Source organism: Kitasatospora sp. NPDC087861, from assembly GCF_044742585.1.
GTDB lineage: Bacteria > Actinomycetota > Actinomycetes > Streptomycetales > Streptomycetaceae > Kitasatospora.
The window spans coordinates 168,579-258,742 of record NZ_JBIUUS010000010.1 but is presented as its reverse complement, the minus strand read 5'-3'; the positions used below and the strand labels follow the sequence as shown (position 1 = coordinate 258,742).

The 90,164-nt window shown below is 73.4% G+C and carries 74 protein-coding genes, 5 tRNA genes and 2 pseudogenes (1 of these 81 only partly in view); 42 read left to right on the top strand and 39 right to left on the bottom strand.

What is annotated here, in order from left to right; all coding sequences use genetic code 11:
- Positions 1 to 371: 371 nt before the first annotated feature.
- The 4 genes from ACIOJE_RS17325 to ACIOJE_RS17310 form a co-directional block, all read right to left on the bottom strand.
- Positions 372 to 1,046 (bottom strand): nucleoside/nucleotide kinase family protein, encoded by a 675-nt coding sequence (locus ACIOJE_RS17325; RefSeq protein ID WP_400777023.1) that lies wholly within the window; start codon positions 1,044 to 1,046, stop codon positions 372 to 374.
- 33 nt (positions 1,047 to 1,079) lie between these two features.
- Entirely contained in the window at positions 1,080 to 2,036 is a 957-nt protein-coding gene (locus ACIOJE_RS17320) for an LD-carboxypeptidase (protein WP_400777021.1), read from the bottom strand.
- A 193-nt stretch (positions 2,037 to 2,229) separates the two neighbouring features.
- The gene (gene trpS, locus ACIOJE_RS17315; protein ID WP_400777019.1) at positions 2,230 to 3,324 is read right to left on the bottom strand and encodes a tryptophan--tRNA ligase; all 1,095 of its coding nucleotides are present in this window, start codon (positions 3,322 to 3,324) and stop codon (positions 2,230 to 2,232) included.
- Between the two features lie 220 nt (positions 3,325 to 3,544).
- Entirely contained in the window at positions 3,545 to 5,116 is a 1,572-nt protein-coding gene (locus tag ACIOJE_RS17310; RefSeq protein WP_280679781.1) for an APC family permease, read from the bottom strand.
- A gap of 335 nt (positions 5,117 to 5,451) precedes the next feature.
- Here ACIOJE_RS17310 and ACIOJE_RS17305 point away from each other — a divergent pair, with 335 nt between their 5' ends.
- Positions 5,452 to 6,567, top strand: a complete 1,116-nt coding sequence (locus ACIOJE_RS17305; RefSeq protein WP_400777017.1) for an ABC transporter substrate-binding protein — start codon at positions 5,452 to 5,454, stop codon at positions 6,565 to 6,567.
- Between the two features lie 118 nt (positions 6,568 to 6,685).
- A complete protein-coding gene (locus ACIOJE_RS17300) occupies positions 6,686 to 7,933 on the top strand; it encodes a hypothetical protein (protein WP_400777016.1) in 1,248 nt (415 codons plus the stop codon).
- 93 nt (positions 7,934 to 8,026) lie between these two features.
- On the opposite strand, the gene ACIOJE_RS17295 is transcribed toward ACIOJE_RS17300, so the two are convergent.
- The gene (locus ACIOJE_RS17295; protein ID WP_400777014.1) at positions 8,027 to 8,560 is read right to left on the bottom strand and encodes an NUDIX hydrolase; all 534 of its coding nucleotides are present in this window, start codon (positions 8,558 to 8,560) and stop codon (positions 8,027 to 8,029) included.
- A 97-nt stretch (positions 8,561 to 8,657) separates the two neighbouring features.
- On the opposite strand from ACIOJE_RS17295, the gene ACIOJE_RS17290 reads away from it, so the two are divergent.
- Complete coding sequence (locus tag ACIOJE_RS17290) at positions 8,658 to 9,635, top strand: ATP-grasp domain-containing protein (RefSeq protein WP_400777013.1); 978 nt, start codon at positions 8,658 to 8,660, stop codon at positions 9,633 to 9,635.
- A 115-nt stretch (positions 9,636 to 9,750) separates the two neighbouring features.
- Here ACIOJE_RS17290 and ACIOJE_RS17285 read toward each other — a convergent pair whose 3' ends face one another.
- Both ACIOJE_RS17285 and ACIOJE_RS17280 read right to left on the bottom strand, forming a co-directional pair.
- Entirely contained in the window at positions 9,751 to 13,719 is a 3,969-nt protein-coding gene (locus ACIOJE_RS17285; RefSeq protein WP_400777011.1) for an ABC transporter ATP-binding protein, read from the bottom strand.
- A gap of 404 nt (positions 13,720 to 14,123) precedes the next feature.
- On the bottom strand, positions 14,124 to 14,765 hold the full coding sequence (locus ACIOJE_RS17280) for a TetR/AcrR family transcriptional regulator (RefSeq protein ID WP_280679794.1): 642 nt from the start codon (positions 14,763 to 14,765) through the stop codon (positions 14,124 to 14,126).
- Positions 14,766 to 14,897: 132 nt separating this feature from the next.
- Here ACIOJE_RS17280 and ACIOJE_RS17275 point away from each other — a divergent pair, with 132 nt between their 5' ends.
- The 4 genes from ACIOJE_RS17275 to ACIOJE_RS17260 all read left to right on the top strand — a co-directional run bounded on the left by ACIOJE_RS17275 (position 14,898) and on the right by ACIOJE_RS17260 (position 21,533).
- Entirely contained in the window at positions 14,898 to 16,610 is a 1,713-nt protein-coding gene (locus ACIOJE_RS17275) for a carboxyl transferase domain-containing protein (protein ID WP_400777010.1), read from the top strand.
- Positions 16,611 to 16,796: 186 nt separating this feature from the next.
- Positions 16,797 to 19,136: an acetyl/propionyl/methylcrotonyl-CoA carboxylase subunit alpha gene (locus tag ACIOJE_RS17270; protein ID WP_400777008.1), complete on the top strand. Its 2,340-nt coding sequence runs from the start codon at positions 16,797 to 16,799 to the stop codon at positions 19,134 to 19,136.
- Complete coding sequence (locus tag ACIOJE_RS17265) at positions 19,133 to 20,119, top strand: hydroxymethylglutaryl-CoA lyase (RefSeq protein ID WP_400777006.1); 987 nt, start codon at positions 19,133 to 19,135, stop codon at positions 20,117 to 20,119. The genes ACIOJE_RS17270 and ACIOJE_RS17265 overlap by 4 nt, the downstream gene beginning before the upstream one ends.
- A 223-nt stretch (positions 20,120 to 20,342) precedes the next feature.
- Positions 20,343 to 21,533 (top strand): acyl-CoA dehydrogenase family protein, encoded by a 1,191-nt coding sequence (locus tag ACIOJE_RS17260; RefSeq protein ID WP_280679802.1) that lies wholly within the window; start codon positions 20,343 to 20,345, stop codon positions 21,531 to 21,533.
- Positions 21,534 to 21,639: 106 nt separating this feature from the next.
- On the opposite strand, the gene ACIOJE_RS17255 is transcribed toward ACIOJE_RS17260, so the two are convergent.
- Positions 21,640 to 22,119: a universal stress protein gene (locus ACIOJE_RS17255; RefSeq protein WP_280680176.1), complete on the bottom strand. Its 480-nt coding sequence runs from the start codon at positions 22,117 to 22,119 to the stop codon at positions 21,640 to 21,642.
- 1,026 nt (positions 22,120 to 23,145) lie between these two features.
- Here ACIOJE_RS17255 and ACIOJE_RS17250 point away from each other — a divergent pair.
- A complete protein-coding gene (locus tag ACIOJE_RS17250; protein WP_400777004.1) occupies positions 23,146 to 24,201 on the top strand; it encodes an HAD-IA family hydrolase in 1,056 nt (351 codons plus the stop codon).
- A gap of 161 nt (positions 24,202 to 24,362) precedes the next feature.
- On the opposite strand, the gene ACIOJE_RS17245 is transcribed toward ACIOJE_RS17250, so the two are convergent.
- A complete protein-coding gene (locus ACIOJE_RS17245; RefSeq protein WP_400777002.1) occupies positions 24,363 to 25,163 on the bottom strand; it encodes a GNAT family N-acetyltransferase in 801 nt (266 codons plus the stop codon).
- A 952-nt stretch (positions 25,164 to 26,115) separates the two neighbouring features.
- Between ACIOJE_RS17245 and ACIOJE_RS17240 the strand changes: the two are divergent.
- The 5 genes and pseudogenes from ACIOJE_RS17240 to ACIOJE_RS17220 all read left to right on the top strand — a co-directional run.
- Positions 26,116 to 27,115: pseudogene (locus tag ACIOJE_RS17240) on the top strand (helix-turn-helix domain-containing protein); the annotation flags it as partial.
- Positions 27,116 to 28,001: 886 nt separating this feature from the next.
- Positions 28,002 to 28,616, top strand: coding sequence for an oligoribonuclease (orn, locus tag ACIOJE_RS17235; protein WP_400777000.1), 615 nt, complete (start codon positions 28,002 to 28,004; stop codon positions 28,614 to 28,616).
- Positions 28,617 to 28,748: 132 nt separating this feature from the next.
- Positions 28,749 to 28,824, top strand: a tRNA-His gene (locus ACIOJE_RS17230).
- Positions 28,825 to 28,957: 133 nt separating this feature from the next.
- Positions 28,958 to 29,404: a DUF4442 domain-containing protein gene (locus ACIOJE_RS17225; RefSeq protein ID WP_196948999.1), complete on the top strand. Its 447-nt coding sequence runs from the start codon at positions 28,958 to 28,960 to the stop codon at positions 29,402 to 29,404.
- 109 nt (positions 29,405 to 29,513) lie between these two features.
- Positions 29,514 to 30,470, top strand: a complete 957-nt coding sequence (locus ACIOJE_RS17220) for a hypothetical protein (protein WP_400776998.1) — start codon at positions 29,514 to 29,516, stop codon at positions 30,468 to 30,470.
- Between the two features lie 217 nt (positions 30,471 to 30,687).
- Here the strand turns inward: ACIOJE_RS17220 and ACIOJE_RS17215 are convergent, their stop codons facing one another.
- Together ACIOJE_RS17215 and ACIOJE_RS17210 are read right to left on the bottom strand one after the other, a co-directional pair.
- The gene (locus ACIOJE_RS17215; RefSeq protein ID WP_400674157.1) at positions 30,688 to 31,614 is read right to left on the bottom strand and encodes a spermidine synthase; all 927 of its coding nucleotides are present in this window, start codon (positions 31,612 to 31,614) and stop codon (positions 30,688 to 30,690) included.
- Positions 31,615 to 31,741: 127 nt separating this feature from the next.
- Positions 31,742 to 32,266: a hypothetical protein gene (locus tag ACIOJE_RS17210; protein WP_280679816.1), complete on the bottom strand. Its 525-nt coding sequence runs from the start codon at positions 32,264 to 32,266 to the stop codon at positions 31,742 to 31,744.
- Positions 32,267 to 32,736: 470 nt separating this feature from the next.
- Here ACIOJE_RS17210 and ACIOJE_RS17205 point away from each other — a divergent pair, with 470 nt between their 5' ends.
- Positions 32,737 to 34,341 carry a tetratricopeptide repeat protein gene (locus ACIOJE_RS17205; protein WP_400776997.1) on the top strand — a complete coding sequence of 535 codons (1,605 nt, stop codon included), beginning with the start codon at positions 32,737 to 32,739 and terminating at the stop codon, positions 34,339 to 34,341.
- A 21-nt stretch (positions 34,342 to 34,362) separates the two neighbouring features.
- Here ACIOJE_RS17205 and ACIOJE_RS17200 read toward each other — a convergent pair whose 3' ends face one another.
- On the bottom strand, positions 34,363 to 35,019 hold the full coding sequence (locus ACIOJE_RS17200; protein ID WP_280679820.1) for a histidine phosphatase family protein: 657 nt from the start codon (positions 35,017 to 35,019) through the stop codon (positions 34,363 to 34,365).
- Between the two features lie 267 nt (positions 35,020 to 35,286).
- On the opposite strand from ACIOJE_RS17200, the gene ACIOJE_RS17195 reads away from it, so the two are divergent.
- The 3 genes from ACIOJE_RS17195 (at position 35,287) to ACIOJE_RS17185 (ending at position 39,588) form a co-directional block, all read left to right on the top strand.
- Positions 35,287 to 36,537 carry a hypothetical protein gene (locus ACIOJE_RS17195; protein ID WP_400776996.1) on the top strand — a complete coding sequence of 417 codons (1,251 nt, stop codon included), beginning with the start codon at positions 35,287 to 35,289 and terminating at the stop codon, positions 36,535 to 36,537.
- 76 nt (positions 36,538 to 36,613) lie between these two features.
- Positions 36,614 to 38,227: a hypothetical protein gene (locus ACIOJE_RS17190; protein WP_400776994.1), complete on the top strand. Its 1,614-nt coding sequence runs from the start codon at positions 36,614 to 36,616 to the stop codon at positions 38,225 to 38,227.
- Positions 38,228 to 38,235: 8 nt separating this feature from the next.
- Positions 38,236 to 39,588 (top strand): AAA domain-containing protein, encoded by a 1,353-nt coding sequence (locus ACIOJE_RS17185; RefSeq protein ID WP_400777034.1) that lies wholly within the window; start codon positions 38,236 to 38,238, stop codon positions 39,586 to 39,588.
- 16 nt (positions 39,589 to 39,604) lie between these two features.
- On the opposite strand, the gene ACIOJE_RS17180 is transcribed toward ACIOJE_RS17185, so the two are convergent.
- Complete coding sequence (locus tag ACIOJE_RS17180) at positions 39,605 to 39,925, bottom strand: hypothetical protein (RefSeq protein WP_280679829.1); 321 nt, start codon at positions 39,923 to 39,925, stop codon at positions 39,605 to 39,607.
- A gap of 265 nt (positions 39,926 to 40,190) precedes the next feature.
- On the opposite strand from ACIOJE_RS17180, the gene ACIOJE_RS17175 reads away from it, so the two are divergent.
- From ACIOJE_RS17175 to ACIOJE_RS17165, 3 genes are all read left to right on the top strand, one after another.
- Positions 40,191 to 40,565, top strand: coding sequence for a hypothetical protein (locus ACIOJE_RS17175; RefSeq protein ID WP_280679831.1), 375 nt, complete (start codon positions 40,191 to 40,193; stop codon positions 40,563 to 40,565).
- Positions 40,566 to 40,689: 124 nt separating this feature from the next.
- The gene (locus tag ACIOJE_RS17170) at positions 40,690 to 41,247 is read left to right on the top strand and encodes a bifunctional DNA primase/polymerase (RefSeq protein WP_280679833.1); all 558 of its coding nucleotides are present in this window, start codon (positions 40,690 to 40,692) and stop codon (positions 41,245 to 41,247) included.
- 68 nt (positions 41,248 to 41,315) lie between these two features.
- A tRNA-Lys gene (locus ACIOJE_RS17165) sits at positions 41,316 to 41,389 on the top strand.
- Positions 41,390 to 41,501: 112 nt separating this feature from the next.
- Here the strand turns inward: ACIOJE_RS17165 and pgi are convergent.
- Both pgi and ACIOJE_RS17155 read right to left on the bottom strand, forming a co-directional pair.
- Complete coding sequence (gene pgi / locus ACIOJE_RS17160) at positions 41,502 to 43,163, bottom strand: glucose-6-phosphate isomerase (RefSeq protein WP_400776992.1); 1,662 nt, start codon at positions 43,161 to 43,163, stop codon at positions 41,502 to 41,504.
- Between the two features lie 193 nt (positions 43,164 to 43,356).
- Positions 43,357 to 44,940 carry a Na+/H+ antiporter gene (locus ACIOJE_RS17155; protein WP_400776991.1) on the bottom strand — a complete coding sequence of 528 codons (1,584 nt, stop codon included), beginning with the start codon at positions 44,938 to 44,940 and terminating at the stop codon, positions 43,357 to 43,359.
- Positions 44,941 to 45,113: 173 nt separating this feature from the next.
- Between ACIOJE_RS17155 and ACIOJE_RS17150 the strand changes: the two genes are divergently transcribed.
- From ACIOJE_RS17150 to ACIOJE_RS17135, 4 genes are all read left to right on the top strand, one after another.
- Positions 45,114 to 45,290, top strand: a complete 177-nt coding sequence (locus ACIOJE_RS17150; RefSeq protein WP_400776989.1) for a zinc-binding dehydrogenase — start codon at positions 45,114 to 45,116, stop codon at positions 45,288 to 45,290.
- A 79-nt stretch (positions 45,291 to 45,369) separates the two neighbouring features.
- Positions 45,370 to 45,443, top strand: a tRNA-Lys gene (locus ACIOJE_RS17145).
- 129 nt (positions 45,444 to 45,572) lie between these two features.
- On the top strand, positions 45,573 to 46,544 hold the full coding sequence (locus tag ACIOJE_RS17140; protein ID WP_400776987.1) for a GlxA family transcriptional regulator: 972 nt from the start codon (positions 45,573 to 45,575) through the stop codon (positions 46,542 to 46,544).
- Positions 46,544 to 47,179: a DJ-1/PfpI family protein gene (locus ACIOJE_RS17135; RefSeq protein WP_400776985.1), complete on the top strand. Its 636-nt coding sequence runs from the start codon at positions 46,544 to 46,546 to the stop codon at positions 47,177 to 47,179. Before ACIOJE_RS17140 ends, ACIOJE_RS17135 begins: the two co-directional genes overlap by 1 nt.
- Here ACIOJE_RS17135 and ACIOJE_RS17130 read toward each other — a convergent pair.
- Together ACIOJE_RS17130 and ACIOJE_RS17125 are read right to left on the bottom strand one after the other, a co-directional pair.
- On the bottom strand, positions 47,176 to 48,369 hold the full coding sequence (locus ACIOJE_RS17130; RefSeq protein WP_400776983.1) for an MFS transporter: 1,194 nt from the start codon (positions 48,367 to 48,369) through the stop codon (positions 47,176 to 47,178). The two genes, ACIOJE_RS17135 and ACIOJE_RS17130, sit on opposite strands and share 4 nt — an antisense overlap.
- A gap of 95 nt (positions 48,370 to 48,464) precedes the next feature.
- Positions 48,465 to 48,788 (bottom strand): annotated as a pseudogene (locus tag ACIOJE_RS17125) (chitinase); the annotation flags it as partial.
- 196 nt (positions 48,789 to 48,984) lie between these two features.
- Here ACIOJE_RS17125 and ACIOJE_RS17120 point away from each other — a divergent pair.
- Positions 48,985 to 52,209 (top strand): S41 family peptidase, encoded by a 3,225-nt coding sequence (locus ACIOJE_RS17120; RefSeq protein ID WP_280679844.1) that lies wholly within the window; start codon positions 48,985 to 48,987, stop codon positions 52,207 to 52,209.
- 56 nt (positions 52,210 to 52,265) lie between these two features.
- Here ACIOJE_RS17120 and ACIOJE_RS17115 read toward each other — a convergent pair whose 3' ends face one another.
- Positions 52,266 to 52,484 carry a hypothetical protein gene (locus ACIOJE_RS17115; protein WP_280679846.1) on the bottom strand — a complete coding sequence of 73 codons (219 nt, stop codon included), beginning with the start codon at positions 52,482 to 52,484 and terminating at the stop codon, positions 52,266 to 52,268.
- Between the two features lie 172 nt (positions 52,485 to 52,656).
- On the opposite strand from ACIOJE_RS17115, the gene ACIOJE_RS17110 reads away from it, so the two are divergent.
- On the top strand, positions 52,657 to 53,466 hold the full coding sequence (locus tag ACIOJE_RS17110) for a phosphoribosyl-dephospho-CoA transferase MdcG domain-containing protein (protein ID WP_400776980.1): 810 nt from the start codon (positions 52,657 to 52,659) through the stop codon (positions 53,464 to 53,466).
- A gap of 95 nt (positions 53,467 to 53,561) precedes the next feature.
- On the opposite strand, the gene ACIOJE_RS17105 is transcribed toward ACIOJE_RS17110, so the two are convergent.
- Positions 53,562 to 54,401, bottom strand: coding sequence for an SDR family oxidoreductase (locus ACIOJE_RS17105; protein ID WP_400776978.1), 840 nt, complete (start codon positions 54,399 to 54,401; stop codon positions 53,562 to 53,564).
- A gap of 129 nt (positions 54,402 to 54,530) precedes the next feature.
- On the opposite strand from ACIOJE_RS17105, the gene ACIOJE_RS17100 reads away from it, so the two are divergent.
- Positions 54,531 to 54,902: a helix-turn-helix domain-containing protein gene (locus tag ACIOJE_RS17100; RefSeq protein ID WP_280679852.1), complete on the top strand. Its 372-nt coding sequence runs from the start codon at positions 54,531 to 54,533 to the stop codon at positions 54,900 to 54,902.
- 28 nt (positions 54,903 to 54,930) lie between these two features.
- Here the strand turns inward: ACIOJE_RS17100 and ACIOJE_RS17095 are convergent, their stop codons facing one another.
- The 4 genes from ACIOJE_RS17095 to ACIOJE_RS17080 are packed head-to-tail and all read right to left on the bottom strand — an operon-like array spanning position 54,931 to position 55,977.
- Positions 54,931 to 55,275, bottom strand: a complete 345-nt coding sequence (locus ACIOJE_RS17095; protein WP_280679854.1) for a hypothetical protein — start codon at positions 55,273 to 55,275, stop codon at positions 54,931 to 54,933.
- Positions 55,272 to 55,484: a hypothetical protein gene (locus ACIOJE_RS17090; RefSeq protein ID WP_400776976.1), complete on the bottom strand. Its 213-nt coding sequence runs from the start codon at positions 55,482 to 55,484 to the stop codon at positions 55,272 to 55,274. Before ACIOJE_RS17090 ends, ACIOJE_RS17095 begins: the two co-directional genes overlap by 4 nt.
- A complete protein-coding gene (locus ACIOJE_RS17085) occupies positions 55,481 to 55,717 on the bottom strand; it encodes a hypothetical protein (protein WP_280679858.1) in 237 nt (78 codons plus the stop codon). The genes ACIOJE_RS17090 and ACIOJE_RS17085 overlap by 4 nt, the downstream gene beginning before the upstream one ends.
- On the bottom strand, positions 55,714 to 55,977 hold the full coding sequence (locus ACIOJE_RS17080; RefSeq protein WP_400776974.1) for a hypothetical protein: 264 nt from the start codon (positions 55,975 to 55,977) through the stop codon (positions 55,714 to 55,716). The genes ACIOJE_RS17085 and ACIOJE_RS17080 overlap by 4 nt, the downstream gene beginning before the upstream one ends.
- 109 nt (positions 55,978 to 56,086) lie before the next feature.
- Between ACIOJE_RS17080 and ACIOJE_RS17075 the strand changes: the two genes are divergently transcribed.
- Positions 56,087 to 56,920, top strand: a complete 834-nt coding sequence (locus ACIOJE_RS17075; RefSeq protein ID WP_400776973.1) for a Scr1 family TA system antitoxin-like transcriptional regulator — start codon at positions 56,087 to 56,089, stop codon at positions 56,918 to 56,920.
- Positions 56,913 to 57,116, top strand: coding sequence for a DUF397 domain-containing protein (locus ACIOJE_RS17070; protein ID WP_400776972.1), 204 nt, complete (start codon positions 56,913 to 56,915; stop codon positions 57,114 to 57,116). The genes ACIOJE_RS17075 and ACIOJE_RS17070 overlap by 8 nt, the downstream gene beginning before the upstream one ends.
- Before the next feature lie 143 nt (positions 57,117 to 57,259).
- On the opposite strand, the gene ACIOJE_RS17065 is transcribed toward ACIOJE_RS17070, so the two are convergent.
- A complete protein-coding gene (locus ACIOJE_RS17065; protein ID WP_280679866.1) occupies positions 57,260 to 58,198 on the bottom strand; it encodes a MerR family transcriptional regulator in 939 nt (312 codons plus the stop codon).
- A 254-nt stretch (positions 58,199 to 58,452) separates the two neighbouring features.
- Between ACIOJE_RS17065 and ACIOJE_RS17060 the strand changes: the two genes are divergently transcribed.
- On the top strand, positions 58,453 to 59,097 hold the full coding sequence (locus ACIOJE_RS17060) for a dihydrofolate reductase family protein (protein WP_280679868.1): 645 nt from the start codon (positions 58,453 to 58,455) through the stop codon (positions 59,095 to 59,097).
- A 66-nt stretch (positions 59,098 to 59,163) separates the two neighbouring features.
- On the opposite strand, the gene ACIOJE_RS17055 is transcribed toward ACIOJE_RS17060, so the two are convergent.
- The 4 genes from ACIOJE_RS17055 to snpA (ACIOJE_RS17040) all read right to left on the bottom strand — a co-directional run bounded on the left by ACIOJE_RS17055 (position 59,164) and on the right by snpA (ACIOJE_RS17040) (position 63,959).
- Positions 59,164 to 61,239, bottom strand: coding sequence for a phosphocholine-specific phospholipase C (locus ACIOJE_RS17055; protein ID WP_400776971.1), 2,076 nt, complete (start codon positions 61,237 to 61,239; stop codon positions 59,164 to 59,166).
- A 229-nt stretch (positions 61,240 to 61,468) separates the two neighbouring features.
- A complete protein-coding gene (locus ACIOJE_RS17050; RefSeq protein ID WP_280679872.1) occupies positions 61,469 to 62,128 on the bottom strand; it encodes a pentapeptide repeat-containing protein in 660 nt (219 codons plus the stop codon).
- Positions 62,129 to 62,372: 244 nt separating this feature from the next.
- Positions 62,373 to 62,996 carry a snapalysin gene (snpA, locus tag ACIOJE_RS17045; protein WP_280679874.1) on the bottom strand — a complete coding sequence of 208 codons (624 nt, stop codon included), beginning with the start codon at positions 62,994 to 62,996 and terminating at the stop codon, positions 62,373 to 62,375.
- A gap of 318 nt (positions 62,997 to 63,314) precedes the next feature.
- On the bottom strand, positions 63,315 to 63,959 hold the full coding sequence (gene snpA / locus ACIOJE_RS17040; RefSeq protein WP_400776969.1) for a snapalysin: 645 nt from the start codon (positions 63,957 to 63,959) through the stop codon (positions 63,315 to 63,317).
- Positions 63,960 to 64,221: 262 nt separating this feature from the next.
- Here snpA (ACIOJE_RS17040) and ACIOJE_RS17035 point away from each other — a divergent pair, with 262 nt between their 5' ends.
- Entirely contained in the window at positions 64,222 to 65,196 is a 975-nt protein-coding gene (locus ACIOJE_RS17035) for a LysR family transcriptional regulator (RefSeq protein ID WP_400776967.1), read from the top strand.
- A gap of 60 nt (positions 65,197 to 65,256) precedes the next feature.
- Here the strand turns inward: ACIOJE_RS17035 and ACIOJE_RS17030 are convergent, their stop codons facing one another.
- Both ACIOJE_RS17030 and ACIOJE_RS17025 read right to left on the bottom strand, forming a co-directional pair.
- Entirely contained in the window at positions 65,257 to 65,415 is a 159-nt protein-coding gene (locus tag ACIOJE_RS17030; protein ID WP_400776965.1) for a hypothetical protein, read from the bottom strand.
- Between the two features lie 409 nt (positions 65,416 to 65,824).
- Positions 65,825 to 67,528: an ABC transporter family substrate-binding protein gene (locus ACIOJE_RS17025; RefSeq protein ID WP_400776963.1), complete on the bottom strand. Its 1,704-nt coding sequence runs from the start codon at positions 67,526 to 67,528 to the stop codon at positions 65,825 to 65,827.
- Positions 67,529 to 67,886: 358 nt separating this feature from the next.
- Here ACIOJE_RS17025 and ACIOJE_RS17020 point away from each other — a divergent pair, with 358 nt between their 5' ends.
- The 4 genes from ACIOJE_RS17020 (at position 67,887) to ACIOJE_RS17005 (ending at position 72,072) form a co-directional block, all read left to right on the top strand.
- Positions 67,887 to 68,867 (top strand): ABC transporter permease, encoded by a 981-nt coding sequence (locus ACIOJE_RS17020; RefSeq protein ID WP_400776961.1) that lies wholly within the window; start codon positions 67,887 to 67,889, stop codon positions 68,865 to 68,867.
- A gap of 16 nt (positions 68,868 to 68,883) precedes the next feature.
- Positions 68,884 to 69,813 carry an ABC transporter permease gene (locus tag ACIOJE_RS17015; RefSeq protein WP_400776960.1) on the top strand — a complete coding sequence of 310 codons (930 nt, stop codon included), beginning with the start codon at positions 68,884 to 68,886 and terminating at the stop codon, positions 69,811 to 69,813.
- Positions 69,810 to 71,909 carry a dipeptide ABC transporter ATP-binding protein gene (locus ACIOJE_RS17010; protein WP_400776958.1) on the top strand — a complete coding sequence of 700 codons (2,100 nt, stop codon included), beginning with the start codon at positions 69,810 to 69,812 and terminating at the stop codon, positions 71,907 to 71,909. Before ACIOJE_RS17015 ends, ACIOJE_RS17010 begins: the two co-directional genes overlap by 4 nt.
- 89 nt (positions 71,910 to 71,998) lie before the next feature.
- Positions 71,999 to 72,072: transfer RNA gene (locus tag ACIOJE_RS17005), tRNA-Lys, on the top strand.
- A 149-nt stretch (positions 72,073 to 72,221) separates the two neighbouring features.
- Here the strand turns inward: ACIOJE_RS17005 and ACIOJE_RS17000 are convergent.
- Together ACIOJE_RS17000 and ACIOJE_RS16995 are read right to left on the bottom strand one after the other, a co-directional pair.
- The gene (locus tag ACIOJE_RS17000) at positions 72,222 to 73,103 is read right to left on the bottom strand and encodes an alpha/beta fold hydrolase (protein WP_400776956.1); all 882 of its coding nucleotides are present in this window, start codon (positions 73,101 to 73,103) and stop codon (positions 72,222 to 72,224) included.
- Positions 73,100 to 73,885 (bottom strand): DUF998 domain-containing protein, encoded by a 786-nt coding sequence (locus ACIOJE_RS16995; protein WP_400777033.1) that lies wholly within the window; start codon positions 73,883 to 73,885, stop codon positions 73,100 to 73,102. The genes ACIOJE_RS17000 and ACIOJE_RS16995 overlap by 4 nt, the downstream gene beginning before the upstream one ends.
- A 180-nt stretch (positions 73,886 to 74,065) precedes the next feature.
- Here ACIOJE_RS16995 and ACIOJE_RS16990 point away from each other — a divergent pair.
- The 3 genes from ACIOJE_RS16990 (at position 74,066) to ACIOJE_RS16980 (ending at position 78,001) form a co-directional block, all read left to right on the top strand.
- Positions 74,066 to 74,139: transfer RNA gene (locus ACIOJE_RS16990), tRNA-Lys, on the top strand.
- A 222-nt stretch (positions 74,140 to 74,361) separates the two neighbouring features.
- Positions 74,362 to 76,794, top strand: a complete 2,433-nt coding sequence (locus ACIOJE_RS16985) for a transglycosylase domain-containing protein (protein WP_400776954.1) — start codon at positions 74,362 to 74,364, stop codon at positions 76,792 to 76,794.
- Between the two features lie 130 nt (positions 76,795 to 76,924).
- Positions 76,925 to 78,001: a DMT family transporter gene (locus ACIOJE_RS16980; protein ID WP_280679894.1), complete on the top strand. Its 1,077-nt coding sequence runs from the start codon at positions 76,925 to 76,927 to the stop codon at positions 77,999 to 78,001.
- Here ACIOJE_RS16980 and lepB read toward each other — a convergent pair.
- Positions 77,964 to 78,572, bottom strand: a complete 609-nt coding sequence (gene lepB / locus ACIOJE_RS16975; protein WP_400776952.1) for a signal peptidase I — start codon at positions 78,570 to 78,572, stop codon at positions 77,964 to 77,966. The genes ACIOJE_RS16980 and lepB overlap by 38 nt on opposite strands.
- 346 nt (positions 78,573 to 78,918) lie before the next feature.
- Positions 78,919 to 79,254, bottom strand: coding sequence for a chorismate mutase (locus tag ACIOJE_RS16970; RefSeq protein ID WP_400776950.1), 336 nt, complete (start codon positions 79,252 to 79,254; stop codon positions 78,919 to 78,921).
- Between the two features lie 263 nt (positions 79,255 to 79,517).
- Between ACIOJE_RS16970 and ACIOJE_RS16965 the strand changes: the two genes are divergently transcribed.
- Together ACIOJE_RS16965 and ACIOJE_RS16960 are read left to right on the top strand one after the other, a co-directional pair.
- The gene (locus ACIOJE_RS16965; RefSeq protein WP_280679900.1) at positions 79,518 to 79,943 is read left to right on the top strand and encodes an OsmC family protein; all 426 of its coding nucleotides are present in this window, start codon (positions 79,518 to 79,520) and stop codon (positions 79,941 to 79,943) included.
- Positions 79,944 to 80,587: 644 nt separating this feature from the next.
- The gene (locus ACIOJE_RS16960) at positions 80,588 to 82,600 is read left to right on the top strand and encodes a putative bifunctional diguanylate cyclase/phosphodiesterase (protein ID WP_400776948.1); all 2,013 of its coding nucleotides are present in this window, start codon (positions 80,588 to 80,590) and stop codon (positions 82,598 to 82,600) included.
- A gap of 99 nt (positions 82,601 to 82,699) precedes the next feature.
- On the opposite strand, the gene ACIOJE_RS16955 is transcribed toward ACIOJE_RS16960, so the two are convergent.
- Positions 82,700 to 83,791, bottom strand: a complete 1,092-nt coding sequence (locus ACIOJE_RS16955; protein ID WP_280679904.1) for an LLM class flavin-dependent oxidoreductase — start codon at positions 83,789 to 83,791, stop codon at positions 82,700 to 82,702.
- Positions 83,792 to 84,407: 616 nt separating this feature from the next.
- On the opposite strand from ACIOJE_RS16955, the gene ACIOJE_RS16950 reads away from it, so the two are divergent.
- Positions 84,408 to 84,995, top strand: a complete 588-nt coding sequence (locus ACIOJE_RS16950; RefSeq protein WP_280680179.1) for a DedA family protein — start codon at positions 84,408 to 84,410, stop codon at positions 84,993 to 84,995.
- Positions 84,996 to 85,380: 385 nt separating this feature from the next.
- Positions 85,381 to 86,661, top strand: coding sequence for a hypothetical protein (locus ACIOJE_RS16945; protein ID WP_400776946.1), 1,281 nt, complete (start codon positions 85,381 to 85,383; stop codon positions 86,659 to 86,661).
- Between the two features lie 130 nt (positions 86,662 to 86,791).
- On the opposite strand, the gene ACIOJE_RS16940 is transcribed toward ACIOJE_RS16945, so the two are convergent.
- The 4 genes from ACIOJE_RS16940 to ACIOJE_RS16925 all read right to left on the bottom strand — a co-directional run.
- A complete protein-coding gene (locus ACIOJE_RS16940) occupies positions 86,792 to 87,697 on the bottom strand; it encodes an alpha/beta fold hydrolase (protein WP_400776944.1) in 906 nt (301 codons plus the stop codon).
- Entirely contained in the window at positions 87,694 to 88,779 is a 1,086-nt protein-coding gene (locus tag ACIOJE_RS16935; RefSeq protein WP_400776942.1) for a branched-chain amino acid ABC transporter permease, read from the bottom strand. Before ACIOJE_RS16935 ends, ACIOJE_RS16940 begins: the two co-directional genes overlap by 4 nt.
- Before the next feature lie 251 nt (positions 88,780 to 89,030).
- Positions 89,031 to 89,897: a branched-chain amino acid ABC transporter permease gene (locus tag ACIOJE_RS16930; RefSeq protein WP_280679912.1), complete on the bottom strand. Its 867-nt coding sequence runs from the start codon at positions 89,895 to 89,897 to the stop codon at positions 89,031 to 89,033.
- A protein-coding gene (locus ACIOJE_RS16925) for an ABC transporter ATP-binding protein (protein WP_400776939.1) crosses the window boundary here: on the bottom strand, positions 89,897 to 90,164 show its 3' end. 578 nt of this gene lie beyond the right edge of the window; only the last 268 of its 846 coding nucleotides appear in the window; its start codon lies beyond the right edge, outside the window; the stop codon is at positions 89,897 to 89,899. Before ACIOJE_RS16925 ends, ACIOJE_RS16930 begins: the two co-directional genes overlap by 1 nt.

Below are 90,164 nucleotides of genomic sequence, written 5' to 3'. Positions count from 1 at the left end.
TGACTTTTGGCACGCTGTTGAGTTCTCAAGGAACGGACACTTCCTTCGGACCGCCTTCCAGCGGGCCCTCCGGGCGCTTCGTTCTTTCGTGTTTCCAGCTTATCAGATGTTTTCCGCTCCGTTTTCCGGGGCTTCGTCATCCAACTCGCCGGTGCCTTCCGGGGTTTGACGCCCCGTCCGACGTTTCAAACTCTAGCCGATCCCCGCTCCGAAAAGCGAATCCGACCGCAACCCAATAAAACGAGCACGCCGAATAAGAACCGAGACGCGACAAGACGCGACCCAGCCCGAACCGGGAAGTGGTGTTTCGAAGGATTGGCCGCCCCGGGACCGTCCGCGCAGACGCGTGTCCGGTGCTCCCTGCCGAGCGACTAGAGAACACTACCCCCGTCCGGCGTCTCGGGCAAACCGATTCCGGGGACGGTCCGGGTGCAGAGCGAGCGGCCGGCCTTCACGTACTCGCCGTTGGGGTGGTCGTTGCCGGTGACCCAGCGGCGGGCGGTGGCCTCGTCGCGGCCGCCGTCGCGGTGGCGGCGGAGCAGGCGCTCCTCGCGGAGGGCGTCGTCGGTGTCCACGTACCAGAGCTCGCGCAGCAGGCGGCGGGCGTCCGGCCACGGGGTGTCGGTGGAGGCGAGGTAGTTGCCCTCGGTGATGACGAGGCGGGTCTGGGGGCGGACGACGTGCCGGGCGGCGACCGGTTCGTCGAGCGTCCGGTCGAAGTCGGGGACGTAGATGTCCTGGAAGCGGTCGGCGGCGATGCGGCGCAGCAGGGCGACGTAGCCGTGGGCGTCGAAGGTGGCGGGGGCGCCCTTGCGGTGGGTCAGGTCGAGGCGGTCCAGTTGGGCGGCGGAGAGGTGGAAGCCGTCGAGCGGCACGTACGCGGCGCTGCCGGGACCCGCGGCGCGTTCGATCTCGGCGACCAGGTACCGGGCCAGGGTGGACTTGCCGGCGGCGGGCGGGCCGACAAGTCCGAGGATCGTACGGGCGTTGCTGCCCGGGCCCCCGAGGAAGCCGAGGGCGAGGACGGTGAGGCGGTCCGCGTTCATGGCCGCACCCTACTCACCGCCCGGGCACGGGCCTTACCGCTCGGCGAGGGCGGGCACCTCCAGGGTGAGGGTCCCGGCATCGGCGTCGAGCAGGGCAGGGACGCCGAGCGGGACGGTCAGCGTGGACGGGCAGTGGCCGAAGCCGAGTTCCCAGATGACGGGTATTCCGAGCGGGGCGAGACGGTCGAGCATGACGTCCCGGACCCGGTCGAGCCGCCCGCAGCCGTCCCAGGAGCCGAGCGCGATGCCCGCGACCCCGTCGAACGCTCCGGAGCGCAGGAACTGGGTGAGGAGCCGGTCGAGCTGGTACGGGTGCTCGTTGACGTCTTCCAGGATCAGGATGCTGCCGGCGTAGGACGGTCGGGCGGCGGGGGTGCCGCGCTCGGCCGCGAGCACGTGCACGCAGCCGCCCGCGGTGACGCCCCGGGCCCGGCCGGGGACGAGGGCGGTGGCGGTGGGTGAGGTGAGCACGGTGGTGGCCGTGGGCTCGAAGAGGGTGCGGCGCAGGTGCTCGGCGGTCGGTCCGTCGGTGATGAAGGAGGCGGCCGCACTCATCGGCCCGTACAGGGTGGCGATGCCGAGGCGCTGGGCGAAGGCCTCCTGCAGGGAGGAGACGTCGCTGAAGCCGATGAACGGCTTGGGCGAGGCGGCGCGCATGGCGTCCCAGTCGAGCAGGTCGACCATGCGGTGGACGCCGTAGCCGCCGCGGGCGCAGATGACGGCGTCGACGGTGGGGTCGAGCCAGGCGGACTGGAGGTCGGCGGCGCGGTCGGCGTCGGTGCCGGCGAGGTAGCCGAGGGTGGGGTGGGTGTCGAGGACGTGCCGGGCGACGGTGACGCGCAGCCCCCAGGAGCGCAGGATCGCGCAGCCGTCGGTGAGCCGCTGGGGGTCGATCGGGCCGCTGGGGGCGACGACGGCGATGTGGTCGCCGGGGTGTAGGTGCGGCGGGCGGGTCAGCCCCTGGCCGGGCGTGGTCGGGTGCTGGTCCATGGGCCGGGTCACCTTTCGGGGGAGGCCGGGTACGGGCGGCCTCGGTGTGGTCGAGGCCGCCCGGTGACGATATGCCCCCGTGTCGGCGAACCGGTGTCCGCGGGTCGACGTCTGTGGGCCGACGTCTACAGGTCGATGTCGGTGGGTCAGTGGGCCGCGGACGCGGGGTCGCTCGGGCCGCTGGGGCCGCTCTTCAGATCGCCCCCATCACCGCCCTGACCTCGTCGAGGGTGGCGTCGGCGATGGCGTTGGCTCGTTCGGCCCCGTCGCGCAGGACCTGGCGCAGGTGTCCGCGGTCGGTGGCGAGTTCGGCGCGGCGGGTGCGCAGGGGGCGGAGGTGCTCGTTGACGGAGTCGGTGACGGTGCGCTTGAGCGCGGCTGCGCCGCGGTCGCCGATCTCCTCGGCGATCTCCTCGGGCGCGCGGTCCTGGCAGAGCGCGGCGAGCAGGAGGAGACCGGAGACCTCGGGGCGGTTGACCGGGTCGTAGTCGATCCGGCGGTCGGCGTCCGTCATGGCACCGCGGATGGCCCGGGCGGTCTCGTCCTCGGTGGCGCCGAGCGGGATGGCGTTGCCCCGGCTCTTGCTCATCTTGCCGCCGTCGGTGCCGAGCAGCAGCGGGGCGTCGGAGAGCAGGGCCTGGGGAGCGGGGAAGACGGCGCCACCGTCGACATGCGGGTAGCGCTCGTTGAAGCGGCGGGCGACGGTGCGGGCGACTTCGAGGTGGGGCAGCTGGTCCTGGCCGACCGGGACGAGATTCGCCTTGCAGAAGAGGATGTCGGCGGCCTGGTGGACGGGATAGGTGAACATCAGCCCGTTGACGGCGGACTGGCGGGAGTGCGCGATCTCGTCCTTGACGGTGGGGTTCCGGTTCAGTTCGGCGACGCTGACCAGGCTGAGGAAGGGCAGGAGCAACTGGTTGAGAGCGGGGACGGCGCTGTGCGCGAAGATCGTGGCGTGGTCGGGGTCGAGTCCGGCCGCGAGGTAGTCGAGGACGAGGTTCTCGGTGTGCTCGGCGAGCCGGTCGGCGATGTCCCGGTCGGTGATGACCTGGTAGTCGGCGATCACGACGAACATCTCGACGCCCTGGTTCTGCAGTCGGACGCGGTTGCGCAGGGTGCCGAAGTAGTGGCCGAGGTGGAGCAGTCCGGTGGGGCGGTCCCCGGTGAGGACGCGGTGGGTGGCCGGGTCGGCGGTGAAGGTGGCGGTGGAGGCCGCGGTCTCGGCGGTCGTGGTCTCGCTCGTTGCGGTGGTCGCGGCCTCGGTGGTCGTGGTCGTCGCGGTGGTCATCGGGTGTCTCCTCGGTACGGCGGCGGTGGCGGCCGTCCGGGGCGGGGCCCGGTTCCATGGGAAACGCAACAGGGCCGTCCATTCCGGACGGCCCTGTTCGAGCATGAGGGGTGGCCGTCCCTAGGACGGCCACCAGCACAGGCCCGTGTGAAGCTTCATGCGTTCGAGCATAGCGCCGGTTGCCAGCGCCGTGGTCGGTTCGGTCCTCGCCGTGGTCGGTTCAGTCCTCGACGACCAACGCGGGGGTGTCCTTGCGCAGCGTCTCGCCGCGGAAGAACTCCGGCCGCACCAGGCCGTAGCAGGTCATCAGCACGGCGCCGAGCAGCAGGATGCCGACGCCGATGACGAACACCGAGCCGATGCCGAAGACGGCGCCGCTGCCGTAGTCCGGACTCCAGGCGTCGGTGAGGGTCTGCAGGAAGACCGCGCTCAGCAGCACGCCGCCGAGCAGTGGAGCGGCGCCCTTGAGGAGCAGGTCGCGCAAGCTGGCGCGCAGCGAGCGGCGGAAGTACCAGACGCAGGCGAACGCGGTCAGCGCGTAGTAGAAGCAGATCATCAGGCCGAGCGCCAGGATGGTGTCCTGGACGACGTTCTCGCTGATCAGGCTCATGCCGACGTAGAAGACGGCGGTGGCGATCCCGGCTGCGACGGTGGCGTACCCCGGCGTGCGGAAGCGCGGGTGGACGGCACCGAAGCGCGGCGGCACGGCGCGGTAGGCGCTCATCGCGAGCAGGGTGCGGGCCACCGGGATGAAGGTGGTCTGCAGGCTGGCGGCGGCGCTGGCGACGACGGCCAGGAAGAGCAGGATGCTCCAGGGCGAGCCGAGCACCGGGCGGGCGAGCGCGGAGAAGACGTTGTCGGCGGTCTCGGGGTTGCCGAGGCCGGAGCCGGTGGAGCCGACGCCCGCGAACATCTGGGAGGCGATCGCGACCAGCAGGTACGAGCCGACCAGGGTGACCATGGAGATCATCGCGGCGCGGCCGGGTGTCTTGGCGCTGCCGAGGGTCTCCTCGTTCATGGTGAGGCAGGTGTCCCAGCCCCAGTACATGAAGATCGACAGCGACAGGCCGGCGGTGAACGCGCTGAAGGAGCTGACCTGGAGCGGGTTCAGCCAGGAGAACGAGAAGCCGATCGAGTCGGGCAGGTCGCCGGCGGCGGCCTTGGCGATGGCGATGACCGAGAACAGCACCAGCACGGCGAGTTGGAGGCCGACCAGGCTGTACTGGAACCACTTGGTGGCCGTCATCCCCCGGTAGCTCATCGCGGTGGCGCCGCCGATCAGCAGGACGACGGTGAGCAGGTGGACGGCCTTGTTCTGGTCGAGCCCGGCGACCCAGCTGCTGCCGGTCATCTCACCGAGCATCAGGTAGAGGAAGTCGGTCGCGACCCCGGCCAGGTTGGAGAGCACGATGATGGTCGCCACGGTCAGGCCCCAGCCGGCCATCCAGCCGACCCGGGGGCCGAAGGCCTTGACCGTCCAGGTGAAGGACGTCCCGCAGTCCGGGAAGTCCTTGTTCAGCTCCTTGTAGGCGAACGCGACGAGCAGCATCGGCAGGAAGCCGGCCAGGAACACGGCCGGCATCTGCACGCCGACCGCGGTGACGGTCGGCCCGAGTGTCGCGGTCAGGCAGTAGACCGGGGCGACCGTGGAGACGCCCAGGACCACACTGCTCAACAGGCCCACCGAGTTGCCCTGTAGACCCTTGTCCCCCGCTCCCCCAGCCGTCCCCTGGTCGGGGACTCCACCACTGATGCCACTGACCGGGGCACCCTGCGGAGCGCCGGGCGCCATTGCCCGGCCGCTGCTTGTGTGCTCTGAGAGCTGCTGATCAAACACCAGCGCACCCTAGGCGCGAGCATGGAAGGTTGAGTAGACCAACTCTTGGTGATCTAAACCACTTGCTTCGATTCGTTCTTGGAGTGGCCATGCGGGGCGACGCATTAACGGCATGTCAACCCGTGTACCTTTGTTTCGAAGGGTTGAGGTCAAGAGAATTTCTCCCTTATGTCAAGGTTTGAGATATTTCGACCCGCAGCCCGGACGGCCCGCGGCACCCCGCTCCTCGCGCGTCGGATAGGTTTGCCTCACCTAACCTCGACCTAACCTCGACCGCGAAGGAGCGTCGCGTGGCCCCCAACCCCGACGGCCTGGCCCTCGTCCCCCGCACCCCCTCCCGCCGCAGGTTCCTCTCCGCCGGGATCGCCGGCGGGGCGGTACTCGGCCTCGGCGGGCTGCTCACCGCCTGCGGCAGCTCGGGCGGATCGGGCGGATCGGGCGGCAGCGGCGGCGCAACGCCGGGATCCGGCGGCGCCTCGGCCGACCAGAAGTCGGTCAAGCAGGGCGGCGACGACTACGCCACCGTGATCGAGAAGATGAAGGGCTTCGGCACCGACGCCGCCCCCGGCGTCTACCCGCGCACCGTCAAGCACGCCATGGGCGAGACCGTCATCCCCGCCAAGCCCACCCGGGTCGTGGTGCTGGACACCGGCGAGCTCGACAACGTCGTGTCGCTCGGCATCCAGCCGGTGGGCATCGTCTACACCGACGGCTCCAAGTCCCTGCCCTCCTACCTCAAGGACAAGGCCGGCAACCCGGCCAACGTCGGCACCATCAACAGCCTCAACCTGGAGGCCATCGCCGCGCTCAAGCCCGACCTGATCCTCGGCAGCCAGCTGCGCGCCCAGGACCAGTACGCGCAGCTGTCCAAGATCGCGCCGACCGTCTTCTCGCTGCGCCCCGGCTACCCCTGGAAGCAGAACTTCCAGCTCAACGCCAGCCCGTTCGGCCTGGAGGCGGAGGCCAAGGCCCAGCTCGACGCGTACCAGGCGGCCGCCACCGCGATCGGCACCAAGCTCGGCGACAAGCGGCCCACCGTCACGCCGCTGCGCTTCATGCCCGGCCGCACCCGGCTGTACGCCGAGCTGTCCTTCATCGGCACCATCCTCACCGACGTACCGCTGCCGCAGCCCAAGATCGAGCAGGTCAAGGAACTCGCGGTGGAGATCAGCCCGGAGCAGATCGACAAGGCCGACGCCGACTGGATCTTCTACGGCGTGTACGGCACCCCGAGCTCCACCAACCAGGACGCGGTGCTCGGCGGCGCGCTCTGGAAGACCCTCGGCGCGGTCAAGTCCGGTCAGGCACGGCCGGTTTCGGACGAGACCTGGTTCCTCGGGCTCGGCGTCATGGCGGCCAACGCGGTGCTCGTCGACCTCAAGGGCTTCGTCGCGCCCGGCACTTGAGCCGACACACGGGGTAGGGACGGGCGGTGGTCTCGCGCACACCCCCGGAACTGATGCTTGGAGCTGGTCGCGCGGTGCGGGAGGATCATCGGGACCGTCCCCCGAAGGGCCCGTGCCGATGACCTCGCTCCACCCCACCGCAACCGACCCGTCCCTGCCCGGCCCGCCCGGGGACAGCGCCGGATCCGCGCCCCCGCCCGCCGCGCGCTGCTCCATCGCGACGGCCGCCGAGACCGGCCCGGGCTGCGCTCCGGGCTCCGCCCCGTCCGGTACGGCCGGCGGACCGCGCCAAGCCGGCGGCTCGCGCCACGACTCGGTGCCGCAGCCGCGCGGACGGGAGGGCGCGGCGGGGGGCACCCCGGCTGCTGCGGCGGGCGAGCCGGCGGCGACGGACGATCCGACCACGTCGCGGCTGCGGGCGGCGCTGGCCGACCGGCTGCGGGCCGCGCGCGCCCAAGGCCGCTCGGTCGCCGAACTGGCGGCCGCGTGCCGGCGGCCGGTCTCGGAGGTGCGGGCGCTGCTCGGCGAGAGTGCCGAGGGTGCCGAGGGCGGCGAGGGCGACGAGGGCGACGAGGACGATGCACGCGGTGCGCACGGCGCGAACCGTGCCGACGTCCCGGGCGACGGCGGGGCTCCGGGCGTCGGAGTCGAGGCCGAGTACGTCCGGTTCCACCGGCCGCCCGCCCTCCCGGAGGGTGACCGGGCCGTTCCCGTGCTGCGCGCGGCACGCGAGGAACTGCGGACCACCGGCTCCCGGCGTCCCTCGCCTTCGCGCCGGCTGCGCCGGATGCACCCGCAGGCCGCCGCAACCGGGCAGGAGGCGACCGCACGGGAGACGGCCGCGGCCGAGCCCTTCATGACGGCATCCGCGACGGCCGCGACGGCATCCACGGCGCCCGCCACACCTGCGGCCTCGACCGACCTCCCGGGTGCGGCCTGGGCGGCGGCGGCCGCGCCGGGCACGGGTGAACTCGCCGGTGCCGTCGAGCCGGTGGCAGCACCGTCGGCCGTCGACCCCGACGTGGCGCGGGCCGAGACACCGCTCGGCATCCTGATCGGCGGCAGCCCGCACCAGCCCGAGGCCGTCGGGCGACCGGAGGAGCGGGCACCGGTCCGGGTGATTGCGAAGCCGGTCCGGATCGGCCGCGGCACCAGCCTGATCGTGCTGCCCGCGTGGCGCCCCGCCATCGCCGTCTCGGTGCCGACCGAGCAACTGCTGTCCGCGACCGGGCTCGCCTACGAGCGGCTGGCCGACGCGCAGCTGACCGTGCTCATGAACCCTTGCGCGCTGCACGACCGGGAGCTGGACCTGCACGGCTGGGAGTCCGGCCCGGCCGGGCGGGTCCGACGCGGCGGGCGCCCGTAGGGGCGTGCGTTCGGGGCCCGTCTGCGGCGGGCATCGGTCAGCCGTGCGGTCGGCCGGCCGGCGGCCGCCCGTAGGGGCGTCAGTAGGCGGCCGTCAGCGGGTGGCCGGGGTGTTCGGGACAAAGCCGAGGTCGACGGGCACCGGGATCCGGCCGTCGACGGCCCAGCCCTCGCGGACGGTGTCCAGCAGCTCCGGCAGTCGGGGCGGCCAGAGGGCATCGGCGTTCTCATCGGCCAGGTCGGCCGGGGTCCACCAACGCCAGTCGAGGATCCGGTCCTCGGCGTGCACCGCGCTGACGTCACCGACCGGGCCGCGGTGCGGTCCGGTGGTGAGGTAGATGTGCTCGTGCTGGCGCACCGGAGTGCCGTGCCAGGTGAAGTCGTGCTCCCAGGTGCAGAGCAGCGGGCCGGGTTCGAGGTCGCTCCAACCGGTCTCCTCCCAGAGCTCGCGCCGGGCACCGGTCCACGGGGTCTCGCCGGGCTCCAACCCGCCGCCCGGCATGGTCCAGTGGACGCCGACCTCGTCGTTGTCCGAACGGAGCAGGAAGACCGAGCCGCTCTCGTCCAGGACGACCGTGCGAGCCGCCTGCCGGGGGACGCGGGTGCGGGGTCTCAGCAGATTTCGCATCGGATCACTCTCCCAGCACCCCGGCCGGGTCGTCGAGCGGGTTTGACGCCACGAAAGCCGCCGACGCCGCCCCGCTCGGGGCCTTACCCTGGCGGCCATGCCCGTACCCGTGATCCTCTTCCCCGCCGACCCGCTCAACCCGCGCCGACCCGACCCGCACTTCGCCTGGGAGGCCCGGCTGCTACGGGAGTTGGGCGGCGAGCACCACCTGGTCGACCACGACGCGCTGCTCGCCGGGCATGCCGAGGAGGCGGTCCGGCAGGTGCCCCGGGACGGTGGTCCGCTCTGGTACCGGGGCTGGATGCTCCCGTCCGACCGCTACGCCGGCTTCGCCACCGCACTCGCCATGCGCGGCGGCACCCTGCTGACCAGCGCGGCCGGCTATGTGACGGCACACGAACTGCCCGGCTGGTACGGCGTGTTCGAGGGGGCGACCCCGCCCAGCGTGTGGATCCCCACCACCGGCACGGTCGCGCCCGGGCCGGCGGAGCTGGCCGCCGCCGTGGCGCGGCTCGGCGGGAGCGGGCCAGCGATCGTCAAGGACTATGTGAAGTCGCGCAAGCACGAGTGGCACGAGGCCTGTTTCATCCCCGAGTTGGCCGATCCGGCGGCCGTCTGGCGGGTGGTGGCGCGGTTCGTCGAGCTGCAGGGCGAGTTCCTGGCCGGCGGGGTGGTGCTGCGGCGGTACGAGGAGTTCGAGCGCCGGGCCGATGGCACGGGCGGTGGCTCGGGCAGTGGCTCGGCCGACGGAGTGGACGATGGCTTGGGCGGTGGCTCGGACGACCGGTCGGGCGGCGGGGACGGGCGGGCCGTGGAGGCGCGGGTGTGGTGGCTGGACGGCGAACCCGTCCTGGTCGGGCCACACCCGGACGCGCCGCACCGCACCGTCGAACCCGACCTCACCGGCGTCCAGTCCTTGGTCCGGACGCTCGGCTGCCGCTTCATCACCACCGACCTCGCCAGCCGGGCCGACGGCTCCGGCTGGCGGGTGGTCGAGGTCGGGGACGGGCAGGTCAGCGACCTCCCGCGCGGGATCGACGCCTCCGGCCTGCTGGCCTCGCTGATCGCCGCCTGACAGGCCGGACAAGACGGACCGGAGGTGGCGGGCCGCACCCGGCGGTCGGGCGGGCGCGCCCGCCCGCACACGACGCCCCGCCAGGCGGCTCCCAGGGCAGTTCCCGGGCGGCGGACTACCCGGCAGCGACGGTCTCGACCGCCGGGTGGCCGTCCGCGATGAACGCCTGCCAGAGCCGGGCGTACGTGCCGCCCCGGGCGAGCAGTTCGGTGTGCGTGCCGTCCTCGACCACCCGGCCGTGGTCCAGCACGACGACCCGGTCGGCGCGCTCGGCGGTGGTCAGCCGGTGGGCGATGACCAGCGTGGTGCGGCCACCGCTGAGCCGGTCCGCAGCCTGGTTGACCGCCGCCTCGGTGGCCAGGTCAAGTGCCGCGGTCGCCTCGTCGAGCAGCAGGATGTCCGGATCGACCAGTTCGGCCCGGGCCAGGGCGATCAACTGGCGCTGGCCCGCGGAGAGGTTGCGGCCGCGGCCCGCGACCTCGTGGTCGTAGCCTCCGGACAGCCGGACGATCATGTCGTGCGCGCCCACCGCCCGTGCCGCCGCCTCCACCTCGGCCGCCGAGGCGTCGGGCCGGCCGTAGGCGATCGCCTCGCGCACCGTGCCCGCGAACAGGTACGCCTCCTGCGGCACCACGCCCAACCGGTGGCGGTACTGCGCCAGGTCGAAGCGGGTGAGGTCGACGCCGTCCACCCGCACGGTGCCCGCCGTCGCGTCGTAGAACCGGGCGACCAGCTTCACCAGCGTCGACTTGCCGGCACCGGTCTCACCCACCAGGGCCACCGTCTGCCCGGCCGGTATGTGCAGATCCACGCCGGTCAGCACGCTCGGGGCGCCGTCCGCACCGCCGTTGTAGGCGAAGCCGACGCCCTCGAAGGAAATCTCACCGCGCAGCCCCTTGGGCACCGGGACGGGGTCGGCCACCTCGGCCGTGGTGGTCGGGGTGCGCAGCAGCTCCCGGATCCGGCCGAGGCCCACCGCGGCCTGCTGGTAGCCGTCGAACACCTGGGACAGCTGGTTGACCGGTGCGAAGAACAGATCGATGTACAGCAGGTACGCGACCAGCGCGCCGACCGTCAGCGTCCCGGCGTCGACCCGGGCCGCGCCCACGATCAGCACCAGTGCGGCGGCCACGCTGGAGAGGAACTGGACGAACGGGAAGTACAGCGAGATGTACAGCTGCGCGCGCACCCGGGCCTCGCGGTAGGCGACGCCCCGGGCGACGAAGCGGTCGGTGTTGGTGTCCAGGCGGCGGAAGGCCTGGACGATCCGCATGCCGGCCACGTTCTCCTGCAGGTCGGCGTTGACGGTGCTGATGAGGTCCCGGGACAGCTCGTACTGGTCCCTGGACTTCCTGCGGAACACCAGCGTGGCGATCACCAGCAGGGGCAGCACCGCGAAGACCACCAGGGCCAGGCCGGCGTCGATGATCAGCAGCGCGGCGAAGATCCCGGCGAAGGTCAGCACGCTGACCGCGGCGGTGACCACGCCCGTCTGCAGGAAGGACGTCAGCGAGTCCAGGTCGGTGGTCATCCGGGTCATGATCCGGCCGGACAGCTCGCGCTCGTAGTAGTCCAGGCCGAGCCGGTTGAGGTGGGCGAAGATCTTGAGCCGGAGCGTGTAGAGCACCCGCTCGCCGGTACGGCCGCTGACCCGGTTCTCGGCGCTCTGCACCACCCAGTCCAGCAGCACCACGACGAGCGCGGTGAGTGCGGCCACGGCGACCCCGGACATCAGGGCTTTGCTCACGCCCTGGTCGATGCCGTGCCGGATCAGCACGGGCAGCACCAGGCCGGCGCCCGCGTCGAGGGCGACGAGCAGGAGGGCGAGGGCGAGCGGGGCGCGGAAGGGGCGCAGCAGGCGGCGGAGGGTGAAGTCCGGGTCGCCGGCCTCGGCCTGGGCGCGGGGGACCGCCGGGGAGTCGGCGGCCGGCGGGAGGGCGGCGACCTTGGTGAGCAGGTCGGGGTCGGCGGTGCGGGCCGCCTTGACCAGGGCGGGGGTGGGGAGGGCGGGGGGCGTCGCCGGGGCCTGCTCTTGTGCCTGCCCGTGTGTCTGCCCGTGTGCCTGCCCTCGTGTCGGCTCGGAGACGTGCTCGGCGGTGTGCGCGGAGGTCGGCGCGTCAATCGGCTCAGAGGCCGGCTCGGAGGCCGGCTCGACCTCGGACGGCCGGGTGGTGCGGCCGGCCTCGGGATCGGTGATCAGGGCCCGGTACTGGGGACATCGGGCGTCGAGTTCCTCGTGCGTCCCGATGTCCAGCAGCCGACCGTGGTCCAGGACGGCGATCCGGTCGGCGAGTTGGAGGGTCGAGCGGCGGTGGGCGATCAGCAGCGTGGTGCGGCCGGTCATCACCGAGCGCAGCGCGTCGTGGATCTCCGCCTCGATCTGCGGGTCCACCGCGGAGGTGGCGTCGTCCAGCAGCAGGATCCGAGGGTCGGTGAGGATCGCCCGGGCCAGCGCGATCCGCTGGCGCTGGCCGCCGGAGAGGGTCAGGCCCTGCTCGCCGACCTTGGTCTCGTAGCCGTCCGGCAGCGCGCGGATGAACTCGTCGGCCTGGGCGGCGCGTGCGGCCGCCAGGATCTGCTCGTCCGTGGCGTCCGGGCGGCCGTAGGCGATGTTGGTGCGGACCGACTCGGAGAACAGGAAGCTCTCCTCGGGGACGATGCCGACCGCCGCGCGGACCGAGTCCAGGGTGAGGTCGCGCAGGTCGTGGCCGTAGAGCCGGACGGCGCCGGCCGCCGGGTCGTAGAAGCGCGGCACCAGTTGCGCCACCGTCGACTTGCCGGAGCCGGAGGCCCCGACCAGGGCGAGGGTCTCGCCGGGCGCGAGCTTCAGGCTGAGGCCGTGCAGCACGGGGGCGGGGTGCTCGGGGTCGTAGCGGAACTCGACCTGGTCGAACTCCAACGCGACGTCGGAGGTGCGGGGGCCCGCGGTGGCGCCCTCGCGGGTGCCGGCGGTGGCACTATCGCCGGCGCCGGCGGTGGCTCCGTCACGGGTGCCGTCTCCGGTGAGGTCCAGGGTGAGCGCGTCCGGGCGCTCCTGGACCAGCGGGCGCTCGTCGATCAGCTGGAGGACGCGCTCCACCCCGGCCCGCGCCTGTTGGCCGACCGTGATGACCATGGTGAGCATCCGCACCGGGCCGGTCATCTGCGCGACGTAGGTGGAGAAGGCGACGAAGGTTCCGAGCGAGACCTGGCCGTCGACGGCCAGCCAGCCACCGAAGGCCAGCACCGCGACCTGCGCGAGCGCGGGGATGACCTGCATCGCCGGGTTGTAGCGGGCGTTGAGCCGGATCGCCCGGAGCCGGGCGGCGAACAGGTCGCGGGAGGCCCGCTCCAGCTTGTCCAGCTCCTGCGTCTCCTGGCCGAAGCCCTTGACCACCCGGACGCCGCCGATCGCGCCGTCCACCACGCCCGCGACGGCGGCCGCCTCCTGTTGGGCGGCCCAGGTGGCGGGGAACAGCCGCTTGCGGCTGAGGACGGTGATCCACCACAGCACGGGGCCCATCACCACGGCTATCAGGGTCAGCGGCGGGGAGAGCCAGATCATCACGGCCAGCGACATGACGAACATCAGCAGGTAGCCGGTCATCATCGGCAGCATCGAGAGCAGGCCGTTGATCAGCTGGAGGTCGGAGGTCGCGCGCCCGACCACCTGGCCGGTGTCCAGGCGGTCCTGGCGGTGGCCGTCGAGTCGGCCGAGCGAGCGGAACAGGTCGCTGCGCATGTCGTGCTGGACGTCCAGGGCGAGCTGACCACCGTAGTAGCGGCGGACCTGGGTGCAGCCGAAGACGACGGCGGCGGCGAGCAGCAGCACCACCGCCCAGGGGACCAGCGAGCGGGTGTGGGCGGTGATGACGTCGTCGATGATCAGCTTGGTGACCAGCGGCACCAGCGAGGTGACGGCCATGCCGACGAGCGAGGCGCCGAACGCGAGCAGCACGCTGCGGCGGGACCGCCAGCAGTAGCCGACCAGGCGGTGCAGCCAGCCGGCGGCCTGCGGGTGGTCGCCGTCCGGCTGCGGGCTCGCGCCGGGGGTCGGTGAGCCGCTCGGGGATTGCTCCACCGTGGATCCGTGAGTCTCAGGCATATTTAGGGATGCTAACCATTTCGTCGGGTGGCCGCCACGGCGTTTTCCGACCCGGGCAGGGTCGGAGCGGACCGAGGCAGCCCTGATCGTCCGGTCCGGCGGACTGACCAACAGCCTGCGGCCTGCGGTGATTCCCGATCGAATCCCCGCACCGCCCAGCGGCCCCCGCCTACTTCCAGGGTCGCGGACGGCCCGCCGAACGCCCAGCGGCCAAGGACGGGCGGGCGCCGTCCTTTGGACCTAGGGCGCCGGGGCCGCCGGGGCCACCGGGGCCCATCCAGCCTTGAAGCCCGCCCGGCCTTGGGGCTCGTCCGGCCTTGGGACCCGCCCGGCCTTGGGACCCGCCCGGCCTTGGAACCCGCCCGGCCTTGAGGCCCTGGTGCACGTCCCGGGGCAGGCCCGGCTCAGGCGGGCGCGGACACCGAGTCGGCCGCCGCCGCGAAGGCACCCTGGGCGAGGGCGTGCAGCAGGGCGGCCATGCCGTCGCGCTGGAGGCCGGAGCGCTCGTCCTGGGTGAGGTTCGGGCCGAGGCTGTGCGGGGTCGAGTTGATCAGGCCGAAGACGGCGTGCACGGTGGCCCGGGCCACCGGCTCGGCGGCTGGGCCGGTCAGCTGCGGGTAGACCTGCCGGACCACGTCCACCCACAGCTCGACGTAGCCGCGCTGGAGGCGGCGGACGGTGCGACGGTCCTCCTCCTTGAGGTTCAGCAGCTCGCGGTCGTGCAGGGTGATCAGGTCGCGGTCGTCGAGGGCGAAGTCGACGTGGCCGCCGATCAGCGCGTCCAACGCGGCGGCCGGACCGTCACCGCCGCCCGCCCGACGCCGCCCCTCCTCCAGCAGGCGCTCACTGATGCCGATCAGCAGATCGGCGAGCATCGCGTCCTTTCCGGCGAAGTGGCGGTAGAGCCCGGGGCCGCTGATGCCGACGGCCTTGCCGATCTCGTCCACGCCCACCCCGAGGAAGCCCCGGGCCGCGAAGAGGCGCGCGGCCTCCCGACGGATCTGGTCGCGGCGTGGGAGCGCGGAGGCTGCGGGGACGTTCGGCATGCTGCCCATCGTAGACAGTCGGGTTATCGACCGTTAACCTGGGAGGGTAAGTTAACGTTAATTAACGTAGGGATCATGGGCGCACCACTTCCGGCCGCCCACCTGCTGCCGAGGGCAAGGGAGCTCTTGGGAATGGTCATCTCAACCGCCGGCGTACCCACCAGCGTCCATGGCAGCGCAGCGACCGGCGCCACGGCGGCGCCAGGTGCCGTCCCGCCGGGAGCCGCCGCTCCCGCGCCCCGGCTCGGCACCTCGGTCGATCCGGGTTCCGCCGCCTACCTCGCCAACGCCGAGGCGCACCGGGCCCTCGTCGCCGAACTGCGCGCGAAACTCGACGCGGCGGCCCTCGGCGGCGGCGCCAAGGCCCGCGCCCGGCACACGGCGCGCGGCAAGCTCCTCCCCCGCGACCGGGTGGACACCCTGCTCGACCCGGCCTCGCCCTTCCTGGAACTGGCCCCGCTGGCCGCCGACGGGATGTACGGCGGGGCGGCGCCCGCGGCCGGGGTGATCGCGGGCATCGGCCGGGTCGCCGGACGCGAGGTGGTGGTCGTCGCCAACGACGCCACCGTCAAGGGCGGCACCTACTACCCGATGACCGTCAAGAAGCACCTGCGCGCCCAGGAGGTCGCGCTGGAGAACCGGCTGCCCTGTGTCTACCTGGTGGACTCCGGCGGCGCCTTCCTCCCCATGCAGGACGAGGTCTTCCCGGACCGCGACCACTTCGGCCGGATCTTCTACAACCAGGCCAGGCTCTCCGCCGCGGGCATCCCGCAGATCGCCGCCGTGCTCGGCTCCTGCACGGCCGGCGGTGCGTACGTCCCGGCGATGAGCGACCAGGCCGTGATCGTGCGCAACCAGGGCACGATCTTCCTGGGCGGGCCACCGCTGGTGAAGGCCGCCACCGGCGAGGTGGTCACCGCCGAGGAACTGGGCGGCGGCGACCTGCACTCCCGTACCTCGGGCGTGACGGACCACCTGGCCGAGGACGACGCCCACGCCCTCTCCATCGTCCGCACGATCGTGGCCGGGCTCGGCCCGCGCTCGGCCAGGCCGTGGCCGCTCACCCCGGTCGAGCCGCCGACCGTGGACCCGGCCGGCCTGTACGGGGCCGTCCCGGTCGACCCGCGCACGCCCTACGACGTGCGCGAGGTGATCGCCCGGCTGGTCGACGGCAGCCGGTTCGCCGAGTTCAAGGCCGAGTACGGCGCGACCCTCGTCACCGGCTTCGCCCGGATCCACGGCCACCCCGTCGGCATCGTCGCCAACAACGGCGTGCTGTTCTCCGAGTCGGCCCTCAAGGGCGCCCACTTCATCGAGTTGTGCGACCAGCGCGGCATCCCCCTCCTCTTCCTGCAGAACATCACCGGGTTCATGGTCGGCCGGCAGTACGAGGCGGGCGGCATCGCCAAGCACGGCGCCAAGATGGTCAACGCCGTCGCCTGCACCCGCGTCCCGAAGCTGACCGTGGTGATCGGCGGCTCGTACGGAGCCGGCAACTACTCGATGTGCGGCCGGGCCTACTCACCTCGCTTCCTGTGGATGTGGCCGGGCTCCAAGATCTCCGTGATGGGCGGTGAACAGGCGGCCTCCGTCCTCGCCACCGTCCGCCGCGACCAGTTGGAGGCCCACGGCGAGCAGTGGCCGGCCGAGGCGGAGGAGGAGTTCAAGCGCCCCGTCCGCGAGCAGTACGAGCACCAGGGCAACGCCTACTACGCCACCGCCCGGCTCTGGGACGACGGCGTGATCGACCCGATGGACACCCGCACCGTCGTCGGCCTCGCCCTCACCGCCTGCGCCAACGCCCCGCTCCCGCCGCCCGGCCCGTACGGGGTCTTCCGAATGTGACCCCGCTCCGGTGGGTGTGACCTCCTCCCATGGAGGTGACCCCACTCGGGTGTGACTCCGCTCGGGTATGACTCCGCTCGGGTGTGTGACTCCCGCGGCGCCGGCGCACCGCCCGTGCCGGCGCCGCCTCCCCCTCCATCGCCACCTCCTTCGTACGGCTCCCCTCGACCCGGAGGAACGCCTCCCATGTTCGACACAGTTCTGGTCGCCAACCGCGGCGAGATCGCCCTCCGGGTGATCCGCACCCTGCGGCGGCTCGGTGTGCGCTCGGTCGCCGTGTTCAGCGACGCCGACGCCGACGCGCCGCACGTCCGCGAGGCGGACGTCGCGGTCCGGCTCGGCCCGGCCGACCGCAGCGACAGCTCCGCGGCCGAGACCTATCTGCGCACCGACCAGATCCTCGCCGCCGCCCGCCGCACCGGCGCCCAGGCCGTCCACCCCGGCTACGGCTTCCTCGCCGAGAACGCCGGCTTCGCCCGCGCCTGCGCCGACGCCGGCCTCGTCTTCATCGGACCTCCTCCCGGTGCGGTCGAACTGATGGGTGACAAGATCAACGCCAAGGAGGCCGTCCGGACCGCCGGCGTCCCGGTGGTCCCCGGCAGCCAGGCCACCGCGCCCACCGACGAGGACCTCCTCGCCGCCGCCGAGGAGATCGGCTACCCCGTGCTGCTCAAGCCGTCCGCTGGCGGCGGTGGCAAGGGCATGCGCCTCGTGCGGGACCCCGTCGACCTGCCCACCGAGATCGCCGCCGCCCGCCGCGTCGCCCGGACCGCCTTCGGCGACGACACCCTGCTGCTGGAACGCTGGATCGACCGACCGCGCCACATCGAGGTGCAGGTGCTCGCCGACGCCCACGGCGCCACCGTCCACCTCGGCGAGCGCGAGTGCAGCCTCCAGCGCCGCCATCAGAAACTGATCGAAGAGGCTCCCTCCGTTCTCCTCAACGCCGAGACCCGCGCCGCGATGGGCGCCGCGGCCGTCCGAGCCGCGGAGTCCTGCGGCTACACCGGGGCCGGCACCGTGGAGTTCATCGTCCCCGGCATCGACCCGGACTCCCCCACCACCACCTCCGCCGAGGAGGGGGTTCGGGACTTCTTCTTCATGGAGATGAACACCCGCCTCCAGGTGGAACACCCCGTCACCGAACTCGCCATCGCCGTCGGCGACGATTCAGCCCGACTCGACCTGGTCGAGTGGCAGCTGCGGATCGCCTCGGGCGAACGGCTCTCCTTCGATCAGTCCGACATCTCCTTCCTGGGCCACGCCATCGAGGCCCGGATCTGCGCTGAGGACCCGGAACGGGACTTCCTGCCCACCGGCGGGCGCATCCTCGTCCTGGACGAGCCCCGGGGCGAGGGCGTACGCGTCGACTCCGGGGTCGCCCCCGGATCCGTCGTCACCAGCGCCTACGACCCCATGCTCGCCAAGGTCATCGCGTACGGGCCCGACCGCCCGACCGCGCTGCGCCGGCTCCGCGCCGCACTGGCCGACACCCGCATCCTGGGCGTCACCACCAATACGGGATTCCTGCGACGGCTACTCGCACACCCCGAGGTCGTCGCCGGCCGACTGGACACCGGCCTGGTGGAACAGACGGCCCAACAGCAACCCGCCCTGCTCGCCTCGCCGTACTCCCCGACGAACGCGGCGGGTGCGACGAACGCGATGAACGCGGCGGATGCAGCACATGCGGCGCATGCGGCGAACGAAGCGAGCGCGGCAACCGTGGTGAACGAAGCCGACGCCGAAGCGACCGGCCCGCTGACGGTCGAAACACCACCACCTGCCCACCTCCTCTACTACGCGGCCGCGCTGGCGCGGCACCTGGACCTGACCCCGGCCGCCGACCCCGGCGGCTGGACCGACCCGTTCTCCCTTCCCTCCGGCTGGCGCCTGGGCGGCACCCCCGCCTGGACCACCCACCGACTCCGTACCCCCGGCCAGGACCCGGTCTCGGTGCGCATCCGTTCGATCACTGCGGGCAACGTAGCCGATGCCACTGACAATCCCGCCGAGCTCACCCGCGAGGTGGAGCTCCGGCTCGACGCCGGCCACGTCCACCGCGCCCGCGCGACCCTGACCGCCGACCGGCTGCACCTGACCGTCGACGGACTGCAGACCGCGTTCGCGCTGTCCACCGACGCCACCCCCGGCCTCGCCGCCGGCCCGGTGACCTGGCTCGGCGTCGAGGGCGACGCCTGGTCGCTGCACGCCTACGACCCGGTCGGCGAGAGCACCGCCGGAACCGCCGCCCACCACGGCGCCCTGACCGCCCCGATGCCCGGGACCGTCACCGTCGTCAAGACCACGGCGGGCGAGACGGTCCGCAAGGGCCAGCCCCTGCTCGTGTTGGAGGCCATGAAAATGGAACACGTGATCACCGCCCCGCACGACGGCGTGGTCGCCGAACTGCGGGCCACCGCCGGCGCCACCGTCGCGATGGAGGAACTGCTGGTCGTGGTCGCCCCGGCCGAGGACGACGCCGCCGAGCAGTCCGCCCCCGTGCCCGCCGAGGTGCGGTCATGACCGCCCCCGCCCGCGAACCCGACGCGCTAGACCTGGGCCTGCCCGACCCCGTCCGTGCCGCCGGCCTGCCCGAGGAGGTCCGGATCCACGAGGTCGGGCCGCGCGACGGCCTGCAGAACGAGGGCTCCCTGGTGCCCGTCGAGGTCAAGGCGGAGTTCATCGCCCGGCTCGCGGCCGCCGGGCTGCGCACCGTCGAGGCGACCAGCTTCGTTCACCCGAAATGGGTACCGCAGCTGGCCGACGCCGAGGAGCTGATGCCCCGGCTCGCCGGTCTGCCGGAGCGTCACCCCGGCCTGCGGCTGCCGGTGCTGGTGCCCAACGAGCGCGGCCTCGACCGCGCGCTCGCCCACCACGCCACCGACATCGCGGTGTTCGCCAGCGCCACCGAGACCTTCGCCCACCGCAACCTCAACCGCTCGGCGGACGAGGCGATGGCGATGTTCCGCCCGGTCGTGGCGCGGGCCGCCGAGGCCGGGGTGGCGGTCCGCGGCTACCTCTCGATGTGCTTCGGCGACCCCTGGGAGGGACCGGTCCCGGTCTCCCAGGTGGTCGGGTACGGCGTGCGGCTGCTGGAGATGGGCTGCGCGGAGCTGAGCCTCGGCGACACCATCGGCGTGGCCACCCCGGGCCAGGTCGGCGCCCTGCTGGCCGGCTTCGCGCGGGCCGGAGTGCCGGCCGACCGGCTCGCCGTGCACTTCCACGACACCTACGGCCAGGCGCTCAGCAACACCCTGACGGCCCTGCGCGAGGGGGTCACCACGGTGGACGCCTCGGCGGGCGGCCTCGGCGGCTGCCCGTACGCGAAGAGCGCCACCGGCAACCTGGCCACCGAGGACCTGGTGTGGATGCTGCACGGACTCGGCATCCGGACCGGGGTCGACCTGCGCGCGCTGGTCGCCACCAGCGGCTGGATGGCCGAGCAGCTCGGCCGCCCGAGCCCGTCCCGCACCGTCCAGGCGCTGCTCGGCGCCGCCCGGGGCTGACCCCGCCCCACCGCTCCCCCGGTGCCGGCCACCCGGAACCCGGGCCTCACCAGCACCGGGCCTCAGGCACCGTGTCTCAGGCACCAGGCACCAGGCACCAGGCACCAGGCACCAGGCACCGCTCATCGTCCAACCACACCGTGCGACCGTCACACCATCAGGCGGGCGCCGGTCATCCCGCTCACGCCCGCGGCCACCCCGGCCGGGCCCCAGGAGGATCACCATGTTCGACCACCGGCTCAGCAGCGAGTACGAGGACCTGCGGCGCACCGTCGCCGAGTTCGCCCAGGACGTGGTGGCGCCCAAGATCGGCGGGTTCTACGAGCGGGAGGAGTTCCCCTACGAGATCGTCCGCGAGATGGGGCGCATGGGCCTGTTCGGCCTGCCCTTCCCGGAGGAGTACGGCGGCATGGGCGGTGACTACTTCGCGCTCGGCATCGCCCTGGAGGAGCTCGCCCGGGTCGACTCCTCGGTGGCGATCACCCTGGAGGCGGCCGTCTCGCTCGGTGCGATGCCGATCCACCGGTTCGGGACGGAGGAGCAGAAGCGCGAGTGGCTGCCCCGGCTGACCTCCGGCGAACTTCTCGGCGCCTTCGGTCTGACCGAGCCCGAGGGCGGCTCGGACGCCGGCGCGACCCGCACGACGGCGCGGTACGACGAGACCACCGACGAGTGGGTCATCAACGGCACCAAGTGCTTCATCACGAATTCCGGCACGGACATCACCGGTCTGGTCACCGTCACCGCCCTCACGGAACCGATCGCTCGTTCGAGTGAAGAAGGCGAATTCCGCTCGCCAACGCGCGAAATCTCTTCCATCATCGTGCCCACCGGAACCCCGGGGTTCCAGGTATCGAAGAAGTACTCGAAGGTCGGGTGGAACGCATCCGACACCCACGAACTGTCCTTTACCGACTGCCGCGTTCCTGCGGCCAACCTGCTGGGCGAGCGTGGCCGAGGCTACGCCCAGTTCCTGCGGATCCTCGACGAGGGCCGCATCGCGATCGCAGCCCTGGCCACCGGCCTGGCCCAGGGGTGCGTCGACGAGTCCGTCAAGTACGCCGGCACGCGCCGGGCCTTCGGCCGGCCGATCGGCGCCAACCAGGCCATCCAGTTCAAGCTTGCCGACATGGAGCTGCGCGCCCACACCTCCCGCCTGGCCTGGCGGGACGCCGCCTCCCGGCTGCTGCACGGCGAACCGTTCAAGAAGGAGGCCGCGATCGCGAAGCTGTACTCGTCCGAGGCCGCCGTCGACAACGCCCGCGAGGCGACCCAGATCCACGGCGGGTACGGCTTCATGAACGAGTTCCCGGTCGCCCGTTTCTGGCGCGACTGCAAGATCCTGGAAATCGGGGAGGGCACATCGGAGGTTCAGCGCATGCTCATCGCCCGGGAGATCGGCGCCGCGTTCTGAGCCGAGCCGACCGGAGCAACACCCCGCTCCTCAGGCGGTGTTGAGGAGCGGGCGACAGCGGCGAGACGTCCCGAGGGGCGCGCGCAAGCAGCGCCCTGAGAGGGCGTCAGGGGATCACGATCACCGGGCGGTTGGCCCGCCGCGCCAGCCGTCCGGAGACCGAGCCGAAGATCTTGCCGAGCAGGCCGTGTGTCGTGCCGACGACGATCGCGTCGGCGGCGTACTCACGGCCGACCTCCTCGATCTCGTGGCAGATGTCGCCGCCGCGCTCGATCAGGATCCACGGCACCCCGGTGAGGAAGTCCGCGCAGGCGAGTTCCAGGCCCAGAACCTCGGTCCGGTGGTCGGGGAGGTCGACGAAGACGGGAGGTTCACAGCCTGCCCAGACAGTGGCGGGCAGGCGGTTGGCGACGTGCACGATCACCAGGCCGCACTGCGAACGACGCGCCATGCCCACCGCGTAGGCGAGGGCGCGCTCACTCGACAATGAGCCGTCGAAACCGACCACGACGCCGTGCTGGAACACCGGGTCGAGGGAGCGCGCGGACGCGTCCTGGGCCGTCGACTCGGTGTGCGCACCAGGCAGGCCGGACGCCTCCGGGCGCTCGGCACCCGGGCCCACGCGGCCCGTCACCGGAGACCCCGCCGCGTCGACCGCAGACTCGCCACGCCGCTGGCGAGGCCCTGAACGGCCGCGTCGAGCGAGGCCGCCGCGCCGGACGAGGCCACGCAGAGCACGCGCGAAGCCCTGGGGGTCGCCCCGCCCGGGGCCGGCTTCCTCGGTGCTCGGGTCACCGGCGCCACCTGGGGTGTCGGCGCGGTCACCGGCACGGTCGACTGTGCGGTCACCGGCCTGCTCGTCGGCGCGGTCGGCGGACGGCTCGCCGGCCCGGTCGGCGGCGCGCTCGTCAGCGTGCGCGGCGGCCGGCGTGCGGCCCGGTTCGTCAATCTGCCCGTCGGGCTTCCTGCCGGCAGGCAGCAGGCCCGATACCTCGGTGCGCCCGTCGGCTGGGGCGCGGTCCGCGTGGCCGTCGTCGTCCCCGGTCGCTGCGCCCGCGCTGCGGGGGGCGTCCGGTTCCACCGGTCGGGAGGACTCAAAACCAGCCATGGCTCACGGCTCTTCGAGGGAGAGGGGCCAACAGGAGAGGACAACGCTGCCCGGGCAGCAGGCCCGCCCACGGGATGACGTCGGTCTGCGCCGCGCAGCACCGTATGTGACCTGTTCCTTTCAGAGTACGACGGGTAGGAGGCCCAGCCCAGCGGTGAAGCCTCGGAGCGACGTTGTTCCCGCGAAAGGAGGATGCGCCCGCCGACGGCAGTGCGCCCTGCCCGCAGGCGACGCGCCCCCTCCGGAAAGGAGGTTCCCTGGAGCTTGACTGAGCGGACCAGTCGACGCAACAGGCCCACCGGACACCGTGACCGGACTGTCATGGATCGGCGACGATCCGTTGCGACACGTCGCGAACCGTCACGCCCCGCGAGCCTCAGCCGACCCGCCCTGACCCATCCGTACGCCTGGTCCTGGAACCCGTTTCAGCCACTGTGTACGGCTTCGCGACGCTGTCTGGCATTTGCCAGGTGCATAGGCGCAGCCGCTGGCACCATGCTCGGCATGCCCCTGCTCCTGTTCGACCTCGACAACACGCTGCTCCCCAGGGACGCCGCTTTCCGGGCCTGGGCTCAGGATTTTCTGTCCGAACGCGACCTACCGCCCGGAGACCTCGACTGGCTCGTCACCCTCGACGGCGGCGGCTACGTACCGCGCAGCACCGTACTGTCCGCTGTCCGGCGCCGCTACGGTCTGGACGCCTCCGCCGAGTTCCTGCTCGCCCACTACCGACGCGGCATCAACTCCCACATCCACTGCCCCACCGGACACGTCGACGCGTTGCGGGCGGCGCGGGCGGCCGGGTGGACGCTCGGCATCGTCAGCAACGGCGGCACCCGGCCGCAGTTGGAGAAGATCCGGCGGACCGGGCTGGGGCCGCTGGTCGACGGCTGGGTCATCTCCGAGGAGGCGGACTGCGTCAAACCGGATCCGCTGATCTTCGAGATAGCCGCCCAGCGGTGCGGCGTCGCGCCCACCGGGAACTGGGCCGCGCACACCTGGATGGTCGGGGACCACGCGCCAGCCGACATCGCCGGCGCCGAACTGGCCGGCCTGCGCAGCGTCTGGCTGCACCACGGCCGCCCCTGGGCCGAGCCCGGCTACCGGCCGACGCTGAAGGCGGCCGGTCTGCCGGAGGCCGTCGGGCAGGTGCTCGCCGCGCGCAATGCGCCGTCGCCCCGGCCGGGCATCCGCGCGGGCGGCCCGGTCGGGCGGCGCTCCATCGGAGCGCCGGTGCGCGCGACGGCGCTCCTCAGCGCGCGGTCCGGCGCACGGCCGACGGCGGCCGCCTCTGATGGCTCGTTTGCGCCCGCGGTCGTGACCGTCGGGGCGGCCGGTGCCCCGGGTGCTGCGGTGGCGGGGTCGGATGTCCGAAACCGCACCGGCGAGCTTGCCGTGGTCGCCGACGGCCGCTCGGGAGGGCCCGCGGGCACGGATCCCGGCGCGAATGCGCGCCGCGTCGCCGCATTGGCGCGCCCAACGCCGGTCCGCGCAACGGCCGATGGGACCGGTCCGGCGCGGACCACGTTCGCCGTGGCGCCGGCGGCCGCCGCCCCGTAGCACCTTCCCGCGCCACCGGCCCGCCTGCCACCCCACCCGCTTCTCGGCCAACCGTCCGCCACGCGGCGGCCCGGCCGTCAGCCGTCAAACGCCAAACGCCAGCCATCAGCCGCCAAACCCCAACCGTCAGTCGTCAGCCGTCAGCCGTCAGCCGTCAGCCGTCAGCCGTCAACGGAGGTTCGGGTCCACCAGCAGGTGCGGGCCTGCTCGGTGAACCCGAGCTTGCGGTAGAGCGGTTCACCGAGCGAGGTGGCGACCAGGGTGGCAGGGCGGTCGGGATGCGCGTGGGCCAGGGCGGCCTGGAGGACGGCGCGGGCCACGCCCCGGCCGCGCTGGGCGGGCAGCGTGGCGACCCAGTACACCCCGGTGGCCCGGCCGTCGTCGTAGGTGAGGCAGGTGCCCGCGGTGACACCGTCGACGCGCCCCAGCCAGGCCCGCCACCCGGGTTCGCCCCACAGGCGCTCCGGGAGCGCGTCGCCACGGGTCCAGGGCTGCCGGGCGGGCAGCGGGAACCCGTCCACGATCGCCCGCTCGACCTGCGCGAAGGTGTCGCCGTCCCGCGCCTCATCGACCGTCAGGGAGCCGCCGCCGTGCGCCTCCGAGAGGGCGGGGAGGGCCGCCGACGCTCCTTCGACCGGCCCGGGTTCACGGGTCATCACCGGCATGATCGGCATCCGGGTGGCGCCGAAGCGGGTCAGGTCGAGCCCGCCGTACGGGTCTTCCAGGGTGAAGCGGATGGTCTCCCACTCGCCCAGGAGGTCTTCCAACTCACGTTCCACCAAGCCTGGTTCGGTGTACGGGCGAGTGACCACGACGCGGTGCGCGTCCTCCGGGGTGCGGGCGCAGCGAACCGCCGTCCAGCCCGGTCGGGTACGGAACCGCCAGCCGTGCACGCGGGCTTGGGCGAGCCAGAAGGCGGCGGCGTTGTCGTTGGCCTGTTCGAGCCGGCTGTTGGTATTCACGGCAGGACGGTAACCCGGGCGTCGCGCCCCGGTTCCGCCGCCCCGGCCTTGGCCGGATGAAGCCTGGGAGGCGCACAGACTCTTTCTGTGCGCCCTCCCGTGCACCGCCGATTTTCGGTCAATTTCGCGCCGATCCCTCCCGCTTGGGCAAATCCGCAGTCCAGACCCGCCGACCGGGCGCGCGGGAGCCGGACGCCCCAGGACCGGTCCTGCGACAACCAGCCACCGTTGCACCGGCCCTCTTCCCAGAAAGGTCGACGGGTGCCACGCTTCGTGATCGAATGCATCACGCCAAATTGCCATGTCGACATAGCGTCGGATGGTGAACTTGTCACAACGGCAATGGTCCACCCGATAGATTTCGATCTTGGCGAGCAGTGCCGCACCACCCACACCACACCACCGAGGGGGCTTGAGCGCCTTGAGCAGGGTGAGCAGGAGCGACGCGGGTCCTGACAGCGGCCAGGCGGTGGCCGGTATCGCGGGTCGGTCCGCGAGAAGCACTGGCACCTCCGCGATCGCCGCCACCACCCGCAACTCCGGCACCTCGGGCGCCGCCTCGCACTCCCCGTACCCCGCAGTGTCCTCCCCCGGCGGCGCCGCCAACGGCACCACGGCGGCGGCCCCGGAGCACGGCGGGACGACACACGGCGGAGCGACCTACGGCGGACCGGCACACGGCGGAGCAACACACGGCGGAGCAGCGCACGGCGGACACGCCGTCAGCCGAGGCACCGTCGGCCACCCGCAGGCCTACGGCAGCGACTTCACCGCCTACTCCGGCTACGGCGGACCGAGCGGGACGAACGGGACGAACGGCGCCCCTGGCCTGAACGGCACCCCCGCCGGCGCACTGGGCGGCCCCCTCGCCGGTCTCCCCCTGGGCTCCCCCGGCCACGGCCCGCTGGGCCACGGCGGACCCGGTGCGAACGGCTCCCCGACCCCGGTCACGATCTCCGCCCCGCGCAAGCTCTCCGGCCGGCGCCGCCGCGAGACCGTCGCGGTGCTGATCTTCGGCGGCGCCCCGATCTTCGAGAGCTCGATCCCGCTCTCCGTCTTCGGCGTCGACCGCCAGGACGCCGGGGTGCCGCGCTACCGACTGCTGGTCTGCGCCGGGGAGGAGGGCCCGCTCGCCACCACCGGCGGCCTCACCCTCTCCGCCCCGTACGGCCTGGAGGCCCTCGCCCGGGCCGGCACGATCGTGGTACCGGCCTGGCGCTCGATCTCGCAGCCCCCGCCGGTCGAGGCGATCACCGCCCTGCGCAAGGCCCACCACGAGGGCGCGCGGATCATCGGGCTCTGCACCGGCGCCTTCGTCCTCGCCGCCGCCGGCCTGCTCGACGGCCGCCCGGCGACCACCCACTGGATGTACGCGCCGACGCTGGCCAAGCGCTACCCCCGGGTGCACGTCGACCCGCGCGAGCTCTTCGTCGACGACGGCGACGTGCTCACCTCGGCCGGCACCGCCGCCGGCATCGACCTGTGCCTGCACGTGGTGCGCAGCGACCACGGCGCCGAGGCGGCCAACGCACTGGCCCGCCGGCTGGTGGTGCCGAGCCGTCGCAGCGGCGGCGGACAGGCCCAGTACATCGATCAGTCTTTACCGGAGGAGATCGGCAACGACCCGCTGGCCGAGGTGGTCACCTGGGCGTTGGAGAACCTCAACCAGCAGTTCGACGTCGAGGTGCTGGCGGCGCGCGCCTACATGAGTCGGCGCACCTTCGACCGGCGGTTCCGCACGCTCACCGGCAGCGCGCCGTTGCAGTGGCTGATCACCCAGCGGGTGCTCCAGGCGCAGCGGCTGCTGGAGACCTCGGAGCTGTCGGTGGACGACGTCGCCCGCCGCTGCGGGTTCCGTTCGCCGGTGGCGCTGCGCGGGCACTTCCGCCGCCAGCTCGGGGTGTCCCCGGCCGCGTACCGGACCAGCTACCGGGCTCGCCGGCCCGGGCCGCAGTCGGCCGTGCCGACCGGCCCGCACGGCGGCGACCTGCGGCTGCCCGGCGCCCTGCCGCACGCGGCGGCGGCCGCCGCGGCCGGGTCGGGCGGGGCACTGTTCGGCGGTGCGCAGCCCGCGCACCAGTTCCCGGCCGGGAACGGCGCACCGATGCCGGGCGGCGCGCACGGGCAGCCGTTGCCGCACGGCGCACCGCCGGTCGCGCCCGGACACCTGGGCCCGCACGGCCAGCCCGGCCCGTTCGGTCCGGGGCAGGCCGGGACGCCGGCCTCGCAGTCCTTCCACGCCCGTGCCGGACAGCCGTATCCGCACCAGCCGGCCGCACAGCAGCCGCACCCCGGGCAGCCGGGTGCGGGGCGCGGTCCGGCGCGGTCGCCGCTGGTCCCGCCGCAGGCCGGGCCGGGGGCGGGGCGCCCGCCACGCACCGCGGAGCACGCCGCGGCGGAGGACGGCCACCCCCAGCCGGGGGCGCGCGGCCAGGGACAGGGGCACCGCAGCGCGGTCGAACGGCCCGCGGACGAGCCGGGTACCGCGGCGGGCTCCGCCGGGCGCGGTCACGGCGCGGCGACCGGCCGGGTGCCGGCTCCCGCCCCCGGCGGGCAGCCGACGGCCGGGGCGGGCGAGCTCCGGGGCCGACCGGCGAGGGCGCCGCAGGGCCGTCCGCAGGGCGGCCGGGTGGCGGCGGCCGACGGCGCCCGGACCACCCGCGAGGGCCGCCCCGGGCGGGACGGCCACGCGGTCCGGACCGGCCGGGAGGGCGAGCGCCCGGACGGCCACGGCCAGCTCGGCGGCACGGAGGAGCACCAGGCCGAGGGCTGCGCCCCGGAGCCCCGCTCGGCTCCCGCGGTCCCCGCGGCGCGTGATCGCGCCGTAGGGTGACCTGTGTGAATGACCGTTTGGTATGGATCGACTGTGAAATGACCGGCCTCGACCTCGACCGGGACGCCCTGGTCGAGGTCGCGGCGCTGGTGACGGACTCCGAGCTGAACATCCTCGGCGAGGGTGTGGACGTCATCATCCGCCCGCCGGCGGAGGCGCTGGCGAGCATGCCCGAGGTGGTGCGCACGATGCACACCTCCTCCGGGCTGCTGGACGAGCTGGAGCAGGGCGTGACGCTGGCCGAGGCCGAGGAGCGGGTGCTCGCGTACATCCGCCAGCACGTGCCGGAGGCCGGGCGGACGCCGCTGTGCGGCAACTCGGTGGCCACCGACCGCGGCTTCCTCGCCCGGGACATGCCGGCCCTGGAGAAGCACCTGCACTACCGGATCGTGGACGTCTCCTCGATCAAGGAGCTGGCCCGCCGCTGGTACCCGAAGGCGTACTACAGCAGCCCGCAGAAGGGCGGCAACCACCGGGCGCTCGCCGACATCCGCGAGAGCATCGACGAACTGCGGTACTACCGCGAGGCGGTGTTCGTCCCACAGCCCGGCCCGGACACCGACACCGCGCGCGCCATCGCCGAGAAGTACCAGGCCCCGACGGACCGACCGACGGACTGACCGGCGTCCAGGAGGTCCACCGGGGTGCCCGCGTTCGCCGGAACGAAACCCTGGCGCGAGCACCCTCTCGGATCCTGTAGAGTTCTTCCTGTCGGAACGGGAACGCGAGAGCGGGAACGGTCCGGACAGATGGTGGGTGTAGCTCAGTTGGTAGAGCACCTGGTTGTGGTCCAGGTGGCCGCGGGTTCGAGTCCCGTCACTCACCCCAGAGCCCGAGGGGCCGATCTCTTCAAGAGGTCGGCCCCTTGGGCGTTTTCGCGTTCCCTCAGTTGTCCACGGCGGTTCGGGTTTTCCCGGCGCAGGCCTGCCGCCGGAAGCTACCGACTAGTAACATTGCCGCCATGACCACACCTTCGATCGGCCAGCTGCTCGACTCCACCGTGCCGATGGCGCACACCCTCAAGCTCGAGTACCTGGAGACCACCCCGGAACGCGCCGTGCTCCGGCTGCCCGACCAGCCCGCGTACCACAACCACGTGGGCGGACCGCACGCCGGCGCGATGTTCACCCTCGCCGAGTCCGCCAGCGGCTGCATCGTGCTCGCCGCGTTCGGCGACCAGCTCTCCCGGGCCGTGCCGCTCGCGGTGAACGCCGAGATCGCGTACAAGAAGCTGGCCATGGGAGACGTCACCGCCACCGCCGTGCTCGGCCGCCCCGCCGCCGAGGTCGTCGCCGAGCTGGACGCCGGCGGCCGCCCCGAGTTCCCGGTCACCGTCGAGATCACCCGCGCCGACGGCGCCGTCACCGGCGTGATGACCGTCACCTGGACCCTGCGCCCCAACTCCTGACCGTCCCGCGGCCGGTGGCCCCGGGAAGCAGGCCCCGGGGCCACCCGTGCGATGACTGTCCGTGACGGCGGGCGTGACCTCACGACCCGTCCGCTCGTTCTCAACTCACATGCGAGCCAATCACGCGACCAAGCCCCAGGAACCCGCCCCCCGTGGCGGCGTCGGCGTGCGGAGCGCGATCGGCCGGTGGCTGCCCCACCTCCGCGCCGTCGCGGCCGGCGGTGCCCTCCTCGTCCAGCTCTGGGGCTTCGGTGCTCCCGGCGCGTACGCCGCGTCCGTCGACCCGCTGCCGGCCCAGGCACAGCCCGCCGTCCGCCGTGCCCTGCACAGCGGGGCCGTGCACGCCCAGCCCGTGCACAACGGGCAGGCCGTCCAGGCCGGGCAGCCCGCGCGCGACGGCCAGTCAGCCAAGCGGCCCGGCGAGTCCGGGGGCGCGGCGGCCGGGGAGGCGGCCGACTCCCCCGGACTCGCCGGGGACCTGACCGGCACCGGCTCCGACACCGGCGTCACCGGCGCCACCGGGACGGTCGGCGACGTCCTCCAGGACCGGATCCGCTCCGGCGGACTCCCCCTGCCCGGCCAGCGGGCCGCCGTCCCCGACGCCTTCGCGCTCGCCTCCGGTCTGCTCGACCCCGTCCCAACCCAGGGCCGCCCCACCGGGACGCGCGCCTCCCGGGACGGCGAGCCCGCCGAGCTGCGCACCCCCGCACGCCCCGGCACCGGCACCGGCCGCTCCGCCGCCCCGGCCACCTCCGCGCGCCCGCCCGGAGCGGCCTCCGGGGAGTCCGGGGAGTCCACGGTCCAGGAGGCCACCGCGCCGGACGGACCGGGCGCGGTCGGACCCGCCACGAGTTCCGACCAGGCGGGCGCCACCACCGCCGTACCGGCCCCGCCCGGCACGCCCGCCGAGCCGCCCGAGACACTCACGCTCGCCGACACCGCCACGGTAACGGCCCTGGACGACGGCTCCGCCACCGCGACCGCCGTCCTCGCGCCGATCGCCGCCGGACTGCTGCTGACCGGCGCGGCCATGTGCAAACACCGCGGCCTGCCGCGCGGGCACTGAACGGGATGAGGCCCCGGGGATCAGGCCCCCGACCACAGCTCCAGTGCCGGCAGGGGGAGTTCACCCCCGGGGATCGAACCGGACGGCGTGCGGCCGATCCGGGTGGCGCCCATCGCGCGGCAGTACGGCTCGGTGCGCGGGCCGGGCGACGACGGCCGCTGTCGGCCGCGACCCGGGGGGCCACCGGTGGATTCCGGCCGCCCGGCCCTGCGGGTGGTCAGCGGAAGACGCCCGGGGGCGGGGCCGGGGAGGGGGCCGCGGTGGCGTCCGTGGCGGGGGTGGCCCCGGCGGCGAAGGCGGTGAGGGCGGGGCCGTGTTCGACCCGGCCGAGGGCGGAGTCGGAGGCGACGCGGCGGGTGAGGTCGGCGATCGGGAGGGGGGTGTGGGCGCCGGCGAGGACGAGGTTCCCGAAGCGCTTGCCGCGCAGCACGGCCGGGTCGGCGACCAGGCACAGTTCGGGGAAGACGGCGCCGAGGGTGGCGATCTGGGAGCGGGCGAAGGGCAGGGACGAGCCGTCGGCGATGTTGGCCGCGTACCAGCCGCCAGGGGCGAGGGCGCGGGCGGCGAGGGCGGTGAACTCGACGGTGGTGCAGTGGGCCGGGGTGCGGGCGCCGGAGAAGACGTCGGTGATGACCAGGTCGACGCTGCCCTCGGGGGTGCGTTCGAGCACGCTGCGGGCGTCGGCGCCGCGCACCTTGATCTGCCAGCCGCGCTCCAACGGGAGTTCGGTGCGGACGAGTTCGGTGAGCGCGGTGTCGATCTCGGCGACCTGCTGGCGGGAGCGGGGCCGGGTGGCCGCGACGTAGCGGGCCAGGGTGAGGGCGCCGCCGCCGAGGTGCAGCACGGTGAGCGGGCGGCCGGGCGGGGCGACCAGGTCGATCAGGTGGCCGAGCCGGCGCTGGTACTCGAAGCCCAGGTGGGTGGGATCGGCGAGGTCGACCAGCGACTGCGGTGCGCCGTCGATCAGCAGCGACCAGGCCGCGGGGCGGTCGCGGTCGGGGCGCAGTTCGGCGAGGCCGGAGCCGACGGGGCTGGTGAGCGGACCCTGGGCGTGGGTGCGGCCGCCGGGGCCGGTGACGGCCGGCCCGGTGTCGCGCTCGGTGCTGCGGCCCGCGCCCCGGGCGGCTCTGCTGCTTCGTCCCATGACCGCCATTATCGCCGCCGGGCGGAGCGACCTCGCAGGTCAGGGATGTTCGGGGGGCGTGCCGGGTGGATCCGGCCGGAGGGGCGGGCCAGGCTCGCGGCCCGGCGGGATCCGCACGGCACGCCCGCTAGAACGGGCCGAGGCCGCCTGCGGTGAGTGTGCAGGCGGCCTCGCAGAGGGCGGAGCGGAGTACCCAGGCGTCAGTGGGGCGGGCGGCGCAGACGGCGCCGGCGGGGGGCATCACCCAGCGTGGGTCGGTGCCGGCCGGCAGCAGGGCGCCGGCCGTACAGGAGCTGCCGGGCAGGTGCCAGGTCTCGAAGGTGCCGGCGGGGACGAGGAAGGTGACGGTGCTGCCGTTGCGGCTCTGCAGGACGGCCCCGCAGGCGCGGCGCAGCCGCAGGATGTCGACCGCCTCCAGGCCGTGCCGCAGGGCGACCGTCACGGTGTCGTAGGTGGTGACGAGGGTGTCCTGGTCCACGCTGGGGACGAGGCGGTGGCCCGGGTGTCGCCCGCCGCAGGAGGCGCGGCCGCCCTCGACCGGGCCCCGGCCGGGGATCCGGTCGTCGGCCGGATCGGGGAGCAGGGCGGGGGCGGCGCCGGCCAGCACACCCCCGGCGACCGGTCGGTACTGCGGCAGTCCGGTGGCCATCATGGGCCCTCCTGTACCTGGTCGGGTCGGAAGCACTGCCGCCCGGGGAGGTGGGGGCCGCGGGGACGAGCGGCGGGCCGGGGCGACGGCCTGGGCTTCCACGTATCAGGACAACGCGGCGGACCCGCCCGAGGCCACGGGGCGCCTTACAGCAAGGCATGGCATTTCATGGCGGATAACCCACAACCCCGCCCGGTTTATACCGAATTGTTAGCACATCTCCCACAAACCGGCTGTGTTCGGCCCGTCACGCCGGGTACTGTCGGTGGCGGATCACCACGACCCCACCGGCCCCATCGGGCCGTTCCCGCACCGCCGCACAGTCCAACCCCGGCCCCCGTCCATCGACCCCCGCACCGCACCCCGACCCCCGCACCGCACCGCACCCCGACCCTCGCACCCCGTACACCCGCGCACCTCCGGCCCCGGCCCCGCGCCCGCACCACCGCCCCCGCACGACCACGGAGCGCACCATGGCAGCCACCCCACCGGCCGAGCCGAACCGCCCGTCACCCAACACCGCGATGCGCGCACTGCGCGGCGACCGCTCACCCGGCGAGTTCGCCATGGCCGTGCGCCGGGCGGCCCGGGAGATCGGGGAGCACGTGTCCTGCGACGCCCGCTACGTCGGACGGGTCGAATCCGGTGAGATCCGCTGCCCCAACTACGCCTACGAGCGGGTCTTTCGGCACATGTGGCCGGATCGCACGCTCACCGACCTCGGCTTCTCCCCCCGGACCGCTGTCCGCCGCCGCTCAGCGGAGAGCGCCGGCGGGAGCGCCGAAATGCCCACGCTCCACCCGCCGTTCCCGCCCCTGCCCGCCCCGCGCTCACCACTCTCCACTCAACTCCCGTACGCTGCCTCGCCGTACGCGGATCCAGCCGCTTCGGACGGGCCCCCGTGGCCGAACGCCGTCGCGGTGCCCCGGGGGCCCGATGGATCGCCCTATCTCGACGAGGAGAACGACGACGTGCGTCGCCGTACGTTCCTGGCCGGCGGCCCGACCGCGCTGGCCACCGTGGTCGGCATCGACCGGCCGACCATGGCCGCGGCGGTGGCCGCCGCCCCCACCGCCGCACCCGCGGCACCCGCGGCACCCGCGGCACCCGCGCTGTTCGACCCGGGCCCCGGCGCCTTCGTGCCCGGCCGGCCCCGGCCCGTACCGCCGCCCTGCAAGGTCGGTGCCGCCGAGGTGCTCTGCGTCGAACAGGCCGTCCGGGACATCCGGTTGGCCGACGACGCGTACGGCGGCGACACCCTGTTCGAACGCGCCGGACAGTCGCTGCGCACCGCCTACCTCCTGCTCAACGAGGGTGAGTACACCGCGGAGACCGAACGCCGGCTCCAGGCCGGAGCCGGCGAACTCGCCATCTCGGTCGGCTGGTTGGCGCACGACTCGAACCGGCTGGCGGACGCCCGCTCGCTCTACGCCGAGGCGCTCGCCACCGCCCGCATGGCCGGCGACGCCGCGCTGGAGGCGCACGTGTTCTGCAACAGCGCCTTCCTCGCCCGGGACGCCGGCCGGCCGCGCGAGGCGCTGCGCGCCGCCCAGGCCGGGCAGGTCGCCGCCCGCCAGCTGGACTCCGACCGGCTGCTCGCGCTGCTGGCCATGCGCGAGGCCGGCGGCTGGGCGCTGCTGCAGGACCGCGCCGCCTGCGAACGCGCGATCGCCCGGGCGTACATCCTGTTCGACCGCGGCCCCTCCGAGGACGATCCGGAGTGGATGTCCTTCTTCGGCGAGGCGGAGATCGCCGGCCTGCAGTCGCAGTGCTGGTCCGCGCTCGGCGACTGGGACCGCGCCAGCGCGCAGGCCGGGCTGGCCATAGCGCTGCAGCAGCCGCACTTCGTCCGCAACCGGGTGCTGTACACCGCCGAGCTGGCCCACGACCGGCTCGGCCGGGGCGACTTGGCGGGCGCGGCACACCACGGCTCGGCCGCCGTGGCGCTGTTCGGCGAGGTCCGCTCGGCCCGGATCCGGAGCATGCTGGCGGACACCGCCGAACGGCTGCGCCCGCACGCCGCCGCGCCCGAGGTCCGCCGCTTCCTGGTCGGGTACGACCAGGCGGCGGCCGCCTGAGGCACGGCTGTTGACGTGCCGTCAGTGTCCGGCAGCCAGGCCCTCCAGGTGGGAGAGGTCGTTCCAGACCTCCACGGCCGGCGCGCCGTACTCCCAGGACAGCACGCAGAGCGCGGCCGTGCCGAGCTTGAACCGCTGGGCGAACTCGGGCGGCAGGCCCAGCCAGCGGGCGGTCAGGATGCGCAGCAGGTGGCCGTGCGCGAACAGGACGACGTCCCGGTCGGCGCAGTGCATGACGGTGGTGTCGGCCTCGGGGACACCGTGCTCCTCGTTCAGGTCGGCGAGGAAGGCGTCCACCCGGGCGGCCACCTCGGACAGCTTCTCGCCGCCGGGCACACCGTCGCGCCAGATCAGCCAGCCGGGGTGGTCGGTGGCGCGGATGTCCGCGCCGGTGCGGCCCTCGTACTGGCCGTAGTCCCACTCCATGAGTTCCGGGCGCTCGACCGCGCGGTCGCCGAAGCCGGCCAGCGCGCAGGTCTCCTTGGCGCGGCCGAGCGGGCTGGTGTAGACGAGCGCGTCCGGCAGCCCGTTCCAGGGGGCCTTGGCCAGGCGGGCACCGAGGGCCCTGGCCATGGCGCGGCCTTCCTCGGTCAGCGGGATGTCGGTGCGGCCGGTGTGGCGGCCGGTGGCCGACCATTCGGTCTCGCCGTGGCGGACCAGCACGATTCGGGCGGGCATGGCAGGCTCCTCGCAGCGGGGCGGTGGCAACGGTCGGTCTCACCCTTGAGCACCGGGTTCCATGATCCCTCACCCGGACGGCGGGCACGATCGCGGGCCGGGCGGGAACGGCCCCGGGGCGGACGGCGCTCGGAGCGGAACGGGTGTCCGGCCGACCACGGCGCGGGGTGTCCCCTCCGGCGGGGACGCGCGGTTCAGGCCGGAACAGGCCGGAACAGGCCGGTCCGCACCGCATTGTCGGACCCGGGTGCGACACTGGGCCGCACCATGAACGTCTCGACGAACGTCCCGTCCAGCGGGCACGCTGAGCCGCTCGCCCAGCGGCTCGCCGAGCTGCGCGGACCGGCACCGCAGCGCAGTCTGAACGCCCGCTCCCTCGCCGCGCTCGCCGCCAATCCCGGCTGCCACCGCCGCGCCGTGCTCGACGCGGCGGGGGTGGACAAGTCGGCGCTGGCCGCCCGGCTCGGCCGCCCCGCGCCCTTCGGGCAGTCCCCGTTCGCGATCGCCCGCGGCGTGATCTTCGAGTCCCGGCTGAAGGCGGACGACTACGCCGCGCTGCTGGAGCCGCTGCGCGCCCACCTCGGCGTCCCGGCGGACGGCGGCGCCCCCGTGCAGGTACCGGATCTGCTGCACCGCTCCGGCCCCGCCGTCCGGGCCGACCGGACGGTCGAGGCGCTGGCCCGGGCCGCCGCCGACCCGGACGCCTGGACGCTGCTGGACCACCCGATGCTGCGGCTGGACGTGGCCGGCGGCACCGCCTACCTGGAGCCGGACGCGGTCGTGGTGCACGGCGGCCGGTGCACGGTGGTCGAGATCAAGTCCTTCCCGGTGCTGGACGGCGGCGCGGACCCGGCCAAGGTCGGCGCCGCCGCCCGGCAGGCCGCCGTGTACGTGCTGGCGCTCCAGCAGGCCGCCGCCGCGCTGGCCGGCCGGCCGCTCGCCACGGACCCGTACACCGAGCAGCGGCTGCCGGGCAGTCCCCGGTCGAGCGTGCTGCTGGTCTGCCCGAAGGACTTCGGCAACCGGCCGACGGCCGTCGCCGTCGACGTCCGCCGCGAGCTGGCCACCACCCGCCGCCAGCTGGGCCGGATGACCGGCATCGGCCGACTGCTGGCGGAGCTGCCGGCCGGGGCCGACTTCGACCTGGCGGCCGACGAGGACGGCGTGCCGGCCCGCTCCGCCGAGGAGCTGGCCGCCTCGGTCGAGGCGGTGCCCGCCGCGTACGGCCCGGACTGCCTCTCCACCTGCGAGCTGGGCTTCCACTGCCGCGCCCGGGCCCGTTGCGGCGACCGGGTCGAGCAGCTGGGCCGGGGCGTGCGCGGCGAGTTGGGCAGCATCCGGACGGTGACGCAGGCGCTCGTCGCCGCCACCACCGAAGCCGTCACCACCGAAGCCGTCACCGCCGAAGCCACCACCGATGCCGAGACCGGCCCGGACGAGGCGGCCGAGCGGCTGGCCTACGCGGCCGCCCTGCGCGCCGAGGCGCTGGGCAGGATCCCGGTGGCGGGTCGCGCATGAGCGGACGGAACGGGCTCGCCGGCGAAGGCCGCGGGCGGGCGCACACCCACGCCGGGCCCGCGGAGGTGGCGGGCCGATGAGTCTGCTGACCACCCTGGCCCGGCTGGAGGCCGTCCGCAGCGGGCGGGCCGAGCCGCTGGCCACCGTCCGGCACCGGCACCTGTCCGACCGCCCGATGGTGGTCGTCCCGCTGACCGCGGCCGGCGAGGCCGGTGCGCCGCTGGCGGTGATGCTGGGCACCGACCGGGACGCGCCCCGGCTGCACCTGGTGCCGCAGCCGCTCAACCGCACCCTGCGGTTCGACTTCCTGGCCGAGCTGGCCGCCGACCTGCTGCCGTACCTGGAGTCCTTCGCCGAGGACGTGGAGCAGATCGAGGGCTCCGAGAAGGACCCGGAGACCGGCGAGAAGACGCAGGTGTTCCGCGAGCTGTGCGCCGACGCACCGCAGCTGATCGTGCCGAACGGCGCCGGCGTGCGGCACCTGGCCCTGCTCGGCCGCTCCACCCGGTTCCGCCGCACGGTCGAGGACGACGAGCCGGGCCCGTACCCGGCCCCGGTGCGGGTGCCGCTGCTCGGCCGCTGGCTGACCCACCTCACCGACCGGGCCCAGGTGCCCGGCACCAGCCTGCTGCTGTCGATGACCGGCCTGCTGGCCCGGCACTGGGCCACCGGCCAGAGCCACCTGGAGGACCAGCACCTGGCCGCCCGGTTGGCCTGGCACGCCCCGCCGGGGGGCCTGACCGGCGCCGAGGCGGCCGAGCGCGCCGAGTCCGCCCGGGACGACCGGGGGCAGCTGCTGCACCCACCGGCCGGCCCGGCCACCGATCCGCGCTTCGACGAGTTCGTGCTCGCCCCCGCGATCGCCCGCTACGACGCCGCCACGGCCGCCCTGCAGCACGGCGTCGAGCAGCGCGACGAGGCCGCCGCCGAGCGCGCCCGGGCGGCCGTCCGCACAGCCGTCGAGGAGCTGCGCGAGGTGCTGACGGCCGTGCTGCTGCCCACCTGGCGGGACGTCTGGCACGGCCTGGACCTGCTGCGGACGCTGCCGCCCGCCGGGCACCTGGCGGAGCGCTGGACCGGCGACCGCTGGTCGTACACCGGCCACCGGGACCGGCTGGCGGCCGGCGAGCCGCCGCAGCCCCGGCAGGACGACGCCGTGACGGCCGCCCGCAAGCTCGCCCAGCGCGAGCGCGAGCAGGCCCGGCTGGACGTCCAGGAGGCGCTGGACGACCCGCTGGCGATGGCCGAACACCGGCTGGCCGGCGAGGCGTTCAGCGGGGTGGTGACGGAGGTGGTGCCGGACTACGACACCACCGGCCGCTCCCCCAAGCCGCGCCCGCTGGTCACCCTGCGCACCGCCGACCGCCCGCACGCGGACCTCGGGCGGGAGGCCCACCGGGTCCGCTCGGAGGCCGAGGGGGGCCCGGCCGCGCAGAAGGCGGAGATCGCGGCGGTCGACCCGGCCGGGGGCACCATCACCCTGCGGATGCTGTCCGGCATGGGCCGGAAGAAGGAGCCCGAGCCGGGCAGCCTGCCCGAACCCGGCGACCTGGCCACCTTCACGCTCTTCGAGCTGACGGTCCGCCAGTCCGCGCCGCTGCCCGAGCCGGACGACACCCCGTGGACGCACGGCGGCCCGCCCGGCGCCGCGCCCGTACCCGCCCCGTCCGTCTCCGAGGAGTGGGAGTGATGGCCGAGATGAGCACCGAGCAGGCACCGGGTGCGGCGGCCGACGCCGCCGTGGCCCGGATCCTGGCGGCGACCGTCCACCCGCCGGCCGGCGCCCCGCGCGGCGTGGTGGTGGACTCCCCGCCCGGCGCCGGGAAGTCGACGCTGGTGGTGCGGGCGGCCCGGGAGCTGGTCGGGGCCGGCGAGCGGCTGATGATCGTCGCCCAGACCAACGGGCAGGTGGACGACCTGGTCGGCCGACTGGCCGAGAAGGCGCCGGAGTTGACGATCGGCCGACTGCACGCCGCGGACTCCCGGCCCGGCCCGGAGGTGCTGAAGCACGCCAACGTCACGCCCTCCGACAAGGTCGCCGACCTGGTCGAGCACGACGTGGTGGTCTCCACCTCCGCCAAGTGGCAGTGGGTGCGGGCCGAGGCGCCGTGGCGGCACGCGATCGTCGACGAGGCGTACCAGATGCGCTCGGACGCCCTGCTCGCGGTGGCCCGGCTGTTCGAGCGGGCGCTGTTCGTCGGCGACCCGGGCCAGCTGGACCCGTTCACCGTGGTCGGCACCGAGCAGTGGGCGGGCCTGTCGTACGACCCGTCGAGCAGCGCCGTGGTCACCATGCTGGCGCACAACCCGCAGATCGAGCCGCACCGCCTGCCGGTCTCCTGGCGCCTGCCGGCCAGCGCGGCGCCGCTGATCTCGCGGGCCTTCTACCCGTACACGCCGTTCCGCTCCGGCACCGGCCCGGACGACCGCCGGCTGACCGCCGCCGTCCGGCCGGACGGCTCGGCGCTGGACGCCGCGATCGACCGGGCCGCCGAGCACGGCTGGGCGCTGCTGGAGCTGCCCGCCCGGCACACCGTACGGACCGACCCGCAGGCGGTGGCGGCCGTCGCGGCCACCGTCCGGCGGCTGCTGGAGCGCGGGCTGACCGCCCGCTCCGAACAGGGCGAGGCCCCGCTCACCGCGGACCGGATCGCGGTCGGCACCGCCCACCGGGACCAGGCCGCGGCCGTCCGCGCGGCCCTGCTCACGGCGGGTGTCCCGGTGGACCAGGCGGCCGGCCCGGCCGTCACGGTGGACACCGCCAACCGGTTGCAGGGCCGCGAGTACGACGTCACGGTGGTGCTGCACCCGCTCTCCGGGCGGCCCGACGCGACGGCCTTCCACCTGGAGACCGGCCGGCTGTGCGTGCTCGCCTCCCGGCACCGGCACGCCTGCATCGTGGTGGCCCGGGCCGGGATCGGCGAGCTGCTGGACGAGCATCCGTCCACCGAGCCGGTCCAGCTGGGCGTCCCGGTGACCTTCCCGGACGGCTGGGAGGCCAACCACCAGGTGCTGGACCACCTCACCGAGCACCGGATCCGGCTGCGCTGAGCGGCCGCCGACGTGGTCAGTCCTCGGTCTCGCAGAGGGCGTAGGCCGTGACGACGCCGCGCTCGGCGCGCGCCGACCAGGAGCCGGGGTCGGCCGCAGCCGGGGCGTTCGCCAGGACGGTGTCGCCCGGGCCGGCCGGGGCGAGGGTGTAGCCGCCGCCGGTCAGGTGGCTGCGGGCGGGGCAGGTCGCCGTGGACCAGCCGCCGGGGGCGCTCTTCGCGCCGGTCACCACGACGGTGGTCTCGGCGGCCGCGGCCGCAGGGGCCGCCACCGGCACCGACACCAGTGGCAGGGCGAGGGGCAGGGCGAGGGCCGGAAGGGCCTTCCGTGCACGCATGGTTCCTCCGGGGGCGTGTGGTCCGCGCGAACACCCGGGACAACGGCGGGCCCGCGTCCGCGATGACGCCCCGGGCCCCGGACCACCCGAAGGAGTGGCGCCGCCGCGGGGGCACGACCCCGGCGCGTACGGGGGAATAGCGCCCGCACGCGCACCGTTCCGTTACCGGCCGGTGCCGCGCGACAATGGACGGCGGCCGCGGCCGGGCGGCGCGGCCCGGAGCAGCCGCCGCCCACCCCCCACCGAGACCCGGAGGTGTCCGTCCATGCCCGACTCCCACACGAAGGCGTCCGACCACGGCGGTCCGGCCGACCCCGGGCGGCGTCTGCGTCCGGTGCAGCTGCTGTTCGAGCCGCAGTCCGCCGAGCCGGAGCCGGAACGCTTCTTCGACCTGGAGTCGATCGACGACCCCGCGGAGCTGCTGCGCCGCTCCACCGAGCTGGCCCTGGCCTTCCGGGCGGCGGCCGAGCGGGCCACCGACTTCCAGGCGGTCGCCGCCGCCCAGCTGGCGGACCCGCGCCGTTTCGACGCGCTGTCGGGCACCGAGATCGCCCGGCGCGCGGACTGGACCCCGGACTACGCCGCCAAGATGATCGAGTACGGCCGCGGCCTGCTCCAGCCCCGCCGCCACGAGGACTGAGCGCACCCGAACATTCGCCGCTGGCATATGCGCGAGCGGGAAGGGTACGCGGTTCCCCGTTGCCGTGTCCGGCGAACGGTGCTTTCCCTCCCGCCGTGCCGGCGGACCGCGCAGGCTGCTGTCCGTGGACATCTGGACGTATCAGTCGGTGGAGTACGTCACCGTCGCCGGGGAGGCCTGGCTCGCCTCCGCCAGCGAGTACCCGCGCAGCATGCGCGCCCTCTGGGAGGCCCGCCCGTGGGCGCCCTCGGTGCTGCCCTGCGGTCGCGCCTTCGACGTGATCAGCATGCCGGCCCTGTTCGGCCGCCGGGTGCTGGACGAGCTGTGGGCCTCCGGGCCCGGCTGCGGGCCGGTCGCCTCCTACCGGGGGCGGACGCTGCTGTTCGTCCGGCCCGGCGCGGCGCCCCGGCTGCGCCGGCTGCTGGCCTGGGAGGAGTGGGCCCGGGACGTGCCGCCGCTGCTGTGCCACGGCAGGGGCGACGCGGTGACGGTGCCGCCGGTGCAGCGCATGGTGAACAGCCCGGACTCCCCCGGGCTGGGCTCCGGCCGGTGGATCGTCGCGCCGGAGGACCGGGAGCCGTGGCTGCCGGGCGCCTCGGTGGTGCTGTGGGCGTGCGTGCGGGCGGCCCGGGAGCCGGTCCCGGCGGTGCCGGCCGGCGCGGCGGTCGTGACCGGGGGGTGAACGCCGGACGGCCGGTATTCGATTTTGGCGCGGGCCGGAGCCGCTGCTAAAGTCTTCTCTGTCAGCAGGCGCCGCTAGCTCAGTTGGTTAGAGCAGCTGACTCTTAATCAGCGGGTCCGGGGTTCGAGTCCCTGGCGGCGCACAGACAGCCGAGAGGCCCCTTGCGAAAGCGAGGGGCCTCTCGGCGTTCTCCGCCGCGTCCGACGGGACGAGGACGCCGGGCCGCCCGCCGGAGCGGACGGCCCGGCCGGGGCTCAGCGGCCGCGCAGCGCGCGGTAGCGGGCGACCAGCTCGGCGGTGGAGCTGTCCAGCTGCTCGGCGCCCTCGCCGGTGAGCAGCACCGGCTCGATCCGCTTGGCGAGCACCTTGCCCAGCTCGACGCCCCACTGGTCGAAGGAGTCGATGTTCCAGATCGCGCCCTGGACGAACACCTTGTGCTCGTACAGCGCGACCAGCTGGCCGAGCACCGAGGGGGTCAGCTCGGCGGCCAGGATGGTGGTGGTCGGGTGGTTGCCCTGGAAGGTCTTGTGCGGGACGAGTTCGGCGGGCACGCCCTCGGCCGCGACCTCCTCCGGGGTCTTGCCGAAGGCCAGCGCCTGGGTCTGGGCGAAGAAGTTGGCCAGCAGCAGGTCGTGCTGGGCGACCAGGCCCGGGAGCAGGTCGGCGACCGGCTCGGCGAAGCCGATGAAGTCGGCCGGGATGACCTTGGTGCCCTGGTGCAGCAGCTGGTAGTAGGCGTGCTGGCCGTTGGTGCCGGGGGTGCCCCAGACCACCGGGCCGGTCTGCCAGTTCACCGGCGAGCCGTCGCGGGTCACCGACTTGCCGTTGGACTCCATGTCCAGCTGCTGCAGGTAGGCGGTGAACTTCGACAGGTAGTGCGAGTAGGGCAGCACGGCGTGCGCCTGGGCGTCGAAGAACGCGCCGTACCAGACGCCGAGCAGGCCGAGCAGCAGCGGGACGTTCTGCTCCGGCGGCGCGGTGCGGAAGTGCTCGTCGACCAGGTGGAAGCCGTCCAGCATCTCGCGGAAGGCGTCCGGGCCGATGGCGATCATCAGCGAGAGGCCGATCGCCGAGTCGTAGGAGTAGCGGCCGCCGACCCAGTCCCAGAACTCGAACATGTTGGCGGTGTCGATGCCGAAGTCCTGCACGCCCTCGGCGTTGGTGGACAGCGCGACGAAGTGCTTGGCCACCGCCTCGGTGCCGGCGCCCAGCCCGGTGAGCAGCCAGTCGCGGGCGGAGACCGCGTTGGTGATGGTCTCGATGGTGGTGAAGGTCTTCGAGGCGACGATGAACAGCGTCTCGGCCGGGTCGAGGTCGCGGACCGCCTCGTGCAGGTCGGCGCCGTCCACGTTGGAGACGAAGCGGACGTCGAGGTCGCGCCTGGAGTACGAGCGGAGCGCCTCGTAGGCCATCGCGGGGCCGAGGTCGGAGCCGCCGATGCCGATGTTGACGACGGTGCGGATCGGCTTGCCGGTGTGGCCGCGCCACTCGCCGCTGCGGACCCGCTCGGCGAAACCGGCCATCTTGTCGAGGACGGCGTGCACGGCGGGCACCACGTTCTCGCCGTCGACCTCGATCACGGCGCCGCGCGGGGTGCGCAGCGCGGTGTGCAGGACGGCACGGTGCTCGGTGTTGTTGATCTTCTCGCCGCGGAACATCGCGTCCCGCAGCCCGGCGACGCCGGTGGCCGCGGCGAGTTCGCGCAGCAGTTCCAGCGTCTCGTCGGTGACCAGGTGCTTGGCGTAGTCCACGTGCAGGTCGCCGACCTGGAGGGTGTAGCGGCGGCCGCGCTCCGGGTCGGCGGCGAACAGCTCGCGCAGGTGCGTGTCGCCCAGCGCGGCCCGGTGCTTTCCGAGGGCGGCCCACTGCGGGGTGCGGTCGAGCGGGGTGCGGGCGTCGGCGCGGGTCTCCGACATCGGGGGTTCCTCGATTCATCTGGGTGCAGATACCGGCAGGGCCAGGCGGTGCGGGCCAGGCCGCAAGGGTCTCCGTGCGAGGTCGTGCGGGTACTGGTGGTGCGCCGACGTCGTTGACGGCCTGCCCGGGCTCAGCCTATGCAACCGGCGGCGGGGTCGCGCACATTCCGGCCCGCGGCGGCCGGACGCCTCGTCACTTCCGTTCCGAGCGCAGGTCCAGCCCGCGCAGCACCTGGTCGACCAGCTCCGGATCGGCGCCGAGCTCGCTGCGGGCGGCGAGCATCTCGCGGCGGGAGGCGGCGATCATCTCCTGCTCGACGTCCCGGGCGGCCCGCCACTGGGTGAGGCGCAGCTTCGCCTCGGAGGCCTCCTCCTCGGCGTAGTTCTCCGGGCAGAGCCGGGCCAGCCGGTCGTGCTGACGGTCCCGCAGGCGGTCGGCGACCTCGGCGGGCAGCCGGTCCTGCTCCTCCAGTTCGCCGAGCCGCTGGAGCCCCGCCTTGGCGGCCCGCCACCAGAGCTGGCGCACGGCCTGCTCGTGCTTGTCCTGGTCGATGTCCAGTTCGAGCCGCTTGGCCAGCCAGGGCAGGGTGAGCCCCTGCACCAGCAGGGTGAACAGCACCACGCTGAAGGCGATGAAGACCAGTCGGCCGCGCTCGGGGAAGTCCGCGCCGGAGTGCAGGGTGAGCGGGATGGCGAGGGCCAGGGCGACGGTGGCCACGCCGCGCATGCCGGACCACCAGAGGATCACGCTCTCCTTCCAGCTGAACGGGGTGTCCTCGTCGTCGCCGCTGCGCAGCCTCTTCGACAGCCAGCCGGCCGGCAGCAGCCAGAGCAGCCGGACCACCACGACCACCCCGATGACCACGGCGGCGTCGCCGATGAAGCCGGTCCAGCCACGGCCGGCCTCCTTGAGCACGGTGGCCAGCTCCAGGCCGATCAGGCCGAAGGCGACGCCGGTGATCAGGATCTCGACGACCTCCCAGAAGGCGTTGCCGACCAGCCGGTAGGAGACGGCGTCGGCGTCGGAGGCCCGCTCGGCGAGGTAGAGCGCGCAGACCACGACGGCGAGCACGCCGGAGCCGTGGATCTCCTCGGCGATGGTGTAGGCGGCGAAGGGCACCAGCAGGTTGAGCGCGACCTGCTGGGTCGGGTCGTCCAGGCGCTCGGCGAGCTTGGCGTTCACCCAGCCGAGGGCGACGCCGACGACCACGGCGAGCACCGCGGAGAGGACGAAGCGCAGCGCCGCGTGGCCGATCGAGAAGTCGCCGCTGACCACGGCCTCGATGGCCAGTGAGTAGACGACGATCGCGGTGACGTCGTTGAACAGTCCCTCGCTCTCCAGGATCGCCACCAGGCGCCGGGGCAGGCCGACGCTGCCGGCCACCGCGACGGCGGCCACCGGGTCGGGCGGGGAGACCAGCGCGCCGACCGCGATCGCGGCGGCGACCGGCAGGGCGGGCAGCAGCCAGTGCACCGCCCCGGCCACCGCGGCCGTGGTGACCACCACCAGGGCGACGGCCAGCAGCAGGATCGAGCGGACGTTGGCCTTGAAGTAGCGCACCGAGGAGCGCCGGGCGACCGCGAAGATCAGCGGTGGCAGGACCAGCGGGAGGATCAGCTCGGGCTCGATCGTGACGTCCGGGATCTGCGGGACGAGCGCCATGACGATGCCGAGCAGGGTCATCAGGACCGGTTGCGGCACTCCGGTCCTGCGCGCGAGCGGCATGGTCACCACGGAGGCGAGCAGCACCAGGAAGAGCAGGGGCAGCTGGCCCACGGAAACGTTCCTCTCGCTGACGGACGGCTGAGCGCCGCCCAGGATAAATCTGACAATGCGCCCATCGGTGACGACACGCCGAACGGCGACTTGACCTCAAGCGGACTTCAGGTTCGAGGGTCGGGGGCAGTCGAACGATCGAGAGGGCGGGAGCGGACCTGAAGGCGGTCACCGTGACGAGGTCCGGCGGTCCGGAGGTCCTGCGGGTCACCGAGGTGCCCGATCCGGAGCCCGGCCCGGGCGAGCTGCGGCTGGAGGTAGCCGAGGCGCTGCCCCTGGAGCGCGCCGCCGACGCCCACCGGCTGGTCGCGACCGGGCACGTCCGGGGCAAGGTGGTGCTGACCGCCTGAGGCCGCGGCGGGTGCGGCCTCCGTCCGGGCCGATTGTGTGTTTCGGCTGCTGACCAGGTAATGTTCTCCACGTCAGCAGGCGCCGCTAGCTCAGTTGGTTAGAGCAGCTGACTCTTAATCAGCGGGTCCGGGGTTCGAGTCCCTGGCGGCGCACAGACAGCCGGAAGGCCCTTCGCGAGAGCGGAGGGCCTTCCGGCGTTCTGCCGTCACTCGCCCGCCGGTGGCAGAAAAGGTGGGAAACAGGTCATTGCTGCCACCGCCACCCGCTGACAGGCTGGTCGCATGAGCGCACGCAGCGTGGTCGTCGTCCTCTACGAGGGCGTGCAGAGCCTCGACGTGACCGGCCCCCTGGAGGTGTTCGCGGGAGCGGGCACCGCCGCCGGGCGGCCGGGCGCGTACCGGGTGACCACCGCCTCCCCCGGCGGCGGTCCGGTGCGCAGCCACAGCGGACTGCGGCTGGCGCCGGACACGGACCTCGCCGAGGTCGGGCCGGTGCACACCCTGCTGGTCCCCGGCGGGGAGGGCACCCGCGCCCCGGACCGGGCGCTGGTGGCGCGGATCCGGGAGCTGGCCGACCGGGCCGACCGGGTGGTGTCGGTCTGCACCGGGGCCTTCCTGCTCGCCGAGGCCGGGCTGCTGGCCGGGCGCCGGGCCACCACGCACTGGGCGTACTGCGACGCGCTGGCCCGGCGGTTCCCGGACGTCGAGGTCGACCCCGACCCGATCCACGTCCGGGACGGGCACCTCGCCACCTCCGCCGGGGTCACCGCCGGGATCGACCTGGCGCTGGCCCTGGTCGAGGAGGACCTCGGGCGCGACGCCGCCCTGCTGATCGCCCGTCACCTGGTGGTGTTCCTGCGCCGGCCGGGCAACCAGGCCCAGTTCAGCACCCAGCTGGCCGCCCAGGTGGCGGCCCGGCAGCCGCTGCGCGAGGTCCAGCAGTGGATCGCCGAGCACCCGGAGGCCGACCTGTCGGTCGAGGCGCTGGCCCACCGGTCGGCGCTGTCGCCGCGGCACTTCGCCCGCGCCTTCACCGCCGAGGTCGGGGTGACCCCGGGCCGGTACGTGGACGGGGTCCGGCTGGAGGCCGCCCGCCGCCGGCTGGAGGACTCCGACGACGGGATCGAGGAGGTCGCCCGCGCCTGCGGCTACGGCACCCCGGAGGCGATGCGGCGCGCCTTCGTCCGGGCCCTGGCCGCCCCACCCGCCGAGTACCGACGCCGCTTCCACCCCCACCCCCTTGGAGGACACTGATGCGTATCGCCGTTCTGCTGTACGACGACTTCACCGCCCTGGACGCGGTCGGCCCCTGCGAGGTGCTGTCCCGCATCCCCGGTGCCGAGGTGGTGTTCACCGCCGCGAAGCCCGGCCCGGTCCGCACCGACATGAAGACCCTGGCGCTGACCGCGGACGCCGCCCTGGACGAGGTGGACTCGGCCGACGTGCTGCTCGTCCCCGGCGGGCCGGGGACGGAGGCCCAGCTGACCGACCCGGCCGTGCTGGAGTGGGTGCGCGCGGTGGACGCGACCACCACCTGGACCACCTCGGTCTGCACCGGCTCGCTGGTGCTCGGCGCCGCCGGACTGCTCACCGGCCGGCGGGCCACCTCGCACTGGATCTGCCTGGACGAGCTGGCCCGGTTCGGGGCCGAGCCGACCGGCACCGAGCGGGTCGTGGTCGACGGCAAGTACGCGACCGCGGCCGGGGTCTCGGCCGGGATCGACCTCGCGCTGACGCTGACCGGCCTGCTGGCCGGGGACGCGACCGCGGAGGCGATCCAGCTGATCATCGAGTACGACCCGCAGCCGCCGTACTCGGCCGGCTCGGTCGCGACGGCCCCGCCCGAACTGGTCGCCGAACTGCGCGCGAAGCGACTGCTGCTGGGCTAACGGCGTTCGGCCGGGAAGCCGTGGGTGCGGGCGCCGACGGCCACGGCGAGGACGGGGAGCAGCAGGGCGAGGACCGTCCAGGGCAGTGCGCCGGTGCCGAGGTGGCCGAGCACCAGGCCGCCGACCACGCCGCCGCCCGCCATCGCGGCGTTCCAGAGGGTGACCAGCATCGCCTGGGCGGCGTCCGCCCGGGCGCCGCCGGCGTCGCCGACGGCGGTCTGCAGCAGGGTCGGCGCGCCGCCCCAGCCCAGGCCCCAGAGCAGCGCCGCGAGGTAGACCAGCGGCGCGCTGGCGGACCACAGGCCGAGGACGCCCGCCGCCACCGCGACCAGCAGCGCGCCGCCGACGGTCAGCCGGCGCAGCCGGCGGTGGATGTGCGCGCCGGTGAACCAGACGCTCACCAGCGAGGCCAGCCCGAACACCAGCAGCACCGCGTCGGTGGCGTCGCCGAGGCCGGCCCGGTCGAGGAAGGGCGCGACGTAGGTGAACAGGAGGGTGTGGGCGAGCACGAAGAGCACCGTCACGGTGAGCACCGGCACCACCCCGGGCACGGTGAGCGCGCGCCGCACCGGGGTCCGTTCGCTGCCCGGCCGGCCGGACTGCTCGGGCAGTGTCGCCGCGATCCAGCCGACCACGCCGACGGCCAGCGCCGTCATCGCCAGGAACGGCACCCACCACACCAGCACCCGGCCGAGGAGGGTGCCGACCGGCACTCCGAGTGACAGCGCCAGCGGCACCCCCGCCATCGCGACCGCCATCGCCCGGCCCTGCTGCTCGGGCGGCACCAGGCGGCGGGCGTACCCGGCCAGCAGCGCCCAGGCCAGGCCGGCCGCGACGCCGGCGAGGAAGCGGGCGGCCAGGGTGAGCCGGTAGTCGGCGGAGACCGCCGTCACCGTGTTGGCGACGGCGAAGCCGGCCATCGCGGTGAGCAGCAGGCGCTTGCGGCCCCAGCCGGCGGTGGCCGCGGTGAGCGGGATCGCGGTGACGGCGGAGCCGATCGCGTAGACGGTGACGGTCTGGCCGGCGGCCGACTCGCTGACGCCGAGGGTCTCGCCCATCCCGGGCAGGACGCCGGCGGGCAGGTTCTCGGTGAGCGCGGTGACGAAGACGGCGGTGGCCAGCGCCAGCAGGGCGGGCAGCGGGAATCGGGGGGCCGTGGTGACGGGAGGCGTCGGGGTCGTGGTCGGCATGGGCTCATGCTCGGACCTCACACCGGTGTCAGGTTCAAGCTCCGGCCGGTCCCGGGGCGCCGGGCCGACCGGCCTTCGGCGCCCCGGGGTCGCGGTCAGCGGTGGAAGTAGCCGTCGAAGTTCCTGGAGAACTCCCGGCCGCCGAACTGGTCCCAGTCGACGGACCAGGTCATCAGCCCGCGCAGGTTCGGCTGGGCACCCGAACGCGGCACGTACGTCCCGCAGTTGGCCAGCTTGGTGAGGCAGTCCAGGGCCTTGTTCACCTCGGCCGGGGCGATGTAGCCGTTGCCGGCGTTGGTGGTGGCCGGCATGCCGATGGCGACCTTGGAGGCGGGCAGCGGCGGGAACATGTTGGCGGTGTTGCCCGCCACCGGGAAGCCGTTGAGCAGCAGGTCGGTCATCGCGACGTGGAAGTCGGCGGAGATCGCCGCCTTGTCAGTGCCGTGCCGCATGTTGACCGCATCGACCGGAAGGAGGTGGGCCGGGTGATCCGTGCATACAGCACGGTGTCAATGATCCAGACCGGTTCGGACAACCGGGGCGGCCCGCCCCAGCCGACGACCCCGGCGGACCGCCCCGGTTGCCGGGTGTGACACCCCGTCGAAGGATGGAGGGGTGACCCCGCCCGGCTACCTCCGATACCCCCACCTGCACGGCGACCTGCTCGCCTTCACCGCCGAGGACGACGTCTGGATCGCCCCGCTGAACGCCGACGACACCACCGGCCGGGCCTGGCGGGTGGGCTGCGACCGCACCCGGGTCAGCCACCCCCGCTTCTCCCCCGACGGCGGCACCCTCGCCTGGACCAGCTGGCTGAGCCTGACCCCCGAGGTGTGGACCGCCCCCGTCGAGGGCGGCGAGGCCCGACGGCTCAGCCACTGGGGCAGCCAGGACACCCGGGTGCGCGGCTGGCTGCCGGACGGCGAGGTACTGGCCGTCACCTCCTACCACGAGCCGTTCGGCCACTACACCTGGGCGCACGCGCTGCCGCCCGACGGCTCCCCCGGCCGCCGGATGCCCTGGGGCCCGGTCGGCGACGCCCAGATGAGCCGCGAGCGCACCGTGCTGCTCACCGGAGCCGCCCCGCACGAGCCCGCCGCCTGGAAGCGCTACCGCGGCGGCGCCGTCGGCCGGCTCTGGGTGGGCGGCGAGCAGATCCTGGCCGACCACCCCGGTCACCTCTCCTCCCCCATGCCGGTCGGCGGGCGGATCGCCTTCCTCTCCGACCACGAGGGCATCGGCAACGTCTACTCCTGCCGCCCCGACGGCACCGACCTGCGCCGGCACACCGACCACGCCTCCTACTACGCCCGCGAGGCCGCCACCGACGGCACCCGGATCGTCTACCAGCACGCCGGCGACCTCTGGCTGCTCGACGACCTGGACGCCCCCGCCCCACGCCGGCTGACCGTCCCGCTCGGCGGCGCCCGGGCCGGCCGCCGCCCGTACCAGGTCAGTGCCGCCACCCAGGTCAAGGACCTGGCCTGCGACCAGACCGGCCGGGCCGGGGTCGTCACCGTGCGCGGCAGCCAGTACTGGCTCACCCACAAGGACGGCCCGGCCCGCGCCCTCGCGGACACCCCGGGGGTGCGGACCCGGCTGCCGGTGGTGCTCGGGCACACCGGCGAGGCCGCCTGGATCACCGACGCCGAGGGCGCCGACGCGATCGAGGTGATGCCGCTGCCCGGGCACGAGGGCGACCCCGGGCACGGGGAGGGCGGCAAGCACGGGCACCGGGTGCTCGCCGCCGGCCGGCTCGGCCGCGTCCTGGAACTCACCGCCTCCCCCGACGGCGCCCGCCTGGCCGCCGTCGCCTCGGACGGGCGACTGCTGCTCGTCGACGCCGCGGACGGCACCGTCCGCGAACTCGCCGCCTCCGGCTACGGGCCGGTCTCCAGCGCCCGTTTCTCCCCCGACTCGCACTGGATCGCCTGGTCCCAGCCGGCCGCCGGGCGCTCGCTGCGCCGGATCCGGCTCACCCGCACCGAGGCGCCCGGACCGATCACCGACGTCACCGACGGCCGGTTCGAGGACGAGCAGCCGGTGTTCACCCGGGACGGCCGCTACCTGGCCTTCCTGTCCTGGCGAGGCTTCGACCCGGTCCACGACGTGCACACCGGCGACCTCTCCTTCCCGGTCGGCTGCCGCCCGTACCTCGTCCCGCTCACCGCCGACACGCCGTCCCCGTTCGCCGCGCCCGCCGAGGACGGCACCCCGCGCGGCGACGGCGGCGGCGACGGCACCGTCCGGGTCGATCCGCCGGGCATCGGCGAGCGGCTGCTGCAGTTCCCGGTGATCGCCTCCAAGTACTCGGCCACCGACGCGGTGCGCGGCGGCCTGCTCTGGCTGCGCTGGCCGATCTCCGGCACCCTCGGGCAGACCTTCGCCAGCCCGGACGACACCTCGGGCCGCCCCTCGCTGGAGTACTTCGACCTCGCCCGGGGCACCCGGACCACCCTGGTCGACAGGCTGGACGGCTACGCGGTCTCCGGGGACGGCGGCTCGGTCGCGATCTACTCGGCCGGGACCCTGCGGATCATCCCGGTCACCGCCCCCGGCGCCGGCACCACGGTGGACCTGCGCCGGATCACCCACACCGTGCACCCGGCCGCCGAGTGGCGACAGGCCTACCACGAGGCGGCCCGGATCGTCCGGGACCAGTTCTGGGACGAGCGGATGTCCGGCCTGGACTGGCCCGCCCTGGTCGCCCAGTACGAGCCGCTGCTGGAGCGGATCTGCTCGCCCGACGACTTCGCCGACCTGCTGCGCGAACTCCTCGGCGAGCTCGGCACCTCGCACGCCTACGTCACCCCCTCCCGGCGCGCCGAGGGGCCCTCGCTCGCCCAGCAGCCGCTCGGCCTGCTCGGCGCCAACGCGCACCGCTCCCCCGACGGGCGCTGGCTGCTCGACCGGGTGCTGCCCGGCGAGTCCTCCGACCCGCGCGCCCGCGCCCCGCTCGCCGCCCAGGGCGTGCGCGACGGCGACGAACTGCTCGCCGTCGGCGGGCGCCCGGTGGACCCGGTGCGCGGCCCGCTGCCGCTGCTGGCGGGCACCGGCGGCACCACCGTCGAGCTCGCCCTGCGCACCGGCCCGGACGGCCCGGTGCGGCGGATCACCGTCACCCCGCTGACCGACGAGCGGGCCATCCGTTACCAGAACTGGGTCGCCAGACGCCGCGCCCTGGTCCGGGAGTTCAGCGACGGCCGGTGCGGCTACCTGCACATCCCGGACCTCGGCGGCTCCGGCTGGGCGCAGTTCAACCGCGACCTGCGGCGCGAACTGGACAAGCCCGCGCTGGTCCTGGACGTGCGCGGCAACGCCGGCGGCAACGTCTCCGAGCTGGTGCTGGAGAAGCTCACCCGGCACGTCCTCGCCTGGGACTTCAGCCGGGACCGCCAGCCGGTCCGCTGGCCCCGGCACTCACCGCGCGGCCCGCTGGTGGCGCTCGCCGACGAGGCGACCAGTTCGGACGGCGACGTGGTCATCGCGGCGATCAAGCTGCTGGGCCTCGGCCCGGTGGTCGGCACCCGGACCTGGGGCGGGGTGGTCGGGATGACCGGGCGGCACGCCCTCGGCGACGGCACCCAGATCTCGGTGCCCAAGAACGCCTCCTGGTTCACCGGCGGGCTCGGCTGGTCGGTGGAGAACCGCGGCGTCGAACCGGACGTGCACGTGCTGCGCTCCCCGCGGGACTGGGCCCGGGGGCGCCACCCCGAGCTGGTCGCCGCCGTCCAGCTGGCCCTGGACCTGCTGGAGGACGTGCCCGCCTCGGTGCCCCCGCCGGAGGACACCCCCCGGCCGGACCTGCGGCGCCCGCCGCTGCCGCCCCGGACGCACTGAGGCCGGGACGGCAGCGGCGGGCGGGGCGGTAGGGCGGGCAGGGTGGACCGGGACGGTCAGCCCCAGGGGTCGCCCTCGGCCGTCATGTTCTCGGCCGCACGCCGGTCGTCCTCCTCCTGAGCGGCGCGCTGCTCCGCCTCGCGGGTCTCCCGGGTCCGCTCGACCTCGGAGCTGTACGCGTCGACGGCCTCGTCGTGGGCGAGGGCGGCACGCTCGGCGGCGTCCTGCCCGGTCGCCTCGTGCGCCTTGTGGCGGAACCTGTCGAAGATGCCCATGACTCCTCCTCGGACGGATACCGGGCTTCCCCCACTCTCACACCGGGTGCGGACGCACGCACCTTGAGCCTTTGGTCCCTGGTGAACGCGCCCAAGGGCCGTAGTCGGTCGGCGTCGGACGGGCGCAGGGTGGAGCCGTCGGCCGAACTGACGCCACCGTCTGGAGCCCGCTGTGACCGTCGTACCTTCCGGAAGCCACGCCCGACGCACCGCCGCCGAGGAGCCCCACGACGGACCGCGCCGGCGGGTCGGCCCGCTGGCCGCGCTGGACGGGCGGCTGCCCGGCGCCCACGACCTGCTGCTGATGCAGTGCCCCAGCTCGCTGCGCCCACTGGCGGGCGGCGAGCTGCCGGACTGGGCGCGGGCGGTACTGCGGGCGCACCCGTGGGTGACGGTCGGCCGGGCGCCCTCGGTGGTCGGCTCCCCGGTGGACCTGCCGCACCCGCAACGCTGCACCCGGGATCCGGAGGCGGCGCCCGAACTCTGGTTCCCGGTGACCGTGCGCGGCCCGCGCCCCGGGCAGCGGCTGGACGCGCTGGCGCCCTGGGCGGCGGTGGCCCGGACGCTGCGGCCCGAGCAGCTGGCCGAGCGGCGGGAGCGGCTGGACGCCGAGCGGGTCGCCGGGATCCCGGCGCTGGCCCTGCTCCCGGAGGTCGGCCGGGTGGTGGCGGACCACCGGCTCTCCTGGGGCCCGATCGGCGCGATCGGCTACGAGCTGGGCACCGGGGTGCCGGTGGCCGGGCCGCTGAGCCCGCTGCGACTGGTGCTGCGCGCCCCGCACCCGATCAGCCGCCGGGACGCGCTGCAGCTGCGGCGGGCGCTGAGCAAGCTGCCGGTACCGGTGCAGGCCGAGTTGGAGACCCGCTACGGCGCGGTGCAGCTGGCCGAGTACGCGGCCTCGCCGTACACCCTGACGTTGCTGACGCCCTACGGGCCCCGGGAGGTCCGCGATCCGTGGTTCCCGCGCGGCCCGTTCGTCTGAGCCGTCGCCTCGGCGGTACCGGTGGCAGCTGCCCGGCGAGTCCGCCGTCGGCAGCGGATCGCCGGGCGCGCCGATCCGGTGGCGGCTGCCCGTCCTCAGCGGAACGCGGCGACGTTGCGGGCGGCCCAGTCGGCGAAGCGGCGCGGGGCGCGGCCGAGGACCCGCTGGACGTCCGGGCTGACACGCAGCTCGGCCGGGCTCGGGGAGCCGAGGATGTCCAGGGTGTCCTCGGCGAGCTCGGCCGGCATGCTCCGGGCCATGGCGGCCTTGGCCTCGTCACGGGTGAGGTCCTGGAACCGCACCGGCGAGCCCAGCACGGCCGCGATGGCCTCCGCCTGCCCGCGCGGCGTGATCACCTCCGGGCCGGTCAGCTCGTACACGCCGCCGGTGTGCCGGTCGTCCAGCAGGCAGGCCGCCGCGACCTCGGCGATGTCCGCCGGGTCGACGATCGGCACCCCGACGTCGCCGAAGGGCGCGGCGACGACCCGCTGCGTGCGGATGGACTCGGCCCACCACAGGGCGTTGGAGGCGAAGCCGCCCGGCCGCAGGACGGCCCACTCCAGGCCGGACTCCCGCAGCGCGTCCTCCACCGCGCGCACCGCGATCCGCGTCGGGCCGAAGGGCCTGGTCGCCACGCCCTGCGAAGAGAGCAGGACGACCCGGCGGACCCCACCGGCCGCGGCCCGGCCGATGAGCTCGGCCGGGCCGGCTCCGGCCGCGTGCAGGTCGCCGGACAGCAGCAGGAACAGCGCCTTCGCCCCGGCCAGCGCGGGTTCGAGGCCGCCCGGCTCGGCCAGGTCGGCCACCACGTGGCGGACGCCGTCCGGCACCGCCGCCGCATGCCGCGACACCGCCGTCACCTGGTGGCCCGCCTCGGCCAGCGCCCGCGTCAACGGCCGGCCCACGTTTCCGGTAGCCCCGGTTACCACGATCATGATCAGCTCCTTGTCCAATGGCCTTGCGGCCCTGTGGCCTTGAGGCCCTGCGGCCTTGTGGCTTGTGGCCTTGACGCTAGGGTCCCGGCTAACATTTCGTAAGGACATACCTCGGGGTAAGGTCCTCACATGACGGGAGGCTCGCAGCTCATGCAGACCGACACGACGAAGCGGTATGACGTGTTTCACACCGACTGCCCCGCGCGCGACATGGTCGACCACGTGACCAGCAGGTGGGGCATCTGGGTGCTGATCTCCCTGCGGAGCAACGACCTCCGGTTCCACGAACTGCGCGACAGCATCCGAGGCATCAGCGAGAAGATGCTCTCCCAGACCCTGCGCTCGCTGGTCCAGGACAACCTGGTCTGGCGGAAGGTCGAGCCGACGACGCCGCCTCAGGTCACCTACGGGCTGACCGAGTTCGGTCGCGACGTCGGCGAACCGCTGGCGGAGCTGTTCGACCGGATCACCCGACGGCTGCCGCCGCGCGACGCGGGATAGCGCCGAAGCAGTCGGCCGCCGGAGGCTCTCAATTGGGCCGGTTGGGCGGCCGGGACGCCGCGCGAGGCCGGCGACGGGGCGCCGGAGCGGGCCGTCGGGCGAGGACGTACGAGCCACCCGCCGCCTGCTGGAGTCTGGCCATGGCCTCGGACAGCTCGGCGTGCAGGGCGTCCCGGGCAGCCTCGTCGCAGGCCTGCCGGAGGTGCCATTCCTCGGCGAGTACCCGTTCCACCGCCGCGACCGCTTTGCGCCGCCTGGGGCTGAACCACAGGAGCGGCGGCGCGAATTGGAGGTGTGCGCCCCAGAGCCACAGGCAGGTGACCCGAGCCTGACGCAGCAGGCCGAGGATCGCGCGGCCGATGGTCGACCTCACGGTTCGCCCATCGTCCGGCGGCAGGGTCTGCGACCGAGGACGACCAGGGGTTCCTCGAACGGCTGGTTCGCCAGGTAGGCCTGCGACCAGGCGACGCCCCACCGGGCGCAGTTCGGGCAGTTCCACGTCCGCCCGGCCGCGTTGGCGTCGTCGAGCAGATCGACCGGCGCACCGCAGTCCGGGGCGGGGCAGGCGGGTCGGGTGGTCATCGGCGGCGGTCCCGTCCGATGCGCCGCCGGGTGGCCCGCCGCATGATCGGTTCGGCCACGACGACGCCGAACATGAGGGCGGCGGCGAACGTCACCAGGCACACCAGCGCGGTGGCCGCCCTCGGCGGGCCGGGAAGCGCCCAGGTGGCGATCGCCGCCGCACCGCCGCTCAGCGCACCGATGATGCCGACGGCGATCAACACGTCGGCGCCGAAGGCCGGCTGGCGGTTCACGCGGCGCCCTCATTGCCGACGCCGAGCCCGCCACGGGACTTGGCGGGGACGATGTGGACGACCAACATCGGCTCGCCCGGGAGAGGTTGGATGCGGAGGGGGTCGACCGTCCACTCCACGCCCCCGCCCACCGGCCGCACATAGGCGAGCCCACCCCGCGTGTCCATGTAGACGACGTTCCTGTCGGTCGTCACGTCCTTGACCAGCTCGCCGACCTGCGGGCGATAGGGCGGACCAGCGGGGGATTTCTTGCGCGTCACGGCGGCAACTCCGTTCCGTAGTGCGATGACTACCCAGGGATGCCTACTGTGATTTATAGTCGGCGGTGCCTTCAACCTTTCATCAGGGAAGGAATGGGAGCTAACAATCATGAACCGCAAGGAACTTGATCCAGACTCCTCGCCCGCCGCAAAGTTTGGCGCCCAGGTTCGCGAGCTACGAGAGGCCCGCGGCTGGACTCAGGACCATCTAGCGGAACTCACCGGGTACTCAGCCGTACACGTGTCCGCCGTCGAAACTGGCCGTAAACCTCCAACCGAGCGCTTCGCCCGAAGGCTTGACGAAGCGTTTGAGACTCAAGATCGATTCCAACGGGAGTGGCGCAACGCAGGGCGGCGCGTCCTGTTCGAGGGATTCGGCGACTACCTGCGCAGCGAGGCTGACGCGGTGGCGCTGCGACTGTTCGAGATCAACATCGTTCCGAGCCTCCTCCAGACCCCCGCCTACGCGAGGGTGTATCAGGAGGCGCGGGTTCACCGTGGCCGGTCAACTCAACAACAGGCCGAAGAACGGCTGACGATGCTGCTGCACCGCCAGCAGCATCTCCACCGGCACCCGGCTCCCCGACTCCACGCGGTCATAGATGAGGGATGCCTACACCGAGCGATCGGGGGCCGCGACGTCATGGTGGAGCAGCTCCAACGCCTTGAGGAACTGGCCGCCCATCCTCAATTCGTCATCCAGGTAAGCCCGTTCTCCCTCGGGGCGGACCGTCCGTTTGCGCATCCCATCACCCTGCTGACCATGCCGAACAGGACCAGCGTGGGATACGGTGAGATTCAGGGGCGGGGCTTCCTCCAACGCGACCCGGATCCCCTGGCCGAGTGGGCCGGCGAGTACGATCAACTGCAGGTCGAGGCGTTGTCCCGGGCGGCAAGTCGAGAGTTCATCCGGCAGGTTCGGAGGGGTTTTGAGCATGGTTGACCTGGCACACGCCGCATGGCGCAAGAGCACCTACAGCGCCCAGGAAGGGCAGTGCGTTGAGGTGACGGACGGGTTCCCCGGCCAGATGCCAGTGCGGGACAGCAAGGACCCCGACGGACCGGCCCTCATCTTCCCGGCCGAGGCGTGGCAGTCCTTCGTCTCCGCCGTCCGAGCCGGCGAGTTCGGCACGGTCTGACGCCCGGTCTGAGTCCCGAGGTCAGGCGCAGCCGGCGCTGCTCGGAGGGTGGCCGAGCAGCGCCGACATGACGCCGCCGCTTCATGTCCGCAGGCGATCCCTTGGACTCGTTCGGGGCTCCGGGACGGTCTCCATTGCGGTGACTATGCGTCGCGGTCGTTTCGCAGGGCCTGGATGAGCCAGGGGTACACCGGGATCAGGTTCGGTACCACCTGCCAGCCGTTGACGATCCACACCAGCCGCCAGTACCGATCCACCAGGGGATCGTGCGCCTCTTCGAACTGCTGGGCCATCCAGTCCCGGAACTCCGTGTCAGGGGTGCGCGCGAACACCCCGGCGAAGCGGTGCACGAGGTCGTCGATGACGGGTGCAGCCCTGTCGCCGAGCGGGTCGATGCCCGACTCCAGGGCCTCGGCCACCTTCTGACGGGTGAACTCCATCAGTTCCTCGCCGGCCTCGCTCTCGATGTCGGGCGTGCGCCCGGCGGCCTGGTACCCGGCCGTCCGGCGGATCCGGGCCCGGAAGTCCTCGTCGCCGATCAGCCCGGCGAGCTCCACCCACGCGGCGACCTGCTCGCCGGACGGATCATCGGGGAGGTCGGGAGTGGCAGCGCGAACCATGGCCACCACGGCCGGTTCGGCATCCGCTGTGCCGAAGGTGCCGTCCAGGAAATCGTCGATCAACCGTCGGCGTTCCTCGCCGGACAACTGCGTGAGCCTGTGCATGAGCTTGGTCTCCTCGGGACCGGACCCGCGTCCGGCCACGACTCGCAGGACGCTCCGACGCAGTTGCAGCATCCGGATCCGGACGTCCAGGGCGTCGGCGTGCGCCGCGGCGACTTCCGCCACCGAGAGCTCACGGTCCAGTACCCGTTGAATCGTGGCCAGGTCCACGCCCAGCTCGCGCAGTGTGCGGAGGAGTTCCAGACGAAGCAGTGCGTCGAGGTCGTAGAGCCGATAACCGGCGGGGCTTCGGGTGGTCGGCGCTACCACCCCCGAATCGGAGTAGAACCGGATGGTCCTCACGGACAAGCCGGTCCGCCGGGAAAGCTCCCCGATCGAGTAGAGGGTCGTAACGTCCATGCCCCCACTCTGCTGTCTCCAGTCACTGGAGACTCCAGGCTGTTCCCCAGCCGGACCGTCATCGGGGTCCGCACCGACGGCTCCAAGGAACCGGTCGCGCTCAAGGACGGCTGCCCGCGAGTCCTCCGAGTCACGGGCCGACACGCCTTGAAAATAGGTTGTCGGCCGATGTCGATCCGGCCGTGTCCGCTCCGACGTCCTGGTGTGCGGCGCCCCGCCGCACGAAGACACGACAAGACCTGCCGAGGAAACACGTGGATCAACTGCTCAGAGTCATGAACTTCAACGTCTCGCGTGACGGAATCGGTGCCGGTGAGCACCAGAGTCTCGAAGAGCCGTTCGGCCTCGACCGTCCCGAGCGGCTGTTCGCCTGGGCCGGAGCCACGGCGAGCTGGCCCATGCGCACGGATCCCGGGGGGAGCCGGGGGCTCGACGACTACTTCACCCGGGACTTCGCACGCAACATCGGTGCCGAGATCATGGGCCGCAACAAGTTCGGGCCCCAGCGCGGGCCCTGGCAGGACCACGAGTGGCGCGGCTGGTGGGGCGACGAGCCCCCGTTCCGCACACCGGTGTTCGTCATGACCCACCACGCACGTCCGTCGTTCACGCTCTCCGACACCACGTTCCACTTCGTCGACGGCGACCCGGCCACGGTCCTCGAACGGGCCCGGGAAGCGGCGGAGGGCAAGGACGTCCGACTCGGCGGCGGGGTCACCACCATCCGGCAGTTCCTCGATGCCGACCTCGTCGACACCATGCACGTGGTGGTCGCACCGGTGGACCTCGGGTCCGGACTGCGGCTCTGGGAGTCCCCCGACGAGCTGCTCGACCGGTTCCACCTGGAGGTCGTGCCCAGCCCGAGCGGCGTCACGCACCACCTGTTCTGGCGAAGGTGACACGAGGCCCCACTACCCGACGAGGCGGGTAGTGGGGCCTCCGTATCCACGCAGCGAGCGCGGCCGTCAGCCGGTGACGCTGGGCGCACCCGTCTCCAGGTGGCCGGTGAAGCGCTGGGACCAGCTGCTGTCGACGTCCACCGTCACGGTGAAGTCGTACCAGCCGTTGGTGTACGCCACCGCGTTGAAGAAGTCGCTGACGCTGCCGCCGGCCGGGACCTGGTACGTCCAGGGGCCGTCCGTGCGGTAGTTGTTCGACGCGATGGTGAAGGTCATCGGCGTGCTGCCGGAGTTGGCCAGCTTGAAGTAGACCGCCGGCTTGCCGGTGCCCGGCTCGACCGCGTACGAGGCCGTGACGGCGGCGTTCTTGCCCGCCTTGGTCGCGTCCCCCTTGAAGCGGCGCAGGAAGCGGTTGGGGCCGACCACCGTGAGGTCGTACGGGCCACCGCCGAAGTTGGTGCCGCAGTTGAAGAAGTCGCTGGTGTTGCCGCCCGGGTCGACGGTGTACTGCCAGGGGCCGCCGCTGCGGTAGGCGTTGGCGTAGGCGGCGAAGTGCGCGGACTTCGCCGCCGCAGCGCCCCCGTTGTCCATCGTGATCCAGACCTTCATCACCCCGCCCGAACCGAACTCCAGGTGGTCCAGGTTGGCGTTCGGCTGGTACGGCAGCGCGCGGGCCGGGCGGGTGCCGGACTCCTGCAGCGGCAGCTGGTTGTTGACCGGCGCCGGGTTGGGCAGCGGACCGCACGCCGACAGGCCGATGGTCTGCGAGGTGTCGGGCAGCGCAGGCAGCCCGTACACCGGGTTGGCGAAGTCGAACACGCTGGTCAGGTCGCCGCAGACGCGCCGACGCCAGTCGCTGATGTTCACGCACTGCGCGGGCGTGCCGAGGGCGGCCGTCCAGGTCTCCAGGAAGCGCAGCACGGAGGTGTGGTCGAAGGTCTCCGAGTTGACCCAGCCGCCGCGGGTCCAGGGCGAGACGGCTATGAGCGGGACGCGGAAGCCGAGGCCGATGTTGGTGCCGTTGTAGAACTCGCCCGGGGTGCCGGCCGGGGCGGCCGGCGGCGGGACGTGGTCGAAGAAGCCGTCGTTCTCGTCGTAGTTGATGAACAGGACGGACGAGTTGAAGACGTTCGGGTCCGCGTTGAGCGCGTCGATCACCATGTGGACGAAGTGCGCGCCGTCGGCCGGGGTGGCGTAGGGGTGCTCGGAGGAGGCCTGGTCGGGGACGATCCAGGAGACCTGCGGGAGGGTGCCGGCCAGCACGTCGGCCTTGATCGCGGCGGCGATGTCGTCCGGGGTCTTCCCGGTGACCTTGGGCACCGAGCCCATGCCCTTGACGGCCAGCGGGCTGCCGGCCGGGGCGCCGGAGAACTGGTTGAAGTAGGCCAAGGCGTTGTCGCCGTAGTTGTCGGCGGCGTTCTGGTAGACCTTCCAGCTCACGCCGGCGTTCTCCAGCGCCTCGGCGTAGGTCTGCCAGCGCAGGCCCTTCTCGTCGCCGCCGTCGTAGGCCGGTCCGCCCGCGCTGCCGGCCGGGTCGATCTGGCCGGACCAGTGGTAGGTGCGGTTGGGGCCGGTCGCGCTCAGGACGGAGCAGTGGTAGGCGTCGCAGATGGTCCAGTTCTCGGCCAGCGCGTAGTGGAACGGGATGTCCTGGCGGGTGAGGAAGCCGAGCGTGCGGACGTTGCCCTTGGCAGCGACCCAGGAGTCCATCTTGCCGCCGTTCCAGGCCTTGTGCTGATCGCTCCAACCGTGGGAGAGATCACCGTTGCACTGGGCGAGGCGCTCGGGGTCGGCGCCGCCGGCCGGCTTGGTCTGGCTGAACTGCCACGGGTACTGGCGGGAGAACAGGCCGTTGGGCTGGTTGAAGACGCTGTAGCCGCCGGCGATCTGGATCGCGCTGCGGTCGGCGAAGCCGCGTACGCCGCTCAGCGTGCCGAAGTAGTGGTCGAAGCTGCGGTTCTCCTGCATCAGGATCACCACGTGCTGCGCGTCGGTGATGGTGCCGGTCTGCTGCAGCGTGGTGGTGGAGGCCACCGCGGGCGCGCCCGGAGCGGCCCCCGCGGCACCGGAGCCGGCCACGGCGAGACCCGCCGCGGCGGCGCCCGACAGCGTGACGAACTTCCTACGACTCAGCTCGGCCATCAGCCCAACCCGTCCCTTCGGTCGCGATGTTGTGTACACAAGTGGGGGCTCATCGATCGCGGAGAAGTCTCCACCTCGGGCGAGTGGGCCACCAGATGCGTGCACCAGGATTGGCGGACTGTTCGTCGGAGGGTCACCGGTGTTCGTCCGGGCGTCACCGAGCGACGCCCGGACGAACGGGGGGCTGAGCCGTTGCGGAGAGACCGAGGTGGTCAACGGCCCGAGGTGGTCAGCGGTCCGACACGGTGATCCCCAGCGCGTGGGCGAACTGCGGTGCCAGCTCCAGCAGCTGGGTGGAGCTGATGACCGCCCCGCGCAGGCCCAGGTGGCCGTCCGCCAGGCCGAGCCGGGCGGCCCCGCGCAGATCGGTCTTGCTCAGGGTGGCGCCGCGCAGCCGGACCTCCTCCAGCGTCGAACCGGGGAAGGAGACCTCGGTCAGCTTCGCGTCGCCGAAGTCCACGTCGCGCAGCAGGCAGTCCTCGAAGACCACGTCCCGCAGGACCGCGGCCCGCAGGTTGACCGCCTCCAGCTTGCAGCCGCGGAACACCACCCGGCGCAGCGCCGAACCGTGCGCGGCCACCCCGGCCAGCACCCCGCCCAGGAAGGCGCTGTCCTGCCACTCGGAGTCGCTCAGGTCGCAGGCCACCCAGCGGCCGGCCTGCACCCAGACCTCGTTGAACCGGGCCTGGCGCAGCTTGACCCCGCTGAGCGCGACCCCGGTGAAGGCGCACTCCAGGAAGGCCGCCCCGGCCGCCGACTCGTCGGTGTACTCGCCGCCGTCGAAGTGCGCGGTGTCGTACCGGTCGTCGCTGCGCAGCCGCCCGGTGTGCGGGCGCAGCAACTCCGCGTACGGCAGGTCGGTGAGCTGGTCGGGGACGGAACGCGGCATGGCGGTGGCACCTCACGGTCGGAACGGGCTGGTCTCGCCCGCATGCTCGCACGCGGCACCGACAACCGGCCGCAGGGCGACCCGCCGGACGGCGCGCGCAGAACGGCGCCCCGCCGGACGGCGACGCACGGGCGCCCCGGCCCGGCCGCTGCGGACGGCGGCCGGGCCGGGGCGACGCGCACGATCGGCCGCGCGGGATCAGCCTCGCAGGAGGCTCAGCCCCGCAGGATCGGCCTCAGCAGGATCAGCCCCGCGCCCAGAGGGAGTTGACCCGGCTGCGCTCGGTGCTGTTCGGGTACGGGTTGGTGCAGGAGGTGCCGGGGCCGCCGCCGGACATCAGCTCGCTGCACGGGCCGGAGTAGTGGTCCGGCAGGCCGAGCACGTGCCCGGTCTCGTGCGCGGTCACCCGCACCGAGTTGTACTGCCGGTTCTGCTGGTAGTCGAGGAAGACGTAGCCGCGCCCGTGGCCGTCGGTGCTGGCGTACGAACCGCGGCTGTCGTTGCCCTCGTAGTACGCGAAGTCGCCGCCCGAGCCGGACCGCAGCTGGACGTTGCCGACCGAGCTGTTCCAGATCTGCGCGGCCTGGGATATCTGGTTGCGGAAGGTCGGCGCCGAACTGGCGTCGTAGGTGACGACGACGGTGGCCAGGTTCGGGTTGGCGGCCTGCTTGGCCTTCGCCGAGGCCATCACGGCCTGGAAGAACGCCTGGTTGTTCGCGGCCTCGGCAGCCGAACCGGCGTACGTCGAGGCGGTGTAGCCCTGAACGGCCGGCGCGGGGGTGGCGGCGGCCGCGGCGGTGGTGGGCAGCACGGCGAGGCCGGCCGCGAGGGCCAGGCCGAGGGCGGCGGACAGCACGGATCGCTTCATGTGGGGGCTCCGATTCCTGTGGTGCCGTGGCCGGTTGGGGGCCGGCCCGGGGGGACACCTGGTCAACGGGTGATGTCCCCAGAGCTTCGGGCAGCCCGGCGGGCGCGCGGATGATGTCAACCCGCGATAGCCTCGATCAATACCCCTTCCGGCAAAGGGGTTTGAGATGTCTTTAACCCGTCTTGACTCGTGCGTGCCCCTGGCATTCCGTTCCACCGGCGGCTAGGCTCCGGTCGGGGAAGTTACCGAAGCGGCGGGCCGCCCGATTCCGGCCGGGCGGCCCGCCGCACCCCGTGGGAATCGGCAACTCCACCGGAGCTACGGTCGGTTCGCGGTCGCCAGGCCGTTCGCCCAGAGGCTGTCGACCTGGCTGCGCTCGGAGCTGTCGGGGTAGGGGTTGGTGCAGGACGGGCCGGGGCCGCCGCCGGACATCAGCTCGCTGCACGGGCCGGAGTAGTCGTCGGGCAGGCCGAGCACGTGGCCGGTCTCGTGCGCGGTGACGCGGAGCGAGCTGTACTGCTGGTTCTGCTGGTAGTCGAGGAAGACGTAGCCGTGGCCGTGGCCGTCGGTGCTGGCGTACGAACCGCGGCTGTCGTTGCCCTCGTAGTACGAGAAGTCGCCGGTGCCGCCGCTCTCCTGGAGCTGGACGCTGCTCACCGAGCCGTTCCAGATCTGCGCGGCCTGGGATATCTGGCTGGTGAAGGAGGGCGCGTTGGCGGTGTCGTAGGTGACGGTGACGGTCTGCAGCCACGGGTTGGCGGCCTGCTTGGCCCTGGCCGAGGCCATCACGGCCTGGAAGAAGGCCTGGTTGTTCGCGGCCTCGGCGGCCGAACCGGCGTAGGCCGAGGCGGTGTAGCCCTGGACCGCGGGCGCGGCGGGCGCGGCGACGGCCGTGGCGGGCAGGGTCGCGAGGCCGGCCGCGAGGGCCAGGCCGAGGGCGGCGGACAGCACGGATCGCTTCATGTGGGGGCTCCGAATTCGCGGTACGCCGAACCGCCGGGGCCGGTGGGGGCCGGGCACGGCGACGGCAACGGTGGGGGCCGCCCCGGTGGGGACCGGGGCGGATTCGCTGCCCCCGAGCTTCGACCCGCCCGGGCTCGCGGCGGATGATGTCAACCGGCGATAGCCCCGCCGCATACCAGTGGGGCCCGCCGCGCGTCCTCCTGCCGCCCTTTGGTCTGTCATGTCCTTGGCGACACGGGTGGGTGGCGTCTATGCTCCCGACGTGGAGCTCGACGTGAGACACCTCCGGGTGCTGTGCGCGGTCGCCGACACCGGCAGCCTCCGCAAGGCCGCGCTCCAGCTCGGCATGACCCAGCCCTCGCTCACCACCCAGCTGCACCGCATCGAACGGGCCATCGGCGGCGCCCTGTTCACCCGCGAGCGGACCGGCAGCCGGCCCACCGCGCTCGGCCACTCGGTGCTGTCCCGGGCCCGGCCGGTGATCGCCGAGATGGCCGCCCTGGTGGCCGCCGCCCGCCAGGAGGCCCGCGACGCGGCCGGCCCCGGGCGGCAGCGGCGGCTGCGGATCGGCAGCGTCGGCAGCCGGGCGGTCGCCGCCTGGCTGCGCCGGGTGCACGAGCGGCTGCCGGACACCGACACCACCATCCACGTCGACATCTCGGCCAGCGCGCTGCTGCGGATGGTCGCCGCCGACCAGCTGGACGTGGCCTTCGTCTACGAGAGCGAGGGCTTCCCGCTGCGGGTCCCGCCGGACGCCGAGCACCGGGTGCTGATGGCCCGCGAACCGCAGTTCGTCGCGCTCGCCGCCGGGCACCCGGCCGCCGCCCGGCCGGTCGTCCACCTGGCCGACCTCGCCGAGGACACCTGGATGGTCGACCCGACCGCCGACCACGAGTACGCGGCGATGCGCCGGGTGTTCAGCGAGGCCGGGCTCAACCCCCGGGTGGTGCAGGTGCGGGACAACGCCACCGCCGCCGAACTGGTCGCCTCCGGCGAGGCCGTCCGCCCCTGCCAGCCGACCTCCGCGCCCGGGCCCGGCACGGTGGTGCGCCCGGTGCACGGGGACCCGCTGGCCGTCCGGCTGCTGTTCACCTGGCGGCCGCGCGCGCTCAGCGCGCCCGCCCTGGACGCGCTGTACGGCGAACTGCGCGCCGCCTACCTGGATCTGGCCAAGGTCAACCCGGCCTACCTGGCCTGGCTGGCCCGGCACGAACCGGTCCTGCTGGAGTGCGCCTGAACCCGGCCGGACGCCCAGGCTCGGGCGGCCCGCCTCAGCCCCCTCCCGAACGCGCCCGCCTCAGCCCTCCCAGGCGTGCAGCAGCAGGCCCACCACGACGGTCAGCGCGCGGACCAGGCCCGCCGCCGGCACGCCGGTCTTGGTGTGCCGGGAGTGCAGCAGCCAGACCGTGAACAGGTAGAGCGCGGTGGGCACGGTGACGGTCGCGGTCCCGCGCATCCTGGCAGCGGCCCGGGCCCGGCGCACGCACCGGCGCGGCAGGCTCGGCGGTCCACGACCCCGACGGAAATCGCGCCTTTTGCCCGTTTTCTCCTTGCCGTCAGCCGTAGTTGACGCTCCGGTGCGCGAAGTGGGTGACAGCGCGGCGGGTTTCCGGGCGCGCCCCGCGCGCTGCGCCGCGACCGGCCGGATCACCCCGCTAGATTCGTCCCCGGTTGGAAGCGAGCGCGGGTCCTGCGGGGCCCCACGACACGGGCGGCCTGCGGGCAACGCGGAAGGTCAAGGCCGGTGGCAGGACAGCGGGGGCGGCAGAGCCGACCTTCCCGCGTCCGTACCACCGGCCTCGTGATCACCGCGCTGCTCGCCAGCGCCTGCCGTGCGGTCGGTCTCGCCGCGTCCGCGGCGGGGGCTACTTCTCCCAGCCGGCCTTGGTGTAGTCCTCCCCGGCGAGGCCGAAGGCGCCGTAGTTGGCGAGGCCCTTGCGAGTCGCCACCACGGTCGGCCGCTGGTAGAGCTCGACGGTGTGGCCGAGCTCCCAGATCTTCGCGTCGGCCTGGTTGTAGAGCTTCGCGGCCGCCACCGGGTCGATCGTCCCGGCCGCCTTCTTCAGCAGGTCGTCGATCTCCTGACTGCCCAGGCCCGACGGGTTGTTGAAGGTGTTGTCGCCGATCGGCAGGCGGAAGTTGGTCAGGCTCTTGGAAAGCGGGAAGGAGTCGGTGTTGCGCCAGCTCGCGATCTCGAACTTACCCGGGTTGACGTACTTGGTGAAGAAGTCGTTGGCGGCCACCTTGTCCAGGCTGACCTTGACCCCGGCCGCCTGCCACATCGCCGCGGCGGCGGTGGACAGGTCGATCTGGGTCTGCGGGGTGGCCTCGTTGATCACCCAGTGCAGTTCCAGCGACTGACCGTCCTTGGTGCGCGGCTGACCGCTGCCCGCCTCCTTCCAACCCGCGTCGTCCAGCAGCTTCTTGGCGGCGGCCAGGTCGAAGGTGGCCCACTCACCGGAGTTGTCCTGGTAGCCGGCCTGGTTGGGCATCAGGATGTGGTTGCCGAGCGGCTTGAACTGGACCGGCACGCCGTTGTTGGCGATCTTGATCAGCGAGGAGCGGTCGAGCGCCTTTCCGAGCGCCTGACGGACCTTCTGGTCCGCCAGCGCGCCGCCCCGGCCGAAGGAGATGTGCACCTCGTCCCACGGGCTGGCGCTGCGGATCACGGTGTCCTTGGCGTCCTTGAGCTGCCCGTACGCGGCGGCGGTGCCGGCCGTGGCCAGGTCGATCTCGTTGTTGAGGTAGGCCTGGGTGGTCGCCGACTGGGACATCACCCGGAAGGTGATCTTGTCCGCCTTCGCCCTGGTGCCCCACCAGGCCGGGTCCGGGACGAGGGTGAGGGTCTGCGCGGTCTTGTCCGCCACGCCGACCTTGAACGCGCCCGAGGTGATCGGGATCTTCTCCACCCAGCCCTTGTTGAAGTCGTCCGGGGTGGCGATGCCGGCCGCCGGGATCAGCGGGCGGAACAGGTTCTGCCAGTCCGCGTACGGCTCCGAGAAGGTGACCTTGACCTCGGTCGGGTCCGCGCCCTGCTCGACCGCGGAGATCTGCTCGTATCCGGAGGGGTCGGAGATGTTGTACGCCGGGTCCTTGCCGTTGCTGGCCTGCCAGTCGGCCTTGAAGTCCAGGTAGCCGAGCTGCTTGCCGTCCGACCACTTGGCCTTGGGGTTGAGCTTGTACGTGACCACCTGCGGCGAGGTCGAGGTGACCTTGGCCTCCAGCAGGAAGTCGGTGTTCGGCTGGAAGGTGCCGGAGGGGTCGGTGTTGAAGAGCGACGGCTCCAGCGCGCGCATGATCGAGACCGCGTCGCCGTAGGTGCCGTCCACCTGCAACGGGTTCCACTGGGTGATCCACTGGTACAGCGGCAAGCGCACCTCGCCGCCGTCCTTGACCTGGTCCAGCGGCTTGGCGTTGATGTCCTGGGAGTCCTGTCTGGGCGGCTCGCTCTTGGCCACGTTGTCGGCCGATCCACCCCCGCCCGAGGTGCACGCGGTGACCGCCAGCGCGGCGGCCACGGCGAGGGCGGTCGCCCGGCCGAGACGGCGGGCCGTGGTGGAAGCGTCCATTGGGGGTCCCCCTGGTGAGATCTTCTGAACGGGAGTTGCGCCGCGCTAGGTGTGGCGGGGCTTGATCATGGGCAGCCAATTCGGCACCGGCCAGCCGAACGTAACAGCGGATCAGACCGACCACCAGGGGGAGGAACGCACGCCTGATCCAAAAGTCACACACGGCAACACTGCCGCAACACCCCGGCCGCGCGCCGGTGCAAGACTCTGACCTGCGCTTTCCCGAACCGCTTCGCCCCCCTGCCGCCGAACCGCCGCCCGAACCGCCGCCACGAAGCCCTGACCGGGCCCCGACCGAAGGCCACCACCCGATGCCCACCAGACGCGTCGGCCCCACCCCCACCCCGGGCGGCCGTTGATGCTCCGTTACCTGGCGAAGCGCCTGAGCTACTACGCGGTGCTGCTGATCGCCGCCGTGTTCCTGGCGTACGCGATATCCGCGACCGCCCTGCAGCCGCGCACCTACTTCGACGCCAAGGTCCCCCGCCCGGCCGCCGAGTCGGTCGAGCGCCAGCTCACCGCGCTCAACCTGAACGACCGCACCCCGGTCGTCGAGCGCTTCGGCCACTGGGCCGGCGGGCTGGTCCACGGCGACCTCGGCCGGACCATCCACGACACCCCGGTCACCGACGACTTCGGCCGCCGGGTCTGGGTCTCGCTGCGGCTGCTGCTGATCGGCAGCCTGCTCGGCATCGTCCTCGGCGTCGCCGCCGGGGCCTGGAGCGCCGTCCGCCAGTACCGGATCTCCGACCGGCTGCTCACCGTGCTCTCCTTCGTCCTGCTCTCCACCCCGGTCTTCCTGGTCGCGCTGTTCCTCAAGAACGGCGCCATCGCCGCCAAGGACGCGGCCGGCCACGACGTCATCCCGTTCACCGGCTACGAGACCCCCGGGCTGACCGGCGGCCTCGGCGCCCACCTCGCCGACTGGGCGCTGCACCTGCTGCTGCCCACCATCTCGCTCGCGCTCGGCGGCCTCGCCACCTACAGCCGCTACCAGCGCGGCACCATGCTCGACGTGCTCGGCTCGGACTACCTGCGCACCGCCGAGGCCAAGGGGCTCACCCGCCGCCGGGCGCTGGTCAAACACGGGCTGCGGACCGCCGTGATCCCGATGTCGACCATGTTCGCCTACAGCTTCCTGGGCATCTTCACCGGCGCGATCTTCACCGAGACGATCTTCGGCTGGCACGGCATGGGCGAGTGGCTGATCCAGTCGATCAACGAACAGGACGTCAACTCGGTCGTCGCGGTCAACCTGTTCACCGCCGTCGTCGTCCTCGCCTCCGGCTTCCTCGCCGACACCCTGCACGCCGCCCTCGACCCGCGCGTGCGGTCCTGACCGGAGGTGAACTGACGTGACCACCGTCGCCGCGGAGCCGACCGCCCCGCCCGCCGCACCCCGCACCACCGGCCGGGGCCGGATCGTCCTCACCCGGCTGCTCGCCGCCCGCGGGGCCGTCGCCGGAGCCGTGCTCGTCCTGCTGCTGTTCGCGCTCGCCTTCGGCGGGCCGTACCTGACGCCCTGGGACTACGCCACCCCCGACTTCGGCGCGCTGCACCAACCGCCGTCCGCCGAGCACTGGTTCGGCACCAACGGGATCGGCCAGGACGTCTTCGCGCAGACCGTCCGCGGCCTGCAGAAGTCGCTGGTCATCGGCCTGCTGGTGGCGCTGTTCTCCACCGTGCTGGCCTCCCTGGTCGGCGCCTGCGCCGGCTACTTCGGCGGCTGGACCGACCGGGCGCTGATGTTCCTGGTGGACCTGCTGCTGGTCTTCCCCAGCTTCCTGATCATCACCATCGTCTCGCCCCGGCTGAAGAGCACCGGCTGGATCGCCTTCGTGCTGCTGCTCGCCCTGTTCAACTGGATGATCACCGCCCGGGTGGTCCGCTCGATGACCATCTCCCTGCGCGAGCGCGAATTCGTCCGCGCCGCACGGTTCATGGGGGTGCGGCCGCTGCGGATCATCACCCGGCACATCCTGCCGAACGTCGCCTCCTTCCTGATCATCGACGCCACCATCGCGGTCGGCGGCGCCGTGATGAGCGAGACCGCGCTCTCCTACTTCGGCTTCGGCGTCAAGGCCCCGGACGTCTCGCTCGGCACCCTGCTCGCCGCCGGGACCAGCGAGGCCCCGGTGTTCCCCTGGCTGTTCTACTTCGCCGCCGGACTGCTGGTGCTGTTCGTCCTCGCCGTCAACCTGATCGGCGACGGGCTGCGCGACGCCCTCGACCCCACCGCCGGGGGCCCGCGCCGCCGCCGCTCCGCCCGGAGGAAGAAGCCGTGACCACCACCGTCGAGACCCCCCTGCTCGCCGTCCGCGACCTGCGGGTGGACTTCGCCGGGCCGCACGGCCCCGTCCCCGCCGTGCGCGGGGTGGACCTGACCGTGCGGCGGGGCGAGACCCTCGGCATCGTCGGCGAGTCCGGCTCCGGCAAGTCCGTCACCGCGCTGTCCGTGCTCGGGCTGCTGCCGCACACGGCGAGCCTGCACGGCTCGGTGCGGCTGGACGGACGGGAACTGGTCGGGCTGCCCGGGAAGGAACTCGCCGCGATCCGCGGCCGCCGGGTCGCCATGGTCTTCCAGGACCCGCTGTCCGCCTTCACCCCGGTCTACCGGATCGGCGACCAGATCGCCGAGGCGGTCCGCATCCACCAGCCGGTCGACAAGGCCGCCGCCCGCCGGCGGGCCGCCGAACTCCTCGACTTGGTGGGCATCCCGGCACCCGAGCGGGCGCTGGACAGCTTCCCGCACGAGTTCTCCGGCGGCATGCGCCAGCGCGCGATGATCGCCATGGCGATCGCCAACGACCCCGACATCCTGCTCGCCGACGAACCCACCACCGCGCTGGACGTCACCATCCAGGCCCAGGTGCTGGACGTGCTGCGCACCGCGCAGCGGGAGACCGGCGCGGCCCTCGTCCTGGTCAGCCACGACCTCGGGGTGATCGCCGGGATGGCCGACCGGGTCGCGGTGATGTACGCGGGGCGGGTGGTCGAGACGGCCGGGGTGGACGAGCTGTTCGCGGCCCCGCGCCACCCGTACACGCTCGGCCTGATCGGCGCGGTGCCCCGGCTGGACGGGCGCGGCGGCCCGCTCGTCCCGATCCCCGGCGCCCCCGCACCGATGGCCGACCTGCCGACCGGCTGCCCGTTCGCCGCCCGCTGCCCGCTGGCGGAGGACCGCTGCTCGGCGGCGGAGCCCGAACTGGCCGGGGACGAGGGGCACCTGGCGGCCTGCGTGCGGTCGGCGGAGCTGGCCGAGCGGCGGCCCGCACCGGCCGAGGTCTTCCCGGTGCCGGAGCTGCCGGCTGCGGTGGGCTCGGTGGCCGGATCGGGCGACCGGGCCTCGGTGGCCGGGTCGGGGGACCGGGGCTCGCGAGCGCCGGTGCTGGCGGTGAGCGGCCTCGGAAAGACGTTTCCGCTCCTCAAAGGCACGGTGTTCAAGCGCAAGGTCGGCGAGGTCTACGCGGTGGACGGCGTCGACCTGGACCTCAGGGAGGGCGAAACCCTCGGCCTGGTCGGGGAGTCCGGCTCCGGCAAGTCCACCACGCTGTTCGAGCTGCTGAACCTCGCCGCCCCCGAGACCGGCCGGATCGAACTGCTCGGCCACGACACCGCCGCGCTCTCCCGCGCCGAGGCGCACCGGCTGCGCGCCGAGCTGCAGATCGTCTTCCAGGATCCGATGGCCAGCCTCGACCCGCGGATGCCGATCGGCGACATCGTCGCCGAACCGCTGCGCGCCCAGCACGCCGCCCGCGAGGAGATCGCCCGCCGGGTGCCCGAACTGCTGCGCCAGGTCGGCCTCGACCCGGACCACGCCGCCCGCTACCCGCACCAGTTCTCCGGCGGGCAGCGCCAGCGCGTCTCCATCGCCCGGGCCCTGGCCGTACGGCCGAAACTGCTGGTCCTGGACGAACCCGTCTCCGCCCTGGACGTCTCCATCCAGGCCGGGGTGCTCAACCTGCTGCAGGCGCTCAAGGCCGAACTCGGCCTCTCCTACCTGTTCGTCTCGCACGACCTCTCGGTGATCCGGCACCTCGCCGACCGGGTCAGCGTCATGTACCTCGGGCGGACGGTCGAACAGGGCGAGGTCTCCGCCGTCTTCGACCGGCCCCGGCACCCGTACACCCGCGCGCTGCTCTCCGCCGTCCCGTTGCCCGACCCCGCCGCCGAGCGCGCCCGCGACCGCATCCTGCTCGCCGGCGACCCGCCCTCCCCCACCGAGCGCCACACCGGCTGCCCCTTCCGCACCCGCTGCCCGGTGTACGCCGGCCTCGCCGATCCGGCCGCCCGGACGCGGTGCGAGCAGGAGCGGCCGGCACTCGTCGGCGACACCCCGGCGCAGGACCACCAGGCGGCCTGCCACTACCCGGAGTCGTAGCCGACCCGCCCCATCGTCACGTTCAGTGACCACTCGGAAGCGATTCGGCGGATCGGCCCGGCGCCGTGTAAAGTCTTCCGGGTCAGCAGGCGCCGCTAGCTCAGTTGGTTAGAGCAGCTGACTCTTAATCAGCGGGTCCGGGGTTCGAGTCCCTGGCGGCGCACATGGCAAGGTCTCAGGCCGTCCACTCCGGTGGGCGGCCTGAGGCGTTTCCGGGCCGGGCGCACGTGCCCCGGGGCCGCGCACGACGCCCGGCCCCGGCCTGACCCGGTCCCGATCCACCCAGTCCCGATCCACCCGGCCCCCGGACCGTCAGCGGGTGTCGAGGACGGCGGAGGCCACCGCGTCCGGGCGGTCGAACATCACCAGGTGCCCGGCCGGGGCGGTGGTGCGGTAGTCGGCCCCGAGCAGTGCCGCGAGCTCCCGCTGCCCGGCCAGCCAGTCCTCGGTGCGACGGGTCCGGCAGCCGTCGTCGGCGGCCAGCACGGTGATCGGCAGGCCGTCGGGCAGCGGCAAGGTACGCCGCAGCCCGTCCAGTTCGGCGGCCATGTCGAGGTAGCGCACGTTCTCCCGGAGCAGGGCGCGCAGGGCCCGCCCGGTGCGGTAGCAGTGCCGGACCAGCGGCGCCGGGGCGAGGTCCTCCCGACGGACGGTGGACAACCGGGCCGCCAGCCGGCGGGCGGCCGGGCCGAACAGGTAGGGCACGGCGACGGCGGTGGCAGCGCCCGCGAGCGCCCGGGCCGCCAGGTCGCGCGCACCGGGGGCCGGGTACGGCCGGGCCGCCGGTTCGACGCTGCTGTCGACCAGGACCAGCCCGGCGGCCCGGTCGGGGTGCAGCCGGGCGAAGGCCTCGGCGTGGAAGCCGCCGAGCGAGTGGCCGACGACGGTGCAGCGCCCGCGCAGCCCGAGGCCGTCCAGCACCGCGCGGATCCGCTCGACCTCGCCGGCCACCGTCGGGGCCGGCTGCCCGGTGGCGGGCTCGGGGGCGCTCAGCCCGTGGCCGGGCCGGTCGAAGCGGACCACGGTGCGGTAGGGCGTGAGGAAGGGGACGACCAGGTCCCAGTCGAACCAGCTGCCGCCGAGACCCCCGGTGAGCAGGCAGACCGGGCCGCTCCCCTCGGTCCGGACGTGCAGCGGGACGCCGTCGACGCGCAGGAAACGCGCCCGGGCGCGGGGGTCGCCGGGCGCGGTCATGCCGACTCCCGGCCCGGGGCCCGGTCGGCCGGCCGGGACTCCCGCTGCGGCGGTGCGCCGGGCGGCGCCCCCTGCGGTGCACCGTCCGCCCGGACCACGCCGAGCGCCAGGACGGCCAGCCAGAGCGCCACCAGCAGCACCTGGAGCCGCTGACCGGCCCCGAGCGCCCAGGTGCCGCGCCCGGCCTCGAAGGCGGCGATCGCGGCCAGGCTCCAGCCGGTGGCGAGCAGTTCGGCGCCGAGCAGCCAGGGCCCGACCCGGCCCACCGGCGGCCACCAGCCGTACCGGCGGGCGGCGACGGTGAGCACGGCCAGTCCGGTGAGCGCACCGAGCATGGCGAGGCTGCTGGTGACGGCGTGCGCGGTGTGGGTCGCGGGGACGAGCCCGGCGGTCTCGCGGGCGGCGCACATCTCGTCGCTGGTGGGGGCGCAGCTGAGCGGCAACCGGGAGTCGGCGGCGGTCGCGGCGCCGAACAGGGCGAGGGCGGACCAGCCGGCCACCGCCCACCGGCGCCCGGCGCGGCGCCCGGCGGCGCGCGGCCCGCTCCGGCTGGCCTGCCCGGCCCGTCGGGTCTGACCGGTTCGCCTGGTTTGTCCGGTGGCGAGGGCGGTGCCGGCGGCGGCGAGCACGCAGAGCCCGGCGACCAGGTCGGTGGCGCGGAACAGGCCACCCAGCGGCTGGTCCTCGGCGGCGAGTTCGCTGATGTACGCCTGCACCGGGTCGAGTCCGGTGCTCAGCACGACCTCCAGCACCCAGGCGGTGTACGCCACGGCGCTGAGCATCAGCAGCGCGGCGACCGCCTTCCGCGCGTTCGGGTGTCCGGGCTGGGGGCTGGGCACGGTTCCACCCTAACCGGCGGCGAACTGCGCCCCAACCGGGAGAAAACGGACGCCCCTGCGGCGGGCACCTCCAGGCGGTTCGAGGCATCCGCCGGAACCGTGTATTGTTTTCCAGGTCAGCAGGCGCCGCTAGCTCAGTTGGTTAGAGCAGCTGACTCTTAATCAGCGGGTCCGGGGTTCGAGTCCCTGGCGGCGCACAGACATTTGGGGAGCCTCTCGCAACAGCGAGGGGCTCCTCAATTTTTTGGCCCTCGACGTCCGTTTTGTGTGTGATGTCGGTCTCGATTGCCGTTCCGGTGGAGCCATTCGGCCCGCCCGGCTCGTCCAGGGCAGTAAACCGGAATCGGGACAAAGGTCCCTAACCGCCGATGTCCCCGTCCGTGCAGGCTGGCCCGTCCGCCCGCAGGAAAGGCCGCGCTTTGTCCCGAAACGCCCAGAGCGGCCGTCGTACGCCCTCGATAGGCCTCCGACCGGTCAAACGCCTCAAGCGCGCCACCCCCGCGACGGGCGGCAGGAAGCCCCGCCGGCCGAAGCGCACCGGCTGGCGCCGGCTGATCCCCACCTGGCGGATGAGCCTGCTCGGCCTCGCCTCGGCGCTGCTGCTCGGCGTCGGCCTGTTCGCGCTGGGGGTCGCGCTGGTGAAGGTCCCGGACGCGCACGCAGCCGCGACCGCGCAGAGCAACACCTGGCTCTACGCCGACGGCTCCGTGATCACCCGCACCGGCCAGACCAACCGGCAGAACGTCGGCCTGGACAAGGTCGCCCCCGCCGCCCAGCACGCCGCGCTGGCCGCCGAGGACCGCAACTTCTACCACGAGGGCGCCGTCAACGTGCAGGGCCTGCTCCGGGCCGCGGTCAACACCGCCAAGGGCGAGGGCACCCAGGGCGGCTCCACGATCACCCAGCAGTACGTGAAGAACACGTACCTGAACCAGAAGCAGTCGGTCACCCGCAAGGTGAAGGAACTCTTCATAGCCATCAAGGTGGACGCCACCGAGAGCAAGAACGACGTCCTCTCCGGCTACCTGAACACCTCCTACTACGGCCGCGGCGCCTACGGCATCCAGGCCGCCGCCCAGGCGTACTTCGGCGTCGACGCCTCCGCGCTCAACGCCGCCCAGGGCGCCTACCTGGCCACCCTGCTGAACGCCCCGAGCGCCTACGACGTGGCCACCGCGACCCCGGCCGGCAAGCAGAACGCCGTCAACCGCTGGAACTACGTGCTGGACGGCATGGTCAAGGAGGGCTGGCTCTCCGCCGAGGAGCGCACCGCCACCACCTTCCCGGACGTCAAGGACCCGCAGCCCAACCCGGGCCTGTCCGGCCAGACCGGCTACCTGGTGAACGAGGCCACCCAGTACCTCACCTCGAACCAGATCATCAGCGAGACCGAGCTGGCCAAGGGCGGCTACACGATCAAGCTGAGCATCGACCCGGGCCGCCAGCAGGCCCTGCAGGACTCCGTCCAGGCGCAGCTGCACGACACCCTCAACCCGGACAAGCGGAAGAAGGACGCGGCCGCCCAGGCCGGCGCCGCCTCGGTGGACCCGAAGACCGGCGCGATCGTCGCCCTCTACGGCGGCGTCGACTACGTCAAGCACTACGTCGACAACGCGACCCGGCGGGACTACCAGGCCGGCTCGACCTTCAAGGCGATCGCCCTGGCGGCCGCGTTCGAGAACAACGCCAAGACCCAGGACGGCCGGACCGTCACCCCGCGCACCGTCTACGACGGCACCAGCGGCCGCAAGGTCCGCGGCGGCAAGGGCACCCCGTACGCGCCGCCGAACGAGGGCGACAAGAGCTACGGCCAGATCACCCTCCAGCAGGCCACCGACTGGTCGGTCAACTCGGCGTTCGCGCAGCTGGCCCAGGACACCGGGCTGCAGAAGGTCAAGGACACCGGGGTCGCGCTGGGCCTGCCCGGCAGCACCCCGGGGCTCGACCCGGTGCCGTCCATCCCGCTCGGCGCGGCCACCCCGAGCGTGCTCGACATGGCCGGCGTGTACGCCTCGCTGGACAACGGCGGCAAGCAGATCACCCCGTGGCTGGTGCAGTCGGTGGACCGCGAGGGCGAGGCCGTCCCGCTGCCCGCGCACAAGACCACCCAGGCGGTCAGCTCGGACACCGCGAACCGGGTCACCTCGATGCTCCAGGGCGTGGTGAGCGACCCGGGCGGCACCGGCTGGCGGGCGAAGTCGCTCGGCCGACCGGTGGCCGGCAAGACCGGCACCACCGACGACCAGAAGTCGGTCTGGTTCGTGGGCTACACCCCCGAGCTGGTCACCTCGGTGGCCCTGTTCGGCCAGGACCCGGGCAACGGCGCCCAGGTCAGCCTGAGCGGCGTCGGCGGGATCGACGGCGCGGCGGGCGGCCAGTACCCGGCGCAGATCTGGACCAGCTACATGAAGGCCGCACTCAAGGGCCAGCCGGTGAGCGACTTCCAGACCCCGGCCGACGGCGGCGACTCCTCGGGCGCCACCGACCTGCCGACGGCCCCGTCCACGCCGAGCTCCAGCCCGTCGGCCGGGACCGGCTCCGGCACGGGCGCCAGCACGGCGCCGACCACCCCGCCGAGCGGTTCCGGTACCGGTACCGGCACTGGCTCCGGCTCCGGCTCCGGCGCGTCCACGCCGTCGGGCGGCTCGGACTCCGGCGGCGGCGCGACCACGGAACCGACCGCGCCCCCGACCACCCAGCCGACCACCCAGCCCACGACGAAGCCGACCGGTCGGCCCACCGGTCGGCCGACGCCCACCACCGGCCCGACCACGGCCCCGACCACGCAGCCCACCACCCAGCCCACCGGCGGGACGGACGCGCTCACCGGGGCGGGGGCGGGGGCGCAGTAGCGGCCGGATCGCAGCGGCGGAGGGTGACCGCGAGGTTGGGGTGAGTGCGCCATTGCGCACAGTTCCGTGCAGGACCAAATGACGGAATGGCGCCTTACCGAACTCCCGGTGTGACTGCCACAATGCGTCGGTGCACAGATCAACGGCCTCGCCCACCCTCCCCGCGGGCAGAACCCTCGGCCTCGGCCTCGCGCTGGTCTCCGCGTTCGCCTTCGGCGGCTCCGGCACCGCCGCGAAGCCGCTGATCGAGGCCGGCCTCTCACCGCTGCACGTGGTGTGGCTCAGGGTCACCGGCGCCGCCGTGGCCCTGCTCCCGATCGCCTACCGCCACCGGGACGCCGTCCTGCGCCGGCCCGGCCTGCTGATCGGCTTCGGCCTGCTCGCCGTGGCCGGCGTCCAGGCCTGCTACTTCGCGGCGATCTCCCGCATCCCGGTCGGCGTCGCCCTGCTCATCGAGTACCTCGGACCGCCGCTGCTCATCGGCTACGTCAAGTTCGTCCAGCGCAAGCCGATCAGCCGGGGCGCCGCGATCGGCACCGGCGTCGCGGTGGCCGGGCTGGCCTGCGTGGTGGAGGTCTGGAACGGCCTGAGCTTCGACGCACTGGGCGTGCTCTTCGCTCTCGGTGCGGCCTGCTGCCAGGTCGGCTACTTCGTGCTCGCCGATGCCGGCCGCCGGGGCGAGCGCCCGGTCGACCCGCTGGCGGTCAGCGCGTACGGGCTGCTGATCGGCGCCGTCCTGCTCACCGCCTTCACCCGGCCCTGGCAGGCCGACTGGAGCACGCTCGGCGGGTCCGTGGTGATGAACGGGCACACGCTGCCCGCGCTGCTCCCGGCCGCCTGGATGATCCTGATCGCGACCGTGCTCGCCTACCTGACCGGCGTGATCGCCGTCGGGCACCTCTCGCCACCGGTCGCCGGGGTGGTGGCCAACCTGGAGGCGGTCGTCGCCACCGTGCTGGCCTGGGTCCTGCTCGGCGAGCACCTCGGCCTGCCGCAGATCGCGGGCGGCCTGCTGGTGCTGACCGGCGCCTTCGCGGCGCAGGCCGGCAAGCCGGCGGCCGTGGAGTCCGTCGAGGTCGCGGGGGCGGTGGACGGCATGGGGGCCGTGGCCGGTACGAAGGCCGCGGATGGTGCGGGGGCCCGGGAGCGGGTGGCCGCCGATAGGCAGGTCAGCGGCCGACCCAGCCGAACCAGTCGAGGTGATTGAGCGGCCACACCACGGCCGACACCGGCCCGACCACGTTGTCCACCGGCACGGCCCCGCCGCCCGGGCCCCGCTGGTGGTAGCGGGAGTCCGCCGAGTCGCTGCGGTGGTCGCCCTCGACCCACACGTAGCCCGAGGGCACCGTCACCGGTCCGAAGTTCAGGCCCGCGCAGGAGTCGTCGCCGGGGTGCAGGTACGGCTCCACGACCTGCTTCCCGTCGACGGTCAGCGTGGTGCCCGTGCACTGCACGGTCTGACCGCCGGTCGCGATGACCCGCTTGACCAGGTAGTTGTCGTCCTTCGGCGGCACCAGGCCGACGAAGCTCAGCGCCGAGCTCACCGCGTTGGTGAACGGGTTCGAGTCGATGGGCTGGGGCGGCAGCCAGCCGCCCGGGTCCTTGAACACCACCGGCTGCCCGGGCTCCGGCTTCCAGCCGGTCAGCGGCGCGAGCTTGTTCACGCCGACCCGGTCGCCGATCCGCAGCGTGTTCTCCATCGAGCCGGACGGGATGGTGAACACCTGGAACAGGCAGGTCTTGATCAGCAGCGCGACCACCAGGCCGACCGCCGCCATCGCCGGGATCTCTATCCACCAGGGCCTGGGCCGGCCCCCTGCCCGACGGGCCTTGCGGCCGCGTGCACCGCGGGCACCGCGACGGGCCTCGGCACGGCCGCCGGGTGCGTCGGAGACCCCGGGGCCACGTCCGGCGGCGGGAGCCGGACCGGACCCGGCATCGCTCGGCGTTTCGGGCAGGTTCACCGCCATCGTCGCTGCTCCACCTCTCCGGCTGGGGAAACCTGCACGCTACGCCAACCGCGGGGCCTCACGAAATCCGGCGTTTAGCCGCCTCCGACAACTCCGGGCCGGGCTCGGCAACGCACGCTCCCCGGCGCGCTTCACGGCGCGCTCAGGGGTGCCTTCAAGCGCGGGCGATGGCCTCGTGGTGGCGGATGACCTCGGCGATGATGAAGTTCAGGAACTTCTCGGCGAAGACCGGGTCCAGCTTGGCGCCGGCGGCCAGCTCCCGCAGCCGCTTGATCTGGTCCCGCTCCCGCGCCGGATCGGCCGGCGGCAGCTTGTGCTCGGCCTTGAGCCGGCCGACCCGCTGGGTCGCCTTGAAGCGCTCGGCCAGCATGTGGACCACCGCGGCGTCGATGTTGTCGATGCTCTCGCGCAGGCTGGTCAGCTCCGCCCGCACGGCGTCGTCGACCCCCTCGGGCAGGCCGGCGTCGGGGGTCGTGGAGTGGTCCGTCATCGGGGCGGCTCCCGGTGTCTGAAGTGGGCACCCGGCCGTACGGCGGCCGGGCTCGGGCCCGGGCAAATCTAACAGGGACCCCGTCGTGGAGCCGCACCACGAGGCGGATCCGTCCACGGTCCGGACACCCCCTGAACCGCCCGACCACCTTCCCGCCGCCCCGGCGCCGAGCCGCCTCCGGCCGGGGCGGGGCTGCCCGTAGGCTGGTGCGCGCATGACCGGAAGTGACGACTCAGCAGTCCTCAGTAATGGAGGTACCGATCGTGGCAACCACTCGCACCGCCCACACCGAATGGGAAGGCAACCTGCTCGACGGCAAGGGGCAGGTCACCTTCGACTCGTCCGGAATCGGCGAGTACCCCGTCTCCTGGCCCGCCCGGGCCGAGCAGCCCAACGGCAAGACCAGCCCGGAGGAGCTGATCGCAGCCGCTCACTCCGCGTGCTTCTCGATGGCCCTCTCGCACGGCCTGACCGGCGCCGGCACCGCGCCCACCAAGCTGGACACCCGGGCCGACGTCACCTTCCAGCCCGGCACCGGCATCACCGGCATCCACCTGACCGTCACCGGCGAGGTGCCCGGCCTGGACGAGGCCGGCTTCGCCAAGGCCGCCGAGGACGCCAAGGCCAACTGCCCGGTCAGCCAGGCGCTCGCCGGCACCACCATCACCCTCACCGCCAAGCTGGCCTGACGCCCCGGCGGATCCCGGCGGATCCCGGCGCGCTCCCGCCGCTCTCGGCGCGCGGTCGGCGCCCGGGAGCGCGGTAGCGGCGCACGCGCCCCTGGCGCACATCATGTGATGTGCACCGGGGGCGTCTGCACGTACCGCCACACATGATCGCAAAAGGGGCGAATCACCCTGGCGGCGGTTACCGCGCGTTGCCGTCGCGGCCTATGATCGGCCGCAGCGCCCTGTTCTTCACGCGGGTCTCCGCGCGACAGCGCCCCACGGCGGGCGCCCGCACCGGACCGACTCCGAGGACCGCGACAGAGTGCGGAGTCGGCCGCCGGAGTCCCGAGCGGCCGGACGGACCAGCATCGAGCGTCAGCAGCGGACGGGAGCTTGCCGTGCCGGGCCAGAACGAGGGGGCCGACGCACACCACCCAGGCGTGCCGCACGAGGAAACACCGCACCACCGTCACCTCACAACACCCCTCCTGGGACCGGCCATCGGCTCCGTCGGTTCGGCTGGTCCCGGTGGTTCCGTCGGTCCCGCCCGGCCTGTCGGTCCCGCCGGTCCCGCCGGTTCTGTCGACGCGGCTGTCGGTTCTGTCAGCGTGGCTGGTTCTGCCACGGCTGTTGTCGGGGCCGTCGGCACGGCGAGCGTGGCGAGCGTGGCAGGGGCTGCGGGAGCAGCCGGAGCGGCGGGCGCCGTCCTGGAGGACTCCGGGGCGCTCCTCTGCCCCACCTGCTCGACGCCGCTGACCGGCGGCACGCACCGGAGCGCCGCCGACGGCCCCGGCCAGGAGGACGGCGGGAGCGACCGGATGCTGGCCGCGCTGCGGGCCAGTGAATCCCGCTTCCGGGCCGCCTTCTGCGACGCGGTCATCGGGATGGCCCTGATCGACCCCGAGGACCGGATCATCGAGGTCAACCCCGCCTTCGCGAGCCTGATCGGACGGGGCGTCGGCGAACTGGTCCGCACCCACCTGCACGAGATCATCGACCCGGAGGGCATGCCGCACCGGCTCTTCCCCGAACTCGTCCACGGCGAGCGGGAACGGTTCCGCGTGGAGAAGCAGCTCAAGCACCGCGAGGGCCATACGGTCTGGAGCAAGGTCACCGTCTCACTCATCCGGGACGGCGCCGGGCAGCCGCTCTACACCCTCGCGCTGGTGGAGGACATGACCGAGCAGCGCCGACTCGGCGACCGCCTGGAGTACCAGGCTCTGCACGACCCGCTGACCCGACTGCCCAACCGCACCCTCTTCTTCGAACGACTCGACGCCGCCTGCCTCACGACCGCCGAGACCCCCGCCGCCGCCGAGGGCTCCGTCGCTTCCGAGGTCTCCGAGGGCTCCGAGGCTTCCGAGGTCGCCGGCGCCGACGCCGTCCCCGCGCTCGCGGACGGGCCCCGGGTGGGCGTCTGCTACCTGGACCTCGACGGCTTCGCGGCGATCAACGAGACCCTCGGCCACCACATCGGCGACCAGTTGCTGATCGCCGTCGCGACCCGGCTGCGACACGGGTTCTCGGGGCACGGCGCCCACCTGGTGGCCCGGATGGGCGGCGACGAGTTCGCCGTCCTGGTCACCGACAGCCGGGGCAGCGAGCAGCTGACCGACCTGGCCGCCCGGATCCTCCAGGAGCTGGAACGCCCCTTCGACGTCTCCGGGCACCGGCTGGTCATCACCGCCAGCGTGGGCGTCGTCGAACGGTCCGTGCACGAGACCACCCCGGCCGACCTGGTCAAGGACGCCGACGCCACGCTCTACTGGTCCAAGGCCGACGGCCGCGCCCGCTGGACCCTCTACGACCCGGACCGCGGCGCCCACCAGCTGACCCGTCAGCTCCTCGCCACCGCACTGCGACCCGCCCTGGAGCGTGGCGAGTTCACCATCGAGTACCAGCCGCTGGTCGGCCTGGCCGACGGCGCTGTCCACGGTGCGGAGGCCCTCGTCCGCTGGCGCCACCCCCGCTACGGGACGCTCTCGCCGGACCGCTTCATCCCGCTCGCCGAGGAGACCGGCGCGATCGTGCCGCTCGGCACCTGGGTGCTGGAGGAGTCCTGCCGTCAGGCCCGGCAGTGGCTCACCGAGTTCCCCGAGACCGAGACCTTCGTGAGCGTCAATCTGGCCGCCCGCCAGATCTGGGACTCCGACGTGGTCGCCGACGTCGCCCGCGCCCTCGAACGCACCGGACTTCCGGCCCGGCTGCTCCAGTTGGAGATCACCGAGAGCGCGCTGCTCGGCCCCGGCGGCCGGCCGCTGCAGGCGCTGCAGGCGCTCGCGGACATGGGTGTGCGGATCGCGATCGACGACTTCGGCACCGGCTACTCCAACCTGGCCTACCTCTCCCGGCTGCCGGTGCACGTCCTGAAGCTCGACGGCACCTTCATCGAGGGGTTCCGCGACCCGGCCCCGGCGGCGGGCCATCCGGAGCTCTCCGAGCTCGACTCCCGCCGCAGCGACGCCGACGAGCAGATCGTCGGCGCGATGGTGCAGTTGGCCCACACCCTCGGCCTGACCGTCACCGCCGAAGGCATCGAGAGCGCCGCCCAGGCCGAACGGCTGCGGCTGACCGGCTGCGACACCGCCCAGGGCTGGTACTTCGCCCGGCCGGGCGAGGCCGAACTGGTCGCGGCCATACTCCGCGAGGGCCGCCCCGGCCCGGACACCGGCCGGTAGTCGGTCGGTAGCCGGGCGGGGGCGCCGGGCGGGGTGCCGTGCAGGGGCGCCGGGCGGGGCGCCGGGCGGACCCTCAACGGCCGGGCGTTCCGGCGGTGTTCAGGCCTCGGCCGTCAGGCCGTACGCCTCCGCGATCAGACCATAGGAGCGGAGCCGGGCCTCGTGTCCGTGGATGTGCGAGGTGACCATCAACTCGTCCACGCCGGTCCGCTTGCGCAGGGCCTCCAGCCCGTCCGCGACCTCGCCCGGGGCGCCCAGCACCACGTTGTCGAGCCAGCTGTCGATGAAGTCCGCCTCGGCCGGGCTGTACGGGTAGGCCTCGGCCTCCTCCGGGGTGGGGATCGGGCCGGGATTGCCGCGCCGCAGCCGGAGCATGCCGAGGGCGGCGGAACGCGCCAGGCGACGGGCCGAGTCCTCGTCGTCGGCGGCGACCGCGCTCACACCGATCAGCGCGTACGGCTCGGCGAGGACGGCGGAGGGGCGGAAGGAGGCCCGGTACAGGTCGAGGGCCGGGACGGTGTTGGCGCTGCTGAAGTGGTGGGCGAAGGCGAACGGCAGGCCGAGGCGGCCGGCCAGCTGGGCGCTGAAGCCGGAGGACCCGAGCAGCCAGATCGGCGGGCGCCCGTCGCCCTGGGGGACCGCGGTCAGCTGGGCGTAGGGGTGGCCGGAGGGGAAGTCGCCGTCGAGGAAGTGGGTCAACTCGGCGAGTTGCTGCGGGAAGTCGTCGGCGCCCTCGGCGAGGCCGCGGCGCAGCGCCCGGGCGGTGGCCGGGTCGGTGCCGGGGGCGCGGCCGAGCCCCAGGTCGATCCGGCCGGGGTGCAGGGCCTCCAGCAGGCCGAACTGCTCGGCGATCGCCAGCGGGGCGTGGTTGGGGAGCATCACCCCACCCGAACCGAGCCGCAGGGTCGTGGTGTTGGCCCCGAGGTGGGCGAGCAGGACGGCCGGGGTGGAGCTGGCCACTCCGGGCATGCCGTGGTGCTCGGCCACCCAGAAGCGGTGGTAGCCCCACTGCTCGGCGTTGCGGGCCAGCGCGGTGGTCGCGGCCAGGGCCTCGGCGGGCGTGTAGCCGACGCCCACGGTGGCCAGGTCGAGGATGGAGAGCGGGGCGGGTGCGGTACCGCGGGCGGCGCCCCGGATCGCCGCGCCGGTCGGCGGTTCGCTCCCGTGCTCCTGCTGGTCCTCGGTGGTCATGCCGTCCGCCCTTCTGGCTGTCGTTGAGCCGGCCGTCGTGGGCGACCACGGGTCTGGGGTGGCCCGACGGTCGCTGCTGCCGACCGGGGTCAACCACCCCGCCGGGCTCGCTGTTCCCGCGTTCCGACGTGTTCCAGCCCTCACGCCGTCCCGCGCCGTTCCCAGGTCCTCCGCTGTCCGGTCTTCCTCCGTGCCCCTCTCTCCGGTCCCCCTCCGTGCGGGTCGGCACCGGACGGCCGACCGACCGTTCGGCCTACGGAGAGCCAGCAGGCGGACACGCCTGGCGACTTCACGCCAGCGCCGGAAGTCGCCAGGCGCAGGGCTCGCGAACGGCGGTCGGCGTCCGGCAGGCTGGTGATCAGGAGCGGGTCACCCAACGGGATCCGCGTTCCGCCAGCAAGATCGTCGGGCTGGACCAGCGCCGATCGATCCCCGCGAGCCCCCGGAGCGGCACCCCGCTCCGGGGGCTCGCGCCTTTGTGCAGGTCGGGGCCGGGCGCCTGTGATCCGCGGCATACCGGGGTGCTTCATGGCATGAAAAGTCGAGGCGCTAGCGTTGACCCCAGCAGCCACCTGCTCCCCCGGGCGGCGTGGAGGGAGTACGGGCTTTGAACTTCGTGGCGGCGATCGGATCCTCGTGGATCTGCGCCCTGGCGCTCTTCGCCGTACTCGGGGACGCTCTCCTCCCCTTCATCCCCAGCGGGACGCTGGTCATCCTGGCCGTGCTCAAGACGGCGCGGATCGACGGCGCCCCGGTGCTCCTCGGCCTGGGCGTGGCGGTGGCCTCGTTCCTCGGCGACCTCCTGTTGCTGCACCTCTCCCGGCGCGGCGCCCCGCTGCTCCAGCGCCGGCTCGCCCGACGCCCGAAACTGGCGGCCAGCGTGACCCGGGTCCAACAGGCCCTGGCCGAACGCCCGCACGGGGCGGCCGCGGCCATGGTGGTGATCGCCCGGTTCGTCCCGGCCGGACGGACCGTCCTGGACGTGGCCATCGGCCACTCCCCCGCCCATCCGCACCGCTTCCTGCACTGGTCGGCACTGGCGGCACTGGTCTGGGCCGCCTACATCGTGACGCTGGGCTGGCTGAACAGCCACTGGTTCGACACCGCCTGGCTGAGTCTGGCCGTCTCCTGCACCGCGGCCACCATCGTCAGCACCGCGATCGCGCGAATAGTGCGCCGCACCCGGCGGCTGGCCGCGCTCTGACCGTTGCGCCTCGACCGGCGCCCCGCCACCCGCGCTCCTGCCGGTGGCAGTTCGTCTGCCGCAGCGTCCCCGAGACGGGCGCGATGTGCCCGGACAAGCGACGAGTCACACCGAGCGCCGACGAACTCTGACCGGCCCGGCGAGGCCGGCGGTACCGTACTCCCCTGGCGGTGCGCGGTGCGAAGCGTCACAGGACGGCAACAGACGACGAATCCCTGCAGCCCAGCCCGGCGCCGCTGACGTGTTCACTGTCGTAGTAGGTCGGCAGCCTTGGTGGCCACTGCGACCACATGGCATGCTAACGGCGGAAAATTCATCAATTGCCCGATTTGCCCGGTGCGGCCCAAGCCGCCCTCACCACCGGCATCGGCACCCAGGGGAGACCATGACCAGCATCTCGCGCAGGACGGTGCTCAGTGCAACCGCCGCGACCGCGGCCCTCGGCGCGGTCGCCGCCTGTTCCAGCAGCGGATCCGGTTCGAGTGAGAACGCCGTCTCCCCCACCTCCGGCGGCAGCCCCGGCACCACCCAGGCGGGCACCACCGATCCGACCAAGACGGGGATACCCAAGGGCACCCCGATCGGTGACGGCTCCAACGCGGACACCGGCCCGCAGCCGAACCAGCCGAAGCCCGAGAAGCTCAAGCCCGGCGAGCGGCCGCCCCAGTTCGTGGTGTTCTCCTGGGACGGCGCGGGCGGCACCGACGACGGCCAGTTCCCCCGCTTCCTCAAGCTGGCGGAGCAGTACAAGGCCACGATGACCTTCTTCCTCTCCGGGATCTACGCCCTGCCCAAGGGCAAGTCCGACCTGTACCACCCGCCGAAGCACTCGGTCGGCGCCTCCGACATCCCGTACCTGTCGGACGGCGCGGTCAAGAGCACGCTCAAGCTCGTCAGCCAGGCCTGGCTGGCCGGGCACGAGATCGGGACCCACTTCAACGGGCACTTCTGCTCCAGCCGCCCGGACAAGAACGGGGTCAACATGTGGACCCCCGAGGACTGGCAGAGCGAGATCGACCAGGCGATCGGCTTCGTGACCCAGTGGCGCACCAACACCGGCTTCACCGACGTCGACCCGCTCCCCTTCGACTACAAGAAGGAGCTCATCGGCGGCCGCACCCCCTGTCTGGAGGGACAGAAGGCGCTGCTGCCGACCGCCGCGAAGCTGGGCTGGAAGTACGACGCCAGCTCCTCCGGCGGCCTGCAGATATGGCCGCAGAAGGTGCAGGACGGCAAGGTCTGGGACTTCCCGCTGCAGTCCATCCCGTTCCCCGGGCACACCTTCCAGGTGCTGTCGATGGACTACAACATCCTGGCCAACCAGTCCGCCGGCAGCACCAAGGGCGACCCGGCCAAGTACAACGACTGGCGCACCCAGGCCAAGGACTCCTACCTGGCCGGCTTCGACCGCGCCTACAACAGCAACCGCGCACCGTTCTTCATCGGCAACCACTTCGAGCAGTGGAACGGCGGCATCTACATGGACGCCGTCGAGGAGACCCTCAAGGCCATCGCGGGCAAGCCGGAGGTCCGGCTGGTCTCCTTCAAGCAGCTGGTCGAGTGGCTGGAGGTGCAGGACCAGTCCACCCTGCGCAAGCTGCGCACGCTCAACGTGGGCCAGGCGCCGACCGGCAGCTGGGAGACCTTCCTCGGCACTGCCGGCTGAGGCGGGCACCAGCCGGAGACCTGAGGCGAACACGACGGACGGCCTGAGGCGAAGAGGGCCGACGGGTCGAGGCGGGTGCGGCCGGCGGGGTGGACGGACCCCGCCGGCCGTCGTCGTCGGCGCCGGGCCGCTACCCGCCGACGGTGATGTCCGCGAGCAGGCCGCGGACGATGCGTTCGGCCCCCGCCTCGCCCCAGAGGATCGAGTAGTGGTTGGTGTCCGGCACGAGCGAGGCCGGCACCCGGGCCCGGTCGAGCCCGGCCAGCCCGATCCGCTGGTGGTCGTAGAGGCCTTGCGGCTCGTCGAGCAGGCCGCGCTCGGCCCAGAGCAGTTCGGCCGGGCAGGGCAGTCGGTGTACGGCGGTGGCCGCGTCCCGGTCCAGCAGCACCTGGGTGCCGTCGGTCTGCACGGCCTCCAGCACGCAGGAGGAGCGCAGTTCGGGCTCGACACCGACCAGGTCACGCTGGGTGTAGGCGTCGATCTCCGCCGACCACGCCGTCCCGAAGGCGGGGTGCCGCTGCCAGAACTCCCGGTAGGCGTCCCGGTCCGGGAAGGTCATCGACAGCCGGGCCAGCGCGGGGCCGAGCACCGCGGCCAGGGCGTCCTCCTCCCGGACGCCCGCCGGCAGCGGGAAGGTCAGCGCACCGTCCACCAGCAGCACCCGGCGGATGAGTTCCGGATGCCGGACGGCGGCCAGGGCGGTGACCCAGGCACCCATCGAGTGGCCGACCACGGTGGCCGGGCCCGCCCCGAGAGCCATGATCAGCGCGGCCACGTCGTCGGCGTGCCGGGCGAGCCCGTACGGTCCGGCGACCGCGCGGCTGGCGCCGCGCCCCCGCAGGTCGGGCGCGAGCAGGGTGACCCGCCCGGCGAGCCGGCGGGCGACCTCGTACCAGGCAAGGCCGTTGGCGGTGATGCCGTGCACCGCCACGACCGTCGGGGCGCCCGGGTCGGCGGCGGGCCAGCGCAGGACCGCCAGCTCCCCACCGGGCACGGGGGCGGTCAACTCTTCGGGCTGCAGGGGCGACTGGCTCACGCGGGGGTACCTCCGGTGGGGCGGGCGGTCCGGACGACGGCCGGCGTCCGGACCGCCCGGGCGGATCGGGCGGCGCGGATGCGGGCAGGCAGTCTAGCCAGGCCGCCGGGCAGCAGGTAGACCACCGCGACGAACAGGGTGCCCAGCAGGAACAGGGGTTGGGAGAGCGGTACCCGCAGGACGGCGGGCAGGTCTGCGATCGTCGCCGAGTTGGCGAAGTCGCCCAGCCGGTGGCCGGCCCAGGTGTAGAGGACGCCGCCGAGCAGCGGGCCCCAGCGCGTGCCGGAGCCGCCGAGGACCACCATGACCAGCAGGGCGAGCGTGGCGTCGGAGCCGGCGGCCTGCGGGGTGGCGCCGCCGGTCAGCAGCAGGTAGACCACCCCACCCAGCCCGGCGAGGCCGCCGGACAGCACGAAGGCGACCAACTTGTAGCCGTAGGGCCGCAGTCCGAGCACCTCGACCCGGCGCTCGTTCTCCTTGATGCCCTCCCAGACCCGGCCGGCCGGCGAGTTGACGGCCCAGTGGACCACGGCGACCGTCAGCACCAGGTAGCCGACGGCGATCCAGTAGAGGTTGGCGGTGTTCTCGATCCCGAGCAGGCCGGAGGGCAGCAGGTCGGCCGGGGCGGAACGCCCCTCCTCGCCGCCGGTGACGCCACCGGGGTTGCGCTGGACGAGGATCGAGCCGGCCTGGGCGAAGGCGAGGGTGACCATGGAGAAGCCGATGCCGGTGACGCGGAGGCTGACCGAGCCGAGCAGCAGGGCCAGCGCGACGGTGCAGGCGACGCCGAACACCGCCGCGGCGGCGAAGGGCAGTCGGAGTTCCAGCATGCCGAGGTCGGTGGCGTAGAGACCGGTCGCGAAGTAGAGCGCGTGGCCGAAGGAGAGCAGTCCGGTCCGACCGAGCAGGAGGTCGTAGCCGGTGGCGAGGGCCCCGTAGAGCAGGCACAGGGCGAGCAGTTGCAGACTCCCTGGGCTGCCGAGCGGGCCGTCGAGTAGGCCCGGGACGGGAAGCGCACTGTATGGGGCGACAAGGAACGCGATCAGCAGGGCGATCGGCCACCAGCGTAGCGCTCTGTGCATCGATGTCCAGCGATTAGTGACTGAATCACCTGTTCGAGGGATAGCGCCCAGGTCGACTGTGTGTTCACAATGGGGCTCGGCAAGGCCGGTGTCAGTCCCCCTTGCCACAGTGACGGTCTCGGCGGAGCTGGTGTCAGTCCCCTCTGCTTGCACGGCGGTCATGGCAGGGCTGGTGTCAGTCCCCCCTGCCGAGGTGGCGGCGCTGCGGTCGACCGCGGGGCCACCGGTGCTCGTGATCGGAGTTTCGGCGCTCACGCGAGCCTCCCGGTGAGTCCACGGGGTCGGACCAGAAGCAGCACGGCGAGCAGGACGACGACCGAGAGGTCGCCGAGCCCGGCGCCGGTGTAGTAGTTGGCGAACTGCTGGACGAGGCCGACGCACACCGAGGCGACGGCGGCTCCGGTCACGGAGCCCATGCCGCCCATCACCACGACGACGAAGGCGAAGATGAGCAGGCCGGTCCCCTGGCCGGGATTGACCGAACCGAAGTAGAGGCCGCCGAGGGCACCGCCGAGCGCGGCGGCCGCCCCGCCGATGGCGAAGACGAGGGTGAACGCCTTCCGGACGTCGATGCCGAGCGCCGTGACCATCGCCCGGTCCTCGACGCCGGCCCGGACGATCAGCCCGTAGCGGGTACGGGCGAGGAACAACCGAAGAGCGAGCAACAGCAGCGCGGCCGCGGCCACGAGCACGAAGCGGTTGACCGGGACGGTCGCACCGAGCACGTGCCAGGTACCGGAGAGCACGGCCGGCTGGGGGAAGGGGCGGGCGTCCGCGCCCCAGACCCCCATCAGGAGGGCGGGTACGGCGAGCCCGACTCCGACGGTGGCGAGGATCTGATCACGCGGCCGACTGTAGAGCGGGCGGATCAGGAAGAGCTCCAGCAGGACGGCGGCGGCCGTCCCGACCAGGGTGCCGAACGGCACCGCGAGCCAGAACGAGAGGCCGGCCTCGGTGCCGGCCCACCAGGTGGCATAGGCGCCGATGGAGAGCAGGGCGCCGTGCGCGAAGTTGAGCACGTCCATCAGACCGAAGATCAGCGACAGACCGGAGGCGACCAGGAAGTACAGCGCACCAAGACCGAGTCCGGTACAGGAAAGGAGGACGACAGTGTCCATCAGGGCTTCACCTCCGCGGTGACGACAGGGGCGGCCGGAGCCACGGCGGGCCGGGGACCGCCGGCGAGCGGGTGACGGGAGCCGACGCCGAGCAAGCGGCGGGCGGCTTCCTCGTCGGCCAACAGCTCGGCGGTGTCGCCTCGGTGGGCGGTGCGGCCGTCGGCCAGGACCGCACAGGTGCCGGCCAGCCGTCGGACGAGGGCGAGGTTCTGCTCGACCAGGAGAACGGGCACGGCCTCAGCCGCTCGCGCCAACACCTCGGCCACC

Coding starts and splice junctions, on each gene's coding strand:
- ACIOJE_RS17325 (WP_400777023.1), bottom strand. CDS start 1,046: ATGAACGCGGACCGCCTCACCGTCCTCGCCCTCGGCTTCCTCGGGGGC.
- ACIOJE_RS17320 (WP_400777021.1), bottom strand. CDS start 2,036: ATGGACCAGCACCCGACCACGCCCGGCCAGGGGCTGACCCGCCCGCCG.
- trpS (WP_400777019.1), bottom strand. CDS start 3,324: ATGACCACCGCGACGACCACGACCACCGAGGCCGCGACCACCGCAACG.
- ACIOJE_RS17310 (WP_280679781.1), bottom strand. CDS start 5,116: ATGGCGCCCGGCGCTCCGCAGGGTGCCCCGGTCAGTGGCATCAGTGGT.
- ACIOJE_RS17300 (WP_400777016.1), top strand. CDS start 6,686: ATGACCTCGCTCCACCCCACCGCAACCGACCCGTCCCTGCCCGGCCCG.
- ACIOJE_RS17295 (WP_400777014.1), bottom strand. CDS start 8,560: ATGCGAAATCTGCTGAGACCCCGCACCCGCGTCCCCCGGCAGGCGGCT.
- ACIOJE_RS17290 (WP_400777013.1), top strand. CDS start 8,658: ATGCCCGTACCCGTGATCCTCTTCCCCGCCGACCCGCTCAACCCGCGC.
- ACIOJE_RS17285 (WP_400777011.1), bottom strand. CDS start 13,719: ATGCCTGAGACTCACGGATCCACGGTGGAGCAATCCCCGAGCGGCTCA.
- ACIOJE_RS17280 (WP_280679794.1), bottom strand. CDS start 14,765: ATGCCGAACGTCCCCGCAGCCTCCGCGCTCCCACGCCGCGACCAGATC.
- ACIOJE_RS17275 (WP_400777010.1), top strand. CDS start 14,898: ATGGTCATCTCAACCGCCGGCGTACCCACCAGCGTCCATGGCAGCGCA.
- ACIOJE_RS17270 (WP_400777008.1), top strand. CDS start 16,797: ATGTTCGACACAGTTCTGGTCGCCAACCGCGGCGAGATCGCCCTCCGG.
- ACIOJE_RS17265 (WP_400777006.1), top strand. CDS start 19,133: ATGACCGCCCCCGCCCGCGAACCCGACGCGCTAGACCTGGGCCTGCCC.
- ACIOJE_RS17260 (WP_280679802.1), top strand. CDS start 20,343: ATGTTCGACCACCGGCTCAGCAGCGAGTACGAGGACCTGCGGCGCACC.
- ACIOJE_RS17250 (WP_400777004.1), top strand. CDS start 23,146: ATGCCCCTGCTCCTGTTCGACCTCGACAACACGCTGCTCCCCAGGGAC.
- ACIOJE_RS17225 (WP_196948999.1), top strand. CDS start 28,958: ATGACCACACCTTCGATCGGCCAGCTGCTCGACTCCACCGTGCCGATG.
- ACIOJE_RS17220 (WP_400776998.1), top strand. CDS start 29,514: ATGCGAGCCAATCACGCGACCAAGCCCCAGGAACCCGCCCCCCGTGGC.
- ACIOJE_RS17215 (WP_400674157.1), bottom strand. CDS start 31,614: ATGGGACGAAGCAGCAGAGCCGCCCGGGGCGCGGGCCGCAGCACCGAG.
- ACIOJE_RS17210 (WP_280679816.1), bottom strand. CDS start 32,266: ATGATGGCCACCGGACTGCCGCAGTACCGACCGGTCGCCGGGGGTGTG.
- ACIOJE_RS17205 (WP_400776997.1), top strand. CDS start 32,737: ATGGCAGCCACCCCACCGGCCGAGCCGAACCGCCCGTCACCCAACACC.
- ACIOJE_RS17200 (WP_280679820.1), bottom strand. CDS start 35,019: ATGCCCGCCCGAATCGTGCTGGTCCGCCACGGCGAGACCGAATGGTCG.
- ACIOJE_RS17195 (WP_400776996.1), top strand. CDS start 35,287: ATGAACGTCTCGACGAACGTCCCGTCCAGCGGGCACGCTGAGCCGCTC.
- ACIOJE_RS17190 (WP_400776994.1), top strand. CDS start 36,614: ATGAGTCTGCTGACCACCCTGGCCCGGCTGGAGGCCGTCCGCAGCGGG.
- ACIOJE_RS17185 (WP_400777034.1), top strand. CDS start 38,236: ATGAGCACCGAGCAGGCACCGGGTGCGGCGGCCGACGCCGCCGTGGCC.
- ACIOJE_RS17180 (WP_280679829.1), bottom strand. CDS start 39,925: ATGCGTGCACGGAAGGCCCTTCCGGCCCTCGCCCTGCCCCTCGCCCTG.
- ACIOJE_RS17175 (WP_280679831.1), top strand. CDS start 40,191: ATGCCCGACTCCCACACGAAGGCGTCCGACCACGGCGGTCCGGCCGAC.
- pgi (WP_400776992.1), bottom strand. CDS start 43,163: ATGTCGGAGACCCGCGCCGACGCCCGCACCCCGCTCGACCGCACCCCG.
- ACIOJE_RS17140 (WP_400776987.1), top strand. CDS start 45,573: ATGAGCGCACGCAGCGTGGTCGTCGTCCTCTACGAGGGCGTGCAGAGC.
- ACIOJE_RS17135 (WP_400776985.1), top strand. CDS start 46,544: ATGCGTATCGCCGTTCTGCTGTACGACGACTTCACCGCCCTGGACGCG.
- ACIOJE_RS17130 (WP_400776983.1), bottom strand. CDS start 48,369: ATGCCGACCACGACCCCGACGCCTCCCGTCACCACGGCCCCCCGATTC.
- ACIOJE_RS17115 (WP_280679846.1), bottom strand. CDS start 52,484: ATGGGCATCTTCGACAGGTTCCGCCACAAGGCGCACGAGGCGACCGGG.
- ACIOJE_RS17105 (WP_400776978.1), bottom strand. CDS start 54,401: ATGATCGTGGTAACCGGGGCTACCGGAAACGTGGGCCGGCCGTTGACG.
- ACIOJE_RS17100 (WP_280679852.1), top strand. CDS start 54,531: ATGACGGGAGGCTCGCAGCTCATGCAGACCGACACGACGAAGCGGTAT.
- ACIOJE_RS17090 (WP_400776976.1), bottom strand. CDS start 55,484: ATGACCACCCGACCCGCCTGCCCCGCCCCGGACTGCGGTGCGCCGGTC.
- ACIOJE_RS17075 (WP_400776973.1), top strand. CDS start 56,087: ATGAACCGCAAGGAACTTGATCCAGACTCCTCGCCCGCCGCAAAGTTT.
- ACIOJE_RS17070 (WP_400776972.1), top strand. CDS start 56,913: ATGGTTGACCTGGCACACGCCGCATGGCGCAAGAGCACCTACAGCGCC.
- ACIOJE_RS17065 (WP_280679866.1), bottom strand. CDS start 58,198: ATGGACGTTACGACCCTCTACTCGATCGGGGAGCTTTCCCGGCGGACC.
- ACIOJE_RS17055 (WP_400776971.1), bottom strand. CDS start 61,239: ATGGCCGAGCTGAGTCGTAGGAAGTTCGTCACGCTGTCGGGCGCCGCC.
- ACIOJE_RS17050 (WP_280679872.1), bottom strand. CDS start 62,128: ATGCCGCGTTCCGTCCCCGACCAGCTCACCGACCTGCCGTACGCGGAG.
- snpA (WP_280679874.1), bottom strand. CDS start 62,996: ATGAAGCGATCCGTGCTGTCCGCCGCCCTCGGCCTGGCCCTCGCGGCC.
- snpA (WP_400776969.1), bottom strand. CDS start 63,959: ATGAAGCGATCCGTGCTGTCCGCCGCCCTCGGCCTGGCCCTCGCGGCC.
- ACIOJE_RS17030 (WP_400776965.1), bottom strand. CDS start 65,415: ATGCGCGGGACCGCGACCGTCACCGTGCCCACCGCGCTCTACCTGTTC.
- ACIOJE_RS17025 (WP_400776963.1), bottom strand. CDS start 67,528: ATGGACGCTTCCACCACGGCCCGCCGTCTCGGCCGGGCGACCGCCCTC.
- ACIOJE_RS17020 (WP_400776961.1), top strand. CDS start 67,887: ATGCTCCGTTACCTGGCGAAGCGCCTGAGCTACTACGCGGTGCTGCTG.
- ACIOJE_RS17000 (WP_400776956.1), bottom strand. CDS start 73,103: ATGACCGCGCCCGGCGACCCCCGCGCCCGGGCGCGTTTCCTGCGCGTC.
- ACIOJE_RS16995 (WP_400777033.1), bottom strand. CDS start 73,885: ATGCTCAGCGCCGTGGCGTACACCGCCTGGGTGCTGGAGGTCGTGCTG.
- lepB (WP_400776952.1), bottom strand. CDS start 78,572: ATGGCGGCGGTCGGCCTGGTGGTCGCGCTGCTGATCAAGACCTGCCTG.
- ACIOJE_RS16970 (WP_400776950.1), bottom strand. CDS start 79,254: ATGACGGACCACTCCACGACCCCCGACGCCGGCCTGCCCGAGGGGGTC.
- ACIOJE_RS16955 (WP_280679904.1), bottom strand. CDS start 83,791: ATGACCACCGAGGACCAGCAGGAGCACGGGAGCGAACCGCCGACCGGC.
- ACIOJE_RS16945 (WP_400776946.1), top strand. CDS start 85,381: ATGACCAGCATCTCGCGCAGGACGGTGCTCAGTGCAACCGCCGCGACC.
- ACIOJE_RS16935 (WP_400776942.1), bottom strand. CDS start 88,779: ATGCACAGAGCGCTACGCTGGTGGCCGATCGCCCTGCTGATCGCGTTC.
- ACIOJE_RS16930 (WP_280679912.1), bottom strand. CDS start 89,897: ATGGACACTGTCGTCCTCCTTTCCTGTACCGGACTCGGTCTTGGTGCG.